Here is a 110291-nt window from a genome sequence, read left to right on the forward strand (position 1 = left end):
CGACCCGGCCACGGGCCGGCGGCCTATGACTCCCCCCTCCGTCGGCTTCGCCGACACCTCCCCCACAGGGGGAGGGCCTATGCCCGTGGTCCCCCCAGTCGCCCTGGTCGCCACCGAGGGCGGAACCCGCCGCCTGGCCGCCGTCGACGACGCGGCCGCCGCCCTGGGCCTGCATGTCGGCCAGAAGGCCGCCGACGCCGCGGCTCTGGTTCCCGACCTGGTCACCGCCGACCACGACCCCGAGGGCGACCGCGCGGCGCTGGAGATCCTGTGCGACTGGTGCGTGCGGTTCTCGCCGGCCGTGGCCCTCGACGGGCTGGATGGCCTGCTGCTGGACGTCGAGGGCGTCTCGCACCTGTGGGGCGGCGAGGCCGCCATGCTGGACGACCTGCTGGCCCGGCTGGAACGCTGGGGCGCGCCGGCCCGCGGCGCGATAGCCGACACGCCCGGCGCGGCCTGGGCCCTGGCCCGCTACGCCAAGGGCCGCACGATCGCCCCGCCCGGCGGCCAGGGCCCGCTGCTGGCGCCCCTGCCGGTGGCGGCCCTGCGGCTGGACGAAGCGGCCCAGGCCCAACTGCCGCGCCTGGGCCTGTTCCAGGTCGGCCAACTTCTGAGCCTGCCGCGCGCTCAGCTGGCCAAGCGGTTCGGGCTGAGCACGGTGCTGCGCATCGACCAGGCCCTGGGCGCGGCCCGCGAGGCCCTGGTCTTCCGTCGCCCGGCCACCCCGTGGTTCGACCGCCTGGCCTTCTTCGAGCCGATCAGCGTCCTGTCCGACCTGGAGCGGGTGACCGGCGACATCTGCGCCCTGCTGTGCGCCCGGCTGGAGGCCGAAGGGCAGGGCGCGCGGCGGTTCGAGCTGGTGTTCCACCGCCTGGACGGCAAGGACCAGCCGGTGCGCGTGGGGCTGTCGCGTCCGGGCCGCGATCCGGCCCGGATCGCCAAGCTGCTGAAGCCGAAACTGGACACGGTCGATCCCGGCTTCGGGATCGAGGTCGTCACCCTGTGGGCGGCCGACGTCGAGCCGCTGTCGACGGCGCAACGCAGCCTGGACGCCGACGGCGGGGTCAGCCTGGAGGAGGGCCTGGCGCCGCTGGTCGACCGGTTGATCAACCGCCTGGGCGAGGATCGGGTCTGGCGCGCCGATCCCTATGAAAGCCACGTGCCGGAACGCTCGGTGAGACGCGCCGCCCCGCTGGATCCGACGCCGGAAACCGTCTGGGACCCTGACCGTCCTCGGCCGTCCCGCCTGCTGCGCCGGCCGGAGGTGATCGAGGTCCTGGCCAAGCTGCCCGACGACCCGCCGGTCCAGTTCCGCTGGCGCGGCAAGTCGCGCCGCGTGCGCCTGGCCGAGGGCCCCGAACGGATCGGCCAGGAATGGTGGCGCAAGGCCTTCGACGAGGTCGGGCCGGGCAAGGTGCGCGACTATTACCGGGTGGAGGACGAGACGGGCGAGCGGTTCTGGATCTTCCGGGCGGGGTTGTATGGCGACGGGGAGAAAGTCCCCAAGTGGTGGTTGCATGGCCTGTTCGGTTGAGCAGTCCCTCCCCCTGTGGGGGAGGCGATCGCGTAGCGATCGGTGGGGGGATATGGCTGAGGTGGGACCACTCCCCCCTCCGGCCCATTCGGGCCGCCTCCCCCACAGGGGGAGGACCTGATGGCGCGATACGCCGAGCTCCAGGCCACCACCAACTTCTCCTTCCTGCGCGGGGCCTCCCACGCCCAGGAGCTGATGCTGACCGGCCAGGCCCTGGGTCTGAGCGCCGTGGGCGTCGCCGACCGCAACAGCCTGGCCGGGGTGGTGCGGGCCTGGACGGCGGCCAAGGACCTGGAGATCCGCGCCCTGACCGGCTGCCGGCTGGACTTCATGGACGGCACGCCCAGCCTGCTCTGCTACCCGTCCGACCGCGAGGCCTTCGCCCGCCTGACCCGGCTGCTGACCGTCGGCCAGCGCCGGGCCGAGAAAGGCGAGTGCCGCCTGTTCTGGAAGGACTTCCTGGAGCACGCCGACGGCCAACTGGCCCTGATCGTGCCGCCGGCCAAGCTGGACGAGGCCTTCGAGATCGACTTGACCCGCATGGCCGGCGAGCTGCGCGGCCGGGTCTGGCTGGCCGCCAGCCGGGCCTACGCCGCCCAGGATCTGAAGCGCCTGTCGCGGCTGTCGGACCTGGCGCGCGACGCCCGCGCGCCGATGGTGGCCACCAACGACGTGCTCTATCACGGCCCCGAGCGGCGGCCGCTGCAGGACGTGATGACCTGCATCCGCGAGGGCTGCACGATCACCGAGGCGGGCTTCAAGCTGGAGGCCAACGCCGAGCGCCACATCAAGACCCCGGCCGAGATGGCCCGGCTGTTCGAGCGCTGGCCCCAGGCGGTGGAGCGCACGATGGAGATCGTCGAGCGCATCGGCTTCGACCTGGGCGACCTCAAGGAGCAGTACCCGGACGAGCCGGTGCCGCCGGGCAAGACGGCGATGCAGCACCTGACCGACCTGACCTGGCAGGGCGCGGCCTGGCGCTATCCCAAGGGGGTTCCCGACAAGGTCGCCGACCAACTGCGCGAGGAGCTGCGGCTGATCACCAAGATGGACTACCCCAACTATTTCATCACCGTGCACGACATCGTCCACAAGGCGCGGGAGATGGGCATCCTGTGCCAGGGGCGCGGCTCGGCGGCCAATTCCTCGGTCTGTTTCTGCCTGGGGGTGACGGCGATCGACCCCACCGAGCACCGCCTGCTGTTCACCCGCTTCATCTCCGAGAACCGAGGCGAGCCGCCGGACATCGACGTCGACTTCGAGCACGAGCGGCGCGAGGAGGTGATGCAGTACGTCTACGAGCGCTATGGCCGCGAATACGCCGCCATCTGCGGCACGGTGATCCACTACCGCCCGCGCAGCGCCATCCGCGACGTCGGCAAGGCCCTGGGCCTGACCGAGGACATCACCGCGATCCTCGCCAACACCGTCTGGGGCAGCTGGGGCGACGGCCTGCCCGACGAGCACATCAAGCAGACGGGCCTGGATCCCCGGAACCCGCAGATCGCCCGGGCCATCGCCCTGGCCACCGAGCTCCTGCAGCATCCGCGCCACCTGTCGCAGCACGTCGGCGGCTTCGTCCTGACCAAGCGGCGGCTGGACGAGACCGTGCCGATCGGCAACGCGGCGATGAAGGACCGCACCTTCATCGAGTGGGACAAGGACGACATCGACAGCCTGGGCCTGATGAAGGTCGACGTGCTGGCCCTGGGCATGCTGACCGCCATCCAGCGGGCGTTCGGCATGCTGCGCGCCGACCACGGCCAGCCGATCGTCGACCTGGCCGACGTGCCGGTCGAGGTGAAGGGCGTCTACGACATGCTGTCCAAGGCCGACAGCGTGGGCGTGTTCCAGGTGGAAAGCCGGGCCCAGATGTCGATGCTGCCGAGGCTCCGGCCCAACCGGTTCTACGACCTGGTGATCGAGGTTGCGATCGTCCGGCCGGGGCCGATCCAGGGCGACATGGTCCATCCCTATCTGCGCCGCCGCAATGGCCAGGAGCCGGTCGAGTTTCCGGCTCCGTCGCCGGAGCACGGGCCGCCGGGCGAGCTGGAAAGCATCCTGGGCAACACCTACGGCGTGCCGCTGTTCCAGGAGCAGGCCATGAGCCTGGCCATCGAGGCGGCCAAGTTCACGCCCGACGAGGCCGACGGCCTGCGCAAGGCCATGGCCACCTTCAAGAATCTGGGCGACCCGGCCCAGTACCGCGACAAGTTCGTCGAGGGCATGGTGTCGCGCGGCTACGAACGCGACTTCGCCACGCGGTGCTTCAAGCAGATCGAGGGCTTCGGCTCGTACGGCTTCCCGGAAAGCCACGCGGCCAGCTTCGCCAAGCTGGTCTATGTCTCGGCCTGGCTCAAATGGGCCTGGCCGGACGTGTTCTGCGCGGCCCTGATCAACTCCCAGCCGATGGGCTTCTACCAGCCGGCCCAACTGGTGCGCGACGCGCGCGAGCACGGGGTCGAGGTGCGGGCCCCGGACGTGTTGATGAGCGACTGGGACTGCACGCTGGAGCCTTCCAAGACTGTCATCCCGGACGAAGCGAAGCGAAGATCCGGGACCGACCTGGAACGCGGCGCTCAGGCGTCGGTCCCGGATCTTCGCGCTGCGCGCTACGTCCGGGATGACAGAGTTTTTCAGCCGGCTCCCGACAAGCTCTTCAACCCCGACACCCGCCCGTCCTGGAAGGCCGTCCGCCTGGGTCTATGCCAGATCAAGGGGCTGAAAAAGAAGAAGAAACCGGAGGACGCCGATCTCGACGCCGATCTCATCGTGGCCGCCCGCGACGCCGGCGCACGGGCCCCCGCCGACTTCGCCCGGGCCGGGGTCTCGCAGCGCGGGTTGGAGCTGTTGGCCGAGGCCGACGCCTTCGCGTCCACGGGGCTCTCCCGTCGCGACGCCCTGTGGGCGGTCAAGGGTCTGAAGGGCGAGGTCAAGATCGACAGCCAGGCGCCGCTGCTGGCCGGCCTGCCGCTGTTCGAGGACGCCGTCGCCTTGCCGACCATGGGGCTGCCCCAGCAGGTGGCCGAGGACTACCGCACCACCAGCCTGTCGCTGAAGGCCCACCCCTGCGGCTTCTTCCGCTCGATGCTGGAGCGGATGGGCGTGATCACCGCCGAGCGGCTGAAGGGTCTGCCCAACGGCCGCAAGGTCAGCGTCGGCGGGCTGGTGCTGATCCGCCAGCGGCCGGGCACCGCCAAGGGCGTGGTGTTCCTGACCCTGGAGGACGAGACGGGCGTGGCCAACGCGGTGGTCTGGAAGGACTGCTTCGACGCCAACCGCCGCACGGTGATGAGCGCCTCGTTCCTGATCGTCCACGGCAAGGTCCAGGCCGCCGACGGCGTGATCCACGTGGTGGCCGAGGGCTTCACCGACCTGTCGGCCGAACTGGCGCGGATGAAGGAGGACCCCGAGGGGCCGGCCCCGTCGGTGCGGATGCGGACGTCCGGCCGGCTGCAGCGGAGCCGGGATTTCCATTGAGGATTTCCCTCCCTCTCTCAAAGAGAGAGGGATTCCGACGCGCGGCTTGCCGTCTCCTCGATCGCCACCTTCGTCCCCGCCACCTTGGCCAGCAGCGCGAACAGGGCCGCCGTGTCGATCGGCTTGCGCAGCACGCCGTCGGCGCCGTCGGCCCGGTAGCGGGCGACGTCGTCGTCGAAGACGTTGGCGGTCAGCATCCAGACCGGGGTGCGGGGACGCAGGGTCGCGGTCTCGAGCTGACGAATCTGGGCCAGGGCCGCCACCCCGTCCAGCACCGGCATGTTGACGTCCATCAGCACCAGGTCGAAGGCCTCGGCCCGCCAGGCGTCCAGGGCCTGGGCGCCGTCCTCGGCGAAGACCAGCTCGACCGACGAGGCGGCCAGCAGGGCGACCAGCACCCGGCGGTTGGCGGGATTGTCCTCGGCCGCCAGCACCCGGATCGGCGCGGCTACGTGGGCCTCCGCCGCGGCGTCGGCGGCGGGCGCCGCCAGAACGTCCGCCTCGAAGGCGAACCAGAAGACCGCGCCGCGTTTGACGCCCTTGGGCGGCTGTGCGTCGCCTTCGGGAATGTCGTCAACGCCGATCTCGCCGCCCATCAGGGCCAGGTTGGCCGCGCAGATCGACAGGCCCAGCCCGCTGCCGCCCAGACTTCGTCCGCGCTCGGTCTGGTCGAAGGCGTCGAACATCCGTGGGCGATCTTCCGGCGGCACCAGCGCGCCGGCGTCGCGAACCTCGATCAGGGCGGTCAGCCTCTGGTCCTTCGCCATCCCAGCCAGGCGGACCACCACCGCGCCGCCCGACGGCGAGGCCTTCAGGCCGTTGGAGACCAGGTTGACCAGGGTCTGCTCCAGCTTGGCCTCGTCGGCCAGCAGGCCGTAGGCCAGGCTGGGATCGGCGTCCTCGAAGCTCAGCAGCACGCCGACCGCCTGGGCGTGCGCGCTCCAGACCCGCACCACCGTGCGGACCAAGCGGCGCAGGTCGACCGGCGCCAGGATCAGGGCGGCCTGGCCGGCCTGGACCTTGGTCAGGTCCAGCACGGTGTCGAGCAGGCGGGTCAGCTGGGCGCCGCCCTCCAGCACGCCCTGGGCCAGGTCGGCCTGGGTCGGAGTCAGGAAGGTGTCGCGACGCAGGGCGTGGGCGAAGCCGAGCACGGCGTTGAGCGGGGTGCGGATCTCATGGCTGGCGACGGCCAGCAGGTCGGACTTGGCGCGGCTGGCGGCCTTGGCTTCCGCCACGGCTTCGGTGAGGTCGGCGTTCTTGCGGGCCAGGTCGCGCAGGGCCTGGGCCAGGGCGCGGTCGGTCGTCTGCTGGCGCCAAGTGGCGCTCAGCACGGCGACGATGAACAGCAGCATGGCGGCCGCGTAGTGGTTGGCGGCCAGCGGCGTGTGGCGGTCGAACGCGATCCACAGCAGCGTCGCCACCGGCGGCCCGACGGCGGTGATGTAGCTGACCCTGCCGGTGTGCACGCGCAGGGCTCCGAACAGCAGCACGCAGGTCGCCAGCAAGGCGGCTTCGACCCGCATGATCGGCGCGTCCATGAGCCGGATCTTGACGGCCAGGGCGCAGGCGTTGGCCGACAGCAGGAAGACCAGGCCGATCGACTGCCAGCGCAGCCGCCGGAGCGCCACGACAGGGTCGGAATGGCGCAGCGCCACCTCCGTCGCCAGGAACAGGGCCGCGTAGATGCAGATCTCGACCGCGCCGAACAAGACCATTCGCATGGGGGTGTAGAGCGCCAGCAGAACCACGAAAACGGCGACCAGAACCAGGCGGGCGCGCACGATGCCGCGCGTATATCGAACAAACCCGTCCAGGCGGGTGACGTCCACCGTCTGTTCGAACATCCAGGCTCCCGCCGACGCAACTGATGTCCCAAGGATGAGACGGCTCGCCATTGCAAGCGTGGCGAGACAGAGCATGGGAGGCTGATTCTGGCTTTCCCGCTCGCCTCACACGCGATGTCGGGGCGACAGATTTGCCCGGATCAGACCTGGGTCTTGGCCGCGGCGGTCTTGGTCTTGCCCGTGACGGCCTGAGCGGGCGACACGGCCCGCAGCCCCTCGACCAGGGCGAACAGCTGGGTGCGGACGCTGAACTCGTCGCCGGCCAGGGCGGCGGTCTCCAGGGCGGCCAGGGCCTCGGGGGGGATCGAGGTCAGCGGCGTCAGCGGCGTGGCCTCGGTGACGCCCTCGGCCTTGGGGCGGGCGGTCTCGTTGATGTCGACCAGGGCCTCGGTCAGCTTCTCGCCGGGGCGCAGGCCGGTGATCTTGATCTCGATGTCGCGGTCGGGGACCAGGCCCTGCAGCTCGATCATCCGTCGGGCCAGGTCGATGATCTTGACCGGCTCGCCCATTTCAAGCGTCAGGACGCCGGTGGGGGGCTCCATGTCGCCGGCCGACAGGGCCACGGCCCGCAGCACCAGCTGTACGGCCTCGGGGATGGTCATGAAGTAGCGTTCGACCTCGGCGTCGGTCAGGGTCACCGGACCGCCGCGGGCGATCTGGTGCTGGAAGATCGGCACCACCGAGCCGGCCGAGCCCAGCACGTTGCCGAACCGCACGACGCTGACCCGGGTATGGGATCCGTCCCCTTCGGTACCTTGGGCGAACTGGCGGACCACGGCCTCGGCCACCCGCTTGGTCGCGCCCATCACGCTGGCCGGGGCCACGGCCTTGTCGGTGGAGATCAGGGCCAAGTGGGCCGCGCCGCAGGCCTTGGCGGCGGCGGCGACGTTGCGGCTGCCCAGCACGTTGGTGCGCACGCCCTCGCAAGGGTGGTTTTCGACCAGGGTGACGTGCTTGAGGGCGGCGGCATGGAAGACCAACTCGGGCTTCTCGGCGGCGAACACCAGGTCCAGGCGGGCGGCGTCGCGCACGTCGCACAGCACGTCGCGGCGCGGCAGGGCGGGCCAGGCCTCGCCCAGTTCGCGGTCGATGTGGAACAGGTTGGCCTCGGCGGCGTCCAGCAGGGTCAACTGGGCGGGGCCGCTGGCGGCGATCTGGCGGGCCAGTTCCGAGCCGATGCTGCCGCCGGCCCCGGTGACCAGCACCCGCTTGCCGGCCACCAGCGCGCGGACGGGCTGGGGGTCCAGCCGCACCGGCGCCCGGCTGAGCAGTTCTTCCAGGCTGATCTCGCGCAGCGCCGAACCGCCGCTTCCCGTCGAGGCCGCCATGTCCACCAGGCCCTGGCGGCGCAGCAGGCGCACGCCCTCGGTCTTCAGCCGGCCCAGGCGCTCGGTCCCGAAGGCGCTGAGCGGGCCGTCGCTGAGGAACAGCAGGGCCGACGGCTGCAGGCCGCCGTCGCGCAGCTGGGCCATGACCGCGTCGAAATCGTCGATGACGCCCAGGATGCAGACGCCGCCCAGCTCGTCGCCGGTCTCGCGGGCCTCGGGGGTCAGCACCCCGACCGGGGCGTAGCGTTCGCCCAGGGCGGCGGGCGCGCGCAGGAAGGCCTCGGCCTCGTTCGCCGAGCCGACGATCAGCAGGCGGGGCAGGGCGGGCGAGGCGGGCGCCGGGCGCAGGCGGGTCAGGGCGTCGACCAGCACCTTCTCGTGCAGGGCGCGGCGCACGATGCGCAGTCCGGCCAGCAGGGCGGTCAGCAGCAGGAAGGCGGCGGCCAGGGTGCGCAGGCCGCCCGGCTGGCGCACGTCCATCAGGCGGGCGATCAAGGCGAAGGTCAGGACCGCCAGCAGGGCCGAGCGCGCCAGGCGCAGGCCGTCGCTGGCCGCGAAGAACCGCCAGGGCGAACGCTCGACCTGGAACAGGATCTCGACCAGCAGGGCGCAGCCGGCGAACAGGGTTGCGAGGGCAAGGGCCGAAGCGGTGAAGGGCGTCGCGCCGGCGGTCAGCGCCTGGGCCGCCAGCATGGCCATGAAGGCCAGCACCATGTGCGCCGCGATCTTGCCCATACGACCCATACGCAAACTCCCGCCGCGGTCGCCGTAGAGCCGCTTCGAACGCGGCTTAGCACGCTCCGCGTGCGTCGTCGCCGGTTGAGGTGGCCGTGTCGTCGACGTCGTGCGTCAGCCCCGCGCCAAGGGCAGCAGTTGGACCACCTCGCCGACCTCCGCCGCCGGCGCGCCGGCCGGGCGCATGACCAGGCAGTCGGTGCGGGAGAACACGCCGATCAGCGAGGAGTCCTGGTCGGGGAAGGGCGTGACCATCACCCGGCCCTCGGCGTCGATGGCGCGGGCGGCGCGCATCCAGTGTTCGCGCGGGCCGGTGGCGGGCAGGGGCGCGGTCAGGACCCCGGCGCAGATCGCCAGGGCCGGATCGGCGCCGGTCAGGGCGGCCAGCAGCGGCCGCAGGAACAGCTCGGCGCAGACCAGGGCCGAGGCCGGGTTGCCAGGCAGGCCCAGCACGCGGCGGCCGTCTCTTAGCGTTCCAAACCAGGTCGGCTTGCCCGGGCGCACTGCGACGGTCTGGACGCGCAGGTCCAGGCCCAGGGTCTCCATGGCCGGCTTGACCAGGTCGTGGTCTCCGACCGAGGCCCCGCCGACGGTGACGATCAGGTCGCCCTCGGCTTCGTCGACCGCGCGGGCGATGGCGGCCAGGTCGTCGGCCTGGGCCTTCAGCTTGACGGCCTCGCCGCCCCAGGCCGTGACCAGGGCCGCCAGGCAGAACGAGCCGGACTCGAAGATCTGGTCGGGCGCCGGGGTCGCGCCGGGCGGGACCAGCTCGTCGCCGGTGGCCAGGATGGCGACGCGGGGGCGGCGCGCGACGCTCAGGTCGGCGCGTCCGGCCGCGGCGGCCAGCGACAGTCGCCAGGCGTCGATCCGCGCGCCTTCCGCCAGCAGAAGATCGCCGGACCGGAAATCGCCGCCGGCCGGCCGGATGTTGCCGGGCGGCGGGTCGCGATCGATCGTGAAGCCGACCGTGTCGCCGTCGCGTACGGCGTTCTCCTGGATCACCACCAAGTCGGCGCCGGGCGGCACGGGGGCGCCGGTGAAGATCCGCACCGCCTGGCCGGCCTCGACCGGCTGGGCGTAGGACCGGCCCGCGGCGCTCTCGCCGACGATGCGGAACCGCGCTTCGGGCAACAGGTCGGCGCGGCGGATCGCCCAGCCGTCCATGGCCGAGGCGTTGAACGGCGGCTGGTCGCGGTCGGCGGCGATCGGCGCGGCCAGCACCCGGCCGATGGCGTCGGCCAAGGCGACCTGCTCGATCCCCAGCCGCGCGGCGTCGGCCAGCATCCGGCTCCGCGCCTCCTCGACGGTCAGGTTCTTCAGTTGAAGCTCGTCGCCGCCCACACCCGCACTCCCGCAACCATGAGCCATTTGTAACGCGCGTCGCCGGGCCGCGCTGTTATGGTTTTCCGATAGCGGCCCTAGAATTGATCGGGGAGATCTTCGTGACCACCAAGCGCGACGGCGACGGCGACAGCGACAACAGCCTCCGCGGCTGGCTGAGGACCATCCTCCTGACCCTGGCCATCGTGCTGGTCCCAAGGGTGGTGCTGTGCCAGCCCTTCACCATCCCGTCCGGCTCGATGGAGCCCACCCTGCAGGTCGGCGACTACATCCTGGTCAGCAAGTATCCCTATGGCTGGAGCCGGCACTCGATCCCGCTCAGCCCGCCGCTGCCGCAGGGCCGGCTGCTGGGCCAGGCGCCCGCGCGGGGCGACATCGTGGTGTTCAAGAAGCCCAACGACGGCCGCACCGACGTGATCAAGCGGCTGATCGGCCTGCCGGGCGACAAGGTCCAGGTGGTCGAGGGCGTGGTTCGGATCAACGGCCGCCCCGTGCCGCGCGAACTGGTCGAAACCTCGGTCGAGGCCCCGTTCGGCGAGGCGATCCCGGTCGGCCGGTTCAGGGAGACCCTGCCGGGCGGCAAGACCTATGTCACCAACAGCTGGGGCTCGGGCACGCCCGGCGCCAACACCGGGGTCTACACGGTGCCCGAGGGCTGCTTCTTCGTGATGGGCGACAATCGCGACAACAGCCTGGACAGCCGTTTCGACGCCGGCGCGATCCCCAAGGGTCAGTCGGCCTGCGCCTGGGACGGCGCGCTGGACGCCTATCTGCCGCCGGAACTGGGCATGGGCTACATCCCCGCCGACGACCTGGTGGGCCGGGCCGAACTGGTGGTGGCCTCGATGAGCCCGGGGGCGAGCGTGCTCCAGCCCTGGACCCTGGTCAGCCACATGCGCTGGGACCGGACGTTCAAGCGATTGGGGGGCGGCGCTAGCTAAACCTCAGTTGTCATCCCGGGCGTAGCGAAGCGAAGACCCGGGACCGCCGGAAACGCCGAGTTCACGCGTCGGTCCCGGATCGGCGCGCTTCGCGCTTGTCCGGGATGACAACGATAGAGATGAAGGACGTTTAGTCCCTTACCCCACGAAGGCCCGCTCGATCACGAAGTCGCCCGGCTCGGCGTTCGAGCCTTCGACGAGGCCGTGGGCTTCCAGCAGGGCGGCGGTGTCCTTGATCATCGCCATCGAGCCGCACAGCATGGCGCGGTCGTGCTCGGGGTCGAACTTCACCTGCTCCAGGCCGAGATCGGCGAACAGCCGGCCGCTCTCGATCAGGTCGGTGAACCGGCCCTGGCGCTCGAACGGCTCGCGGGTGACGGTGGGATAGTAGACGAGCTGGGCCTTGGCCTCGTCGCCGACCAGCGGGTCGTCGTGGATCTGCGCGGTGAACAGGTCGCGATAGGCCAGCTCCTGCACCTCGCGCACGCCGTGGGCGACGATCACCTGCTCGAAGCGGCTGTAGGCGTCGGGGTCGCGAGCCACCGACAGCCAGGGCGCCAGGCCCGTGCCGGTGCCGAACAGGAACAGGCGCTTGCCGGGGCGCACGGCGTCCAGCACCAGGGTGCCGGTCGGCTTCTTGCCCAGCAGGACCTGGTCGCCTTCCTTGATCTGCTGCAGGCGCGAGGTCAGAGGCCCGTCGGGCACCTTGATCGAGAAGAACTCCAGCTCTTCGGCGAAGTGCGGCGAGCCGATCGAATAGGCGCGCAGGATCGGCTTCTTCTCGCCCAGCTCCTCGCGGGGCGGCAGGCCGATCATCACGAACTCGCCCGAGCGGAAGCGGAAGCTGGCCGGGCGGGTGATGGCGAAGCTGAACAGGCGGTCCGTCCAGTGCTTGACCCACAGCACGGTCTCGGTGTGCCAGGCGGCTTCCTTGGGAGCCGGGGGGGCGGACGCGGGAGCGGTGGTTTCGATGGCCGTCATAATGTGCGTTTCAAGTCCTGGACGCGCGGCGGACCGCGAGGTTCGAAAGATGGCGCCGCCACGGCCCTGAAGCGACTGCGTCTCATGTGAGCACAGGCGCGTGGATGTCAACTTTGGTGGTCTGAAAGGGCTTTGAGAAAATCTTCCCCAAAAGCGTCAAAATGGCGGGCGCCTGTTTTTTGAACCGTGTCAAAATTGTGATTGCCGCCTCCCGAAACGGGGCGCACTCTTCCTCTTGTTTCCACGTCGCAAGACGACGCGGGGGCCAATGATACGGAGGAACGTATGCGGGTAAGGTTCGTAAAGGCCGCCGCGGCGGCCAGTCTGTTAGCGTTAAGCGTAGCTGCCTGCGGGCAGGAAACCGGAAGCTCAGCTCAACAAGCCCAACAGGTCTCCCTGGAAGGCAAGTCGGTCACGGCCTCGGGCTGCGTCCGGCCCGTGGAATCGACGTCGTGCATGGTGGTTCGCGGCCCAGGCGGCGGCTACTACGACATCTCCGGGGCGGCTCCAGCGCCGGATCCCACCAAGGGCGTGGCGATCTCCCTTCAAGGACGCGACCTGGGTGAGAACACCCAGTGCGGCCGCAAGCTCGCGGACGTGAAGTGGTCGTACCTGAACATCCAATGCGCCGCCCTTACCCCGGCGCCCGCGCCGGAAGCCGAAAAGGCCGGCTAGTCAACGCTAGGCTTCGCCGGAGCCCGGATCCGTCCGGGTCTTCGGCGAGTCGGAGCTTTTCTCCGCGCCGCGAGGCTCGGTCGCGGGGCGTGGGGCCTTGCCGCCGTCGCGGTCGGCGCCTTGGTCCGTGCCTTGCGCCGGACGCTGGTTCTCGTTCTCCACCTCGCGGTTCGAAGGCCGCTCCGGGTTCGGGCTGGCGGATGTCGGCATGGCGCGTTTCCTCCGGACTTTGGCTTGACGCCAAGGCCTAACGCGTCGCGCCGACGGCTGATCCTTCGGAACCGGAGCCATCGAATGCGCGGATCGCGCTCCGGCCGCTTGCCGGGCTCGAACGACCCTGCTAAACGACGCGGCTCTGGCGATGAGACCAACGCGCTGGCGGGCTTCAAAGAGCCTACCGGCGCGATGTTCATTGTCGGAAAGCCGGAATCTCCGCTAAGGGGATCGCGGTTCCGCAGGAGTGTAGCTCAGCTGGTAGAGCATCGGTCTCCAAAACCGAGGGTCGTGGGTTCGAGTCCCTCCACTCCTGCCACTATATGTCATCGGTCACCCCGGCTTTCGGGCTGACCTATCGAAAGTCGCGAGCCTCTTAAGTCATGGCCAGGAAACCGGGTTCTAGCCCGTCTGCGATCAAGAACCGCGCCGCGAAGACGGCCGCGGCGCTCGCGCCCGCCGGTCAGGCGTCGACCGCCGCCGCCAAGGCTCCGGCCGCGCCGAAGAAGCCGTTCAATCCGCTTCGCTTCGCGCAGGAAGTCCGCGCCGAAGCCCGCAAGATCACGTGGACCACCCGCAAGGAGACCTGGATCACCTCGGTGATGGTCTTCATCATGGTGGTGCTGGCTTCGCTGTTCTTCACCTTCGCCGACTGGATCCTGGGCCTGGGCGCCAACCTGCTCCTCAAGATCGCCGCGGGATAAGAAACATCATGAGCACCGAAACCGCGTCCAATCCGAACCACAAGTGGTACATCGTCCACGCCTACTCGAACTTCGAGAAGAAGGTGGCCGAAAGCATCCGCGAACAGGCCAAGAGCCACGGTCTGGAAGACAGCTTCTCCGAAATCCTGGTTCCGACCGAGGACGTCGTCGAGATCCGTCGCGGCCGCAAGGTCAACGCCGAGCGCAAGTTCTTCCCCGGCTACGTGCTGGTGAAGATGAACCTCTCGGACGAAGCCTACCACCTGATCAAGAACACCCCGAAGGTCACGGGCTTCCTGGGCAGCGCTTCCAAGCCGCAGCCGGTCTCCGAAAAGGAAGTCCAGCGCATCATCGGCACGATCGAAGAGGGCGTCGAGCGTCCCAAGACCGTGGTGCTGTTCGAGGTCGGCGAGAACGTCCGCGTCACCGACGGTCCGTTCGCCAGCTTCAACGGCTCGGTCGAGCAGGTCGACGAGGAGCGGGCCCGCCTGCGCGTCACCGTCTCGATCTTCGGTCGCGCCACCCCGGTGGAACTGGAATACAGCCAGGTCGAAAAGATCGCCTAAGGGCGGCCTGATCGCCGAAGCTTCGAAAACCCCGCGTCGGAAACGGCGCGGGGTTTTTGCTGTCCGGAGCGCCGGGCGAGGGTTGACGCCTCATCTTTAATATAGCCAATTAGCAATATAGCTATGAGGCAATCCACGATGCTCGCCGCCCAACCCCAGCAGCTGGACCTGGTGTTCGCCGCCCTGGCCGATCCCACCCGGCGGGCCATCCTGGCGCGGCTGGCCCAGGGCGAGGCCACGGTCAACGACCTGGTGGCGCCGTTCGCCCTGGCCCAGCCGACCATCTCCAAGCACCTGAAGGTGTTGGAGGGCGCGGGCCTGGTGTCGCGCGGCCGCAGCGCCCAGTTCCGCCCCGTGCGCCTGGAGGCCGGCCCCCTGGCCAGCGTCGAGCAATGGGTCGGCGGCTACCGCCAGTTCTGGACCCAGAGCCACGACCGCCTCGAGGCCTATGTCAAAATCCTGCAAGCCGAGGAGACCTCGCATGACGCCCCCCACGAAGACTGAGTCCGAAACCGATCGTCAGATCATCATCGTCCGCCAGTTCGACGCCCCGGCCCGCGTCCTGTTCCTGGCCTACAGCAAGCCCGAGCACCTGAAGCAGTGGTTCGGTCCGGTGGGTTGGCCGCTGACGCGGTGCGAGATGGATTTCCGGGTGGGAGGGCTCTACCGCTTCGCCATGACCGGCCCCGACGGCGCCGAGGGCCCGCTTTTCGGCGGCGAGTATCTCGAGATCGAGCCCGGCAAGCGGCTCGTCTACACCAACGGCTTCGAGGCGCCGGGTTCGCCGCGCTTCGAGGTGGCCATCACCTTCGACGAGGCCGGCGGCAAGACGACCCTGACCATGGTCTCGACCTTCGAGTCCAAGGCCGTGCGCGATCAGTATGCCGAGCTGGGCTTCAAGGAGGGGACGAACTCGGGCCTGGATCAGCTGGCCGGCGTGGCCGCGGCGCTGCAGGCGAAGGCGGACTGAGGCGGATCTGGGGACGCACACTCATGGCAAGGCCTCGCCAAATGTCGTGAAGACTCAGGTGTGAGTGTGTGTCCCCGCCCGTGGGCTAGGCGGCGCCGCGCAGCACCTTGATCAAGGCGGCCAACTCCTCGTCCGCCAGGCCTCGCGCCTCGGCCTTGCGAAGCCAGGTGCTGACCAGGTTGGGCACGGCGTCGTCGAGGCCCAGGTCGCGCGAGCTGGCCAGGATACGCTCGACCGCCGAGATCGAGATGCGCAGCGGGCTTTCGCTGACCGTGAAGTCGCCGGATTGGATCACGCGGCCTTCGTGGGCGAAAAACGCGCCGAACGAGGGCGAGATGTCCTCCACCAGCTTGCCGTAGGCGGCCACGTCGATGCCGACGGTCTCGGCGATGCGCGCGCCGTGCAGGAAGCCGGCATAGGCCCCGTAGACATAGGACAGCGTCGCCAGATCCATGAAGGCGGCGGCGTCGATCCGCTCGCCCACCCGCACCAGGTTGCCGCCCAGCACGCGGAGCACGGGTTCGACGGCGTCGATATCGCCGGACGCGCCAGAGACGAGGATCGGCGTGTCCGGCTGGCCCATCTGGCTGGGCGCCGCCTGGATCGCGCCGTCGACATAGCGGCCGCCGGCCGCGGCGACGCGCTGCTCGAAGGCGCGTGCGGCCTCGGGGCCGCTGGTGCCGAGATTGACGATCAACCGGCCGGCCAGCGCCTGGCTGACGCCCTCGGCCGAGAGGACGGCGTCCGTGGCCGCGTCGTCGTAGAGGATCACCAGCGTGACCGGGCTGGCGGCGATGGCCTGGGCCGGACCCGAAGCCGCCTTCACCCCGCTGGCGGCCAGCGCGCGGGTCTTGTCCGGCGAGCGGTTCCAGGCCGTGACGGAATGGCCCGCCGCGACAAGGAGTTTGGCCAGGACCACGCCCATCTGGCCCAGTCCGATCAAGCTGACGTCCGACATTTGCGTTTTCTCCGATGCAAATCCGTTGGACGTCGGAAGTGGGGAGGCTACCTTCCCAACCGCAAGAACTCACCAATTTGTCAGGTACTTACCAAATGGTTAGTCATGGAGCGGCGGCGACGCCGAACTACGCCTGCGGCATCGGCCCGGCGTTCGCGGTGATCGGCGGCAAGTGGAAGGCCGCCCTGCTGTGGGAGCTCCGCGACGGCCCGCTCCGCTATGGCGAACTCAAGCGCCGTGTCCGCGGCGTGACCGAGAAGATGCTGATCCAGCAACTTCGGGAATTGGAGCGGGATCAGCTGGTGACGCGTCACATGTTTCCGCAGGTTCCGCCGCGCGTGGACTACCAGCTGACGGATTGGGGCGAGCGGCTGAACGCGGCCCTGGCGCCGATCGCCGACTGGGGAGAGGCCTACGCCAAGGCGACAGGAACCTACCCCGAAGCGTGACCTCAGGCCTCCTCGAACGCCGACAGGATGGGGCAGGGGCCGGCGGTGGTCTCGCCGCAGGCTCGGGCCAGGCGCTTGAGCGCATCGCGGGCCGTCTCCAGCTCGGCGATCCTGGCGTCCAGGGCGACGATGCGCTCCAGGGCCAGGCCGCGGGCCCGGGCGTGGTCGTCGCCGGCGTCCAGGGCCAGCAACTCGGCGACCTGCTCCAGGGTGAAGCCGGCGGCCTGGGCCGCGCGGATGAAGCGCAGGCGACGCACGTCGGCCTCGCCGTAGCGGCGCACGACGCCGGCCGAGCCGCCGCCCTCGGGCCGGGCCGGCTGGTCCAGCAACCCGCGCCGCTGGTAGTAGCGCACGGTCTCCACGCCCACCCCGCCGGCCTTGGCCAGTCCCGCGATCGTCGTCGTCTTCATGTCTTGACTCCGTACCATGGTACGGAACCCATATGAGCGGGGTCCCGTTCTCGGGCAAGCCGGAGAGACCCTCGCGATGACCGCCGCCGCCAAGACCCCGCCCCGGACCGCCGTCCTCTATCGGATGGCCACCGCCCAGCACCTCTGCCCCTGGGGGCTGCGCGCCAAGGACCTGCTGCGTCGCCAGGGCTACGCCGTCGAGGATCACCTGCTGACCACGCGCGAGGCGATCGACGCCTTCAAGGCCGCCCACGAGGTGGCGACCACGCCCCAGACCTTCATCGACGGCCGGAGGATCGGCGGCTACGATGACCTGCGCCGCCACTTCGGCAAGCCAATGCGCGACCCCAAGGCCAAGACCTACACGCCGGTGATCGCGGTGTTCGCCGTCACCGCCCTGATGGCCCTGGCCGTCAGCCGCGCCGCCACCGGCCAGGCCCTGACCCCGCAAGCCCTCCAGTGGTTCATCGCCTTCTCGATGTGCGTGCTCGGTATCCTGAAGCTGCGCGACGTCGAGACCTTCGCCACCATGTTCCTGGGCTACGACCTGCTGGCCCGGCGCTGGCTGCCCTACGGCTACCTCTACCCGTTCGCCGAGGTCGGGGCCGGGGTGCTGATGATCGCCGGCGTCCTGACCTGGCTGTCGGCGCCGGTGGCGCTGTTCATCGGCGGCGTCGGGGCGGTGTCGGTGTTTAAGGCCGTCTATGTCGACAAGCGGGAGATGAAGTGCGCCTGCGTCGGCGGCGACAGCAATGTGCCGCTGGGCTTCGTCTCGCTGGTCGAGAACCTGATGATGGTGGTCATGGCGCTCTGGATGCTGGCGATGTAGCGGCCTTTACGCCCCGCTTACGCCGGCGGCGCGGAGTCGAATGGAGCCCTTACGCGGTTCGGCGCGACAAGGACGGGTGTTTCCCAGACTGGAACCCGTCCGATGTCCGTCTTCCACTGCAAGCTCGCCTCCCTGGCCCTGGCCCTCGCCGCGGTCGGAGGCTTCGTCCTGCTGCTGATGCTCGCCGCCCAGCATCCGCACGAGGCGCCGCTGCTGCGCATCCTGGCCTTCCTGTGGCTGATCGCGGCGGGCGCGTCGAAGCTGGTCTTCGACCTGACCGAGGCGGTCGGGCGCGAGGAACGGCCCAAGCCGTTGCGCCGCGCCAAGGAATAGCGAGGATGCGCCCGCCCGCCGCCGCTTCCAGGACCCGACCATGATCGACCTCGCGATCCGCCCCGTGACCCGCGCGGACCACGAGCAGTGGCTGTCGTTGTGGGATGGCTACAACGCCCACTACGGCCGCTCGGGCGACACGGCGCTGGATCCGGCGGTCACGGCGATGACCTGGTCGCGGTTCTTCGACGCCTACGAACCGGTCCATGGTCTGGTCGCCGAACAGGACGGCCGCCTGCTGGGCCTGGCGCACTACCTGTTCCACCGCAGCACCATCTCGATCGAGCCCAGCTGCTACCTGCAGGACCTGTTCTCGACGCTCGGCGCGCGCGGCAAGGGCGTCGGTCGGGCGCTGATCGAAGCGGCCTACGACGCGGCCAAGGCGGCGGGGGCGAGCCGGGTCTACTGGCAGACCCACCAGACCAACACCACAGCCATGCGGCTGTACGATCATGTGGCCGAGAAGTCCGGGTTCGTCGTCTATCGCAAGCTGCTCTGACGTCTTCCGCGCTGGAAGGCGCTACCTCGCCCGCAGCCCCGCCATCATCACGCTCAGCAGCCGCCGCGCGCCGGCGTCCCAGCCAGGCTGCTCGTAGCCGATGCTGAGGCCGCTCATCATCCTGAGGATGTCCTCGAAACCGATGTCGGGCCGGATGTCGCCGGCGGCGCTGGCGGCTTCGGTCAGGCGCTCCAGGGTCGGCAGGATGGTCGCGCCCGAGCTGGCGTAGAGCTTCGAGCCTTCGCCGGGATCGGCGCGCAAGGCCGGAGCCACGACCCGCTTGGTGGCCATGTAGTCGATCAGCAGGTTCAGCCAGGCCTCCAGCGCTTCGCCGGCGGCGCGCTCCGCCAGCAGGGCGTCGGCCGAGGCGGCGAGTTGCTCGATCTCCCGCGCGTAGACGGCGGCGATCAGGGCCTCCCGCGTCGGAAAGTGGCGATAGAGCGTGCCGATGCCGACGCCGGCCCGCCTTGCGATCTCCTCCAGCGGCGCTTCGGCGCCCAACGCGGTGAAGGCCGTCTTGGCCGCCGTCAGCAGGAGGTCGCGGTTTCGCAGGCTGTCGGCGCGGGGCTTGCGGGCCTTGATTTGGGAATCTTCGGGCATCGGCCTTGAAAAACGGAGGGTGCCTCCGAATATGTATCCGGAGCCTTCCTCCATTTAATCTCCCCGGCGGGCTCGGACAACAACCCTGCAAGGGAATCGAGAGTCATGAGCGAACAATTCGGCGCCAAATCCACCACCGACGACGTCCTGGCCGGCGTCGATCTGACGGGCAAGCGCGTCCTGGTCACCGGCGTTTCGGCCGGGCTGGGCGTGGAGACCGCCCGCGTCCTGGCCGCCCACGGCGCGGACGTCGTCGGGGCGGCCCGCGACCTGGCCAAGGCCGAAGGCGCGACCGCCGTCGTCCGCGAAGCCGCCGCCAAGAGCGGTGGTTCGCTGTCGCTGGTCGAGTTGGACCTGGCGAACCTGAAGAGCGTCCGCGCCTGCGCCGACGCCCTGGTCGCCGACGGCAAGCCCTTCGACCTGGTCATCGCCAACGCCGGGGTGATGGCCCCGCCGTTCGGCAAGACCGCCGACGGCTTCGAGACCCAGTTCGGCACCAACCACCTGGGCCATTTCGTGCTGATCAACCGCATCGCCAGCCTGCTGAAGGCGGGTTCGCGCGTGGTGTCGCTGGCCTCGTCGGGCCACCGCTTCTCGGACGTGAACCTCGAGGACCCGAACTTCGAGACCACCGAATACGTGCCGTTCGAAGCCTATGGCCGCTCCAAGACCGCCAACATCCTGTTCGCCGTCGAGTTCGATCGCCGCCACAAGGATCGCGGCGTGCGGGCCGCGGCCGTCCATCCGGGCGGCATCCAGACCGAACTGGCCCGGCATCTGGACCCGGCCTTCATCCAAGGCTGGATCGACCAACTGAACGCCCAGGCCGCCGCCGCCGGCCAGCCGCCCATCGAATGGAAGACCATTCCGCAAGGCGCGGCCACCAGCGTCTGGGCGGGGGTGAAGGCGCCGGTCGAGGAGGTCGCCGGCCGCTATAGCGAGGACTGCCACGTGGCCGAACTGGTCGACGATGCTTCGCAGATCCGCGCCGGCGTGCGGTCCTACGCCCTCGACCCCGCCCGCGCCCAGGCCCTGTGGGCGCTGAGCGAGCGGATGGTCGGCGAGAGTTTCTAGGGCCTGTCGGCATCCAGCGCTGGCCCTCGTCCTTCGGAGGACGGGGGCCATTGCCGCTCCCCGGTCCTCGGGTCAGGCGCGGCTCGCGAAGTAGTGGTCCCACATCGTGTTGCGAAACAGACCATGCGGATCGCGCCGGCGTTTCGCGGCGATGAAGCGCCCGAGGTTGGGATAGGCGCGATCCAGCTGGTCGGCGCGCGCATGCAGGCGGTAGGGCAGGTAGAAGGATCCGCCGTGCGCGATGGCGCGATCGATCAAGGCCTGGGTCACGGGCCGCATCTTCGCGTCGGCCTCGATCGTCTTCGGCTGGGAGAAGGACATGACCGCCGCCACGCGCTCGGTGGGGGCGAAGGCCATGACGCTGACGGGATCGGCGGCGATGTAGCGCAGGGTGACGTTGAGAAGCTCCGCGCCGGACTTCGGGATGATGTCGCGGCAATCGGCCAGGAAGCCGCCCAGGTTCGCGGGCGGAAGGAAGTACTCGTGGAGGATGTCGGTGCGATGCGGGTTCCGCTCCGAGAGATCGCTGACCGGCGAACTGATCAAGGTGTTGCGGGTGGTGAGCTTCGGATCGAGTTCGGGCTTCAGCACCGTCTCGGCGTACCACCGGGCGCGCTTCCAGGTCTCGGAACCGATCTGAGAGCGATAGACCTGCCGCGTCAGGCCCGAGAGTCGGTCCGGCTCGCTGGATAGGCGCGCCGGCGGCCCTTCGACCTGCTTGTAGGTGACCAGAAGCGTGTCCTGGAAAAAGTTGCGCCGCGCCACGGACAGACGGCCATAGCCCATGGCGACGCCCGGGGCGTGCAAGGCCTTCACGAAGCGCGGCCCGAACTCCGCCGCCGGCATTTGCGCATAGCTGGGCGTCAGGCGGGTGTTCGCCGCCATCTCCACCTCGAAATCCAGGAGCACGCCGAACAGGCCGTAGCCGCCCATGGCCAGCCTGAAGAGCTCCGACTCCACGCTCGGCGAGCAGCGAACGACCTCGCCGTCCGCCAGCATGATTGTCGCGCCGCGGACCGTGGACCCCATGGGACCCAAGGGCGCGGCCCAGCCGTGGGCGTTGACCGAAAAGGCGCCGCCGAGGGTGAAGTCGCTGTTGGCCTGGGTGACCTTGGGCGCGAAGCCGACGGGGTCCAGCGCGGCGATCACCTCGCGCCACCGCGTGCCGGCGGGCGCGCGATAACTCATCGCCCTGGCGTTCGGGGCGCACCATCCCTGGTCGAAGGTGATCGCGGTGCTGTCGCGCGAAAGGCTTTGTCCGCCCATGGAGTGCCGGGCGCCGCCCACGCAGACGGGGCGATTGTCTGCGGCGGCCGCTTTCAGTTCCCGCCGCAGGGCGTCGACGAACGCGCTGTCGTGGCTTCGAGGGCGCAGGTGGCGGGCGACCCGGGTCGCATCCAGACCGCTGGCGTCGTCGAGGACGATCGGCGGCGTCGCCGCCTTGGCCGCTGTCATGGCTGAGGCGATGGGAGCCGCGAGCGTCGCGGCGACCGCCCCCTTGAGCGTTGCGCGACGCGAAAGTCTCCCAGACATCGGCGTCGCTCCAGCCCCGGCAAGTGGCGCAAGCTTAGCCGACCGATCACGGGCGTCGAGCGTCTTGGCGCGCCGCCCCGTGCTAGACTCCCCGCATCCCACCTGCTACATGCCGCGCCTCGCTCCAGGACCCTGTCCCGGGGCGTGCTCGTCGTTATGGCGAGATCAAATCCGTGGAAGGGACGCCAAGCCCGCACCACGGCCAACCAGCGAAGGCCGTTAGCTCGGCTTTCTTGAGAGGATACAATGGCTAAGAAGATCCTGGGCTATATCAAGCTCCAGGTGAAGGCCGGCTCCGCCACGCCTTCACCGCCCATCGGCCCCGCACTGGGCCAGCGCGGCGTCAACATCATGGGCTTCTGTAAGGAGTTCAACGCGCGCACCGAGAACGTCGAAAAGGGCACCCCCCTGCCGACCGTGATCACCGTGTACCAAGACAAGTCGTTCACCTTCGTCACCAAGACGCCCCCGGCGACGCACTACTTGAAGCAGATCACCGGCCTGAAGTCCGGCGCCAAGCTGACCGGTCGCGAGACCGTCGGCGAAGTGACCCGCACCCAGCTGCGCGAGATCGCCGAAAAGAAGATGAAGGACCTGAACGCCAACGATCTCGAGGCCGCGGCCAAGATCATCGAAGGCTCCGCCAAGGCCATGGGCCTGAAGATCGTGGAGGCCTAAGACCATGGCCAAGCAACCCAAGCGCATTCAAGCCTGGACCGGCGATCGTGAAGCCGCCCACGCCGTCGCCGACGCCATCGCCCTGGTCAAGGCCAACGCCAAGGCCAAGTTCGACGAGTCGATCGAGATCTCGGTCAACCTCGGCGTCGATCCGCGCCACGCCGACCAGCAGGTCCGCGGCGTCGTGAACCTGCCGTCGGGCACCGGCCGCGACGTCCGCGTCGCCGTCTTCGCCAAGGACGCCAAGGCGGCCGAAGCCACCGCGGCCGGCGCCGAACACGTCGGCGCCGAAGATCTGTACGAAAAGATCGCCGGCGGCTTCATGGACTTCGATCGCGTCATCGCGACCCCGGACATGATGGCCCTGGTCGGTCGCCTCGGTAAGGTGCTGGGCCCGCGCGGCCTGATGCCGAACCCGAAGGTCGGCACCGTGACCCCGAACGTCGGCCAAGCCGTGAAGGACGCCAAGGGCGGCGCCGTCGAGTTCCGCGTCGAGAAGGCGGGCATCGTCCACGCCGGCATCGGCAAGGTCTCGTTCACCGACGAAGCCCTGCTGCTGAACGTGAAGGCCATGGTCGACGCGCTCAACAAGGCCAAGCCGACCGGCGCCAAGGGCATCTACGTGAAGCGTATCGGCCTGTCGTCGACGATGGGTCCGGGCTTCAAGATCGACGTCGCTTCGATCAACGCCTAAGCCTCACGGCCTAGACTATGCGAGCGGGCGCTGGAGCGATCCAGCGCCCGCTTTGCGTTTGGGACCCTATAAGAGCGATAACCTCTTCTCGCTGACGGACATCCAGCCCGCGTGACCGACCCCCAAGTTCTCGACGTCGCCGTGATCGGCGGCGGGCCGGCCGGGCTGATGGCGGCCGAGGTGCTGAGCGGCGCCGGGCTGTCGGTGGCGGTGTTCGAGCGGATGCCGACCCTGGGGCGCAAGTTCCTGATGGCCGGGCGGGGCGGGTTGAACCTCACCCATTCCGAGGGCTTCGAACGGTTCGCCGGGCGCTACGGCGCGGCGAGCGCGCGGTTGCGGCCGATGCTGGAGGCGTTCACGCCGACCGACCTCGTAGCCTGGGCCGAGGGGCTGGGGCAGGCGACCTTCGTAGGCACCAGCGGCCGGGTGTTTCCCAAGGCGCTGAAGGCCTCGCCGTTGCTGCGGGCCTGGATCGCGCGGCTGGAAGGGCAGGGCGTGGCGCTGAACCTCCGCTCGACCTGGACCGGCTGGAACGCGGCCGGCGACCTGACCTTCGATTCCGCCGAGGGGACTCGAACGGTGCGGCCCCGCGCCACGATCCTGGCCCTGGGCGGGGCCAGTTGGACCCGGCTCGGCTCGGACGGCGCCTGGGCGCCGCTGCTGGCCGCGCGCGGCGCGGAAATCGCGCCGTTCCGACCGGCCAATGTCGGCTTCACGGTGGCGTGGAGCGAGGTGTTCCGCGAGCGGTTCGCCGGTTCGCCGCTGAAGAACGTCGCCCTGGGTTTTGAAGGACAGGTCTCGCGCGGCGACGCCCTGGCGGCGGGCTACGGGCTGGAGGGCGGGGCGGTCTACGCGCTGTCGGCGGCTCTGCGCGACGCGATCCAGGCGAGGGGCTCGGCGAGGCTGGAGATCGACCTGCGGCCCGACGTCTCGCTGGAGCAGTTGACCGCGCGCCTGTCCAAGCCGCGTGGCGGGCAGTCGCTGTCGAGTTGGCTGCGCAAGGCCGTCCATCTGTCGCCGGTCGAGATCGGCCTGCTGCGCGAGGCGCACGGCGTGGCCCTGCCGGTCGCGCCCGACGCCCTGGCGGCGGCGATCAAGGCCGCGCCGATCGTGCTGACCGGCGCCCAGGGACTGGAGCGGGCGATCTCGTCGGCGGGCGGGCTGGGCTTCGACGCGCTCGACGGGCTGGAACTGGAGGCCGCCCCCGGCGTGTTCGTGGCCGGCGAGATGCTGGACTGGGAGGCGCCGACCGGCGGCTACCTCCTGCAAGCCTGTTTCGCGACGGGCGTGGCGGCGGCGCGGGGGGTGGTGGAGCGGTTGGCCCCTACTTCATCGCCCCTCTGATCTTCGCGGCCACCGCCTCGATCGCCTTCGGATCGCCCTTCTCGTTCTCGACGAACATCAGCGGCTTGCCGGCCGTGCGCGGGATGACGTGGATGTGCAGGTGCGGCACGCTTTGGCCGACGCCGTTGTTCTGGACGATCGTGAAGCCCTCGACGCCCAGGCCGTCGACCTGGGCCTGGCCCACGCGGGCGGCCACGGCCATCAGCCGCGACAGGTCCTGGGGCGAGATCTCCAGCAGGTTGCGAGCCTTGGAAGTCTTGGAGATGACCAGCACGTGGCCCGGCTCGGCCGGGGCGTGGTCCATGAAGGCCAGCACCTGGTCGTCCTCGTAGACCTTGGGCACGACGATCTCGCCGCGCAGGATGCGGGCGAAGGGATTGGCCTCGTCATAGGCGCCCTTCAGCGGCGCCTGCGGCGTGCCGACCTTGGCCGAGGCGGGATCGAACTGGCCGAGCCACCGCAGCACCTCGGCCCCCAGCGCGATGCGGCTGTCCGAGAAGCTGTGGTCGGTGTCCATGTAGGTTTCGGTCAAGGCCTTGGCCTGAGCCTGGCGGGCGGCGGCGGCCAGCTTGCGCGTGGTGGGCGCGCCGGCGTGCTCGGCGCCGATCATCAGGACCGGGCGGTCGGCGATGCGGGCGCTCAGCGCTTCCAGGTCCAGCTTGGCGGAGGTGGTCTCGATCTCCTTGGCCAGCAGTTCGGCGCTGGTTCCGGCCAGCGGCGGGGTGCTGTCGCGCAGGTTCTCTAGGGCGGTCTTGCGCTTGGCCGGATCGACCAGGTCGGCCTTCTGCTTGCCGATGTCCCAGGCGTCGATGAGGATCGCCCCCGCCGTCTGGGGATCGCCGGCGACGGCGTCGGCGGCCATGAAGCCGCCCATGCTGTGGCCGGCCACCACGATCCGGGTCGGGTCGATGCGGTACTTGGCGACATTGGCCGGGTCGCGCAGGAAGGCCAGGGCGGCCTCGGCGTCGGCGCGGCTGTTGGCGAACGAGAACTTGCCCGGGCTGCCCCACGAACCGCGGTAGTTGACCCGCATCACGTTCCACCCGGCCCGGCGCACGGCCTGCATCAGGTCGATATTGGTCTCGTTGCCGGGGAAGCCGTGCAGCATCAGCATCGTCGGATGCGGCTGGTCGCCCGAGGCCAGGTACATCATGGCGTTGACCCGCACGCCGCCGGTCGGAACGGTGAAGACGGCCATGTCGGCCGGATGGGCCGCGTCGCGGGCCGGATCGGCGATCACCGCCTTGGGAATCGGGGCGAAGCGCGGTTCGGCGTGGCTGGGCGCGGCGAGGCCGATGAGCAACAGGGCGGCGAGGCCGGCGGTGAGCGTGCGCTTCATGGATGGGTCCCCTTTGGCGTCTTCTGTTATGCGGAAATCCCGGAGGGAGGCTAGCCTGTGCTCCCATTTCAGCCGTCATTCCGGGCCTTGTGCCCGGAACCCCTGGTTCAGCTGACACGTGAGACGCAAGCGGTTCGCCAGCGAACCGCCCCTCCCGCCCTTGCGGCGGACAGAGGGGTTCCGGGCACAAGGCCCGGAATGGCGGTTGAGGGTGGAAGGGGCAATTTGGCGCCCCCTGTTGAAATCCTTCCCCAAACCGTCTATACGCCGCCCCTTCTCCGTCGGGTTCGCCCGGCGAAGACCTGTTTGTGAACAGCGGGGCGTGGGGTCACCAACGCCATAATCGAGGAAGAGCCCTTCCTCGCCGTCGGGAGACAGGGATGGACAAGACCACGCAATTTCCGCCTACGGGATGGGGACGCGCGGCTGACTTTCCTTGGAACAGGCTGATGCAACTCGCGTGCGGGAGCGATCCTTCATGCGCCGAGCATTTGGCTGCCGGAATGGTCCGGCCGCTGTAATTGAGTAGGAGACCGCAATGGACCGCGCTCAAAAGCAGGAGTCGATCGAGTCGCTGAAAAGCGTCTTCGCCGGCGCCGGCGCTGTCGTCGTGACCCACTATTCGGGCATGACCGTTGCGGAAATGACTGAACTGCGCGCCCGCCTCCGCAAGGAAGAGGGCACGTTCCAGGTGGTGAAGAACACCCTGGTCCAAAAGGCGCTCGACGGCTCGATCGGCGAAAAGGGCGATGCCCTGTTCACCGGCCCGGTCGCCATCGCCTTCGGCAAGGATCCTGTTTCGGCCGCCAAGATCGTCACCCAGTACGCCAAAGAAAACGACAAGCTCAAGCTGGTCGGCGGCATCCTGGGCCAGACGACTGTTCTGGACGAAGCTGCGGTGCGGGCTCTCGCCACGCTGCCGTCGCTCGACCAGATCCGTGGCAAGCTCATCGGCCTCATCCAGGCTCCGGCGACCAAGATCGCTGGCGTCCTGCAGGCCCCGGCTGGCCAACTGGCGCGCGTTTTCAACGCCTACGCGACCAAAGACGCCGCGTAACGGTCATCTCTGCATAAATCCCTCATTCTCTAAGGAAAATACCCATGTCGAAGCTCGATAAGCTGGTTGAAGAACTGTCCACCCTGTCGGTCCTGGAAGCTGCTGAGCTCTCCAAGCTGCTCGAAGAAAAGTGGGGCGTCTCGGCCGCCGCTCCGGTCGCCGTCGCCGCCGCTGGTGGCGCTGCCGCCGCTCCGGCCGAAGCCGCCGAAGAGCAAACCGAATTCACCGTCGTCCTGACGGACGGTGGCGACAAGAAGATCAACGTGATCAAGGAAGTCCGCGGCGTTCGTCCGGACCTGGGCCTGAAGGAAGCCAAGGACCTGGTCGAAGGCGCTCCGCAGAACGTCGTTGAAAACGTTTCGAAGCAAGTCGCCGAAGAAGTCGCCAAGAAGCTGACCGAAGCCGGCGCCAAGGTCACCGTGAAGTAATTCATGTCCCCATGCCTCGCATGGGGGACCTGCCGGCGTCAGTTCTCTGACGCCTGAAGTTGACRGCCCCGGAGGGAAACCTCCGGGGCCGTTTTCTTTGGCCGCCGCTACCGTCGAACGGTCGTCAACTCGCCTGTCGCGTCATCCTGGTTGCGGTCCCGCGAACGCTTCGCGTAGATGGGGACGGGGATTGGGGGGATGCTTATGTCGACGGGACTCTGGGTCTATGACGGCGCCAATGGTTCAAGCGAACCGGTGACCGTCGAGGAAATCGCGCGGCTGCTGAGCGAGGGGGTCATCACCGGCGACACCCTGATCCGCCCCAGCGACGTGGTCAGCTGGGCGCCGGTCCTGACGTGGTTGCCCCAGCTCGCGCCGCCAGCCCCGCCCGAGCCGCCGAAGATCCCGCCGGTCAAGGGCGCGTGGGTCGACACCAAGCCGCATCCCTGGCGGCGCTACTTCGCGCGGGCGATCGACGTGGTCGTGGTCGGGGGGCTGACCTGGGCCGTGATCGGCATCGTCTTCGGACTGGTCAATCCGGCGGGCGCCATGGCGTTCTTCGCCCTGTTCGACGGGCCGGGCGGCCGGATCCTCGATCTCATCCTGACCTTGCTGGCGACCGTCCCGGGGACGGCGCTGATGGTCGGGCTGACCGGCCTCTCGGTGGGCAAGTGGCTGTTCGGGGTCAAGGTGGTGCGGCGCGACGGGCGGCCGATCGGCGTCCTCGCCGGCCTGATGCGCGAACTGAACGTGTTCTTCGCGGGTTTCGGCGCCGGCGTGCCGTTCGTCTCGCTGTTCACCCTGATCAACTCCTTCCGCAGGCTGACGAGCGACGGCCACGCCGCCTGGGACGAGCCCAAGCGCGTGGTCGTGCTTCACCGCCCGATGAACGCCCTGCAGGTCGTGCTGATGTGCCTGGCGATCCCGTTCCTGATCGCCGCGCGCATCGGCTTCTACATGCTGTCGCACGCCAGCTGATGTCGCTCTGGCATGTGGCCGACCAGGGTCGGCGGCTTGGCCCGTTCTCGGACGACGAGCTGCGGGCCGCCCGCGATCGCGGCGCCTTCGCCAAGGCGCGGGTCTGGCGCGAGGGCATGAGCGACTGGGCGCCGATCGCCGAATATTTCCCCCGGCCCCGCGCGGCGCCAAAGCGTGGCGGACTGGGCGTTGCGGTTTCAATGCTGGCGACCCTGGTGTTCTTCGCCGCGGCGGTCGCGAGCTTCGTGCTGGTCTATATCGACACCGACTTCGTGCCGCTGGGCCTGATGACCCAGGTCTGGATCGGGTGCGGGGTGGTCCTGGTCCTCACCTCGCTTTGCCTGCCTCTGATGTGGTGGAAGCGTTCGGGTCGCAGCGAGGCCGGCGGCATGGTCCGGATCATGGTCGTGCTGCTGGCGATCGCGGGGGTCAGCCTGGCCGGGCTTGAGCTCTTCCAGTCCGCCTATATCGGCAGGATCGCCGCCGCCTCCGAAGGCATGCGGGACTACAGGTTCGTCTATGATCCCGCCGGCAAGGCGCTGCGGGTCGACGGGCAGATCGGGCCGGGCTTCGCGCGGGGCCTCAAGGCCGAGTTCGACCGCCACGACGTCCGCCGGGTCGACATCACCAGCCGGGGCGGCCTGGTCAACGAGGCCATGATCAGCGCGCGGTTCCTGGAGACGCGGCCGAGCCTGGAAGTCGCGGCGCGGTCGCAGTGCGCCAGCGCGTGCATCATCGTGCTGATGGGCGGGACCAGGCGCCTGGCCGACTACGACATGGACATCCACTTTCACGCCGTCGACACCGTCGCGGACCTGGACAGTGACTGGTGGGACGTCATGACCGGCCGCCAGGGCCAGGAGGCCCAGCGCTACATGGAGCGTCGCGGCGCATCGAAGGCGGCCCTGGACGCGGCCGCCCGGCTCGGGGCCGGCAAGCTCTATCGGGTCCCCAGCGTGGACCTGGTGGAGCAGGGCATGCTGACCGGGCTGCTCGACAGCGAAGGCCAGCCCATCACCCCGGCGGTCGCGCGCGCCCTGATGCGTGACGAAGGCTGGGAGCCCGCGCCGGCGGCCGCCACGCCGAACCTCTGAGTTCGGCCGAGCCCTCGAGTTTGGAAGGCGCGGGTGGAACCGCGCGCGTCCGGATCGCGTTGCCTCAGCATGCTCAAGCTCGCCGGAATCCTGCTGGTCCTGATGATCGTCTTCGGCATCCTCGGCTTCGTCGTCGACGTGGCCGGCGGCCTGGCCAAGATCGCGTTCTTCGTCTGCCTGATCGGCTTCGCGATCTCGCTGGTCGGCAAGGTCCTGCGACGGGACTGAGTCCCATTGATAGTATCAATCTTATTGACGCTGCCCCGGCGCATCTCTAGCCATTGCCGCAATAGATAGCGGTAACATGGGGGGAAGCGATGGATCGGCTTCGTGAGAGCGCGCGGCGCTGGACGGCGGGACTGGCCTCGGGCCTGGCGCTGAGCCTCGCCACGGGGATCATGGCCAACCTGGCCGCGCCGATGGCCGCGGCCGCCGCGCCGGCGGTCATGGATCGCAACGGCTCGTACGTCTCGGTCGAGACCTACGCCCCCAACATCGTCCGGGTGACCATCAGCCAGGACAAGGCCCCGGTCGAAGCCGCGCCGGGCTACGGCTTCACGGGCGCGGCCGACGACAAGGGCTGGCGCCACGACCAGAAGGCCGGGGCCGACATCTTCACCTCCGGCGCCCTGTCGCTGGAAGTCGTCGCCCAGCCCTGGCCGGGCGCGCCCTCGCAGATGGAGCGCTACTTCGCGCCGTCCCTGCCGCCGGTTTCGGTCAAGATCCGCAAGGCGGATGGAGCCCCCCTCGTCAGCATGACGGGATGGGAAATGTCGCCGCATGTCGTTTCGGGCGAACGGACCTATCAGGCGGGCGCCAGCTTCTCGACCAGCGCCGACGAGCACTTCTACGGCCTGGGCCAGAACCAGGAGGGCATCCTGGACCTGCGCGGGCGGGCCATCGACTGCAAGCACGACTACGACGCCCCGCACGGCGAGACGGTCTGCGTGCCGTTCCTGGTCTCGAGCAAGGGCTACGGGATTCTCTGGGACAACCCGTCCGACACCCACGTCTATCCGGGCGTCAACGGCCGCACCCTGTGGCAGTCCAAGGTCGGCGAGCGGGTGTCGTTCTTCGTGATCACCGGCGGCTATGACGAGATCTACGCCGGCTATCGCAAGCTGACCGGCGTCACGCCGCTGCCGCCCAAGGCCGCCTTCGGCTACATCCAGTCCAAGGCCCGCTACGACAGCCAGGACAAGTTCCTGGGCGTGGCCAAGGGCTATCGCGACCGCGGCTACCCGCTGGATATCATGGTGCTGGACTGGTTCTACTGGACCCGCATGGGCCAGATGGACATCGATCCGGCCCAGTTCCCCGACCCCGCCGCGATGAACAAGGAGCTGCACGACAACGGCGTGCACACGATCATCAGCGTCTGGCCGCGCTACGAGAAGGAAGGCCGCTACTTCAACTATCTGGCCGACAAGGGCTGGTTCCTGAAGGACGCCGAGGGCAAGCCGGTCGACGGCCTGCCGTTCCGCAGCGACCGCACCGGCGCGCTGATCGACAGCACCAACCCCCAGGCCCGCGAATGGTTCTGGGGCAAGATCCGCGACAACATCGCCTCGAAGGGCTTCGACTGGTTCTGGCTGGACGAGACCGAGCCGGACCTGGTGCCGGAGGGCCACTTCTGGAGCATCGGTTCGGGCGACCGCTACCGCAACGTCTTCCCCCTGGTCCACACCCAGGGCGTGGCCGAGGGCTCGCGCCGCGACCGTCCCGACAAGCGCAACCTGATCCTGTCGCGCGCCGCCTATATCGGCGCCCAGCGCAACGGCGCGCTGTTCTGGTCGTCGGACATCCAGCCGACCTGGGAAGCGCTGAAGCGTCAGGTGCCGACCGGCCTGAACTTCACCGCCTCGGGCCTGGCCTATTGGGGCAACGACATCGGCGGCTGGCAGTGGCTGCCGCAGACCACGACGGCCACCAAGGCGCCGCTGCTGGATCCGTCGGACGCCCGCRACGTGGTCGGCCAGAACAACGACTATCCCGAACTGTTCGCCCGCTGGTTCCAGTACGGGACCTTCACCCCGACCCTGCGCGTGCACGGCATGCGCAAGGACACCGAGGTCTGGTCGTTCGGCAAGGGCGCCGAGGCGGTGGTCGTGAAGTACCTGAAGCTGCGCTACGCCCTGATGCCGTACCTGTACTCGATGGGCCACTCGACCTACGAGACCGGCGCGCCTTTCATGCGCGGCCTGTTCATGGACTTCCCGAACGATCCCAAGACGGCGACCCTGGGCGACCAGTACATGTTCGGCCCGGCCTTCCTGGTGGCCCCGGTCACCGAGCAGGGCGTCGAGACCCGCGACGTTTACCTGCCGGCGGGCGCCGACTGGTACGACTACTGGACCGGCAAGAAGTTCAGCGGCGGCCAGACGATCAGCGTCCACGCGCCGATCGACACCATCCCGCTGTTCGTCCGGGCCGGCTCGATCATCCCGATGGGCGCGCCGATTCAGAACACCAGCCAGCCCCAGGCGATCAACGCGGTGAAGGTCTATCCGGGCCGCGACGCCGACTTCACCCTGTATGACGACGACGGGGTGACCAACGCCTACGAGAAGGGTGTCGGCAAGACCGTGAAGCTGCACTGGGACGACAAGGCCGGCAAGCTGACGGCCGCCGGCGACAAGGCCCTGGCGGCCCAGGCGCTGGCGGCCGTGCAGGTGGTTTCGGCCCGATAGGCTTCGCTCCCGTCCCTCTTCCGGCGTTCGCCGGGAGGGGGACGGGTCAATGGCGAGCAAACCGCCCTGGCGTCCCGTTGTGGCACAAGACTTGCAACCTTTCGGCGAACCGCGAGGGGCGAGCATGACCATTTCAGGGATCTCTGGAGGTTATTCGGGCTACGGCATGAATGTCGGCCGAGGCCTCGCCGTCGGCGGGATCAAGACCGAAGCGCAGAGCGATGTGGATTCGGTTCGCGAGAAGGGCCTCGTCGCCTTCGCGCGCGACGCCAAGAAGACCGCCTGGGAAGAGAAGCTCAAGCAATGGCGCGAGGAGGCGATGAAGGCCATGGGCCTCACGTCGGAGCGTCTCGACGCCATGCCGCCCGAGCAACGCTCGGCCGCGCTGAAGATGGTCGAGGAAGCCGTTCAGCAGAAGATCAAGGAAGCCATGGAAAGCGCCCGCAAGCAGGGCAAGGACGGCGTCTCGGTTCCGCAGTTCGTGGACATGAGCGCCTAGCCGGTCGGCAGGAACTTCCGACCGGCCTCGTATTCTCCCCGGGGTTCGAGCAGGGCTTTGACGACCGCAAGGCCGGTTCCAGGCGTCTCCGCATTCTTTTGTGGATAAACCCCCTTCCCAACCCAGCCGGGGTGTCCTATATCCGCCGGCTCACGAAGATATTCGGCGGAGCGCGTACGCGTGTGTCCGCAAGATACGCCCCGAGGCGCGGTCAGCCGCCCTCCGATCAGCGCGAAGGGGCGCCCGTCAGGCTTCCGGTCCCGGTTGCCCTGACAGGGGAATTCCAGCGTCCAGCGTTCTCCCGCGAGGGGAACGGCGAGGGTGGACGCTAAGGCATTCGAATTTACGCGCGGACTCCGTTCCGCGCCGCAGGGAAAAAACATGGCGCAATCCTTCACCGGCAAGAAGCGGATCCGGAAGTCTTTCGGCCGCATCCCCGAAGCTGTGCAGATGCCGAACCTGATCGAGGTTCAGCGCTCCTCCTACGAGCAGTTCCTCCAGCGCGAAGTCCGTCCGGGCGTGCGCAAGGACGAGGGCATCGAGGCGGTCTTCAAGTCCGTCTTCCCGATCAAGGATTTCAACGAGCGCGCGGTGCTCGAATACGTCTCGTACGAATTCGAAGAGCCCAAGTACGACGTTGAGGAATGCATCCAGCGCGACATGACCTTCGCGGCGCCGCTGAAGGTCAAGCTGCGCCTGATCGTGTTCGAAACGGAAGAAGAAACCGGCGCCCGGTCCGTCAAGGACATCAAGGAGCAGGACGTCTACATGGGCGACATCCCGCTCATGACCGACAAGGGCACCTTCATCGTCAACGGCACCGAGCGGGTCATCGTCTCGCAGATGCACCGTTCGCCCGGCGTGTTCTTCGACCACGACAAGGGCAAGACCCACGCCTCGGGCAAGCTGCTGTTCGCCGCCCGCGTGATCCCGTACCGCGGCTCGTGGCTGGACTTCGAGTTCGACGCCAAGGACGTGGTCTATGTCCGCATCGACCGTCGCCGCAAGCTGCCCGCCACCACCTTCCTCTATGCCCTGGGCATGGACGGCGAAGAGATCCTGACGACGTTCTACGACGTCGTCCCGTTCGAGAAGCGCACCGCCGCCGGCGCCGAAGGCTGGGCCACCCCGTACAAGCCCGAGCGCTGGCGCGGCGTGAAGCCGGAATTCGCCCTGATCGACGCCGACACCGGCGAAGAAGTGGCCCCGGCCGGCACCAAGATCACCGCCCGCCAGGCCAAGAAGCTGGCTGACGGCGGCCTGAAGACCCTGCTGCTGGCTCCGGAAGCCCTGACCGGCCGCTACCTGGCCCGCGACGCCGTCAACTTCGAGAACGGCGAGATCTACGCCGAAGCCGGCGACGAGCTGGACGTCACCTCGATCCAGGCCCTGGCCGACCAAGGCTTCAGCACCATCGACGTGCTGGACATCGACCACGTCACGGTCGGCGCCTACATGCGCAACACCCTGCGCGTGGACAAGAACGCCGTCCGCGAAGACGCGCTGTTCGACATCTATCGCGTGATGCGCCCGGGCGAGCCGCCGACCGTCGAAGCCGCCGAAGCGATGTTCAAGTCGCTGTTCTTCGACGCCGAGCGCTACGACCTGTCGGCCGTCGGCCGCGTGAAGATGAACATGCGCCTGGAGCTGGACGCTTCGGACGAGATGCGCGTGCTCCGCAAGGAAGACGTGCTGGCCGTCCTGAAGCTGCTGGTCGGCCTGCGCGACGGTCGCGGCGAAATCGACGACATCGACAACCTGGGCAACCGCCGGGTGCGTTCGGTCGGCGAACTGCTGGAAAACCAGTACCGCGTCGGCCTGCTGCGCATGGAACGCGCCATCAAGGAACGCATGTCGTCGGTCGACATCGACACCGTGATGCCGCACGACCTGATCAACGCCAAGCCGGCCGCGGCGTCGGTGCGTGAATTCTTCGGCTCCTCGCAGCTGTCGCAGTTCATGGACCAGACCAACCCGCTGTCGGAGATCACCCACAAGCGCCGTCTGTCGGCGCTTGGCCCGGGCGGTCTGACCCGCGAGCGCGCCGGCTTCGAAGTCCGCGACGTTCACCCGACCCACTACGGCCGCATCTGCCCGATTGAAACGCCGGAAGGCCCGAACATCGGCCTGATCAACTCGCTGGCCACCCACGCCCGCGTGAACAAGTACGGCTTCATCGAGAGCCCCTACCGTCGCGTCGCCGACGGCAAGCCGATGGACGAAGTCGTCTACATGTCGGCCATGGAAGAGTCGAAGCACGTCATCGCCCAGTCCAACATCAAGGTGTTGAACGGCGAGATCGTCGACGACCTGGTCCCCGGCCGGATCAACGGTGAACCGACCCTGCTCCAGAAGGAGCAAGTCGACCTGATGGACGTGTCGCCGCGCCAAGTCGTGTCGGTGGCCGCGGCCCTGATCCCCTTCCTGGAAAACGACGACGCCAACCGCGCCCTCATGGGCTCGAACATGCAACGTCAGGCCGTGCCGCTGGTGCAGTCCGACGCCCCGCTGGTCGGCACCGGCATGGAAGCCGTGGTCGCCCGTGACTCGGGCGCCGTGGTCATCGCCAAGCGCACCGGCGTCGTGGAACAGATCGACGGTACGCGTATCGTCGTCCGCGCCACGGAAGAGACCGACGCCGCCCGTTCGGGCGTCGACATCTACCGCCTGTCGAAGTTCCAGCGTTCGAACCAGTCGACCTGCATCAACCAGCGCCCGCTGGTGAAGGTGGGCGACAAGATCAGCGCCGGCGACATCATCGCCGACGGTCCGTCGACCGAGCTGGGCGAACTGGCCCTGGGCCGCAACGCGCTCGTCGCGTTCATGCCCTGGAACGGCTACAACTTCGAAGACTCGATCCTGATCTCCGAACGCATCGTCCGCGACGACGTCTTCACCTCGATCCACATCGAGGAATTCGAAGTCATGGCCCGCGACACGAAGCTGGGTCCGGAAGAAATCACCCGCGACATCCCGAACGTCGGCGAGGAAGCCCTGCGCAACCTCGACGAAGCGGGCATCGTGGCGATCGGCGCCGAAGTCCAGCCGGGCGACATCCTGGTCGGCAAGGTCACCCCGAAGGGCGAAAGCCCGATGACGCCGGAAGAAAAGCTCCTGCGCGCCATCTTCGGCGAAAAGGCCTCGGACGTCCGCGACACCAGCCTGCGCCTGCCCCCGGGCGTCGCCGGCACGATCGTCGACGTGCGCGTGTTCAACCGTCACGGCGTCGACAAGGACGAACGCGCCCTGGCCATCGAACGCGCCGAGATCGACCGCCTGGGCAAGGACCGCGACGACGAATTCGCGATCCTGAATCGCAACATCTCGGGCCGCCTGCGCGAACTGCTGATCGGCAACGTCGCCCTGTCGGGTCCCAAGGGCCTGTCGCGCGGCGCGATCACCGCCGAGGGCCTGGCTGAAGTCCAGCCGGGTCTGTGGTGGCAGATCGCCCTCGAGGACGAGAAGGCGATGGGCGAACTGGAAAGCCTGCGTCGTCTGTTCGACGAGAACCGCAAGCGTCTGGACCGTCGCTTCGAGGACAAGGTCGACAAGCTGCAGCGCGGCGACGAACTGCCCCCGGGCGTGATGAAGATGGTCAAGGTCTTCGTGGCCGTGAAGCGCAAGCTTCAGCCGGGCGACAAGATGGCCGGCCGTCACGGCAACAAGGGCGTCATCTCGCGCATCCTGCCGATCGAGGACATGCCGTTCCTCGCCGACGGGACGCACGTGGACGTCGTTCTGAACCCGCTGGGCGTGCCTTCGCGCATGAACGTCGGCCAGATCTTCGAAACCCACCTGGGCTGGGCCTGCGCCAACCTCGGCAAGCAGATCACCAACCTGCTGGAAGACTGGCAGGCCGGCGGCCAGAAGAAGGCCCTGGTCGATCGTCTGACCGAAATCTACGGCCCGGACGAGGAACTGCCGGAAACCGAGGAAGAGCTGGTCGAACTGGCCCGCAACCTCGGCAAGGGCGTTCCGATCGCCACCCCGGTGTTCGACGGTGCGCGCATCGGCGACATCGAGGAGCACCTGCGCATGGCGGGCGTCGATCCGTCGGGCCAGTCGATCCTGTTCGACGGCCAGACCGGCGACCAGTTCAAGCGTCCGGTCACGGTCGGCTACATCTACATGCTGAAGCTGCACCACCTGGTCGACGACAAGATCCACGCCCGTTCGATCGGTCCGTACTCGCTCGTCACGCAACAGCCGCTGGGTGGTAAGGCCCAGTTCGGCGGTCAGCGCTTCGGGGAAATGGAAGTGTGGGCTCTGGAAGCCTACGGCGCGGCCTACACCCTGCAGGAAATGCTGACGGTGAAGTCCGACGACGTGGCCGGCCGGACCAAGGTCTACGAGTCGATCGTCCGCGGCGACGACACGTTCGAAGCCGGCATCCCGGAAAGCTTCAACGTGCTGGTCAAGGAAATGCGCTCGCTCGGCCTGAACGTCGAGCTGGAGAACAGCTGATCCGGATCTCCCTCCTCCACCTAGCGGTGGGGGAGGGGCCTCTGCTCAGCCTCTCTCCACTTTGAATTTTCGCGGGTGATCCCGCAGAAGGAACCAAGATGAACCAGGAAGTCCTGAACATCTTCAATCCGGTCCAGGCCGCTCCGACCTTCGACCAGATCCGCATCTCGCTGGCCTCGCCCGAAAAGATCCGTTCGTGGTCGTTCGGCGAGATCAAGAAGCCGGAAACCATCAACTACCGCACGTTCAAGCCCGAGCGTGACGGTCTGTTCTGCGCCCGTATCTTTGGCCCGACCAAGGACTACGAATGCCTGTGCGGCAAGTACAAGCGCATGAAGTACAAGGGCATCATCTGCGAAAAGTGCGGTGTTGAAGTCACCCTGGCCCGCGTCCGTCGCGAGCGCATGGGCCACATCGAACTGGCCTCGCCGGTCGCCCACATCTGGTTCCTGAAGTCGCTGCCCTCGCGCATCGCCATGATGCTCGACATGCCGCTGAAGGACATCGAGCGCGTCCTGTACTTCGAATACTACATCGTCACCGAGCCGGGCCTGACCCCGCTGAAGCAGCACCAGCTGCTCAGCGAGGACGACTTCATGCGCGCCCAGGACGAGTACGGCGACGACAGCTTCACCGCCGAGATCGGCGCCGAAGCCGTCCAGAACCTGCTGAAGGCCATCGACCTCGACAAGGAGGCCGAGAAGCTGCGCGAAGAGCTGGCGGGCAACCCGTCGGACATGAAGCAGAAGAAGTTCAGCAAGCGCCTGAAGATCCTCGAAGCCTTCTCCGAGTCCGGCAACCGCCCGGAATGGATGGTGCTGACGGTCGTTCCGGTCATTCCGCCGGAACTGCGTCCGCTGGTGCCGCTGGACGGCGGCCGCTTCGCGACCTCGGACCTGAACGACCTGTATCGCCGGGTCATCAACCGTAACAACCGCCTCAAGCGCCTGATCGAGCTGCGCGCCCCCGACATCATCATCCGCAACGAAAAGCGGATGCTGCAGGAGTCGGTCGACGCCCTGTTCGACAACGGCCGTCGCGGTCGCGTCATCACGGGCGCCAACAAGCGCCCGCTGAAGTCGCTGGCCGACATGCTGAAGGGCAAGCAAGGCCGCTTCCGTCAGAACCTGCTGGGCAAGCGCGTCGACTATTCGGGCCGTTCGGTCATCGTCGTGGGTCCGGACCTGAAGCTGCACGAGTGCGGCCTGCCCAAGAAGATGGCTCTGGAGCTGTTCAAGCCGTTCATCTACGCGCGCCTGGACGCCAAGGGCCTGTCGGGCACCGTCAAGCAGTCCAAGCGCATGGTCGAGCGCGAACAGCCCCAGGTGTGGGACATCCTCGAAGAGGTTATCCGCGAACACCCGGTGATGCTGAACCGCGCTCCGACGCTCCACCGTCTGGGCATCCAGGCGTTCGAGCCGAAGCTGATCGAGGGCAAGGCCATCCAGCTGCACCCGCTGGTCTGCGCCGCGTTCAACGCCGACTTCGACGGCGACCAGATGGCCGTCCACGTCCCGCTGAGCCTCGAGGCCCAGCTGGAAGCGCGCGTCCTGATGATGTCGACCAACAACATCCTGTCGCCCGCCAACGGTCGCCCGATCATCGTGCCGTCGCAGGACATCGTCCTGGGCCTGTACTACCTGTCGGTCGCCCGCGAAGGTGAACCGGGTGAAGGCAAGATCTTCGCCGACCTGGGCGAGATCGAAGCCGCCATGGACGCCGGCGTCGTCAGCCTGCACGCCAAGATCAAGTCGCGCTTCACGGAAATGGACGCCGACGGCGTCATCCGTCGCCGAGTGATCGACACCACCCCGGGCCGGATGAAGATCGCCGCCCTTCTGCCCCAGCACACCGCGATCGGTCACCGACTGATCGAGAAGGCGCTGACCAAGAAGGAAATTGGCAACCTGATCGACGTCGTCTACCGCCACTGCGGTCAGAAGGCGACGGTGATCTTCGCCGACCAGATCATGGGTCTGGGCTTCAAGGAAGCGGCCAAGGCCGGCATCTCCTTCGGCAAGGACGACATCATCATCCCGAAGCGGAAGGAGGCGATCGTCGCCGAAACCCGCACCCTGGCTGAAGAGTACGAGCAACAGTACGCCGACGGCCTGATCACCAAGGGTGAGAAGTACAACAAGGTCGTCGACGCCTGGGCCAAGGCCACCGACCGCGTCGCCGACGAGATGATGGCCGAGCTTCAGATGAAGCATAAGGACGAGAACGGCCGCGAGAAGGAAATCAACGCCATCTACATGATGGCCCACTCCGGCGCTCGTGGTTCGCAAGCCCAGATGAAGCAGCTGGGCGGCATGCGCGGCCTGATGGCCAAGCCCTCCGGCGAGATCATCGAGACCCCGATCGTCTCGAACTTCAAGGAAGGCCTGACCGTTCAGGAGTACTTCAACTCGACCCACGGCGCCCGTAAGGGCCTGGCGGACACCGCGCTGAAGACCGCCAACTCGGGCTACCTGACCCGTCGTCTGGTCGACGTGGCGCAGGACTGCATCATCGTCGAGGAAGACTGCGGCACCACGCGGGGCATCACCCTGCGCGCCGTGGTCGAGGGCGGCGACGTCCTCGTCTCGCTGGGCATGCGCGTCCTGGGCCGCTTCTCGGCCGAGGACATCAAGGACCCGGCGACCGGCGAGATCATCATCCCGGCCGACACCTATCTGACCGAGAACATGGCCGACGCCATCGAAGCCGCTGCGGTGCAGTCGGTGAAGGTGCGTTCGGTCCTGACCTGCGAAGCCAAGGTCGGCGTCTGCGGCGCCTGCTACGGCCGCGACCTGGCCCGCGGCACCCCGGTGAACATCGGTGAAGCGGTCGGCGTCATCGCCGCCCAATCCATCGGCGAGCCCGGCACCCAGCTGACGATGCGGACCTTCCACATCGGCGGCACCGCCCAGGTGGCCGAGCAGTCGTTCTTCGAAAGCAGCAACGACGGTACGGTCCGCGTGACCGGCGCCACCGTGGTGGGTTCGGACGGCCAGCTGGTCGTCATGAGCCGCAACACGGCCGTCAGCGTCCTGGTCGACGGCAAGGAACGCGAGAACTACAAGCCGCCGTACGGCGCGCGCCTGAAGGTCAAGGACGGCGACAAGGTGAAGCGCGGCCAGCGCCTCGCCGATTGGGACCCCTACACCACCCCGATCATCACCGAAGTGGCCGGCCGCATCCGCGCCGAAGACCTGGTGGACGGCTTCTCCGTCCGCGAGGAGACCGACGAAGCCACCGGCATCGCGCAACGCGTGATCGCCGACTGGCGGACCTCGGCCCGCGCTTCGGACCTGCGCCCGGCCATGGGCGTGCTGGGTGAAGACGGCGCCTATGTTCGCCTGGCGAACGGCGGCGAGGCTCGCTACCTGATGTCGGTCGGCGCCATTCTCTCCGTCGCCGACGGGGACATGGTCAAGCCGGGCGAGGTCATCGCGCGTATCCCGACCGAAGGCGCCAAGACCCGGGACATCACCGGTGGTCTGCCGCGCGTCGCCGAACTCTTCGAAGCCCGCCGTCCCAAGGACTGCGCGGTCATCGCGGAAATGGACGGCCGTGTCGAATTCGGCAAGGATTACAAGAACAAGCGCCGCATCAAGATCACCCCGGAAGTCGACGCTGACGGCAACCAGGGTGAAGCGGTCGAGTTCCTGATCCCCAAGGGCAAGCACATCGCGGTGCACGATGGCGATTTCATCGCGCGCGGCGAGTACATCATCGACGGCAACCCGGATCCGCACGACATCCTGCGCATCCTGGGCGTCGAGGCCCTGGCCAACTTCCTCGTGGACGAAATCCAGGAGGTCTATCGACTGCAGGGCGTGCCGATCAACGACAAGCACATCGAGACGATCGTTCGTCAGATGCTGCAGAAGGTCGAGATCCTGGAGCCGGGCGATACGGGTCTGATCAAGGGCGATCACCTCGACAAGCCCGAGTTCTACGTCGAGCAGGACAAGGCCGTCGCGCGCGGCGGTCGTCCGGCCACGACGCAGCCCGTGCTGCTCGGCATCACCAAGGCCTCGCTGCAGACCAAGAGCTTCATCTCGGCCGCGTCGTTCCAGGAAACGACCCGCGTCCTGACCGAAGCCTCGGTGCACGGCAAGACCGACACCCTGGAAGGCCTGAAGGAAAACGTCATCGTGGGTCGCCTGATCCCCGCCGGTACGGGTTCCTACCTGCGCAGCCTGCAGCGCGTCGCCGCCAAGCGCGACGAGCAGTTGGCCCAGCAGCGCGAAGAAGCGATGGAGCCGCTGCCGGCCGAAATCGCTTCGGCGACCGTGGAATAACTGGACGGCGACAAGCCTTCTGGTTGTGCTAGTCAAGAGCGGTCGGGACCTTGGTCCCGGCCGCTCTTTGCGTATGGCCGCACGTGTTTCGGGGGGAACGTGGTCCGTAGGATTGTCTTCTGGGTGCTCGGCCTGGGCGTGGCGGCCGCGGGGGCGGCCGTGATCCTGTACAAGCCGCCGGCGCCGCCGAAACTGTCCGACCGTTTCACCGCGCCCGCCGACAAGGCGTTCGTCGATCTCGCCTCGGGCAAGATCGCCAGGCGGTTCGAGGCGCCGGAAAAGGTCAGCTTCTGGGACCCGGTGGTCAGCCGCATGCCCAATGGCGCGGAGGCGCTGTGCGTCGACGCCAGCGGACCAGGCCGAGGCTGGACGGGCATGATCGCCGCCCATGACCCCGGGGCCGCCGGTTTCATGATCTATCGCGGCGGAGACACCCTCACCGCCAGGGCCCGCTTCCAGTGCCGCGCGATCCTCCGGCGCGCGCTCGCGAATCCTGGCGGGCCGCTCATGTCGACGATGATGGACTATGAGCGGGCCGGGTGCGCGGGACGGCTCGACCAGCGCTATCTGTTCGCCTACGCACGCTACTGCACAGGCGTTGAGGCTCGTCCGGCGGTGGCGGACGCGTCGTAACGGCGGGGCTTCCCCGATCGGGGCATATGCTAATTGTGAAGCTATGGCAGGACCCATCAGGGCCGCCTTTTCGCGTTCGGGGGGAAGCGATGACCAAGTGGGGAATGGGGGCCGCGGCCCTGGTGATGCTGACGCTGCAGGCCTGCGCGCCGGAGCCTCCGCCCGCGCCCAAGCCCAAGGTCTCAGATGGCTTCCTCCTGCCGGCAGATCGCGCCTTCGTCGAGGCCGCCTGGGCCAAGGTCGTCGAGACCTACGAGGAGCCTGGCAAGCTGCCTGGCAAGGTCTTGTACAAGGCCCTGACCATCAGCGAAGACGCCAGCGGACGGACCCTGTGCGGAGAGTCGTCCGAGGAGGGGCAGTTGTCGCGGGGCTTCGTGGCCACGCAGGAGGCGGGCAAGACCGCCTTCGAGGTCATCCGCCAGCACGACAACATCAGCCCTCGCGCCGTGAAGGCGTGCAAGCCGTTGATCCGCAAGCACATGGGCCAGACCAGCGTCGATACGCCCGAGATCCAGCAGGCCATCATCCAGAACGGCTGCGACAGCATCGATCCGGTCTATTGGCGCGCCCACAAGGACCGCTGCTACAAGACCCAGACCGTCGCCGGCGGCGTCGCCACGCCCGCACCGCCGCCCTAGGCGTCACTGGGCGGTGTCGCGGCGCTCGTCGGCTGCCCGCAGCACCGCCAACCGCTCCAGCCGCGGCCCCGCGAAGTCCAGGAACGCCCGCACCAGCGGCGGCATGAACCGTCCGCCCACCGTGACCAGCTGCACCGGCAGGGGCGGGGGCTCGAAGTCGGGCAGCAGGCGGACCAGCCGTCCCGCCGCCAGGTCCTGCGCCACCTGGTACGACAGCGCCCGGCCGATCCCGCGCCCGGCCAGCATCGCCGCCAGGGCCGCTTCGACATTGTTGACCCGCAGCCGGGGCTCCAGCCGTACGGCCCGGGCCTTGCCCCGATGCTCGAACCGCCATTCGGGCGAGGCCGAAACCACGGTGGTCAGGATCAGGTCGTGCTCGGCCAGGTCGCCTGGCTCCAGCGGCGTTCCGCGCCCGGCCAGATAGTCGGGCGAGGCCACGACCACGCGAGCCACCTCGCCCAGCTTGCGGACCAGCAGGCTGGAATCGGCCAGCGGCCCGATCCGCAGGGCCACGTGCAGCTCGCCCTCGATCAGGTCCAGATTGCGGTCGTGCAGGGTCAGGTCGGCCTGGACGCCGGGATGCTGGGCCAGGAAGTCGGCGACGACCGGGGTCAGGTGCCGGCCGCCGAACACGGTCGGGCCGGTGATCCGCAGCGTGCCGCGCACCGCGTCGGGGGCCGGGGCCTGGAGCGCGGTCTCGTAGTCGGCCAGCAGCCGCCGGGCCCGCTCGGCCAGGTCGCGGCCGGCCTGGGTGGGCGCCAGGCGGCGGGTGGTGCGCTCGATCAGCCGCGCGCCCATCCGCTCTTCCAGCGCCGCCAGGGCCCGGTCATGGCGGCGGGCGAACGCCGCAGCTTGCGTCCCGCCGCCGCCAGGCCGCCGGCGTCGATCACCGCGACCAGCAGCGCCAGCTCGTCCAGACGATCCATTGCAAAATCCGCAATTATGACTTGCCGATTTGCTCAATTCATTCCGCACGGCGCAAGAGCGAAACTTCGCCATCGCAATAGGCGGAGACCTCCCATGACCAAGAGCGAGCTCGAGACCGAAATCGTCCTGCACGGCGTCAGCCTGTCGGGCCACACCCACCGGGTGGCCCTGATGCTCAACGCCCTGGGCCTGAGCTATCGCTTCGAGGACGCGCCCGGCCCGGTCCGCGCCAGCCCGGCCTTCCTGGCCCTCAACCCGCTGGGCCAGATCCCGGTGCTGCAGGACGGCGAGCTGATCCTGGCCGACAGCAACGCCATCCTGGTCTATCTGGCCCGCCGCTACGCCCCCGACAGCGCCTGGCTGCCGCAGGAGCCGGTCGCCGCCGCCCGCGTTCAGCGCTGGCTGTCGATCGCGGCCGGCGAGGTCGCGCACGGCCCGGCCACCGCCCGGCTGATCACCCTGTTCGGCTTCCCCGACGACCCGGCTCGCGCCGCCCGCATCGCCGCGCGGATCCTGACCTTCATGGACGAGCACCTGAAGGACCGCGCCTTCCTGGCCGCCCACCACGTCACCATCGCCGACCTGGCCTGCTACTCTTACATCGCCCACGCCCCCGACGGCGGCGTCGACCTGGAGCCCTATCCGGCCGTGCGGGCCTGGCTGGCCCGGGTCGAGGTTCAGCCGTGGTTCCAGGCGATCCCCGACTTCGCCAAGGCGGCCTAAGGTGGAAAGCCCGTTCCATCGCGGGGAGCTGATCGCCCAGACCCTGGCCGGAACGGGCGCGCCGGGCATGACAGGCATCCGGGCGTTCATGCCCGACCAGCACCGCGAGTTCTTCGGCCTGCTGCCCTATCTGTTCGTGGCGACGACCGACGCGGACGGCTGGCCCGTCGCCACCGTGCTGACCGGCCGGCCCGGCTTCATCCAGAGCCCGGACCCCAACACCCTGACCGTCGCGGCCCTGCCGCGCGAAGGGGAGCCGGGCGCGGAGCTGTTCGCCGCCGGTCGCCCGTTCGGGGCCCTCGGCCTGGACTTCGCCACCCGCCGCCGCAACCGCGTCAACGGCCGGATCACGGCGGCGGGGCAGGGCGGGCTGACGCTGGAGGTGCTCCAGAGCTTCGGCAACTGCCCGCAGTACATCCAGACCCGCGCCGTGGCGCCGGGGCCGGCCTCCACGACCCCGGCCGCGGCCCTGGCCTTTCCGACCGCCGAGGCGCTGGCCCAGATCGCCCACGCCGACACCATGTTTGTCGCCACCAACGCCGCTGGCGAGAACGGCGGCGTCGACATCTCGCATCGCGGCGGCCTGCCGGGCTTCGTGAAGGTGGCGGGCGACGTGCTGACCATCCCGGACTTCCGGGGCAACCGGTTCTTCAACACCTTGGGCAACCTGGTGCTCGACGACCGCGCGGCCCTGCTGTTCGTGGATTTCGAGACCGGCGACCTGCTGCACCTGCAGGGCCGGGCCGAGATCGACTGGGAGCCGCCGGGCGGCGAATGGCCCGAGGGCGTCCAGCGCCAGTGGCGGTTCACGGTCGAGCGCGCCTGGCGCCGCCCCGCCGCCTTGCCGCTGCGCTGGACGTTCGGCGACTATTCGCCGGTGACGCTGATGACCCAGGCCTGGAACGCGGCGGCCTAGGTCGCCGGCTCTTCGGACTGAACCGTGAAATCGAAGCGCCCAGGCCTTGGGTGCGGCGCAACGTCGCGATTTTTGTTTGTCGGACCAATGTGCAGCAAGGTTAAGCCTTGCTTGAGATGTTGCGATGCAAACCGAAAGACAGGTTTCTCCAGACATCGGCGCCCCAATGCGTTCTGACATCTCCACCAAGGTCAGCCTCACGGTTGTGGCGGCCTTCATGACCCTGTTGCTGGCCTTGCTGGCCATCGTCGGCAAGAACTCGCTCGACTTCGCCAAGTCGCAGGCGGTCAGCCAGCAAGAGGCGAGCATGCGCGTGGCCTGGGACGCGGTGGGCGGCAAGGGCGCGGCCTTCGCGCGCGACGGCGACAAGCTGACGGTGGGCGGCAAGGCGCTGAACGGCGACATCGCCACGGTCGACCACGTCAAGGACATGGTCGGCGGCACGATGACCATCTTCATGGGCGACACCCGCATCGCCACCAACGTCCAGAAGCCGGACGGCAGCCGGGGCGTCGGCACGCCCCTGGCCAAGGGCCCGGTCTACGACTCGGTGCTGGGCCGGGGCGAGCCCTATCGCGGCGAGACCAAGGTGCTGGGCAAGCCGTACTTCGCCGCCTACGACCCGATCAAGAACGCCTCGGGCGAGGTGATCGGCATCCTCTATGTCGGCGTGGCCAAGGCCGACTATTTCCAGCCGGTCTATCGTCAGCTGATCTGGCTGGCCGTGGCCGGCGTGGTGCTGGCCGGCCTCGGCGTCGCCGCCTCGGTGACCGTGGTCCGCCGCCAGCTGTCGCCGTTGCGCGACCTGCGCGACGCCATGAAGCGGGTGATGGGCGGCGATCTGACCGTCGCCCTGTCGTTCGCCGGCCGCCGCGACGACATCGGCCTGATGGCCGACGCGGTCCACGCGTTCCGCGACGAGGCCCGCGAGAAGGGCCGCATCGAGGCCGACGCCGAAAGCCATCGCCAGGCCGCCGAGGCCGAGCGCCGCCTGTCCGCCGATCGCGACAGCCAGCAGGCCGAGCAGCAGGCCCTGGTGGTCTCGCGCCTGGCCCATGGCCTGGACCGTCTGTCGGCCGGCGACCTGACCGTGCGCCTGACCGAGGCCTTCGCTCCCGACTACGAGCGCCTGCGCGCCGACTTCAACCAGGCCGTCGAACGCTTGGAGCGGGCGCTAGGCGCGGTGATCTCCGCCGTGGGCGGCCTGACCTCGGGCGCCAACGGCATCGCGGGCGCGGCCGGCGACCTGTCGGCCCGCAGCGAGCAGCAGGCCGCCAGCCTGGAAGAGGCCGCCGCGGCCCTGACCGAAATCACCAACGCCGTCCGCGTGGCCGCCGACGGCGCGCGCGGCGCCCGCGAGGCGGTCAGCCAGGCCCAGGCCGAGGCCGGCCGCTCGCGCACCGTCGTCGACGAAACCATCCAGGCAATCAGCGGCATCGAGGCCTCCTCGCACCAAGTGGCCCAGATCATCGGCGTGATCGACGAGATCGCCTTCCAGACCAACCTGCTGGCCCTGAACGCCGGCGTCGAAGCCGCGCGTGCGGGCGACGCCGGTCGCGGTTTCGCGGTCGTGGCGCAGGAAGTGCGGGCCCTGGCTCAGCGCTCGGCCGACGCGGCCAAGGAGATCAAGGTCCACATCGCCGACTCCGCCCGCCAGGTCGAGGCCGGCGTCGTGCTGGTGGGCCGCACCGGCGAGGCCCTGCAGAAGATCGCCGGTCAGGTCGGAGCCATCGACGGGGTGATCGGCCAGATCGCCGCCTCGGCCGCCGAGCAGGCTTCGGGCCTGTCGGAGGTCAATATCGCCGTCAGCCACATGGACCAGGCCACCCAGAAGAACGCCGCCATGGTCAACCGCTCGGCCGCCGACAGCATGACCCTGGTGCGCGAGGTCGAGGGCCTAGCCGCCCTGATCAGCCATTTCAAAGTGGGCGCGGCTAGCGCTGATCGGTCTGGCGCTCGGCCTGCTTCCGACGCTCGTCGGCCTTCCGCGCATCGTCCAGCCGCTTAAGAGCCTGCTGCTCGGCCGATTTCTGTCGGCCTAGCCCGTCCTGCCCGGCCCCGCCGACCCACGGGATGTCCTTCATCGTTCCCGGACCTTCGCGGCTGCGATGGTCCACGCCGACGCCCATCGGCGCGTCGCGATAGGCGCGGTCGGCCTGCTGCCTGAGCGCCTGGGCGTCGAAGCCTCGTCGCTTACCGGCGTCCATCGGCGCGTCGTAGACAGGCGCGTTGCGGGCCGTCTCGCCGAATTTCTCGTCGCAATGCTCCTGCTCACGCCGGTTGAGGCCGACCGCATCGGCGTTGGCGCAGCCGGCGGCGCTGCCGCGCAAGGCGGTGCGAAGATCGCCGCGCGGGCCTTCCGGCAGCGGCGCGGGATGGGCTCCGGTCTCGCGGTTGGCGGGGGCGGGCGGCCCGGGAGCCGGCGCGACGCCCAGCGGCCTCACCCAGGGCGGCGCGACCAGGCGCGGCGCGCGCGGTTGCACGGGCAGGGCCGCGGCGGCGCGGTCGGGGCTGGCGACGGTCTCCGGCGCGAGCCGTCGAGGCACGAGCTCGCGCTCCAGGGTGACGCTGATGGCGTCCTCGTCGTTGGACCGGTCCTGGAAGCGCGCCACCACCGGCCAGCCCAGGACGGCCAGGATCACGGCGTGCAGCAGCAGGGACCCGCAGAAGACGGCGCCGTTTCTCAACCGGGTTCTGCGCGCCGCGTTCTGGGACAAGGACAAACTCGACAGGAGCAAGGGCGCGAGGTTTGCCACCGCAAGTGGCGAAACCGTGGCCCGCGAACGTTAGATGGGTTTCCCGACCGCTTGCGCCACTAGGGTTTTCGGGGATAGGTCCCCGGGACGACGACCCATCCGGCGGCGGCGAAAGCGTGGCCGTCAGAGGGCTGTTGACCGACCTAAACCCGCGATTTGACTCGGCATTGACGTGGAAGACGTTCGCGAGTAGTTTCCGCGCTCTTTTCGAGGCGGACCCTGTCCGTCCTGATGAGCGCCCGTCCCTTACCCGACGGATAGCCCGCCGGAACGCCTTCCGCGTCCCGGCGAGTTTCGTGTTTATCAGGTCCCCCTCCGGGGCCGAGACAAGCCGGAATAAAAACGACAAGGACCCTGAAGCGCTTCGGCCGAAAGGCACACGCTTCCATCAGAGCAGAGACTTAATGCCTACCGTCAACCAGCTCATCCGCAAACCGCGCCAGCCTAAGCCGGTCCGGAACAAGGTGCCCGCCCTGAAGGGCTGCCCCCAACGTCGCGGCGTTTGCACGCGCGTCTACACGACGACCCCGAAGAAGCCGAACTCGGCTCTGCGTAAGGTCGCCAAGGTCCGTCTGACCACCGGCATCGAAGCCGTTTGCTACATCCCGGGCGAAGGCCACAACCTGCAGGAGCACTCGGTGGTGCTCATCCGCGGCGGCCGCGTCAAGGACTTGCCCGGCGTCCGCTATCACATCCTGCGCGGCGTCCTCGACACCCAAGGGGTCAAGGATCGTAAGCAGCGTCGTTCGCTCTACGGCGCCAAGCGTCCGAAGTAAGGAATAGAAGAAGATGTCCCGCCGCCGTCGCGCCGAGAAACGCCAAGTCCTGCCGGATCCCAAGTTTGGAGATCTGATTGTCACGAAGTTCATGAACTACGTGATGTACGAGGGCAAAAAAGCCGTCGCCGAAAACATCATCTATGGTGCTTTCGACATCCTGGAAAACAAGCGCAAGGACCAAGGTCCGCTTGAGACCTTCCACTCCGCCCTGGACAACGTCGCCCCGGCGATCGAAGTCCGGTCGCGTCGCGTCGGCGGCGCCACCTACCAGGTGCCCGTGGAAGTCCGTCCGGACCGTCGCCGTGCGCTGGCCATCCGTTGGCTGGTGACCGCCGCCCGCAAGCGCGGCGAGAACACCATGACCGAAAAGCTGGCCGGTGAGCTGCTCGACGCCTCCAACAACCGCGGCACCGCGGTGAAGAAGCGCGAAGACACGCACAAGATGGCTGAAGCCAACCGGGCGTTCTCGCACTACCGCTGGTAACCTTTCTTACCAGCACTCTTTCAGGCGCGGGCGGTTTGAGATAAACCGCCCGCGCCGCACGTTTAAATGTCCCTGCCCCAGCTTGGGGCCGGGCTGTCACGCAGAGCTAGATCCATGGCCCGCCAGCATAAAATCGAAGACTACCGTAACTTCGGCATCATGGCGCACATCGACGCCGGAAAGACGACGACGACCGAGCGGATCCTGTATTACACGGGTAAGTCGCACAAGATCGGCGAAGTCCACGACGGCGCCGCGACCATGGACTGGATGGACCAGGAACAAGAGCGCGGCATCACCATCACGTCGGCCGCGACGACCGCTTTCTGGAAAGACAAGCGCCTCAACATCATCGACACCCCCGGACACGTCGACTTCACGATTGAAGTCGAGCGCTCGCTCCGCGTGCTCGACGGCGCCGTGGCGGTGCTGGACGGCAACGCCGGCGTTGAGCCGCAGACGGAAACCGTCTGGCGCCAGGCCGACAAGTATCGCGTTCCGCGCATCGTCTTCGTCAACAAGATGGACAAGATCGGCGCCGACTTCGACAAGTCGGTCGAGTCGATCCGCGACCGCCTGGGCGCCAAGGCCGTTCCGATCCAATTCCCGATCGGCTCGGAAACCACCCTCAGCGGCCTGGTCGACCTGGTCCGCATGAAGGCCGTCATCTGGGACAACGACGCCCTGGGCGCCAACTTCCGCGACGAAGAAATCCCGGCCGACCTGCTGGACAAGGCCAAGGAAGCCCACGCTTACCTGGTCGAAGCCGCCGTCGAGCTCGACGACGACGCCATGGAAGCCTATCTGGGCGGCGAAGAGCCCTCGGAAGCCGTGCTGAAGAAGTGCATCCGCAAGGCCGTGCTGACCGGCGCCTTCTATCCGATCCTCTGCGGCTCGGCCTTCAAGAACAAGGGCGTGCAGACGCTCCTGGACGCCGTCGTCGACTACCTGCCGTCGCCGCTGGACATCCCGCCGACCAAGGGCATCGACTTCAAGACCGAAGAAGAAGTCGTGCGTCGCGCTTCGGACGAAGAGCCGCTGTCGGTTCTGGCGTTCAAGATCATGGACGACCCCTTCGTTGGTTCGCTGACCTTCTGCCGCATCTATTCGGGCAAGCTGGAAACCGGCATGAGCCTGCTGAACGCCACGCGCGACAAGCGCGAGCGCGTCGGCCGCATGCTGCTCATGCACTCCAACAACCGCGAAGACATCAAGGAAGCCTTCGCCGGCGACATCGTCGCCCTGGCCGGCCTGAAGGAAACCCGCACCGGCGACACCCTGTGCGATCCCCTGAAGTCGCCGGTCATCCTGGAGCGCATGGAATTCCCGGCCCCGGTCATCGAGATCGCCGTGGAGCCCAAGTCCAAGGCCGACCAGGAAAAGCTGGGCGTCGCCCTGGCCAAGCTGGCCGCCGAGGATCCGTCCTTCACCGTCTCGACCGACTTCGAAAGCGGTCAGACGATCCTGAAGGGCATGGGCGAACTGCACCTGGACATCAAGATCGACATCCTGAAGCGGACCTACAAGGTCGAAGCCAACATCGGCGCGCCGCAGGTTGCCTATCGCGAAAGCCTGGGTAAGCGGGCCGAGATCGACTACACCCACAAGAAGCAGACCGGCGGTACGGGCCAGTTCGCCCGCGTCATGATCACCTTCGAACCGGGCGAGCCGGGTTCGGGCTTCGTGTTCGAAAACTCGATCGTCGGCGGCGCGGTGCCGAAGGAATACATCCCCGGCGTCGAAAAGGGCCTGATGTCCGTGAAGGACAACGGCCTGCTGGCCGGCTTCCCGCTGATCGACTTCAAGGCGACCCTGACGGACGGCAAGTACCACGACGTCGACTCCAGCGTGCTGGCGTTCGAAATCGCGTCGCGCGCCGCCTTCAAGGAACTGCGTGAAAAGGGCGCTCCCAAGCTGCTCGAGCCGATCATGGCCGTCGAGGTCGTGACCCCGGAAGAGTACCTGGGTTCGGTCATCGGCGACCTGAATGCTCGCCGTGGCATGATCCAGGGCCAAGACATGCGCGGCAACGCCACGGTGGTGAACGCCTTCGTGCCGCTGGCCAACATGTTCGGCTACGTGAACACCCTGCGCGGCATGAGCCAAGGCCGCGCCCAGTTCACCATGCAGTACGACCACTACGAGCCGGTGCCGCAACACGTCGCCGACGAAGTGATCAAGAAGTACGCGTAAGCTTTTTCCCCGAAAAAAGCGTACGAGATGAATAGGACGGGCTCTGATGAGCCCGTCCGCCCACCACCCCAGAAGTTCAACCATTGAAGGCCCCTCTGGGGTCCTGGAGCTAAGAAAATGGCCAAGGAAAAGTTCGAACGTAACAAGCCGCACTGCAACATCGGCACGATTGGTCACGTTGACCATGGCAAGACGACGTTGACGGCCGCGATCACCATCATCCTGGCCAAGTCGGGTGGTGCGACCGCGAAGAACTACGCCGACATTCGGCCGCCGACGGCCCGATGCCGCAGACCCGCGAGCACATCCTGCTGGCCCGTCAGGTCGGCGTGCCGGCCCTGGTCGTGTACATGAACAAGGTCGACCTGGTCGACGACGCCGAGCTGCTCGAGCTGGTCGAGATGGAAGTGCGCGAGCTGCTTTCGTCGTACGACTTCCCGGGCGACGACATCCCGATCACCAAGGGTTCGGCCAAGGTCGCCATCGACGGCGGCGACCCGGTCATCGGCGAGCAGTCGATCCTGGAACTGATGACCACGGTCGACACCTACATCCCGCAGCCCGATCGTCCGATCGACCTGCCGTTCCTGATGCCGGTCGAAGACGTGTTCTCGATCTCGGGCCGCGGCACCGTGGTCACGGGCCGCGTCGAAAAGGGCATCGTGAAGGTCGGTGAGGAAGTCGAGATCGTCGGCATCCGTCCGGTCCAGAAGACGACCTGCACGGGCGTCGAGATGTTCCGCAAGCTGCTGGACCAAGGTCAAGCCGGCGACAACGTGGGCGTGCTGCTGCGCGGCACCAAGCGCGAAGACGTCGAGCGCGGCCAAGTGCTGTGCAAGCCCGGTTCGATCACCCCGCACACCAAGTTCGTGGCCGAAGCCTACATCCTGACCAAGGAAGAAGGCGGCCGTCACACCCCGTTCTTCACCAACTACCGYCCGCAGTTCTACTTCCGCACCACGGACGTGACCGGGATCATCAAGCTGCGCGAAGGCGTGGAAATGATCATGCCGGGCGACAACGCCGAGCTGGACGTCGAGCTGATCACCCCGATCGCCATGGACCAAGGCCTGCGCTTCGCCATCCGCGAAGGCGGCCGCACCGTCGGCGCCGGCGTCGTGGCCAAGATCGTCGAGTAGGTCTCGGCTTTCTGACTACAGCTGATCCAAGCGAAGGCCCCGAAGGAAACTCCGGGGCCTTTTGCTATTCCGGTCCTCCCCTGTGGGGGAGGTGTCGGCGAAGCCGACGGAGGGGGAGTGATCGGCGAGCGAGGTCAACGACCATAAACTTCCCCCCACCGATCGCTGCGCGATCGCCTCACCCATAGGGGGAGGGACTACGCCGTCGTCACGGGCTCGGACAGATAGGCGTGGATCGCGGCCACCACCTGGGCGCCTTCACCGACCGCCGCCGCCACGCGCTTGACCGAACCGGCCCGCACGTCGCCGATCGCGAACACGCCGGGGCGGCTGGTCTGCAGGGACGGATGGCCCGGCGACAGGTCCTGGCCGGTGCGCACGAAGCCGTGGTTGTCCAGCTCGACCCGGCATTGGGTCAGCCAGGACGTGTTGGGTGCGGCGCCGATGAACAGGAAGAGGTGACTGAGCTCGCAGCGGTCCTCCTCGCCAGTGTCGAGATCGCGGAAGCGGACCGCTCGCAGCTGGCCGTCCTCGCCCTCCAGTTCGAAGATTTCGTTGCGGGTGACGACCTCGATATTGGGCAGGCCCTCGATCCGCTCGATCAGGTAACGCGACATGCTGGCCGCCAGGCTCTTGCCGCGGATCACCAGCCAGACCTTCTTGACCTGGCTGGCCAGATAGACCGCCGCCTGGCCCGCCGAGTTGCCGGCCCCGACCAGGGCGACCTCCTGGCCGGCGCACAGCTTGGCCTCGAGCGGCGAGGCCCAGTAGTGGACGCTGCTGCCTTCGAACTGGTCGAGGTTGGCCACGTCCAGCCGCCGGTAGCGGGCGCCGCTGGCGATCACCACGGTCTTGGCCTGGGTGGTTTCGCCGCTGACCAGCTTCAGGTGATAACCGCCCAGGCCCCCATTCCCATTGGCGTCGCCCTCGCAGTCCAGCGTCGCCACCTCGTCGGGGATAGCCAGATTGGCGCCGAACTTCTGGGCCTGATTGTAGGCGCGGGCCATCAGGGCCATGCCCGAGACGCCGGTGGGGAAGCCCAGATAGTTCTCGATCCGCGCCGAGGCCCCGGCCTGGCCGCCGAACGCCCGGGTGTCCAGCACCAGCACCGACAGGCCTTCGGAGGCGGCGTAGACCGCCGTCGCCAAGCCGGCCGGACCGGCCCCGACCACGGCCACGTCGTAGACATGGCTCGGATCCAGGTCGCCGACCATGCCGATGCAGCGCGCCAGCTCGGCGTTGGACGGATGGCGCAGGATCTGGCCGCCGGGACACAGCACGATCGGCAGCTCGGCCTCGTCGATCGAGAACCGCTGGATCAGCACCTTGGCGCAGTCGATCTTGTCGGGGTCCAGGTGCTGGTAGGGATGGCCGTTGCGGCCGAGGAAGCCCGACAGTCGGATGACCTCGCCGTCGTTGGTTCGGCCGATGATCACCGGGCCGCCGGCCCCCGTTTCCAGCAGCCCGACCCGACGCAGGATCAGGGCCCGCATGATCCGCTCGCCCAGTTCCGCCTCGGCGATCAGCACCGCGCGCAGGCGGTCGGGCTTGATGCGCAGGACTTCCAGGTCGGTCAGGGCCTCGACGTCGACCAGCGACGGGCGGTTCGACAGCTGGGCCAGCTCGCCGATGAACTGGCCGGGCTCATGCTCGACGATCATGTGGCTCTCGTCGTGGGCGTCGCGCCGGCTGATGCGGGCGCGGCCCTCGAGGATCACCATCAATCCGGGCGAGACCTCGCCGGCCCTGGCCAGCACGGCCCCGGCCTTGGCGTGGGCGATATCGCCGAAGCGGCGGATGCGGTCGATTTCCTCCGGCGCCAAGCTGGGGAACATCTGATCGCGGCGGGTGTCGATGACGGCCATGACCCTAGAGTGCGTCAGGACGGGCGAGCGGTCATCCTACAACCGCGTCGGATTTGAACGTTCCTGCCGTGATGTGCGCTCTTGGACGCGGGAGCACCGAAGCAGTAGAGTCCGGGTCATGTCGAAAGCCGCCGTTCAACGTCGTTCCGCCACCCAGTGGCGGGTCGGGGCCGGGTCCGAGACCATCGCCCGCGCCACTCCTCAGGAAGTCGCCGTGGGCCTGTCGTTCGACGGCCGGCCGCATACGGTGCTGATGGCCACGCCGGCCGACGTCGCGGACCTGGCGATGGGCTTCACCGTGACCGAAGCGGTGGCGCGGGCCGAGGATATCCTTGGGATCGAGGTCACCGGCACGGAGCTCGGCATCCTGGCCGACGTGAAGCTCAGGCCCGGCGCGATCCAGCGCAAGGCCCGGCCGCGCACGCTGGAGGGCCGCTCCAGCTGCGGGCTGTGCGGGGTGCAGCGCCTGGCCGACGCCGTGCGGCCGCTGCCCCAGATCGAAGGCGGGGTGAAGATTTCGCACCAGGCGGTGCAGCGCGCGATCGAGGGCCTGGACGCGGCCCAGGCCCTGGGGCGGCTGACCCGCGCCACCCATGCGGCGGCCTTCGCCGACGCGGACGGGGCGCTGGTCCTGATCCGCGAGGACGTCGGCCGTCACAACGCCCTGGACAAGCTGGCCGGCGCCATGGCGGCCGGCGACCACCGGGCCATCGGCGGCTTCGTGCTGGTCACCAGCCGGTGCTCGTTCGAGATGGTCGAGAAGACCGTTCGGATGGGCTGTTCGATCCTGGTGGCGGTGTCGGCGCCGACCGACCTGGCGATCCGCCGGGCCGAGGAGTCGGGCCTGACCCTGGTCGCCCTGGCCCGCGCCGACGGCCATACGGTCTTCACCTATCCCGAGCGCCTGCTCGACACCGTTCCGGAACCCGCGTGATGGCCGATGACTCCAAATCCAACGCGGGCATCCCCGGCATCCACCGCTACGACAACGCCGCCGGCGGCTGGGGCGCGCTGAAGGCGGTGGCCGGGGCGCTGACCGACCAGGAAACGGTGATCGAGGGCGGCAAGACCCTGCTGCGCGCCAACCAGCCCGAGGGCTTCGACTGCCCCGGCTGCGCCTGGCCCGATCCCAAGCACACCAGTTCGTTCGAGTTCTGCGAGAACGGGGCCAAGGCCGTGGCCTGGGAGGCGACGACCAAGCGCGCCACGCCCGAGGCGTTCGCGGCCCACACCGTCACCGAGCTGAAGACCTGGAGCGACCACGCCCTGGAGGACCTGGGCCGGCTGACCCATCCGATGGCCTACGACAAGGCGACGGACCGCTACCTGCCCATCGCCTGGGACGAGGCGTTCGCGCGGACCGCCGACGCCCTGCGCGCGCTGGATCACCCCAACCAGGCCGAGTTCTACGCCTCGGGCCGGGCCTCCAACGAGGCGGCGTTCCTGTTTCAGCTGCTGGGCCGGCGGGTGGGGACCAACAATTTCCCCGACTGCTCGAACATGTGCCACGAGCCGACCAGCGTCGGCCTGCCGGACTCCATCGGCATGGGCAAGGGTTCGGTGACGCTGGAGGACTTCGACCACGCCGACCTGATCCTCAGCTTCGGCCACAACCCCGGCACCAACCATCCGCGGATGATGACCACTCTGCGCGACGCCGCCAGGCGCGGCGCGACGATCCTGGCCTTCAATCCTCTGAAGGAGCGGGCGCTGGAGAAATTCGCCTCGCCGCAGGACCCGGTCGAGATGGCGACGCTGACCTCGACGCCGATCGCCTCGGCCTATTACCAGCTGACCGTCGGCGGCGACGCCCTGGCGGTTCAGGGCATGATGAAGGCCGTGCTGGTCCTGGACGCCGAGAGCCAGGGCACCGTCCTGGACCATGCCTTCATCGCCGAACACACCGAGGGCTTCGAGATGGTGAAGGCCATCGTCGAAGGCTTGAGCTGGGACGAGATCGAGGCGAGCTCGGGCCTGTCGCGGGCCCAGATCGAGGAAGCGGCCCGGGCCTATGCGGCCGCCAAGGCCACGATCCTCTGCTACGGCATGGGCCTGACCCAGCACCGCAGCTCTTCCAGCACCGTGCAGCAGCTGGTCAATCTGCTGCTGCTGAAGGGCAATATCGGCCGGCCGGGGGCGGGGATCTGTCCGTTGCGGGGCCATTCCAACGTCCAGGGCGACCGCACGGTCGGCATCTGGGAGAAGCCTTCGGCCGCCTTCCTGGACTCCATGGACCGGGTGTTCGCCTTCAAGTCGCCGCGCGAGCACGGCCACACGGTGGTCGAGACCATCGCGGCCATGGAGGCGGGCGAGGCCAAGGTGTTCGTCGGGCTGGGCGGCAACTTCGCCGTCGCCGCGCCGGACCCGACCCGCACCTTCGCGGCGTTCCAGAAGGTCGGCCTGACCGTCCACGTCGCCACCAAGCTGAACCGCACCCACCTGCTGCATGGCGCGGAAAGCCTGCTGCTGCCGTGCCTCGGGCGCACCGAAATGGACCTGCAGGCGGGTGTGCGCCAGGCGGTGACGGTCGAGGACTCGATGTCGATGGTCCACGCCTCGCGCGGCCTCAATCCCCCGGCCTCGGACCAGCTGAAGTCCGAGCCCGCCATCGTCGCCGGGATCGGCGCGGCCCTGTTCGGACCGGACGACATCGTCGACTGGCCGGGCCTTGCCGCCGATTACGACAGGATCCGCGACCTGATCGAGGCGGTCTTTCCCGAGGCCTTCGCCAATTATAATGAGCGCGTGCGCCAGCCGGGCGGCTTCCGCCTGCCCGTGCCGCCGTCCGACCGGGTGTGGAAGACGCCCAGCGGCAAGGCCCAGTTCCTGGCCCACCGCCATGACGGCCGCGACGCCCGGCGCGGCGACGCCGACGTGCTGCTGCTGACCACCCTGCGCAGCCACGACCAGTACAACACCACGATCTACGGCCAGAACGACCGCTATCGCGGGGTGTTCGGCCGCCGCGACGTGGTCTTCGCCCATCCCGACGACATCGCCGCGCGGGGCCTGAAGGCCGGCGACCGCATCGACCTGACGGCGGCGTTCGACGACACCGGGCGGCGGGCCGTGCGCGGCTTCACCCTGGTGGAGCGCGATATCCCGCGCGGCTGCCTCGCCGCCTACTATCCCGAGGCCAACGYCCTGGTGGCGCTGGAGGATCACGACCGGCGCAGCGGCACGCCGGCCTACAAGTCGGTTCCGGTCCGGCTGGCCGCCCACGCGGGCTGAAATTTCGCGGCAACCTTTACCCTTTGGTCGCCACCCCATGCCTAAGGTTGCACCGCCGTAGGGGGGAATTGTCCGTCGTGGACACGCGTATCGAAGTCGAGGCCGTCAAGGTCGCCGAGTTGGGGGAGGGCGAGCGCACGCTCTGGCGCGCCCTGCGCGCGGCCCATCCGCATCTGGGCAGTCCCTATTTCGACCTGCGCTATGTCGAGGCAGCCGAACGCGTCTCGCCCGAGGGCGGGGTCGGGGTGATCCGGCGTGGCGGACGGGTCGTCGGCTTCTTCCCGTTCCAGCGACGCGGCGGCGCGCTGCAGCCGCTGGGCGCGCCGATGAGCGACTTCCACGGCCTGATCGCCGATCCCGCCGAGGGCTTGGACCTGGGGCAGGTCGTGCGAGCCCTGGGCGGACGCCGCCTGCGGGTCAGCGGGCTGGTCGGCGCGCCGGTCCAGCCGGGCCTGCAGGCTCGCCGCGCGATGATCGCCGATCTCTCGAACGGCTTCGAGGCCTATCAGGCCGGACGGGCGTCGGCCTTCCTGAAGGACAAGCGCCGGCGGATGCGGGCGCTGGAGCGCGATCACGGCGCGGTGCGGTTCGACTTCGATCGACCCTCGCCGGCGCTGCTGGAGCGGGTGATCTCCGAGAAGCGCGCCCAGATCCGCCGCACGCACCAGCACGACATCTTCGCCTGCGGTTGGACGACCCGTCTGCTGCACGACCTGGACACCGTGGCCGACGCCGATTTCGGCCTGCGCCTGGCGGTGTTGCGGGCTGGTGACGTGGTGGTGGCCGCCGAGCTGGGGCTGACCAGCGGTGACCGGCATCACCTGTGGTTCCCGATCTACGACCCCGACTATGCGCGCTATTCGCCAGGGGCGCTGATGACCCTGGAGACGCTGCGGGTCTGCGCCGAGCGCGGGATCGCACGCGTCGACTTCGGCCCCAGCGAAGAGGCCTACAAGGAAGACTTCGCCGATCCCGCCGAGCCGGCCCTGGAAGGGCTGATCACGCCGCATGCGCCTTTGGTGGCCCGCGTGGCCGACCTGCCCGGCGGCCGCCGGATCGCGGCGGCCGGAACCCGGTTGAGCCGACGCTTCGACCGCATCGCCGCCTGCGAACCCGGCCTGGCCGGCCAGATCAAGGGCGCCTCGTCCTTGGTCGCGGGCCTGACCGTTCGCCATCGCCGCCTTACCGGAACCGTGGGCGCGGGACTGGGGCTCGGCCTGGGCCTCGGGCTCGGCCTGGCCTTGCTCGCCGAATGAAGGAGCCTGTCATGTCCAGCCTCATCGCCGACTGGTCGGCCGACCAGAAGTCCGCCTTCGGCAAGACGCCGATCACCTTCCGCCATGGCCTGGCCGAGACCGGCCTGTTCGACGACGAGCCCCTGGCGCGCCTGCTCGACGCCTATCCGGCCGAGCTCTACGACATCAACCTGTTCGATTTCGACGACGAGGGCCAGGCCACCATGCGCACCGGCGCGCGCGGCCGTCTGCCGGGGCGCGAAGTGCTGGAAGGGGTCAAGCAGGGCCGGATCTGGGTGCAGCTGCGCCGGGCCGAGGCCTGGTATCCCGAACTGGGTGTCCTGATCGCCAAGGCCTTCGCCGAGATCAGCCGCCAGGCGCCGGGCTTCAAGCCGATCCAACTGAACGGCCAGCTGATCATGTCGGCCCCGCAGGCCAAGGTGCCGTTCCACGCCGACGCGCCGGGCGTGGCGCTGTTCCACATCCGCGGCCGCAAGCGGATCTGGATCTATCCGAACGACGAGGCGCACATGCCCCAGCAGGGCATGGAGAACATCGCGCTCAAGCAACAGACCGAGGACCTGCCGTACCACCGGGCGATGGACGCCCAGGCCCAGGTCTTCGACCTGGAGCCCGGCATGGCCGTTGCCTGGCCGCTGCACGCCCCGCACCGGATCGAGAACCAGGGCACGTTCAACGTCTCGCTGTCGGTGGACTACCAGACCTGGGGCTCGCGCCTGACCAATGGCGCACACTACGCCAACGGCGTGCTGCGCCGCTGGGGCGCGCCGGTCGCGCCGATGCGCAAGACGCCCATGGCGGCGCGCGCCGGGCTGTGGGCGGCGTCCCTGGCGATGAAGCGCGTGGGGCTGGTCGAGGACCGCATCAAGGGCTTCGAACGCAGCTTCGAACTGGGCGACGCCAAGGCTTGAACCGGCGCCGCTTGGATTGCGGCCCAATCATGACAAGCGGGTCATGACCTCGAATTAAGTCGTTTCTCGATAAACGCCCGGCTAGCTTTCCCTCAACAACGCTTTTGTTTCGAGGGAACAACCGATGCGCGCTCTTCTGCTTCTGGCGACCGCCGCCGCCGCTCTGGGTTTCGCCGGCGCTGCTTGCGCCGACCCGTCCGTCAAGTTCAAGGACGCCGTGGCCCGGGTCGAGGTGATCCCCGAGGCGCGGTCCGACGTGAAGGTCGAATTCCTGACCACCAACCAGAGCCTGCCGCTGAGCATCCGCCAGAACGGCTCGAACGTGACGGTCGACGGCGGGCTGAAGATGAACCGCATCAACGGCTGCAACACGGTGATGGGCAAGCGCGTGGTCCATGTGCGCGGCGTCGGCGACGTGAAGTGGGAAGACATCCCGCAGGTCGTGGTCCGGGTGCCGATGGATGCCCAGGTCGCCGCCGCCGGCGCGGTGTTCGGCAATGTCGGCCGCAGCGAGCACCTGGAGTTGTCCAACGCCGGCTGCGGGGATTGGACCGTCGCCAACGTCCGGGGCAAGTTCGAGCTGAACCAGGCCGGTTCGGGCGACACCAAGGCCGGCAGCGCCGGCTCGGCCGAGATCAACATCGCCGGCTCCGGCGACGTGAAGACCCAGAACATCGGCGGCGACCTGGAGATCAACATCGCCGGTTCGGGCGGGGTGACCGCCGCCAGCGTCAACGGCAAGCTCGAAGCCAACATCGCCGGCTCCGGCGACGTCACCGTCAGCGGCGGCCGCTCGCGGTCGGTCGAGGTCAGCGTCATGGGCTCGGGCGACGTCGACTTCGGCGGCGAGGCCGACGCGGTCGAGATCTCGGTGGCCGGCTCGGGCGACGTTCGCATCGCCAAGGCCAACGGTCCCGTGCACAAGTCGGTCGCCGGCTCGGGCGACGTGATCATCGGCCGCTAGTCGCCGACTTTCCTGAAGATTGTTCGCCCCGGTCTCTTCGCGGAGATCGGGGCGAACAATATGTGGGACGCCTTCCCACGTTGTGATTTCCCTCGCGCCGACTAGACTGCCGGCAAGTTCATCGAGGGAAGCGGCATGACTCTGCGAGCCTTGGCTCTGATCGGCGCCCTTGCGCTGCCCGTCGCTTCACAGGCCGCCGCGCCCAAGCCGCTCTATCGCGATCCGGCCACCGACGGCGCCGCCGACGTCTCGATCGTGTTCGACAGGGCCCACCGCGAATGGGTGATGTTCTACACCAACCGCCGCGCCACCTTTGAAGCGCCCGATCCCAAGGACGTCGCCTGGGTCCACGCCACGCCGATCGGCATGGCTACCTCCAGGGACGGCATGGCCTGGACCTATGCGGGCGAGGCGAAGATCCCCGCTGAATGCACCGGCGAGACCCTGTGGGCCCCGGAGCTCTATGCCGAGGGCGGCGTCTATCATCTGTGGCTGACCGTCGTGCCGGGCGTCTTCCACCGCTGGGGCGAGAAGGGCGCGACCGCTCGCCTCGTCCATCTGACCAGCAAGGACCTGAAGGCCTGGACCTGCGGCGACACGCCGGACCTGGGCTCGGACCGGGTGATCGACGCCAGCGTGGTCAAGATCGGGAGCCGCTACCGCCTCTGGTACAAGGATGAGCGCAAGGGCAGCCGGATCATGGCCGTCGAAAGTCCCGACCTGGTCCATTGGAAGCCGGTCGGCGACAAGCCCGTGGTCGACATGGCCGCCGAGGGCCCCAAGGTGTTCCGCTTCAAGGGCGCCTGGTGGATGATCGCCGACGCCTGGAAAGGCCTGATCGTCCTGCGCTCCGACGACGCCGAGACCTGGACCCTGCAGTCGAGCCGGCTGCTCGAGCAGCCGGGAACGCAAGCCACCGACACCGCCAAGGGTCAGCACCCGGACGTGGTGGTCAGCGGGGGCAGGGCGTTCCTCTATTACTTCGTCCACCAGTCCAACGAGCCGGAGGCCAAGGCCGACCCGTACTGGGGCCAGCGGACCGTGGTGCAGGTGGCGGAACTGAAGGAGGCGGGCGGTGCGCTGTCGGTCGACCGCGAGGCGCCGGTGGAGGGTGGGCTGACCGCACCGAGGTGAGACGGGTTCGCCGAACCACGCTCTCGCTGCATATATATAAAGTGAAACGCCCCGGAGCCTGAGCTCCGGGGCGTTCCTTTAGTCCGCTATAGGGCGAACGGGTCCGATTTAGCGGACGCCGAAGCCGAACAGGGTGTCGGCGTCGATCAGGTCGGCGCCCGAACGGTCGCGGGTCTTCAGGCTGCCGCCGAAGGTGTAGCGGAAGCCAACCTTCACGGCTTCGGCGTTCAGGTCGGCCAGGTCCTTGGACTCGGTGTGGGTGTACTTGCCGAAGGTCGACCAGCCGGTGTTGGCGAACTTGTATTCGCCGCCGACATTGACGTCCCAGATGTCGGCGTTCAGGCCGGCGTCGCCGTCCAGGTTCGAGTAGCCGGCGCCGGCGTCCAGACGGAAGTCGTCCGAAACGAAGTAGCGGGCTTCGCCGCGGACGGCCCACAGGTCGGCGTCCAGGTCGTTCGACTGGCCGTAGGCGGCCAGGCCGGTCAGGGTGACCTTGTCGAAGTACTTGGAGGCTTCGGCGCCGACGGCCCACAGGGTGTCGTTCGACGGACGCGACAGGGCGGCGAAGCCGCCGACGCGGACGGTGTCGCCGGCGACCAGGGTCGTGGCGTGGGCGGCGGTCGAAGCGACGGTTTCGTCGCTCAGGTCGTTGTCGCTGACCGAGACGTTGCCGTTCAGGGTCACGGTCCAGGCGCCGGTCGGGATGGCGACGTTGCCGTCGACCTTCACCGAGGTGCCATCGGCGTCGAGGCCGGTGGCCTTCACGTCGTTGTAGTTCACGGCGGCGCCGATCGAGCCGACGTTCTGGGCGAAGGCGGGAGCCGAGACGGCCAGCGCCAGGACGGCGGCGGCGGCAAAGAGTTGGGTCTTCATAGTGGGTAATCCCCTTACTGTGTGGCCTCGATCGGCGGGCGGTCGTTTTGGGGAGGGCCGCTCGTCCGTCGAGGCGGCGGATTTATGGAGCTTCGCCCAGGGTCACAAGACCAGCTTGACCGGTCATCGGCGAAATGATGCAGTTTTATGACACTTGCGGAAACGCCTGGAGATTCCTATCGCGAGCGCCCGCACGTTCATGCCCTATAGTCGGCCCTGGAAAGGCATGTTTCATCGATCGACGGTTTATCGCGCCGCAATCGGGTCCTTTATATTAAGGCGGCGCGCCAGGCCGTCGGCCGAGCTTCGGGAGCGTGGCTGGACGACCGTCTTGACCGGTCCGGAACATGCGAACGGGCGAAGGGAAGGGGGCTTTCGTCGCCTTCGAAACAGGCTCTGGAACCGCTTGACGAAAACGATTCTGGCACGTAAAAGCCCCCTTCTGTTGGACCGGCTGTGAGCTTTCGGGCTTAAACGCGGTTCGCGAACGACTGCCGACCGGGCCTTTTAGGGCTCGGTTTTCAGTCACCGGCCCTAGCGGGTGACCGCCGGGGCCTATTTGTTTTGCGGACGCTGCGTTCGGAGTCTCCCCCGGGAGGATCCGAGTTGGTCTTTGAAATGGTTCGAGACGCGGGCGCAGCCCACTAGGAAACCGAGCGATATGGATCGTCAGAACATCCGCATCCGGCTCAAGGCCTTCGATCACCGCGTGTTGGATCATTCCACGCGCGAGATCGTGAACACGGCCAAGCGCACGGGTGCGACGGTACGGGGCCCGATCCCCCTGCCCACGCTTATCGAGAAATTCACGGTCAACCGCTCGCCGCACGTCGACAAGAAGTCGCGCGAGCAGTTCGAGATCCGCACGCACAAGCGCGTCCTCGACATCGTTGATCCGACTCCGCAGACCGTGGACGCGCTGATGAAGCTCGACCTGTCGGCCGGCGTCGACGTCGAAATCAAGCTGTAAGGAGGGCCGAACAGATGACTCTCCCCGCTAATCGTACTGGCGTGATCGCCAAGAAGCTGGGCATGACCCGCTTCTTCGATGAAACCGGACAGCACGTCCCGGTCACCGTCCTGTCGCTGGATGGTTGCCAGGTCACGGCTCAGCGCACCGTTGAGAAGGATGGCTACACCGCCCTCCAGCTCGGCGCCGGCGCCAAGAAGCCGAAGAACACCCCGAACGCCATGCGCGGTCACTTCGCCAAGAACTCGGTCGAGCCCAAGCGGATCGTCGCCGAATTCCGCGTCGATGAAGCCGCTCTGATCGAAGTGGGCGCGGAATTCACCGCCGACCACTACGTCGCCGGCCAGAAGGTCGACATCCAGGGCATCACCGTCGGTAAGGGTTTTGCCGGCGCCATGAAGCGCTGGAACTTCGGCGGTCTGCGCGCCACCCACGGCGTCTCGGTCTCGCACCGTTCGCACGGCTCGACGGGCAACCGCCAAGATCCGGGCCGTACGTTCCCGGGCAAGAAGATGGCCGGTCACCTGGGTCAGGAAACCGTCACCACCCTGAACGTCACCGTTTGGAAAGTGGATGTCGAGCGCGGCCTGATCCTGGTCAAGGGCGCCGTCCCCGGCTCGGAAGGCTCGTACGTCAAGGTTCGCGACGCGATCAAGAAGGCCGCTCCGGCCGACCTGCCGCGTCCGGGCGCCTTCCGCAAGGCTGGCGAGGCTCCGGCCGCCGCCGCTGAAACCCCCGCTGAGGAAGCCCCCGCGGCGACGACCGAAGAGGGCGAAGGCTAATGAAACTCGACGTCATCAAACTGGACGGCGGCAAGGCCGGCTCCGTTGATCTCGACGACGCCATCTTTGGCATCGCCGACATCCGCGGCGACATCCTGCAGCGCGTCGTCACCTGGCAGCTGGCCAAGCGCCGCTCCGGGAACCACAAGATTCAGGTCCGCAACGAGGTCTCTCGTACGGGCAAGAAGATGTACAAGCAAAAGGGCACCGGCTCGGCCCGTCACGGTTCGCGCCGTGCGGCTCAGTTCGTCGGCGGCGCCAAGGCCCACGGCCCTGTCGTCCGTAGCCACGCGTTCGATCTTCCCAAGAAGATCCGCGCCATGGCTCTGCGCCACGCTCTGTCCTCGAAGGCCAAGGCCGGCTCGATCATCGTGCTGGACAACGCCGTTCTGACCGACCCGAAGACGGCCGCCCTGCGCGCCACCTTCGACAAGATCGGCCTGAAGAACGCGCTGGTCATCGCGGGTCCGGAAGTGGACGGCAACTTCAAGCTCGCCGCCCGCAACATTCCGAACATCGACGTGCTGCCGAACGCCGGCCTGAACGTCTATGACGTGCTGCGTCGCCACACCCTGGTCCTCACGAAGGACGCGGTGGAAGCGATCTCGGCCCGTTTCGCTGAGAAGGAAGCCGCCTGATGGCCGCAACCGCCCGCCACTACGACACGATCCTGTCGCCGGTGATCACCGAGAAGGCCACCCTGCTCAGCGAGCAGAACAAGGTTGTCTTCCGCGTGTCCGCCGATGCGTCGAAGGACGAAATCGCCGCCGCAGTCGAAGAGCTGTTCAAGGTCAAGGTCACCAAGGTCAACACCCTGGTCACCAAGGGCAAGACCAAGCGCTTCCGTGGCATCATCGGACGCCGTTCCGATGTCAAAAAAGCCATCGTGACCCTGGCCGAAGGCCAGTCGATCGACATCACGACGGGGCTCTAATCAGATGGCCTTGAAGCACTTTAACCCGACCAGCCCCGGCCAGCGCGGCCTGGTGCTGATCGACCGCAGCGAGCTCCACAAGGGCCGCCCGGAAAAGAAGCTGGTCGAAGGTCTGACCAAGTCGGGCGGTCGTGGCGGCAATGGCCGCATCGCGGTCCGTTTCCGCGGCGGCGGCGCCAAGCGCCTGTACCGTCTGGTCGACTTCAAGCGTCGTAAGCAAGGCACGGCTACCGTCGTTCGCCTTGAGTACGATCCGAACCGCACCGCCTTCATCGCCCTGATCAAGTATCAGGACGGCGAACTGGCCTACATCCTGGCCCCGCAACGCCTGAAGGCAGGCGACGAAGTCGTCACCGCCGACAAGGTCGACGTGAAGCCGGGCAACACCTCGCCGCTGCGGACCATGCCGATCGGCACGATCATCCACAACGTCGAGCTGAAGCCCGCCAAGGGCGGCCAGATCGCCCGTTCGGCCGGCGCCTACGCCCAGCTGGTCGGTCGTGACGCCGGTTACGCTCAGATCCGTCTGAACTCGGGCGAGCTGCGCATGGTGCTCGACACCTGCCTGGCCACCGTCGGCGCCGTGTCGAACCCGGACCACATGAACGAAAACCTCGGCAAGGCCGGGCGCGTTCGTCACATGGGCCGTCGTCCTCACGTCCGCGGCGTCGCCATGAACCCGGTCGACCACCCCCACGGCGGTGGTGAAGGTCGCACCTCGGGCGGCCGTCACCCGGTGACCCCGGCTGGCAAGCCGACCAAGGGCGCCAAGACCCGCGTCAACAAGGCCACGGATAAGTTCATCATCCGTTCGCGCCACAAAGCGAAAAAGGGCCGCTAAGCCATGACCCGCTCCGTCTGGAAAGGCCCGTTCGTCGACGGGTACCTCCTGAAGAAGGCCGACGCCGCGCTGGCGTCGGGCCGCAAGGACGTCATCAAGACCTGGTCGCGCCGTTCGACCATCATGCCGCAGTTCGTCGGCCTGGTGTTCGGCGTGCACAACGGTCAAAAGCACGTTCCCGTCTCCGTGTCGGAAGACATGGTCGGCATGAAGTTCGGTGAGTTCGCTCCCACCCGCAACTTCCCCGGCCACGCCGCCGACAAGAAGGCGAAGAGGAAGTAGGCCATGAGCCAAGCTAAACAACCTCGCCGCCTGCCGGCCAACGAAGCGATGTGCAAGGTTCGCACCTTGCGCACCAGCGCCCGCAAGCTGAACCTGGTCGCTCAGTCCATCCGTGGCCTGAACGTCCAGCGCGCTCTGAACGAGCTCGAATTCAGCCACAAGCGCATCGCTCAGGACGTCCGCAAGGCGCTGTATTCGGCGATCTCCAACGCCGAGAACAACCACAACCTCGACATCGACTCGCTGGTCGTCGCCGAGGCCTATGTGGGCAAGAACCTGGTGATGAAGCGCTTCTCGCCCCGCGCCCGCGGCCGTGCGACGCGCGTTGAAAAGCCGTTCTCCGAGATCACCATCGTGGTCCGCGAACTGGGTGAGGCCGCCTGATGGGTCAGAAAGTCAATCCGGTCGGGCTGCGGCTCGGCGTAAACCGTACCTGGGACAGCCGTTGGTTCGCCGACGGCGAACAGTACGGCAAGCTCCTGCACCAAGACCTCGCGGTCCGTGCGATGCTGAAGAAGCGCCTGTATCAAGCCGGCGTCTCGCGCATCATCATCGAGCGTCCGCACAAGAAGTGCCGCGTCACGATCTATGCCGCCCGTCCGGGCGTCATCATCGGCAAGAAGGGCGCTGACATCGACAAGCTCCGCAAGGACCTGTCGGTGATGACGGAAGGCGAAGTTCACCTGAACATCGTCGAAATCCGTAAGCCCGAAACCGATGCGCAGCTGGTGGCCGAGTCCATCGCCCAGCAGCTCGAGCGTCGTATCGCCTTCCGTCGCGCCATGAAGCGGTCGATCCAATCGGCCGTCCGTCTTGGCGCCAAGGGCATCCGCATCAACGTGTCGGGCCGCCTCGGCGGCGCGGAAATCGCGCGTATGGAATGGTATCGCGAAGGTCGCGTGCCGCTTCACACGCTGCGCGCCGACATCGACTACGGTTTCGCGGAAGCCAAGACCACCTACGGCATCATCGGCGTGAAGACCTGGATCTTCAAAGGCGAAGTGCTGGAGCATGACCCGATGGCGCTCGACAAGCGTCTCGCCACTGAGTCCGGCCCTGCCGGCGAAGGTGGTGGGCGCGAGCGCGGCGATCGTCCCGACCGGGGCGACCGCGGCCGTCGCGATCGGGGCTAAGGATAGAGCGCTATGCTGTCACCGAAAAAAACCAAGTATCGCAAGCAGTTCAAGGGCCGTATCCACGGCACCTCGAAGGGCGGCACCCTGCTGAACTTCGGTTCGTACGGCCTGAAGGCCGTCGAGCCGGAGCGCATCACGGCTCGCCAGATCGAAGCTGCTCGTCGCGCCATCACCCGCCAGATGAAGCGTCAAGGCCGCGTCTGGATCCGCATCTTCCCGGACGTGCCGGTCACCGGCAAGCCGGCTGAAGTCCGGATGGGTAAGGGCAAGGGCGCCGTGGACCACTGGGCCGCTCGCGTGGCTCCGGGCCGCATCATGTTCGAAATCGACGGCGTGCCGGACGATATCGCGCGCGAAGCCCTGCGTCTCGGCGCTGCCAAGCTGCCGATCCGTACCCGCGTCGTCACCCGCATCGACGCCGGTGCGGCTCTGGAGGCCGAAGCGGCATGACCAAGATCCAAGACATCCGGGGCATGACTCCCGACCAACTCGCCGAGCAACTGCTCAACCTGAAGAAAGAGCAGTTCAACCTGCGCTTCCAGGCGGCGACCGGTCAGGTGGAAAAGACCCACCGCGTTGGCGAGATCCGCAAGGAAATCGCCCGCATCAAGACCGTGCTGCGCGCCAAGGCCGCGGCTTAAGGAGAACGATATGCCCAAGCGTATCCTCGAAGGGGTTGTCGTCTCCGATAAGGGCGACAAGACCGTAGTGGTTAAGGTTGAACGGACCATCGTTCACCCGCTGCTGAAGAAGATCGTGCGTCGGTCCAAGAAGTACCACGCGCACGATGAGAGCAATGCGTACAAGGCGGGCGAGATTGCTCGCATCGTTGAGTGCGCTCCGAAGTCCAAGCTGAAGACCTGGGAAGTCCTTCCCAAGGCTTCTGCTTAATCTGGAAGGTTTGAACCATGATCCAGATGCAAACTAACCTGGAAGTCGCCGATAACTCCGGCGCCCGCCGGGTCATGTGCATCAAGGTGCTGGGTGGCGCAGGTCGTCGCTACGCCAGCGTCGGTGACGTGATCGTCGTGTCCGTGAAGGAAGCCATTCCGCGCGGCCGCGTGAAGAAGGGTGACGTGCTTCGCGCCGTCGTCGTTCGCGTGAACCAAGGCATGAAGCGTAAGGACGGGTCGCTGATCCGTTTCGACAAGAACGCCGCGGTCATCGTCAACAAGCAGAGCGAGCCGGTCGGCACGCGGATCTTCGGCCCGGTTCCTCGCGAACTGCGCGCCAAGAACCACATGAAGATCATCTCCCTCGCCCCCGAGGTGCTGTAATGGCTGCCAAGATTAAGAAGGGCGACCGCGTTGTCGTCCTGGCCGGCAAGGACAAGGGCAAGCAAGGCGCTGTGACCAAGGTCCTCGTCAAAGACAACCGTGTCCTGGTCCAAGGCGTGAACCTGGTTCAACGCCACACCAAGGCCACTCAGGCTGATCCGCAAGGCGGCATCAAGAGCAAGGAAGCCGCGCTGCACGTCTCGAACGTCGCCATCGTGGATTCCAACGGCAAGCCCACCCGCGTCGGCTTCAAGATCGAAGGCGACAAGAAGGTGCGCGTGGCCAAGACCACGGGCGAGGTGATCAATGGTTGATCAAGCTTACGAGCCGCGGCTGAAGTCCGAATATCGCGCGCGCATCCGCGCCGCGATGAAGGAACAGTTCGGCTACACGAACGAAATGCAGATCCCCAAGCTGGACAAGATCGTCCTGAACATGGGCATCGGCGAAGCTGTGGCCGACTCCAAGAAGGCCCAGACCGCGCTGAAGGATCTGATGGCCATCGCCGGCCAGAAGCCGGTCCCCACGAAGGCCCGCAAGTCCATCGCCGGCTTCAAGCTGCGCGAAGGCATGGTGGTCGGCGCCAAGGTGACCCTCCGCAAGGACCGGATGTACGAATTCCTCGACCGCCTGGTCACGATCGCGCTGCCGCGCGTGAAGGACTTCCGCGGCCTGAACGGCAAGAGCTTCGACGGCCGTGGCAACTACGCCATGGGCCTGAAGGAGCACCTGGTGTTCCCGGAAATCAACTATGACCAGATCGAACAGATCTGGGGCATGGACATCATCGTCTGCACCACTGCGAAGACCGATCAGGAAGCCAAGGCTCTCCTGAAGGAATTCCAGTTCCCGTTCACGAATTAAGAGCGGGCAGGGAAACACACCATGGCCAAGAAAAGCGCCGTTAACCGTAATCTCGCGGTCAAGGCCCTCGTCAAGCAATACGCCGACAAGCGCGCCGCGCTGAAGGCGATCGCCAACGACGAAAGCCTGCCGCTGGAAGAACGCTTCGAAGCCCGCCTGAAGCTCGCGAAGCTTCCGCGCAGCTCGTCGGCTGTTCGCATTCGCAACCGTTGCGAAGTGACCGGCCGCCCGCGCGCCTACTATCGCAAGCTGAAGATGAGCCGGATTGCTCTGCGCGAACTGGGTTCGCAAGGGCAGATCCCCGGCCTCGTCAAGTCGAGCTGGTGAGGACGATCAGATGTCGATGAACGATCCCCTGAGCGATATGATCGCTCGCATCAAGAACGCCGCCACGCGCAAGCGCGCCAAGGTTGCGACGCCGGCTTCCAAGCTGCGCGCCCGCGTCCTGGACGTGCTGGCCGACGAAGGCTACATCCGCGGCTACTCGCTGGTCGAGAAGCCCGGTGCGTTCCCCGAATTCGAGATCGAGCTCAAGTATTTTGACGGTGAGCCCGTGATCGCCGAGATCAGCCGCGTGTCCAAGCCTGGTCGCCGCGTCTACTCGTCGATCAAGGACCTGAAGCCGATCAAGAACGGCCTGGGCATCTCGATCCTTTCGACGCCGAAGGGCGTCATGTCGGACTCCGCCGCACGCGACGCTAATGTCGGTGGCGAAGTCCTCTGCCGCGTCTACTAGGCGCGGGAGGGAACAGAGCATGTCACGTATCGGTAAGAAGGCCGTCGCAATCCCCTCGAACGTGCAAGTCACGATCGACGGGCAGACGGTCACGGTGAAGGGCCCCAAGGGGCAACTCGCCTGGACCATCGCCGAAGAGATCGCCGTTTCGCAGGAAGGTTCCGACCTCCTGCTGACGGCGCGCGATGAGAGCAAGCGCGCCAAGTCGATGTGGGGTCTGTCCCGCACGCTGGTGGCCAACATGGTGCAAGGCGTCACCACGGGCTTCGAGGAAACCCTCGAGCTGGTGGGCGTCGGTTACCGCGCCGCGATGAAGGGCACCGCGCTCTCCATCCAGCTCGGTTTCAGCCACGATGTGGACGTCGAGGCTCCGGCCGGCGTCACCTTCGCGGTTCCGAAGCAAACCGAAATCAAGATCGCCGGCGCTGACAAGCAGGCGGTTGGCGAGATTGCCGCGAAAATCCGCCGCATTCGTCCGCCGGAGCCCTACAAGGGCAAGGGCGTGCGGTATGCTGGCGAGAAGGTTCGCCGCAAGGAAGGCAAGAAGAAGTAAGCCATGGCGCTCTCACCTCGCGAATCCGCCGTGCGTCGTGCCCAACGCACCCGCACCCGCCTCAAGGCCCTGTCCAATGGTCGCCCGCGTCTGTCGGTCTTCCGTTCGTCCAAGAACATCTACGCCCAGGTCATCGATGATGAACGCGGCGTGACCCTGGCTTCGGCCTCCACCCTCGAGGGTGAAGGTTCGGCCAAGGGCGCGGACAAGGACGCGGCTGCCCTCGTCGGCAAGCTCGTCGCCGAGCGCGCCATCGAAAAGGGCGTCAAGGACGTCGTCTTCGATCGCGGCGGCTACATCTTCCACGGACGGGTGAAAGCCCTGGCCGACGCCGCGCGCGAAGCCGGCCTGAACTTCTAAGGGAAACATCATGGCTCGTGGTGACCAACAGCGCGGTGAAGGCGGTCCTCGCCGGGACCGACGCGACCGCAACGCCCCTGAAGAGCGGGTCGACAGCGACATCGTCGAAAAGCTCGTCCACATCAACCGCGTCGCCGCCACCGTTAAGGGCGGCCGTCGCTTCAGCTTCGCTGCTCTGATGGTCGTCGGCGACCAAAAGGGCCGCGTCGGCTACGGTCATGGCAAGGCGCGTGAAGTGCCGGAAGCCATCCGCAAGGCGACCGAAGAAGCCAAGAAGACCATGGTCCGCGTCCCGCTCCGCGAGTCGCGCACCCTGCACCACGACGGCTACGGCCGTTGGGGCGCTGGCAAGGTCATGATGCGCGCTGCCCCTCCCGGCACGGGCGTCATCGCCGGTGGTCCGATGCGCGCGGTTCTCGAAACCCTGGGCGTCCAGGACGTCGTGGCCAAGTCGACGGGTTCCTCGAACCCGTACAACATGGTGCGCGCCACGTTCGAAGCCCTGAAGGTCCAATCGTCGCCCCGCCAGATCGCCGCCAAGCGCGGCAAGAAGGTTGGCGACATTCTCGGCCGCCGCGCCGACGGAGCCTCGGCTCCGGACGCCATCGAGGGCTAAGACATGGCTACGCAAACCAAGACCGTGAAGGTTCGCCAGACCGGCAGCCCGATCCGCCGCAACGCCACCCAGCGCGCTACGCTCGCTGGCCTGGGTCTCAACAAGCTGGGCCGCGAGTCCGAGCTGGAAGACACCCCCTCGGTGCGCGGCATGATCCGCAAGGTCCAGCACCTGCTGGAAATCGTCGAGTAGTTCTGCTACGAGACGTCGAAATCACCACCCCGGTGAAAGCCGGGGTGGTTTTCGTTTGAAGTTTCTATCGTTTCAAAAGCCGAGTCCGGCCGCTGGCCGGGCGCAGATCTCCAAGGAGAGGCACACATGACCAAGCTTAATGAACTGGCTCCGGCTCCCGGCTCGACCAAGGGCCGCATGCGCATCGGCCGCGGCCCGGGTTCGGGCAAGGGCAAGACCGGTGGTCGCGGCGTGAAGGGCCAGAAGGCGCGCTCGGGCGTCGCCATCGCCGGCTTCGAAGGCGGCCAGATGCCGCTGCACATGCGTATGCCTAAGCGCGGCTTCAACAACCCCTTCCGCCTGGAGTTCGCTGAAGTGAACCTGTGGCGCCTGGAGCAGGCCGTGGCCGCTGGCAAGTTCAAGGCCGGCGCCACGCTGGCCGCTGCTGACCTGGTCGCCGCCGGCGTGATCCGTCGCGAACTGGACGGCGTGAAGCTGCTCGGCAAGGGCGAGATCAAGACCGCCCTGAAGCTGACCGTCTATTCGGCGACCGAAGCGGCCATCAAGGCCGTCGAAGCCGCCGGCGGTTCGGTGACCGTGACCAAGAAGGCCAAGGTTCAAGCCGAAGCCTAAGACGATAATGTCATCCCGGACGCGGCGCTTTCTGGCGCCGTCGCCGGGATCGCGGGGAGGGCAGGGGACACCCCCGCCGCCCCCGCAGTTTCCCATCGGGATGACAGAATAACGAGGCTCGCCGTGACATCGCGGCGAGCCTCACCTATGTACGGCTCCGTACTCGGGCTCTGTCCGGCCCCGGCGATTCACCGCCAGCCGGACCTGGCTCGGATTAATGCTTGGAGCGCGACCTGACCGCGGATGCGGCGCGCGCTCTCGACGTGGGGATTTGAATGGCCTCGGCCGCCGAACAACTCGCAGCCAATATGAACTTCGGGTCCTTCCAGAAGGCCACCGAACTTCACAAGCGCATCTGGTTCACGCTCATCGCCCTGATCGTCTATCGGCTCGGCACCTATGTGCCGATCCCGGGGATCAATCCGGAAGCCTTCGCCGCCGCGTTCTCGCAGCAGTCGAAGGGCATCCTGGGCATGTTCAACATGTTCTCGGGCGGCGCCGTGCAGCGCATGGCCGTCTTCTCGCTGAACGTGATGCCCTACATCAGCGCCTCGATCATCGTGCAGCTGATGGGCTCGGTGTATCCGCCGTGGGAAAAGCTGAAGAAGGAAGGCGGCGAAGCCGGCCGCAAGACCCTCAACCAGTACACCCGCTACCTGGCGGTCGTGCTGGCCCTGGTGCAGTCGTTCTCGATCGCCGTGGGCCTGCAGAGCCAGGCGGGCATGGTGGTCGGCGGCATCGCGCCGCTGTTCTTCATCATCTCGACCGTCGTGTCCCTGACCGGCGGCACCCTGTTCCTGATGTGGCTGGGCGAGCAGATCACCAGCCGGGGCGTCGGCAACGGCGTTTCGCTGATCATCTTCGCCGGCATCGTGGCCGCCCTGCCGCTGGGCGTGGTGCAGATGTTCACCCAGGTGCAGACCGGGGCGATGTCGGGCTTCGCCCTGTTCGCCGTCGGCGTGCTGGCCGTGGCCGTGATCTTCGCCATCGTCTTCATCGAGCGCTCGCAGCGCCGCCTGCTGGTCCACTATCCCAAGCGCCAGCAGGGCAACCGGATGATCGGCGGCGACACCTCTTTCATCCCGCTGAAGCTGAACACCGCCGGCGTCATCCCGCCGATCTTCGCCTCCAGCCTGCTGCTGCTGCCGACGACCGCCATGGGCTTCCTGGCCACCGCCAACCTGCCCAACTGGCTGCAATGGCTGCCCAGCGTGGTCGGCGCCCTGCAGCACGGCCAGCCGCTGTTCATGGTGCTGTACGCGGCCCTGATCATCTTCTTCTCGTTCTTCTACACCTCGGTCGTGTTCAATCCCGACGAGACGGCGGAGAACCTGCGCAAGTACGGCGGCTTCATGCCGGGCATCCGTCCGGGCAAGCGGACGGCGGAATATCTGGACTACGTCCTGACCCGCCTGACGGTGATCGGCGCGGCCTACATCACCGCGGTCTGCATCCTGCCGGAACTGCTGATGGGCAGCCTGGGCCCGACCAAGTTCGCCCTGGGCGGCACCTCGATCCTGATCGTCGTGACCGTGACCATGGACACGGTCGCCCAGATCCAGTCCCACCTGCTGGCGCACCAGTACGAAGGTCTGATCAAGAAGTCGAAGCTGCGCGGCGGCAAGGGGCGCTAGCCCCATCTCTCGAAAGGGAAGCCGACGCGACGTAAGGCGAGAACGCGGAAGCCGGTTTGTCACAAACCGGCTTCCGTTTTTAGCGAACGCACTCTAGGTCTGAGCGGACGCGGGCGGCAGACCCGTGAAAACGCAGGAAGCGCATTGATGAACTTGATCCTGTTCGGGCCGCCGGCGGCGGGCAAGGGCACCCAGGCCAAGCGCCTGGTCGAGCAGCGGGGCATGGTCCAGCTGTCGACCGGCGACATGCTGCGCGCCGCCATCGCCTCGGGCTCCGAGCTCGGCCAAAAGGTCAAGGGCGTGCTGGACCGCGGCGAGCTGGTCACCGACGAGATCGTCATCGCCCTGATCGAGGATCGGCTGCCCGAGGCGGAAGCCGCCGGAGGCGCCATCTTCGACGGTTTCCCGCGGACGGTTCCCCAGGCCCAGGCCCTGGACGCGATCCTGGCCAAGCGGGGTCAGAAGATCGACTCCGTTCTCCGACTCAAGGTAGACGAGCCGGCTCTGATCGAGCGGATCTCCAAGCGATTCGCCGAGCAGGGCCGACCCGACGACAATCCGGAAGTGTTCGTGACGCGGCTGGCGGCCTACAACGCCCAGACCGCTCCACTGCTCCCCTACTATCGTGAGCAAGGCAAGCTCACGGAACTGGACGGCATGGCCTCGGTGGACACCGTGGCCGCGTCGATCGACGCCGCGCTCTCTGTCGTGGCTTAAGACTTCGTTGGAATCCTCTCGATTGAGCGGATTCCGCCATTGACGGACGCGCAACTATCCCTATAACGGGGCGCTTCCGCGAAAGGGCGCGATCTGTGCGCGCCGGACTGGGTCGAAAGACCGGGCCGGGCGCGCCGTTCGCGTCTTTAGTGCGTGACTAGGAGAACATTAGACGTGGCCCGTATCGCAGGCGTCAACATCCCGACGAACAAGCGCGTTTTGATCGCGCTTCAGTACATTCATGGCATTGGCCAGAAGTCCGCTCGTGACATCGTCACGAAGGTGGGCATCGATGACGCCCGCCGGGTCAATCAGCTGACCGACGCCGAAGTCCTGCAGATCCGTGAAACGATCGACAAGGACTTCACCGTCGAGGGCGACCTGCGCCGCGAAAACTCGATGAACATCAAGCGTCTGATGGACCTGGCCTGCTACCGCGGCCTGCGTCACCGCAAGGGCCTGCCGGTCCGCGGTCAGCGCACCCACACCAATGCCCGCACCCGCAAGGGTCCGGCCAAGCCGATCGCCGGCAAGAAGAAGTAAGGCAGCCTGAACGATGGCCAAGGAACCGGCACGCGTTAAAAAGCGCGAACGCAAGAACATCACCTCGGGCGTGGCGCACGTGAACGCCTCGTTCAACAACACCATGATCACCATCACCGACGCCCAGGGGAACACCATCTCCTGGTCGAGCGCCGGCATGATGGGCTTCAAGGGCTCGCGCAAGTCGACGCCGTACGCCGCTCAGATGGCTGCGGAAGACGCTGGCAAGAAGGCCGCCGAGCACGGTGTGAAGACCCTCGAGGTCAACGTGTCGGGTCCGGGTTCGGGCCGTGAGTCGGCCCTGCGCGCCCTCCAGGCCGCCGGCATGACCATCACGACCATCCGCGACGTGACGCCGATCCCGCACAACGGCTGCCGTCCGCCCAAGCGTCGTCGCGTCTAGTACTATTAAGACCCAATTCTCCATCGCCGGCTGCGAGATTCGCGGCCGGCGAGCCGCGTTCAAGGGATCGACCACGTGATCGAAAGAAACTGGAACGAGCTGATCCGTCCTGAGAAGCCGCAAATCGAGACTGGCGCCGACGCGACCCGCAAGGCTCGCATCGTGGCTGAGCCGCTCGAACGCGGCTTCGGTGTGACGCTCGGCAACGCTCTCCGCCGCGTCCTGCTCTCCTCGCTTCAGGGCGCCGCCGTCACCGCCATCCAGATCGATGGCGTGGTGCACGAATTCTCCTCGCTCGAGGGCGTCCGCGAAGACGTCGTCGACATCGTTCTGAACATCAAGCAACTGGCCGTGCGCATGCACGCCGAAGGCCCCAAGCGCATGACCCTGCGCGCCACGGGCCCCGGCCCGGTGACCGCTGGTCAGATCGAAACCCCGGCCGACATCGAGATCCTGAACCCCGACCACGTGCTCTGCACGCTGGACGACGGCGCTTCGGTGCGCATGGAGTTCACGGTCAACACCGGCAAGGGCTACGTCCCCGCCGACCGTAACCGTCCGGAAGACGCGCCGATCGGCCTGATCGCCGTCGACGCCCTGTACTCGCCGGTCAAGCGCGTCGCCTATCGCGTCGAGCCGACCCGTCAAGGCCAGTCGCTGGACTACGACAAGCTGATCCTGGAAGTGGAAACCAACGGCGCCGTCACGCCGGTGGACGCGGTGGCCTACGCCGCCCGCATCCTGCAAGACCAGCTGCAGATCTTCATCACCTTCGAAGAGCCCAAGGCCAAGACGGCCGACGAGGCCAAGCCGGAACTGCCGTTCAATCCGGCGCTCCTGAAGAAGGTCGATGAGCTGGAACTGTCGGTCCGCTCGGCCAACTGCCTGAAGAACGACAACATCGTCTACATCGGCGACCTGATCCAGAAGACCGAAGCCGAAATGCTCCGCACGCCGAACTTCGGCCGCAAGTCCTTGAACGAAATCAAGGAAGTGCTGGCCGGCATGGGCCTGCACCTGGGCATGGACGTTCCGAACTGGCCGCCGGAAAACATCGAAGACCTGGCCAAGAAGTTCGAAGACCAGATCTAAGAAGAGTATATCGAGTACCGCGCTTAATCCGGGCCGCTCTCTCGCAGGGCGGCCTGGGCCTTTTGAAGCCGCAACAGCGGTGGAGGGCCCCGGCGCTTCGTTCTGAACCCGGCAGGGACGCCGCTGGGATTGGTGACAATCAGCGCTTTTTCTCGCGCTACAGCGGGCCATGGCCCAGGAGACACTACAATGCGTCACGGTAAGGCTCACCGTAAACTCGGTCGCACGTCCGCTCACCGCACCGCCATGTTCGCCAACATGTCGGCCTCGCTGATCAAGCACGAGCAGATCGTCACCACCCTCCCGAAGGCCAAGGAACTGCGTCCCTTCGTCGAAAAGCTGGTCACCCTGGCCAAGCGCGGCGACCTGCACGCGCGTCGTCAGGCCATCTCGACCGTCCGCGACGTCGAGCAAGTTGGCAAGCTGTTCGCCACCATCGGTCCCCGCTACAAGGACCGTCAGGGCGGCTATATCCGCGTCCTGAAGGCCGGCTTCCGCTACGGCGACAACGCTCCGCTGGCCGTCATCGAGTTCGTCGACCGCGACGTCTCGGCCAAGGGCAAGGACTCCGGTCCGGTGTTCTCGAACGACTCGGACGACTAAGATTTTCAGCCTCGGCTGACGGAAGAGGCCCCGGAGCGATCCGGGGCCTTTTTTGCGTCTGGGCCCCTGCGACAGGTTGCAACAGGCCCCGCTGCCGCCCTGGTAGAGGTTTTGTTCACCTCGTCGCCTCATCCTTCATCATTAAGAACTCTCGGGGGAGGGGATCAGGATGAAGATTTCCGGTGTCATGCGCACGTTCGGCGGCGCGCTCGCGGCGGGCGTGATCCTGGCCGGCGGGGTGGCTCTGTTCGCGATCGAGGGCCTGCGGGTCGGCGGTCCGCTGTTCCGCCAGATCGTCGACAACAAGGACATCGTCGCCGACATCCTGCCGCCGCCGCTCTATGTGGTCGAGGCCGACCTGGTGGCCACCAAGCTGGTGGCCCACCCCGAGACCGTGGACGCCGCCGCCGACAAGCTGGCCGCGCTGCGCAAGGACTACGACACCCGCAACGCGTACTGGAAGACCGCGCCGATCGATCCGGACATGCGCGCGATGCTGGTCGACGAGTCGTCCGCGCCGGCCATGCAGTTCTGGCGCGAGATCGACCAGGAGATCCTGCCCGCCGTCCGGTCGGGCGACATGGCGCGCGCGCGCCAGGGCCTGGCCCGGGCCGATGTCGCCTACGAGGCCCACCGCGCCGTGATCGACAAGGTCGTGGTCATGGCCAATCACGACGCCGCCGCGGTCGAGACCCGCGCCCAGGGCCAGACCAAGCTGGCCTTCGCCCTGCTGGCCGGGGCGGGGCTGCTGCTGCTGGTGGTGGTCGGGGGCGGCATCGCCCTGATGAGCCGACGCATCGTCAAGCCGATCCAGGCCATGACCGGCTTCATGGGCCGGCTGGCGGCCGGCGACTATGACCGCGCCGTACCCTTCGCCGGACGCGGCGACGAGATTGGCGAGATGGCCAATTCCGTGGCCGTGTTCCGCGAAGCGATCGTCGCCCGCCAGGCGGCCGAGGACCGCATCGCGGCCGAACGAGACGAGACCGAGGCCTCCAAGGCGCGGCACGACGCCGAGCGGCGGAGTGAAGAGGCCGGCCGCCTGCAGGTGGTCGAGGCCCTGGGGGCGGCCGTGGCCCGCCTGAAGGCCGGCGACCTGACGGCGCGGCTGGAGACGGCTTTCCCCAGCGCCTACGAAGGCCTGCGCGGCGACTTCAACCGGGCGATCGCCGGACTGGAGGCGGCGCTGGGCGAGGTGATCGAGGGCGCGGGCGGCCTGCGGGCCGGGGCCGGCGAGATCAGCGGCGCGATCGAGGACCTGTCCGCCCGCACCGAACGCCAGGCCGCCAGCCTGGCCGAGACGGCCGCCGCCCTGGGCGAGGTCAGCGCCAGCGTCAAGCGCACCGCGGAGGGCGCCAACGAGGCCAACGCCGCCGTGATCGACAGCCGGGCGGTCGCCGACCGCTCCAGCCAGGTCGTGGGCCGCGCGGCCGAGGCCATGAGCCAGATCGAGAACTCCTCGACCAAGGTCTCGCAGATCCTCGGCGTCATCGACGAGATCGCCTTCCAGACCAACCTGCTGGCCCTGAACGCCGGGGTCGAGGCGGCGCGTGCCGGCGACGCCGGTCGCGGCTTCGCGGTCGTCGCGCAAGAAGTCCGGGCCCTGGCCCAGCGCTCGGCCGAGGCGGCCAAGGAGATCAAGGGGCTGATCTCGGAGTCGTCCGACCATGTCCGCTCGGGCGTGACCCTGGTCGGCGAAGCCGGCGCGGCCCTGGGCGACATCGTCGAACGGGTGGGCGTGATCGGCGGGCTGATGGAGCAGATCGCCCAGTCCAGCCGCGAGCAGGCCGCGGGCCTGGCCGAGGTCGACCTGGCGGTCGGCCAGATGGACCAGGTCATCCAGCAGAACGCCGCCATGGCCGAGCAGGCCACCGCCGCCAGCCGCGGCCTGGCCGACGACGCCGTGCGCCTGGAGGCCCAGGTCGAGCACTTCCAGGTCTCGACCGATCAGACCACCTGGGCGGCGGCCTAGAGGCCCGTCGGCCTACCGCAGGTCGGGGTAGTAGGAGCCCAGCTCGGGAAGGCCCAGGCGGCCCCGCTCTTCCTGATAGGCCTGGGCCGTGAAGGGGCCGCGCACGGCGGCGCCGGGATCGGCGTTCCGATGGTCGTCCGCACGCACGATGTAGAAATAGCGGGTCTGGGACCGGTCGATCTCGCCGGTGACGATCGACCGGGGATGGCTGGCGGCGACCACATAGGCCGCGTTCCAACCCCAGCTGAAAACGGCGCCTGGGACCCGCTCGATGCAGTCCACGCGCGTGTCGTAACAGACCGCCGTCGAGGCGGGGCCGTCCAAGCCGGCCAGGCGATAGGGACCGTCGAGCGTGTCGTACCGAGCCGGATCGTGGAACCAGACGCCGTCCTGGTTCCGCATCCGCGCGTCGCGGGCGACCCATGGCGAGTCCTTGTAGGGCTTGCTCACCAGGCGGCAGACGAAGACGCCCGGCTGGCGGGTGGGCAGGCAGCGCGCCGGCTTGCGGGCGGCCGGTCCGATCAACGTCATCGGGTCGAAGCCCTGTTTCTCCAGCCTCGCCACCTCCGCCCGCGTCTCGATGTTGTCGGCCTCGCGCTGGTCCTTGACCGAAAGCACGATGGACGGGCCTCGAGCCGCGCAGCCCGACAGCCAAAGGCCGCAGCCTAGGGCGAACAGTAGGGTCGCGGACCGGGCCGGCATCGGAGGCGCTACTCCTTGGTCAGGTCCTGGCGCCTGAACAGCGCCACCGCGCCGCCGGCCAGCAGGGCGAACCAGACCAGCAGGAACACCAGCGCCAGGCCGGCCGGGCCGCTGTCGGGCCGCGCCTCGGCGGGGGCGGCGAGGAAGGTCTTCAGGACGCGTCCGGCATAGGCGGGGATCAGCAGGCTCTTCCAGGTGGTGGCGTGCAGGGTGGCGGCCAGGGTCGACTGCACGAACACGATCACCAGCCCGGCGATCACCGCGCCCATCGTCGAGCGGGTCAGGACGCCGATCAGGGCCGCCAGTCCGCCGATCAGCAGGACTTCCAGCCAGGTCACCAGCATCACCCCGGCATATTGGCCCACGAAGGCGGGGCCGGCTCGCGGTCCCACCAGGGTCGCGTGATTGGCGATGCTGCCGAACAGCCCGGCCAGCACGGCCGTGATCGCGGTCAACAGCAGGCTCCAGGCGGCGACCTCGGCGAAGACGATCAGCTTGGCGGCCAGCAGGTTGGTCCGGCTGTTGCGCGGGGTGACCAGCCGCCAGGTCTCCCAACGATAGTCGCCGGCGAAGATCGCGGCCGCGCCGATCAGCAGGAACAGGGCGGTGAACGGCCCCGAGGCTCCGGCCACCGCGCCCATGGCCCGGTTGGCCAGGTCGGTCGTCTCGCCGGGGATGGTCCGGTGCAGGACCATGCGGGTGAAGATGTCGATCGCGATGCTGAACAGCATGGCGATCAGCGGCGCGAAGGCGAAGCCCCAGAACAGCGAAACCCGGTCGCGGGACAGGCGGAAGCGCTCGGCGGCGATGGCGTCAGCGAGCATCGACCAGATCCTTCGGTTCGAGGGCGCCCAGATAGGCGCTTTCCAGGTCGGCCTCGCGCCAGCGGGCCTCGGTGATCTCGACCCCGGCCTCGACCAGGGCGCGGATCAGGGCGGGGGTCTCGGACCGCAGGACGTCGGCCAGCACGGCGTTGGCGCCATCGGGCTCGCCTTTGTCGCCCAGCACCGCCAGGGCCTTGTCGATCGGCGAGACGGTCAGGCGAAGGCGAGGCTTGCCGCCGGTCAGGGCCTCGACGTCGCCCTCGGCGGCCAGCTTGCCCTTGGAGAGGATCGCCACCCGGTCGCAGACCCGGCGCACCTCGTCCAACTGGTGGCTGGCCAGGATGATGGTCACGCCCTCCTTGTCGGCCAGGTCGCGGATCAGAGCGCGGATCTCCTGGATGCCGGCCGGGTCCATGCCGCTGGTCGGCTCGTCCAGGATCACCAGTTCGGGGCGGGTGAAGAAGGCCGCGGCCAAGCCCAGGCGCTGCTTCATGCCGACCGAGAACGTGCCGGCCTTGCGGTCGGCGGCGCCGCCCAGGCCCACGCGCTCGAGCCAGTAGTCGATGTCGGCGGAACCGGTCGCGCCGCTCTCCATGGCCAGCATCCGCAGCACGTCGCGCGCGGTCAGATAGGGCTGGTAGCGCGGGGTTTCGATCATCGCCCCCACGCGGCGCAGGGACGAGGTCTGGCCGGCCGGGGCGCCGAACAGCCGGGCCGTGCCGCCGGTCGAGCGCACCAGGCCCAGGGCGATGCGGAACAGGGTGCTCTTGCCCGCGCCGTTGGGACCCAGCACGCCGAACACGCCGCCGGCCGGGATGCGCAGCGACAGGCCGTCCAGGGCCCTTACCGCGCCGTACGTCTTGACGAGGCCGTCAGCCTCCAGGGCGAAGCTCATGCGGAGCAGGTTCCGGCGGCGGTCATGCGGGCGACTCCCTGAAAAGATGCGGCGACTATGGCCGGGCGACCGAGTCCCGCCAAGTTAAGTCGCGGTCATGCGTGGCGAGCCGTCACGAGACTGGGCTATAGGGCGACAGTCCGAGTACGAGGTGCGAGATGGTCGTCATGTGTCGCTGGATGGCCGTGGTCCTGGCCCTGATGCTGGGCGCCTGCGCCACGGCGCAGCCCTCGGAGCAGGCCAAGGCGCCCCCGAAGTCGACCCTGACGATCCTGATCTCGCTGGACGGTTTCCGGGCCGACTATCTGGACCGGGGAAACACCCCGACCCTGAACGCCCTGGCCTCCGACGGCGCGCGCGGGGCCATGCGGCCCTCGTTCCCGTCCCTGACCTATCCGAACCACTACACCCTGGTCACGGGCAAGCGGCCCGACCACCACGGCATGGTCAACAACACGCTGGAGGCCGACGAGGTCCCGGGCGTGGACTTCAAGATGTCCAACCACGAGGCGGTCGGCGACGAGCGCTGGTGGAACCAGGCCAAACCGATCTGGGTCAGCGCCGAGCAGCAGGGCGTGCATGCCGGCGTGCTGTTCTGGCCAGGCTCGGAGGCCGCGATCGACGGCGTGCGGCCCAGCTACTGGAAGGCCTATGACGAGAAGCTGGCCTATGACGACCGGGTCGACACGGTGCTGGCCTGGATCGACGCCAGGAGCCCGCCGCTGGGCCTGGCGACCCTCTATTTCGACGCCACCGACACCGAGGGCCATCACTACGGCCCGGACTCGCCGGAGGTGAACGCCGCGGCCGCCCGGGTGGACGCCGTGATCGCCCGGCTGGTGGCGGGTCTGAAGGCGAGAGGCCTGTACGAGACCACCAACATCGTCGTCGTCGCTGACCATGGCATGGCGTCGCAGCCGCTCAGCGGTCTGGTCGACGTGGCGACCCTGGTCGATCCGGCCAAGGTCAAGTTCGTCAGCACCGGCTCGGTGGTCGGCGTGCGCGCCTTGCCGGGCTTCGAGGCCGAGGTGAAGGCGGCGATGCTGAAGCCCCATCCGCACCTGACCTGCTGGGAGAAGGGCAAGATCCCGGCCCGCTACGGCTATGGGACCAATCCTCGCGTGCCGCCGATCGTCTGCCTGGCCGAGCGCGGCTGGTACTTCGCCACGGCCAGCGCGATCAAGAAGCGCTGGGCCGAGCATCCGCGCGACGGCGGGGCCCACGGCTACGACCCGTTCGACCCCGCCATGCGGGCGGTCTTCGTCGCCCATGGTCCGGCCTTCAAGCCCGGCGTGGTGCTGCCGGTGTTCGACAATGTCGATGTCTATCCGCTGCTGACCCGGCTGATCGGCGTCAAGGGCGACAAGGGCGATGGGGCGCTGGGGCCGGTGAAACCGGCGCTGCGCTGACCGCCTACCAGTTGGGTCCCATGTAGGGCACTGCGGGCAGGGGCGCGGTGATCGCTTCGTCCAGGGCCGCGCAGTCGGGCTTGTCGAAGGCCATGTGGCGCGCCAGCGGGCCGGCATAGGCGTCGTCGGCGAAGCTGGCGTTGTAGGTCAGCAGATCGACGTGATAGCCGCGCCCGCCGTGTTCGTAGGCTACGAGGTAGCGGTCCTTGTAGCGGACGGCGGCGATGAAGCGCGTGCGCGGTCCGACCCCGATGTCGGTGGCGTTGAAGGGACCGCCGGCCGGTGACAGTTCCGGGGCGCGGGTCTTCAGGTCCATGCGAAGCGCGATGGGAAGCTGGTCGAAGGAAACCGCCTCGGCTCCGCCTTGGTGGGCGCATGCGGCGACGGCGATATGTGCTGGCTCGGGAGCGGGCGTCGGGGGCAGCAGGATCATCGTGAGTCTCCGTCGAAAGTCTTCAACCTTCAGCTGAACGGCGGCGGATTTATGACGGCGCCGCTTGCCTAGATAGTTTCGATATGCGTTAAATATTGACGATATCGGAAACGGAGCTTCGCCATGATCCGCACCGCCTTGACCTCGGCCCTGTGCTATCGCGACCCCAGGGCCGCGCTGAAATTCCTGGAAGCGGCGTTCGGCTTCGAGCTGGTGATGCTGATCGAGGACAACGAGGGCAACGTGGCGCACTCCGAGATGAGCTTCGGCGGCAGCCTGGTGATGATCGGCTCGGAATGGACCGCCCAGCACAAGAGCCCGGCCTCGATCGACGGGTTCAACACCCAGACCGTCCACATCCATCTCGAGGGCGACATCGACGCCCATTGCGAGCAGGCGCGGGCGGCCGGGGCCGAGATCCTGATGGAGCCGGCGGACCAGTTCTACGGCGACCGCACCTATCGCTGCCGAGATCCGGAAGGCCATTTCTGGACCGTGGGCGCGCCCGTCCGGACCGTGAGCGTGGAGGAGGCCGAGGCGGAGTCCGGCCTGAAGGTGGTCAAGGGCTGGGCGTGACGGCGTCGATGACCCAGGACGATTTCCGCCGCCTGGCCCTGGCTTTGCCCGAGGCCGTCGAGAGTTCGCACATGGGCACGGTCGACTTCCGGGTGGGTCGGATTTTCGCGACCCTGGGCTACCCCAACGCCAATTTCGGCATGGTTCAGCTGACCCGCGAGCATCAGGACGTCATCGTCGGCGTCGAACCGACCGTGTTCCGGCCCGTGCCGGGCGCATGGGGCCTGAAGGGCGCGACCCTGGTCGTGCTGGCCGAGGCCGACGAGCCCACCCTGCGCGGGGCGCTGGAGGCCGCCTGGCGGCTGAAGGCCAACAGGCGGCAGATCGCCTTGCTCGACGCCGGTCGGGCCGCTGCCCCCTCTTTGTCTGGCGGGGAGGCATGAGCGCCTCGCTCGACGCCACCCTGGCGGCCCTGGCCGACCCGCATCGACGGGCGACCGTCGACCTGCTGCGCCGGGGGCCGCGCCGGGCGGGCGAGTTGGCCCAGGCCGCCGGCCTGTCGGCCCCGGCCATGAGCCGCCACCTGCGCGCTCTGCGCCACGCGGGCCTCGTCGAGGAGACCCATCCACCGTTCGACGCCCGGGTGCGGGTCTACGCCCTGCGCTCCGCGCCGATGGCCGAGCTCAAGGCCTGGGCCGAGGCGGCCGAGGGCCTGTGGAGCGACCAGCTCCTGGCGCTGAAGGCGCACATCGAAGAGGGCGGCGCGTGAGCTCCAAGGTCCTGGTCGCCCTGCGTATCAAGGCCGCGCCCCTGCGGGTGTTCGAGGTGTTCACCGCCGACATCGGGGCCTGGTGGAAGCCCAACGCCCTGTTCTCGTTCACGCCGCGCTCGCCGGGCGTGCTGGCCTTTGAAGGGGCGGGCGAGGGGACCCGACTGGTCGAGCGCCTGCCGTCCGGCAAGGTGTTCGAGATCGGCCCCGTCCGCGTCTGGGACCCCGGCCAGCGGCTGGTGTTCGGCTGGCGCCAGGCCAGCTTCGCGCCCGGCATGGACACCGAGGTCGAGGTCCGCTTCGAAGCCGTGGGGGAGGAGACCCGCGTCACCGTCGAGCATCGCGGCTGGGGCACCGTGCCGATCGAGCATGTGGCGCGTCACCGCTTCCCCGATCCGGTGTTCCTGCAGCGCCACGCCGAGTGGTGGCGCGTGCTGCTGACAAGTCTCGCCAGCCAGGCAGCTATGGACGTAAAAGAACGCGCCAGGGAGGGCGACGCATGACCAAGACCATCGGCAGGACACACCGACAAGCCGCTCTCGGCTTCATCTTCATCACCGCCTGCCTGGACGTGCTGTCGCTGGGGGTGATGATCCCCGTGCTGCCCGAGCTGATGAAGCGCTTCAACGGCGGCGACACCGCTTCGACCGCCCTGTGGGTGGTGCTGTTCGCCACCACCTGGGGCGTGATGCAGTTCTTCTGCGCGCCGATCCTGGGCCTGATGTCGGATCGTTGGGGCCGCCGGCCGGTGATCCTGACCTCGATCTTCGGCCTGGGCGTCGACTTCCTGTTCATGGCGTTCGCCCCGACCATCTGGTGGCTGTTCGTCGGCCGGGTGTTCAACGGCATGACCGCCGCCAGCTTTTCGACCGCCGGGGCCTATGTGGCCGACGTCACCAAGCCCGAGGATCGGGCCAAGGGCTTTGGCCTGATGGGCGCGGCTTTCGGGGTGGGCTTCACCTTCGGCCCGGCCCTGGGAGGCTGGCTGTGGCAGTTCGACCATCGGCTGCCGTTCCTGGTCTGCGCGGGCCTGGCCCTGTGCAACTGGCTGTATGGCTTCTTCGTCCTGCCGGAATCGCTGCCGCCCGAGAAGCGCGTCCATCGTTTCGACTGGAGCAAGGCCAATCCGCTGGGCTCGCTGAACCTGTTGAAGAGCAAGCCCGACCTGCTGGGCCTGGCCGGGGTCGGCTTCCTGTTTCAGCTGGCGCACAACGTGCTGCCCAGCGTCTTCGTGCTCTACATGGGCTTCCGCTACCACTGGTCGACGGCGGTGATCGGCCTGACCCTGATGGGCAGCGGCATCGCCGGCATCCTGTTGCAGAGCTTCGTGGTCGGACCGGTGGTCAAGCGGGTGGGCGAGCGCGGGGCGCTGCTGATCGGTCTGTTCTCGGGCTGCGTCGGCTTCATGATCTACGGCCTGGCCCCGACCGGGGCGCTCTATCTGTGCGGCCTGCCGATCTTCGCCTTCTCGGGCCTGATCCAGCCGGGCCTGCAGGGCCTGATGACCCGCCGCGTCGAGCCGTGGGAGCAGGGCCAGCTGCAGGGCGCCAACTCGGCCATGATGGGCATCACCGCCATCGTCGGGCCGGCGCTGTACCTGCTGCCGTTTGCGTGGGTGGTCCGCCATGACGCGACCCTGCACATGCCCGGCCTGCCGGTGCTGATCGCCGCGGCCCTGCTGCTGGGCGCCACGGTCCTGGCGATCCGCGTGGCCCGTCCCGTGGCGGTGGAACCGAGCGCCGCCTGACCCTCTTTGACTAGCGCCAGGACGGGTTGAACCGAAAGGACCAAATCCCGAACCTTGGCCGCCATCAATGCGCCCGAAAGCTGGACTGATCTCGCGGGCTGAATTTCCACGGAGTCGCTTAGAACCCATGCGATCCTATCGCGTCGTGCTTCCCGCCCTGGCCCTGTTGGCCGCCTGCTCGCCGCAGGGGCCGTCGAAGGCCCAGACCATCCCGGACCTGGCCCAGCCGACTCGCCGCGTGCCGTCCGACCCGATGTCGATGAAGGCCTCGTTCTCGCCGGTGGTGAAGAAGACCGCCCCGGCCATCGTCAACGTGGCCAGCAAGCGCGTGGTGCGCCAGCGCGTCGATCCGTTCTGGGACTTCTTCATGGGCGGCGGCGGCGGAGCCACCCGCGACCAGGTGCAGGGCTCGCTCGGCTCCGGCGCGGTCGTGCGCGCCGACGGGGTGATCATCACCAACCACCACAACATCGAGAACATGAGCGACATCACCGTCCAGCTGGCCGACCGCCGGGAGTTCCCGGCCACGGTGCTGCTGGACGACCCGCGGTCCGACCTGGCGGTGCTGAAGATCGACACCAAGGGCGAACGCCTGCCGGTGATCGCCATCGACGACCAGGAGCAGCTGGAGGTCGGCGACCTGGTCCTGGCCCTGGGCAACCCGTTCGGCGTCGGCCAGACGGTGACCAACGGCATCGTCTCGGCCCTGGCCCGCACCGACGTCGGGGCGGCCGAGTTCGGCAGCTACATCCAGACCGACGCGGCGATCAATCCGGGCAATTCCGGCGGTCCGCTGGTCGACATGGACGGCGACCTGATCGGGGTGAACACCTTCATCATCTCGCGCTCGGGCTCGTCCAGCGGCGTCGGCTTCGCCATTCCGGCGTCGGTCGTGCGCCAGGTGGTCAACACCGCCCTGGGCGGCGGCCACAGCGTGGTGCGGCCCTGGCTGGGCGTGAAGGGTCAACCCGTGACCGGCGACATCGCTCGCAGCCTGGGCCTGGCCGCGCCGCGCGGCGTGGTGATCTCCGACGTCTATCCCGGCGGCTCGGCCGACCGGGCCGGCATCCGCGACGGCGACGTGATCCTGTCCATCGACGGCCAGGCGGTGAACGACGAGGGCGGCGGCGCCTTCGCCATCGGCACCCACAAGGTCGGCGACCGGGTCTCGGTGCTGATCAACCGCAACGGCAAGGAGCAGACCCTGACCCTGCGCGCCGAGGCCGCGCCGGAGACGCCTGCCAAGGACGAGCGGGTGCTGAAGGGCCGCAGCCCGTTTGACGGCGCCACCGTGGTCAACCTGTCGCCGGCCGCCGCGCAAGAGCTGGGCGTGGACCCCTTCGCCGGTCGCGGGGTGCTGGTCACCAAGATCGGCCAGGGTTTCGCCCTGAACGCCGGCCTGCGTCCCGGCGACTTCGTCCGCGAGGTCAACGGCAAGGCCATCAACACCACCGCCGACCTGGCGGCGGTGTCGAACGCCGGGGCCGCGACCTGGACGGTGACCATCGAGCGCAACGGCCAGCGGATCACGGCGCGGCTGCGGGCCTAGCTAGGCCTCGCAAGCCGCAGGGCGGAGCGCTACAACCGGAACGGTTCGAGTCGCGGGGGCGACGGATATGATCCGGAGGGGGCGTGCGTAAATCCATCGTCGTCGGCGCGACGCTGACGTTCTTGACCTGTGCGGGCTTGACCTACGCGGGCGCGGCTCTGGCCGCCACGCCCAAGGCGCCGCCTCCGTCCAAGGCCGAGGTCCAGGCGCGGCGCACGGCCGAGGCGCTCTATGCCCAGGCTCTCCGTCAGGTCGAAGCGGATGATTTCGAGGGCGGGCGGGTAAGCCTGGACGCCGCCCTGAAGCAGGACGCGACCAACGATACGGCCAGATACTTCCGGGTGCTGGTCCTGTCGCGGCTGCGCGAGACGGACGCCGCGTTGGCGGACCTGGCTCTGCTGGGGCCGCGGATAGAGCGGGACCGCTTCCTGGAGACCAAGGCGGAGACGCTGCTGGAGGGCGGGCGCTATCGGGAGGCGACGGCGGTCTATGACGACCTGATCGCGCTCAAGCCCAAGAGCGCCGACGCCTATCGCCGGCGCGCCCATGTGCGTCAGGCCTCGGAGGTCGACAGCGAGATGCCGGCCGCGCTGGCCGACTACGCCAAGGCGCTGGAGCTGGATCCCGACATGGTCGCGGTCTACGGCCTGCGGGGCGAGATCCTCAGCGCGCAGCGCAACGACAAGGCGGTCGAGGAGAACTACCAGGCCTGGCTGGCCCACGCCCCCAACAGCGCGCGCGCCCATTCCGGCTATGCCGGCGCCCTGGCCCGGCTGGGCAAGATGGACAAGGCCCGGGCCGAGATCGACCGCGCCCTGGCCCTGGAGCCGAACGCCGAGGCCTACATCATCCGGGCCCGCATCACGCCGAAGGACCAGCGCGAGGCCTTCCTCGCCGACATCGACAAGGCCCTGGCGCTGAGTTCCGACGACACTTTCGCCTACGAGCTTCGGGCCGAACGCCGCCGCGCCTGGGGGCAGGGCGACCTGGCCATGGCCGACACGGAAAAGGCGCTCGAGGCCTGGCCGGAAAGCTACAGCGCCCGCCACCTGCGCTCGACGCTCAACCAGGAGGCCGGCCGCTACGATCTGGCCTTGAAGGACCTGGACGTGCTGATCGCCCGGGAGCCGGACCAGGCCGGGCTCTACAACGACCGATGCTGGGTGCGCGGCCTGGGCAATATCGAGTTGGACAAGGCGTTGGCCGATTGCGAGGCGGCGTTGAAGCTGTCGCCCGGCAACGCCGCCATCCTCGACAGCCGAGGGTTCGTGAAGCTGCGGCAGGGAAACCTCGCCGGCGCGATCGCCGACTACAACGCCGCCCTCAAGACCGCGCCCGACCAGGCCGCGTCGCTGTTCGGGCGGGGCCTGGCCAAGCGCCGGCAGGGCGCCAAGGCGGCCGGCGACCTCGATCTCGCCGCCGCCCGCAAGGCCCAGCCGGACATCGACAAGGAGTTCGCCGGCTACGGCGTGACGCCCTAGCCCTTGATCTTCGAGGCCACCGACCAGGTGTGGCCGAACGGGTCGAGGAGCTGGCCGTAGCGGTCGCCCCAGAACTGGTCGGCGATCGGGTAGGCGACCGTGGCGCCGGCTTCCAGCGCCCGGCTCCACCAGGTGTCGGCGTCGTCGACCTCCAGGTGCAGGGTCACCGCGGCCGGCGTCGGGGCCGGGGCGCCGCCGCGCATCTCGCTGAAATGGTCCGACAGCATCACCCAGCCGCCGTTGACCAGCAGGCGGGCGTGCAGCAGGCGCTCGCCGTCGTCGGCGGTGTTGCGGAACACCTCCTCGGCCCCGAAAGCGCGCTTGTAGAAGTCCACGGCGGCCTTGCCGCCGACGACGGAAAGATAGGGGGTGACGCCGGTCGTCGGCCCCCGAGTGGGATCGCCTTCGTTGGTCATGGTGGTTCCCTCCGCGATTAAGTAAACCTAGCCCATGTCCGATCTTTTCCAAGCCGCCGGCCTGACGCCCCACGCGCCGTCGCCGCTGGCCGACCGCCTGCGTCCCCAGACCCTCGAAGAGGTGGTGGGCCAGGAGCATCTGCTGGGGCCCGACGGCCCGATCGGCCGCATGGCCGCGGCCCATCGCCTGGCCTCGATGATCCTGTGGGGGCCGCCCGGCACCGGCAAGACCACCATCGCCCGCCTGCTGGCCAAGGCCGGCGGCTACGAGTTCATGCAGATCTCGGCGGTGTTCTCCGGCGTCGCCGACCTGAAGAAGGCTTTCGAGCAGGCCCGCATGCGTCGCCAGGCGGGGCAGAGCACCCTGCTGTTCGTCGACGAGATCCATCGCTTCAACCGCGCCCAGCAGGACGGCTTCCTGCCGTTCGTGGAGGAGGGGATCGTCACCCTGGTGGGGGCGACCACCGAGAACCCGTCGTTCGAGCTGAACGGCGCTCTGCTGTCGCGCTGCCAGGTCTTCGTGCTGAAACGGTTGGACGAGGAGGCGCTGGAGGCCCTGCTGGTCAAGGCCGAGACGGCCGAGAACCGCAAGCTGCCGCTGGACCCCGACGCCCGCTCGACCCTGGTCGCCATGGCCGACGGCGACGGCCGCTACCTGCTGACCCTGACCGAGACCCTGCTGGCCATCGGCACCGACACGCCGCTGAACCCGACCCAACTGGGCCAGTTCCTGCAGAAGCGCCGTCCGGCCTACGACAAGAACCGCGAAGAGCACTACAACCTCATCTCGGCGCTGCATAAGTCGGTGCGCGGCAGCGATCCGGACGCGGCGCTCTACTGGCTGGCGCGGATGCTGGAGGGCGGCGAGGACCCGCTGTTCATCGCCCGCCGCCTGGTGCGCATGGCGTCCGAGGACATCGGCGCGGCCGATCCGTTGAGCCTCCTGCTGACCACGGCGGCCAAGGACGCCTACGACTTCCTGGGCAGTCCCGAGGGCGAACTGGCCCTGGCCCAGGCGGTGGTCCACATGGCCAGCGCGCCGAAGTCCAACGCCGTCTACAACGCCTACAAGGCCGCCCGCCGCCTGGCCAAGGAGACCGGCAGCCTGATGCCGCCGGCCCACATCCTCAACGCCCCGACCAAGCTGATGAAGACCCTTGGCTATGGCGACGGCTACGCCTACGACCACGATGTCGAGGGCGGGGTCTCGGGCCAGAACTACTTCCCGGACGGCATCGAACGGCCGACCCTGTACGAGCCCAAGCCGGTCGGCGCCGAGGCCAAGGTCAAGGAACGGCTGGACGCCTGGAACCGCCTGCGGAGAGACGGCAAGTGAGGCTTACCTTCGCGGTCCGGGTGATCGCCGTGCTGTCGCTTTTGCTGCTGCTGGCCGGCGTCGTCCTGCTGGGACAGGCCGCCGCGACGCCCTGGCATACCGACTCCAACGCCTATTTCGCCGAACTGCGGCAGCTGCGTGGCGCGCTCTATTTCGCCGCGCCGGACGCCGAGGCCTTTAAGCAGGCCACCGCCCGGTTCGGGGCGCTGCAGGCCAAGTACGCCACCCACAAATGGCTCTATGCCGACCTCGCCTACGCCTGTTTCAGCCTTGGCGCCTGCGCGGCGATCGTCGCTGTCCTGACGGCGCGGTTCGGGGCGCGGTTGCTGCGGACCCAGAGGAACGTCCTGGTGGTCGGCGGTGTGGCTCTGCTGGCCCTGGCGACGATCCTGGCGGGGCTGGCGGCCGATCCGCTGCACCGGTTCTACCGCGAACAGCTGCCCGAATGGTCCGACGCTCTGGAAATCCCGTTGGCCGGCGCGCTGGTGGCGATGATCCCGATCGCAACGGTCACCCTGCTGCTGGCCCTGCCGCCGCTGATCTTCCGCCGCCGGAGCGCTGGGCCGCTGCTGGTGTTCACCCGACCGCCGCACTGGCCCTCGATCGCGGCCAACGCCGTCTACGCCCTGCCGCTGGCCTTCGCGGTGTTCCTGCTGACCAGCGTCGCCTCGCGCGGCGGTTGGGCGCTGGCGCCGGCCGGACTGATGCTGCTGTGGCTGTTCCTGAATGGCCGGGCGCTGTGGATCGCGCCGAAGGAACGCGTGTAGGAAGAGTTGTTTATGGTTTGTTCTCGTTTTACGGTCGTGTATCTTGATCTCGGGATAGCGCTCGGAGGACAGGCGAATGACGCAGGATCCGGTTCAGCGGCAAGCCGATGTGCAGACGCGGTTGAAGCTCTTCACGGCCAACCTGACCACCTATGCCTACGCGATCATGGGCGCCTCCTTCATCGAGGCTTACGTCAAGGGCGCCGGGTTCAAGACCGCCAGCTACGTGTCCATAGGGCTCGCGCTCGTCTTCCATACCCTCGCGTGGTACATTGCGCCTCGTGGAGACAAGGCATGACGCCGCTTGAAGCCATAATCTACATCTTGGGGCCCATCGGGATCGGCGTCGGGCTCTACGGTCTTGTCCTCAAGCGTGAACTCAACGATCTCCAAGCCCGGCGTCGCGAAAGCCATCCCCCTGAGTAACAAGTCTTCGGCCAAGAGCGCCCGTTTCCGTACGCCGCCCGGCGTCGCCAAGTCCAAGGCTTCCGACACGCCGGTCGTCCTGACCCCCGAAGAGATCGAGTTCACCAAGTCGCTGGTCATCCACGAGGACGACAGCGTCTTCGTGCTGAACAAGCCCGCCGGCCTGTCCAGCCAGGGCGGACGCATCCAGGCCCATACGCTGGACGACCTGCTGTGGGCCCTGGCGCGACGGGACCGACCTCGGCCGCGCCTGATCCACCGGCTGGACCGCGACACCTCGGGCGTGATCCTGACCGCCCGCACCAAGCCGGCGGCGACCTTCCTGGGCAAGGCCCTGATGGGCAAGCGCTTCCGCAAGACCTATCTGGCCATCGTCACGCCGGGCGCGCCCGAGCCGCGCGGCGGCCAGATCGACAGCCCCCTGCGCCGGGAGTCGATCGGGCGCGAGGCCTATATGCGGGTCTGCGCGGCCGACCACCCCGACGCCGAGACCGCCCGCAGCCGCTATCGCACCCTGGCCTCGACCGAGGGCGCGGCCCTGGTCGAGCTCTCCCCCGACACCGGCCGCATGCACCAACTGCGCGTCCACATGGCCTCGATCGGACGGCCGATCGCCGGCGACAGCCGCTATGGCGGGGCGCTGATGCTGGGCGGAGCGCCCGTGCCGCGCCTGATGCTGCACGCAGCCAGTCTGGTCTTCCCCCATCCCGACGGCGGCGAGCGCCGGATCGGCGCGCCGATTCCGGACGACATGCTCACGGTTCTGGCTAAGCTGGGCCTTGAGGTTCCGCAACAGGCCAAACCGGAACAGGGACGCCAGGAAACTCGTTAAGCCTGGCAGGAGATTTCCTCATGAAACGCCTGATCATACTCGCCTTTTCCGCCGCCATGCTGACCGCCTGCACCACGGCGCCGACGCTCTATGCGCCGCAGACCGCGGCGCACGGGGCCGGTTACTCGGAATATCGCCTGGAAGACGGCCGATATCGCGTCACGTTCCAGGGCAATCCCGGCGCGCCGATCAACCAGGTTTCGGACTATGTCCTGCTGCGCTCGGCCGAGCTGGCCCTGCGCGACGGCTACGACTGGTTCCGGGTCGCCGACCGCGTGACCCAGCAGACCGGCTCGAACAGCGGCTCGACCCTGTCGATCGGCGGCGGCACCAGCAGCTACGACTATGGCCGGCACGGCGGCGGCAGTTCGGTCGGTCTCGGCGTCGGGACGAGCTTCAACCTGGGGCCCAAACCGGCCGTGAGCAGCTCGATGGAAGTGGTGTTCGGTAAGGGCCAGCCGCCTCGCGGCGCCGACGTCTATGACGCCCGCGCCATCGTCCGCACGGTCGGCGAGGGTCGCGCGGCAGTCTAGCTAGCTAACCGAGTCTAGCCGACCGCCTTTTTAGCCGTCGAGCTGATCGGGTGGGCAGCGCGCAGCGCCGCGTGGGTCAGGCCCGCGGTCTCGGCGGCGGCGAAGTAGCCTTCCGCGGGAAGGCCTTGCAGGGCGACCATCGGGGCCAGGCCCTTGGCGTCGCGACCGAAGGCCATGATGTCGGCGGCGATCTTCTCGGCCGGACCCATCAGGTCGCTGGCGTCCAGGGTCAGGCCCTGCAGGCGGGCGTCGCGCAGCACGCGCAGCGCTTCCTTCTCGGGCGGCACGCGGGCGATAACGCCGCGCGTCAGGGCCTTGAGCAGGCCGACCACTTCCAGCAGACGACCGGCGGGCGTGCCGCGCGTGACGTCGACCAGCTCCATCATGATGCCGCCGCGCAGCAGCGCCAGCGACAGGCCCGAGGTGCCGGTCAGCATGTCGCGGCCGCGCTGGGTGCCCAGGGTTCGGAACGAGGCCGGCACGATCAGGTCGGGCCGGTCGTGGCCCTGCGAGGAGCGGGCGAAGACGGCGGCGTATTTCAGAGCCGCTTCGTCGATGAAGGCGGCGTCGCGGTCGGGCAGGCGCGAGACGGCGCGGGCGCTGATCTGCTTGCCCGAGCCCAGGTGGGTGACCACCGGCTCGATGCGCACAGCCGTGGCGACGTTGCGCTTGAGGCTGATCACGTGCTCGAGCGTGAAGTCGACGCGCAGGGCCGCGCCGCCGGCGGTGGTGAAGGCCACCGGCGTGCGGCGAGTCTCTTCGAGCGGATCGATGTCGAAGCGGATGGGCGAGCGGGTCGAGTCGCGGCGGGCCCGGGCGGCCAGCACCACGGCCGCGTCGACCGGACGGCAGACGACGCCGCCGGCCTCGACGCCGATCACGGACCGCACGCCTAGGTCGCCAGGCTCGGCCGCGCCCAGCAGATGGGTCAGCACGTCTTCGAGGATGCGCACGCTGGTGGCCTGGGCGGCGAGGCCCTGGTCGTTGTTCATGGCGATGAGGAAGTCTTCCTCGCCGATCCGGGCGCGCAGGTCGCTGCGGTCCAGGTGTTCGGCCAGCTTGCGCTCGACATAGGTCCAGACGTCGACGCGCTTCTTGTCCCACCAGTCGCCGGCCCAGCGGCGGATGGCCCTGACGCTGATGATGTTGACCGAACCGCGCGCGATCAGTTCGGACCCCGCCAGCCTTTGGAGCACGGGTCCGCTGAGAGCCAGATGCTCATTGCGGTCGTCGCTATGGCTCGAATCGAAGGGCATGTTGGCCTTGGCGCGGGAGGAGCCCATAGGATGCCTTTTACAGCCTTAACGCTCGGTGCAGGAACACGGTTTGCAAACTAGGTTACCGCAAGATGTCTAAACGTCGAAATGCACGTTTCCCGGGCCTTTTGGAGCCCTTGATCAGTCGAATATCGGCTCTGGGTCGGGAATATTGTAAACAACCGGCACTATGCAGCCCCTGTAACCTTCGGCTGGAGGCTTCGGGCGAGCGGTCCACAGCATGCTGAGGGCCGCCTGGCCGAAGGCGGCGCTGGGCTGCGAGTCGACCACCTGGATGTTGCCGACTTGGCCCCACGGCGCGACGTCGAAGCTCAGAAGGGCCCAGCCCGCCACCTTCCGGGCGGCGTAGGCGCGGGGATAGTTCTTGAACGCCGGCAGGTTCAGCTGCGCCTGGGTCACGGGACAGTCGTTCGCTGGGGTCTCGCCTTCAGGAAGCTTGGCGACGGTCTTCGGGCGCGGCGGGGCGGGGGTCTCGCGGGGCTCGGCGGCGAAGGTCACATAGCAGGCCTGCACCGGTCTGCCCGGCTGGTAGCGGCTTCCGGCGACAGCCGCGGCGGCTCCGTCGGCCAGGGCCGGATCGCCGCCCTGGCTGTCGACCCGGACGTTGCGCGGCGTTCCGTCCGCATCGATGTCGTAGACCACGCCCGCCCAGGCCGGGTTCCGATCGCGGCCGTTGAAGCGGCGCAGGTCCGGATAGGCGATGGTCTTGGGCAGACGGCGCGGCGCCGCCCCGCAGTTGCCGGCCTTGGAGATGGCCTCGCGAACCGCGGGCGGGGTGTTGCGGCGGTCGAAGGCGATGATCTCGAACAGGGTGGCGCGGCTGGCCTGTTCGATCGGAGCGCGGTGCGTGGGGATAGACACCCGGCAGCCGGAGAGCGGCGCGCCGGCCTCGAACCGCCAGCCGGCCAGGGCGGCGATCACGGTGTCGGGATCCGCGAAGCCGGGGCCCGTGGCGAGGCGGCGGATATCGAGCGGTTGGCCCTCGGCGTTGACGGAGAATGTCAGCACCTCGTCGGGCGAGTCCTTCGCCGCCACCGGCGGCGCGTCGGCGGTGACCACGATCGGCTCGCCGTAGGCCGCCGCGACCCGTGGATGCAGCGCCGCCGCTTCGATCACCCGCAATGGCCGGCCGCCGACGCAGGTCGCCTCGCGGGGCAGCGGGTCGAAGACCGTCACCTCGAACCCCTTGGGCGAAGGGGGCGGGGGGATCGTGGCGTAGGCGGGAGAACCGATCAGCAGGCTCAGGGCGATCACGCGCGGCAGCGACATGGGATTCTCTCGACGACGTGCAAATGATGCTACCTATGGTTACACCATGTGACAATCGCCCACGCGACGTTCAAGCCGCTTCGGCGTTCGGTTTCGTGACGCGGCTTCAGGCGTGGCTTGGCGTTCGCGGCCGCCCGGCGCATAAGGGCGCGATGACCAAACTTCTCCTCGTAGCCGTCGGAGGCGCCGTTGGCTCCGTCGCCCGCTATCTGGTGGGTGTTCAGGCCCTGCGCCTGTTCGGATCGAACTGGCCCTACGGCACCTTCATCGTCAACCTGACGGGCGGACTGCTGATGGGCCTTCTGGCCGCCTGGCTGGCCCTGCGGGGCGGCGCGCAACAAGAACACTGGCGAGTCCTGCTCGGTGTCGGCGTGATGGGCGGCTTCACCACCTTTTCGGCCTTTTCGCTGGAGACCGCGCTGATGATCGAGAAGCGCGCCTACGCCCAGGCCTTTACCTATACGTCCGCCAGCGTGATCCTGTCCGTGGCGGCCCTTTTCGCGGGCCTCTTGATCGCCCGCAGGATCTTCGCGGCATGAAAGAAGTTCGTACCCTCTATGTGGACAATGGCGAGGACGGCGTCCGGGTGGACCGCTGGTTCAAGCGCCGCTGGCCGCACCTGAACCACATCCAGCTCAACAAGCTGTTCCGCTCGGGCCAGGTCCGGGTCGACGGCTCTCGGGTCAAGGCCGACACCAAGCTGGCGGCCGGCTCGCAGGTGCGCGTGCCGCCGCTGCCCGACGCGCCCGATCCTGACCAGAAGCAGGAACTGTCCAAGCGCGACATCGCCTTCGCCAAGTCGCTGGTGCTGTACGAGGACGAGGAAGTCCTGGCGCTGAACAAGCCCGCCGGCCTGGCCGTGCAGGGCGGCACCAAGACCACCCACCACATCGACAAGCTGCTCAGCGCCTGGGGCGAGGGCGTCAACCGGCCCAAGCTGGTCCACCGCCTGGACCGCGACACCTCCGGCGTGCTGCTGCTGGGCAAGACCCCGGCCGCCGCCGCGCGCCTGTCGGGCTCGTTCGCCAAGCGCAAGGCGCAGAAGACCTATTGGGCGATCGTCCAGGGGAACCCGCACCCGACCGAGGGCGTGATCGAGCTGCACCTCGCCAAGCGGGGCGTCGGCGACCGCGAGCTGGTCGTGCCGGCCGAACCCAAGGACCAGGACGCCCAGCCGGCCGAGACCGAGTTCGTCTCGATCAGCCGCGCCGGCCCGCGCGTCACCTGGATGGCGCTGCGCCCGCACACCGGCCGCACGCACCAGCTGCGCGCCCACATGAAAGCCATCGGCCACCCGATCCTGGGCGACCCCAAGTACAGCGACGAGAAGTCGACCCAGCTGTCGGAAGGCCTGAAGCTGCAGCTGCACGCCCGCTCGGTGATGCTGCCGCACCCTTCGGTCGGCATGCTGTTCATCGAGGCGCCGATCAGCCCCGAGCTGAAGGCCGGCTTCGCCAAGTTCGGCTTCTCGGAGGACGAGGCCGACCAGGACCCGTTCGCCCGCCGCCAGACCAAGCGCCGCTAAGGACCAAGCGCCGCTAGCGCTTGAGTGCGCCTTTTGGCTGTGAAAAGCTCATTCCTCAACCTTGAGGGATGTGTTTCATGGCCTTTGTCAGCTTCACGCGTCCGGACGACTCGCCGGTCTCGATCAACACGGTCGAGGTCCTCAGCTTCGCGCCCGTCCCCACGGAGGGCCCCTTGATGGGCCCGCTGAAGGCCGGCACACGGATCGCCTTCAAGAACGGCAAGCACCAGGACGTCAAGGAGCTGGTCGAGGCGGTCGAGCGCAAGCTGAACGCGGCGGGGTAGGGGCGGGCAAGCCTTGTGCGATCCGCGCGCGCTGATATGGTCTGACCTCTGGTCTTGATTGGTCAGATCATAATTCGGTCGACACGCCCCCAGCGGACCAGGCTTGGGCTGATCAGGCCCAGGAGGAAGCGTGCGGACCCATCCCATTCCGACCCGAGGCGCCTGGAGCCTCGTCCTGGCCCTGGCCGTCGCTCCGGCGGCGTTCGCGTGCGACACGCCGGTCACCGTCTGCGCGACGGGCAAATCGACGAGCCTGGCGCTGATCCGCGGCGGACAGCCCGTGTCGGTCTATGTTGACCCCACGGCCGACCCGGCGGTGCGGCATGCGGCGGAGGGCTTGCGCGCCGACCTCGGCAAGGTCGGCGGCGGCGAGGCGGCCAAGCTTTCCAATCTGTCCAAGGCCAACGGTCCCACGGTGATCATCGGCGTGCTCGGCTCAAGCCCGGCCATCGACGCCCTGGTCAAGAGCGGCAAGCTGAAGGTCGAGGATCTCGCGGGCCAGTGGGAAGGCTTCCGGCAGGTGGTGGTCGAGCGCCCGGCGCCCGGCGTCCCGCGCGCCCTGGTCATCGTCGGCGCCGACCGGCGAGGCGCGGTCTACGGGGCCTACGACCTGTCCGAACGGATCGGCGTCTCGCCCTGGTCGTGGTGGGCCGACGTGCCAGTCGCCAGGAAGAAGGACCTGTTCCTGACCGCCGGCGCCCGGGCCGACCATCCCCGGGTGAAGTATCGCGGCTTCTTCATCAACGACGAGGACCCGGCGTTCAGCGGCTGGGCCAAGGCCAAGTTCGGCGGGATCAACGCCGACCTCTATGCCCATGTCTTCGAGCTGACCCTGCGCTTGAAGGGCAACTACCTGTGGCCGGCCATGTGGGCGCCCAAGGCGTTCAACGACGACGATCCGCGCAACAAGGTGCTGGCCGACGAGATGGGCGTGGTCATGGGCAGCTCGCACCACGAGCCGATGACGCGGGCCCAGGCCGAGTGGCATCGCAACACCGACAAGGGGGTCACCGGCGGGCGTTGGGACTACACGACCAACGGCGACAACCTGCGGACCTTCTGGCGCGGCGGCATCGAGCGGATGATGTCGAAGGGCGACGGCACGCCCTACGAGAGTCTGGTGACCGTGGGCATGCGCGGCGACGGCGACGAGGCGATGGCCGAGGGAACGGCCACCCAGCTGCTGGAAAAGGTGGTGGCCGACCAGCGCAAGATCATCGCCGAGGTGACCGGCAAGCCGCCCGAGAAGACGCCCCAGGTCTGGGCGCTCTACAAGGAGGTGCAGGACTATTACGACCACGGCATGCGGGTGCCCGACGACGTGACCCTGCTGTTCGCCGACGACAACTGGGGCCAGATCCGGCGGCTGCCCGTGGCGGCCTCGCTGGGCGGCCATGACCCCATCGATCGGGCCGGCGGCTACGGCGTCTACTACCACTTCGACTATGTGGGCGGGCCGCGGAACTACAAGTGGATCAACACCAACCAGGTGGCCAAGATCTGGCAGCAGATGGACCTGGCCTACGAGCGCGGGGCGCGGAACCTGTGGATCGTCAATGTCGGCGACATCAAGCCGCTGGAATACCCGCTCGACTTCTTCATGCGCATGGCCTGGAACCCCGAGGCGATGACGCCCCAGGCCCTGGAGGCCTATCCGCGGCAATGGGCCGGCGAGACCTTCGGCGAGGCGCTGGGTCCGGACATCGGCGAGGTCATGGCGACCTACGGCGTCTACGCCTCGCGGCGCAAACCCGAGCTGATCGACCAGGACACCTTCCTGCTGGGCGAAGGCATGGGGCCGGTGCTGGACGGCGGTGAGTTCGGAGCGATGATCGAGGACTGGCGCGCGCTGGTCGCCAAGGTCGAGGCGATCAAGACCCGGCTGCGCCCCGACCAGCAGGAGGCCTATTTCCAGCTGGTCGAATATCCGGTGCTGGCGTTCTCCAACCTCTACGAGATGTACTACGCCACCGCCTGGAACCGCCGCCTGGCTTCCAAAAACGACGCCCGCGCCAACTACTTCGCCAGCCAGGTGGAGGCGACCTTCAAGCGCGACGCCGACCTGACGGCGGAATACCACGCCCGCAACGGCGGCAAGTGGGCCGGGATGATGAACCAGGTCCACATGAGCTACGTGATCTGGAACGACCCCAGCCAGCAGACCATGCCCAGCGTCATGCGGGTGTCGGCCGACACCCCGCCCGAGCGCCTGAAGGCCGAGATCAAGTTCGCGCCGCCCAGCCGGGGCGATCCCAAGGTCGTCGTCCTCGAAGCCGCGAAGTTCGACCGCGCGGTCGGCGGCAAGGGCCTGGCCTGGACGGTGCTGTCCGATCTGGGCCAGGGCGACGCGGTGGTGGCCCTGCCGCAGGGCCGTCCCTCGACCGCGACCGGCGACGGCGTGCGGCTGGAGTACGGCGTCTCGGTCGCCAAGCCTGGTCCCGTGAGGATCGGCCTGCGCCTGGCGCCGACCCTGGACACGACGGGCGGCAAGGGCATGCGGATCGGCGTCTCCATCGACGACGGCCCCGTCCAGGTGGTGACGGCCAATCTGGTCCCCACCGCCGGCGGGGCCTCGACGCCGGCCCAGGTCGCCTGGGTCGAGGCGGTCAAGAACAACGCCCACACGGTGGAGGCCCGCTTCGACGGCGTCGCCGCCGGCCGGCGCGTGATCAAGGTCTGGCGCCTGGACGACAACGTGGTGCTGGAGAAGGTGATCGTCGACCAGCGCTGAGGGACGGCGGGCCTATCGCATTTGGGTTTGCTGCCACTAGGGCTGTCATCCCGGACAAGGCCCGAAGGGCCGCCGATCCGGGACCGCCGGAAGCGCGGCGCTCAGGCGTCGGTCCCGGATCTTCGCGCTGCGCGCTCGTCCGGGATGACAGCCGTTTTGGGAAGAAAGCTAAGTCCGAGCCTCCTAGACCAGCCCCGTCACCGCCTTGGCGTCCGCGCTGTCTGGGAACACCTTGCTCTCCAGGGCCGCGCGGTCGACGCCCATGTGTTCGGCCAGCACGCCCTTGAACAGGCCGCGCATGTCGAGGGTGGGGCGCACGTCGCGGTTCTCGAACAGGGCCTCCTGCTTCAGGGTGGGCCAGTCGCCGATGATCCCGCCCTTCTTCAGGCCGCCGCCCAGCACCAGGGCGGTCGAGCCGGTGCCGTGGTCCGTGCCGCCGGTGCCGTTGACCCGGGCGGTGCGGCCGAACTCGGTGGCGGCCACCACCACGGTGTTGCTCCACTCCTCGCCCAGACCGGTGTTCAGCCCGTCGAGCACCGCGTCCAGGTAGGAGAGGCGAGTGTTCAACTGACCGACCTGGCCGGCGTGGGTGTCCCAGCCGTCCAGCGAGATGGCGGCGATGCGCGGGCCGCCCTCCTGGACCATGAAGCCGGCAAGGGTCGAACCCAGCTTGCGGGCGGCTTCCCGCGCTTGACGCTGGCCGGCGATGGCCTGGGCGTTCTGGGTGGGCGCCGATCCCATGGCCGGCGGCGCCATGACCTGCGGCGTCGCGGCCGAGGTGTTCACCGCGTTCTGCCACATCGCCTTGCCGGCCATCTGGGGCGCCATCGCCGTCGCGTCCGTCGAGACGGGGACGGGGGCGGGGTTGAGCGCGGTCATCGCCTGCTGGGCCATGGCCTCGGTCTCCAAGCCGCGCGCGAAGGCCCGGCCCATCATCGGGTCGGCCTTGTAGAGATCCTGCAGCAGGGTGGGCAGGCGGGCGGTCTCGTCGACGCCCTTGCCCGGCGACCAACTGGCGGCCTGGACCTTGCCGCGCAGGATCAGCGGAGCGGTGGCGCCCACCGACAGGCCCTCGATTTTCGACGGCCCCATCGCCTCGAGCGTGCGGTTCAGCCAGCCGGTGTTGACGCCGTAGACCTCGGCGGCGCCGGTCTCCAGCACGTCCTGGGCCTCGAAGTGCGAGCGGGCGCGGTCGGGACTGGCGATGGCCGGCGCGATGCGGGCCTGGCCCTGCAGCGCCAGGGCGTGCACCGACTCCAGGGCCGGGTGCAGGCCGAAGATTCCGTCCAGCTTCAGCGCCTGGTCCGGCGACACGGCCACCGCGCCGCGCAGGGCCGCGTAGTCGGGATCGCCGACCGGCGGGCTGACAGTCAGGCCGTCCATGCCGCCCCGGCAGATGACCACCACCATCTTGCGCCTGGCCATCGCCCCGTCGGCGGCGGCGAAGGCCGAGCCGCCCAGGAAGCTGACCGAGACGCCCAGGCCGGCGGCCTGCAGCAGGAGCGAGCGGCGGGAAACTTGAGCGTTCATCGGCGTTGGAACTCCGGGCTCATCAACAACAGGGCCATGGCCTCGCGGCGGGTCTCGGCCCGGGCCACGGCCTTGGCGACCGGCGGGGTCAGGCGCGCCCCGAGGGCGGACTGGGCGAAGGTGTTGGGGTCGAGGCGGTCGGCGGCGACGGCGGCGAAGCCCTCGCTGAACCTCAGGCGCTTGATCAGGGCGTCGGGCGCGCACCAGGTCTGGGCCTCGTCCGCCCAGCCCTTGGGGGAGGGCGGCGAGAACGGCTTCTGGCCCAGGCCCGTCAGCACCGGCGCCAGCTTGCCGATCCCCGACGGTTCGGCGCCCACGGCTCGCCAGGTCGAGATCGCGAACTCGTAGGGCGTCTTGAACTTGGCGGGGGCGGGGTCCCAGGCCTCCGGCGCGTTCACCAGGGCGCGGGCCATCTCGTCCAGCCGTCCGCCGCTGTCCAGATAGGTCTTCTGCAGCCTGGCCACGAGCCCTGGCGGCGGCTCGTCGCTGACGAAGTGGGCGGCCAGCTTGGTCGAGACGTGGCGGGCGGTGTGCGGGCTGGCGGCCAGGTCGCGCATCACCGCCAGGGCCTGGGCCTGGCCCTGTTCCGGATAGTGCTTGCCCATCACCGTCCGCGCGCCGGGCTCATGGGCGTTGTCGCGGAACAGGAACTGGTGCGGGTTCTGGTCCTGCGGCCGGCCGACGCTGAACCCGGTCATGGCCCGGGCGAACTCGGTGACGTCGGCCTGGCTGTAGCCGGCGTCGACCCCGACCGTGTGCAGCTCCATGATCTCGCGGGCCAGGTTCTCGTTCAGCCCGCCGGCCTTCTTGGCGTTCTTGCGCTGGTACTGGGAAGCCCGGCTGTTCGGGCCCACCGACTGGGCCTGGTCCAGGTACAGCAGCATGGCCGGATGGGTGGACGAGGCGACCAACAGGTCCTCGAAGCGGCCGAACACGTGCGGGCGGATCGCTTCCTGCTCGAACGGCCCCGCCACCGAGGTCACGGCCAGGTTGGTGGACGAGACGGTGAAGTGGTTGGCCCAGAACAGCGCCCAGCGCTCGCGGAACGCCGCGTCGGTGTTGGCGCCCAGTCGGGCCCGGGCCAGGAAGTCGTCGCCGGCCTGCTCGCGCAACTCCTTCTGAAGGTCGCGAACCGGCGGGGCCTTGGGATCGCCCATGGCTTTCGCGTCGCGCTTCTCCATCTGGTAGGCATTGACCTCGGCCAGGCGCTGGGCCGAGCCTTCGCCGCCTTGCGGCTGGTCGGCGCCCTCTTGACGGATCTGCGCCGTCAGGAAGCCGCGCGGGTCGCTCTTCGCCGCATCGATCTCGCCGGGACGGGCGCCCAGGCCGAAACGGGTTGCGGCGATGGCCGCCATCATGTCGTTGGAGGGTAGGCTCACGCGGTTGCTCTCCCTTGCGTCGCCGTCTCTTGCCTTGGGCGCGTTGTTTGATCATTCAACGGCCTGAAACCGATGTTTTGATGTCTGAACTGAAAAGAAGTTCCGCCTTGGTCGACAAGCCCGATCTGCTGCAACGTCCCCGCCGCTTCTACAAGGCCGCCACCGCGGCTCCGGTGGAGGGCGGCTTCGCCGTGCTGCTGGACGGCCGCACGCCCAAGTCGCCGGCCAAGTCGCCACTGGTCCTGCCGACCCTGGTCCTGGCCCAATTGGTCGCGGCCGAGTGGGACGCCCAGGTCGATCTCATCGATACAACGGCCATGCCCGCCACCCGCCTGGCCTTCACCGCCATCGACCGCATCCGCGAAACCCGGGCCGAGGTGGCCGCCGAGGTCGCGGCCTACGCCGGCTCGGACCTGCTCTGCTACTGGGCCGACCATCCCACGCCCCTGGTCGAGCGCCAGAAGCGCGACTGGGGCGGCATGCTGGACTGGGCCAAGGCCGAGCTGGACCTGCATCTGAAGCCCGCCGCCGGCGTGATCCACACGCCGCAATCGCCGGCCGCCCTGGCCTCGGTCGAGGCCCTGGCCTTGACCATGGACGACTTCACCCTGGCCGGCGTCGCCTACGCGGCCGGCCTGTTCGGCTCGACCGTCCTGGGCCTGGCGCTGCGCGCGGGCAAGGTCACCGGCCGCAAGGCGCTGGACCTGTCGCGGCTGGAGGAGATCTTCCAGGCCGAGACCTGGGGGCAGGACGCCGAAGCGGTCGCCCGCGCCGAGGCCCTGGCGATCGAAGCCCAGGTTCTGGAGCGCTGGTTCGCGGCGTTGCGCCGCTAAGCCCCTGCAGAACGTTCAAGCACTTAGCCGAACGCCGCTCGTTGCTGCACTGCCGCAGGGTACGGCTTGCCACGGAAAGCTCGCGCCATTACGGCTCGGCTCATAAGGTGGGAAAACCGCCCAGGTGAGAGAGCAGGGGAGCGTCCGCGTGCAGCATATTCTCGAGGAACTCGATCGTCGTCGCGAGCAGGCCCGGGCCGGCGGCGGCGAGAAGCGCGTCGCCGCCCAGCACGCCAAGGGCAAGCTGACCGCGCGCGAGCGGATCGACCTGTTGCTCGATGAAGACAGCTTCGAGGAGTTCGACATGTTCGTCGAGCATCGCGGCACCGAGTTCGGCATGGCCGACCAGAAGATCTCCGGCGACGGCGTGGTCACCGGCTGGGGCACGATCAACGGCAAGGTCGTCTACGTCTTCTCCAAGGACTTCACGGTGTTCGGCGGCAGCCTGTCGGGCGCCCACGCGGCCAAGATCGTCAAGGTCCAGCGTCAGGCCATGAAGGTCGGCGCGCCGATCATCGGCCTGTTCGACGCGGGCGGGGCGCGCATCCAGGAGGGCGTCGACAGCCTGGCCGGATACGCCGACATCTTCCTCGAGAACGTCATGGCCTCGGGCGTCGTGCCGCAGATCAGCGTGATCATGGGCCCCTGCGCCGGCGGCGACGTCTATTCGCCGGCCATGACCGACTTCATCTTCATGGTGAAGGACACGAGCTACATGTTCGTGACCGGCCCAGACGTGGTGAAGACCGTCACCAACGAGGTGGTCACCGCCGAGGAGCTGGGCGGTGCGCGGGTGCATGCCTCCAAGTCGGGCGTGGCCGAGGGCGCGTTCGAGAACGACCTGGAAGCCCTGACCCAGGTGCGTCGCCTGATCGACTTCCTGCCCTCGTCCAACCGCGAGACCGCGCCGGAACGCGAAAGCTTCGACGAGGCCTACCGCGCCGAGCCCAGCCTCGACAGCCTGATCCCCAGCGATCCGGGCAAGCCGTACGACATGAAGGAACTGATCCTGAAGATCGTCGACGAGGCGGATTTCTTCGAGATCTCAAGCGAGTGGGCCAAGAACATCGTCTGCGGCTTCGCCCGCATGGACGGCGAGAGCGTGGGCATCGTCGCCAACCAGCCCCAGGTTCTGGCCGGCGTCCTGGACATCGACAGCAGCCGCAAGGCCGCCCGCTTCGTGCGGTTCTGCGACGCCTTCAACATCCCGATCATCACCCTGGTCGACGTGCCGGGCTTCATGCCGGGCACCAAGCAGGAGTACGGCGGCCTGATCAAGCACGGCGCCAAGCTGTTGTTCGCCTATGCCGAGGCCACCGTGCCGAAGATCACCCTGATCACCCGCAAGGCCTATGGCGGGGCCTATGACGTGATGAGCTCCAAGCACCTGCGTGGCGACTTCAACTATGCCTGGCCCACAGCCGAGATCGCGGTCATGGGCGCCAAGGGCGCGGTCGAGATCATCTTCCGCCAGGAGGCCAAGGACCCGCAGGCCCTGGCCGCCCGCGAAGCCGAGTACAAGGACCGCTTCGCCAACCCGTTCGTGGCGGCCTCGCGCGGCTATATCGACGACGTCATCATGCCCCACGGCACCCGCAAGCGCATCGTCCGGGCGCTGAAGAGCCTGAAGGGCAAGGAGTTGTCGAACCCCTGGAAGAAGCACGACAACATCCCGCTGTAGGGCCGCCTAGAGCGCCCCTCGCGCGTGAAGGTAATCGGTGGCCACCCGCAGCGTGACCCCTTCTCGCTGTTGAACGGCGAGAGGGTGGTCAGTGTCGTGAAACCGGATCAGCGGGCGCTGGCCGTTGTCCTGAGGCAGCACGTCGCAAGCCAGGCTCAGGGTGTCAGGATAACCGTCGAGCCGGTTCGCGAACCATCCGAACATCGCGCCGAGCTTCGATTGGTCCGTGTCGTCGAACGTGTCGAAATAGCGCCGGAAACTCTCGGCGCTCAGGGTGCTCCAGACCCCGAACTCGAAGACTTCGGTGTCGGAGTCGACGACGGGAATCTGCAGCACGCAGCGGACGAAATAGTGCTCGTCGCGAAAGCTGCAGAAATCACCGCTCAGGCGGAAGTCCTCATCGCGTTCCTTCTCGCTGGCGGCTGCCCACAGGTCAGGCGCGCGACAGGCCCAGACAGGGAGGTTCTCGTGAGCGGCGCCGCACTGGCTGCAGACATACGACATTGCGGCTGGGAATCCTGAGCGGCATAGAGCTATCGCTGTCTAATAGACGACGTCCGCCTGGGCCAGCAGAGGCTTGAGCGTCTGCGCCTGGGCGGCGTCGCCCACGCGCTTGACGCTGATCACCCCGTCCATGGTCTTCACGCTCACCACGCCGTCGGCGCCCGGCGCGACGCGGAGGGCGCGCAGCAGTTGCGGGCCTTCGCCCCAGTCCAGGCGGACCTCCAGCATCAGCGAGCCTTGCTCGCTCCAGCCGGCGAAGACGTAGCTGAGGGTCATCGGCGGCAGGTCGATCGGGCCGCGCTCGACGTCTAGGGCGTTGGTCGTGCGGCTGCCGTAGAACCACGACAGGTTGACGCTCATCATCGCCGTCTGAGCCTCGACCCAATTGGCCTGGGCGGCGTTCTGCGGCAGGCAGGCGGCGACCCAACGGGTGGGCGATTTGCCCTTGGGCTTGTCGTCCTGGCGCGGGGCGCACCAGACCAGGCCCGTCGCGCCGGCTCCGGCCATCGGCACGCCGTAGACCGGCTGGCCGGCCGGCAGGGCCTTGTCGAAGAACCAGCCCTTGCCGCGCACCTCCTGCTTGAGCACGCCGGTGACGCCGTGGCGTACGCCGACCGTGAAGAACGGCTGGCCCTTGGCGATGTCGCCGGCGACGACCGCCGGGGCGGCGCCGGCCGAGACCAGCGGCTTCAGCGACAGCTCGGCCGGGGGCGGGGCGAGGGCGCGGTTGACCTTGGGCTCCGGCGGGGCGGACAGGTCGGCCAGGCCCGAGAGCACCGGCTGGAGCAGGGGCGTGGGCGGCAGTCGGCCTTCGACCTTGTAGCGCAGCGCGCCAGGCGCCGCGCCGGCCGAGGTGGTGACCTTCAGCGGACCCAGGTCGAAGGCCCCGCCGCCGAGCGGCGCGCTGGCTCCGCCCGCGCAGTAGGAGCCCGCCACGAACCAGCGATTGTCGCCGTCGGCCTGCAGGGCCCGGGCGAAGCGCGCGGGCTTGGCGGTCCCGTCACCGTCGCACCACTTGTAGCCCAGCAGCAGGGTGGGACGTTCGTCAGGCTTGGCTTCGCGCCAGGTCGCCTTGTTGACCAGGGTGCGCGGCGAGTTGACGACGTTGAAGCCGGCGGCCGCGAAATAGTAGTCCGACATCCCGGCCCAGCCCTGGTCGAACACGCCGGCGCCCTTGGTGTCGGTCAGGCACTCGAACGAGCCGCGGCGGTTCCAGGTGGTGTTGGCCCGCAGGTCGCACCAGACGACCAGATTGGCCGGTCCGGTGACCTCGACGCGGGCCAGGGCCGTGCCGGCCGGGATCGAGCGGAAGCGGCCCTGGACCAGACTGGTCAAGACGCGGGCCTGGTCGACGCGCAGGACGTGCTGGGCCATCACCCCGTCCTTGGAGACCTCGCCCTCCACGGCGACGGGCGCCGTGTCGGTCAGGGACATCGGCATGCGCGCGTTCTCGCCCGCCGCGCCGTAGGAATAGACGGCGGGCGGCGCCCCGTAGATCAGCGGCTGGTAGTAAGTGCCGGCGACCGCGCCCCCCGCGCTGGTCAGCGACGCCAGGCCGGCGATCGCCCAGGACGATCGCCGGTCGAGGGTCCAGGCCATGGTCGACCTAGGACGCGGCCGGAGCCGAAGCCGCCGCGGGGGCGGTGGCGGCCGGGGCGGACGTCGGCGTCGGGCTCGTCGCCGGGGCGGGGGGAGCGGCCGGCGTCGCGGCGGGGGTGGCGGCTTGAGGCGCCGGAGCCGCGGCGGCCGAGGCCGAAGTCGTCGGAGCCATTTGGGCGGGCTGGGCCTTGGAGCCGTGGGCGTAGCCCTCGGCGAACTGCCCGCCGGTGGTTTCCAGCGCGTACATGTAGGCGCCCTGGCACTGGCCGGTGGAGCCGTTGACGTAGGTGGCCGGCCGCATCTTGTCGCCCAGGCCCGACAGGGCCGGGAAGACGGCGCGGTAGGGCTCCAGGGTCATTTCCGGGCCGATGTTGTTGGTCGCCGAGGCCGGGTCGAACGAACCGGCATAGACCACGTCGCCGGCCGCGACCTCGAACGAGGGCGCGCCCAGGCACAGGCTGACCGTGAACAGGCCGGCGCTCATGTGGGCGATCTTCCAGCGGCCGGGCGGCACGGCGAACACCAGGGTCGTGCCCTGGGCGCCGCCGGCGGTGGCGGCGGCCTTGACCGGCTGGGCGGCCAGGAAGCTGCCCGGACGGCCGTCGGCCCAAGCCGGGGTCTTGGCGTCGGGACCCTGGCGCTGGAAGGTGACCGAGAAGGCGCCCGTACCCTGGACGTTGACGACGATCAGCGCCGAGTCGGCCGGGATCTCGCCCAGCTGCTCGGCCTTGAGGGGCGCGGGCGGACGGGCGCTCTTGGCCAGCTTGGGAGCCGGCGGGGCCTTTTCCTTGGTCGGCTTGTCGCTTTCGGGCGGATCGCCCATGGCCTCGACGCTCAGCGCCGACTTGATGGTGTTGCGGGCGGGCGAGAACATGCCGGCGGTCTGGTTGCTGGCGGCGTCGTTGGCGAACACGCGCACGATCGTGCCTTCAGGCTCGGCGGCGCCGATCAG

113 protein-coding genes, 1 tRNA gene and 3 pseudogenes (1 of these 117 running past the window's edge) are annotated in these 110291 nt (G+C 68.2%); 89 read left to right on the forward strand and 28 right to left on the reverse strand.

Features of this window, described 5'->3' with window-relative positions:
- Positions 1–79 precede the first annotated feature (79 nt).
- Complete coding sequence (locus tag AC1DYP_RS12970; RefSeq protein ID WP_477046680.1) at positions 80–1534, forward strand: Y-family DNA polymerase; 1455 nt, start codon at positions 80–82, stop codon at positions 1532–1534.
- A gap of 120 nt (positions 1535–1654) precedes the next feature.
- Complete coding sequence (locus AC1DYP_RS12975; RefSeq protein ID WP_477046681.1) at positions 1655–5014, forward strand: error-prone DNA polymerase; 3360 nt, start codon at positions 1655–1657, stop codon at positions 5012–5014.
- A 17-nt stretch (positions 5015–5031) separates the two neighbouring features.
- Here AC1DYP_RS12975 and AC1DYP_RS12980 read toward each other — a convergent pair whose 3' ends face one another.
- The 3 genes from AC1DYP_RS12980 to AC1DYP_RS12990 form a co-directional block, all read right to left on the reverse strand.
- Positions 5032–6858, reverse strand: a complete 1827-nt coding sequence (locus AC1DYP_RS12980) for a response regulator (protein WP_477046682.1) — start codon at positions 6856–6858, stop codon at positions 5032–5034.
- 140 nt (positions 6859–6998) lie between these two features.
- Positions 6999–8930: a polysaccharide biosynthesis protein gene (locus tag AC1DYP_RS12985; RefSeq protein ID WP_477046683.1), complete on the reverse strand. Its 1932-nt coding sequence runs from the start codon at positions 8928–8930 to the stop codon at positions 6999–7001.
- A gap of 105 nt (positions 8931–9035) precedes the next feature.
- Positions 9036–10262, reverse strand: coding sequence for a molybdopterin molybdotransferase MoeA (locus AC1DYP_RS12990; protein ID WP_477046684.1), 1227 nt, complete (start codon positions 10260–10262; stop codon positions 9036–9038).
- Between the two features lie 101 nt (positions 10263–10363).
- Here AC1DYP_RS12990 and lepB point away from each other — a divergent pair, with 101 nt between their 5' ends.
- Positions 10364–11203: a signal peptidase I gene (gene lepB, locus AC1DYP_RS12995; RefSeq protein ID WP_477046685.1), complete on the forward strand. Its 840-nt coding sequence runs from the start codon at positions 10364–10366 to the stop codon at positions 11201–11203.
- Between the two features lie 138 nt (positions 11204–11341).
- On the opposite strand, the gene AC1DYP_RS13000 is transcribed toward lepB, so the two are convergent.
- Positions 11342–12184, reverse strand: a complete 843-nt coding sequence (locus AC1DYP_RS13000; RefSeq protein WP_477046686.1) for a ferredoxin--NADP reductase — start codon at positions 12182–12184, stop codon at positions 11342–11344.
- 456 nt (positions 12185–12640) lie between these two features.
- On the opposite strand from AC1DYP_RS13000, the gene AC1DYP_RS13005 reads away from it, so the two are divergent.
- Positions 12641–12859, forward strand: coding sequence for a hypothetical protein (locus AC1DYP_RS13005; RefSeq protein WP_477034178.1), 219 nt, complete (start codon positions 12641–12643; stop codon positions 12857–12859).
- Positions 12860–12865: 6 nt separating this feature from the next.
- Here AC1DYP_RS13005 and AC1DYP_RS13010 read toward each other — a convergent pair whose 3' ends face one another.
- Positions 12866–13069 (reverse strand): hypothetical protein, encoded by a 204-nt coding sequence (locus AC1DYP_RS13010; protein ID WP_477046687.1) that lies wholly within the window; start codon positions 13067–13069, stop codon positions 12866–12868.
- A gap of 246 nt (positions 13070–13315) precedes the next feature.
- On the opposite strand from AC1DYP_RS13010, the gene AC1DYP_RS13015 reads away from it, so the two are divergent.
- The 5 genes from AC1DYP_RS13015 (at position 13316) to AC1DYP_RS13035 (ending at position 15312) form a co-directional block, all read left to right on the forward strand.
- A tRNA-Trp gene (locus tag AC1DYP_RS13015) sits at positions 13316–13391 on the forward strand.
- A 64-nt stretch (positions 13392–13455) separates the two neighbouring features.
- Positions 13456–13776 carry a preprotein translocase subunit SecE gene (gene secE / locus AC1DYP_RS13020; protein ID WP_477034180.1) on the forward strand — a complete coding sequence of 107 codons (321 nt, stop codon included), beginning with the start codon at positions 13456–13458 and terminating at the stop codon, positions 13774–13776.
- Between the two features lie 8 nt (positions 13777–13784).
- Positions 13785–14342: a transcription termination/antitermination protein NusG gene (gene nusG, locus AC1DYP_RS13025; protein WP_422178370.1), complete on the forward strand. Its 558-nt coding sequence runs from the start codon at positions 13785–13787 to the stop codon at positions 14340–14342.
- A gap of 138 nt (positions 14343–14480) precedes the next feature.
- Positions 14481–14846, forward strand: a complete 366-nt coding sequence (locus AC1DYP_RS13030; protein WP_477046688.1) for an ArsR/SmtB family transcription factor — start codon at positions 14481–14483, stop codon at positions 14844–14846.
- Positions 14824–15312 (forward strand): SRPBCC domain-containing protein, encoded by a 489-nt coding sequence (locus AC1DYP_RS13035; protein ID WP_477046689.1) that lies wholly within the window; start codon positions 14824–14826, stop codon positions 15310–15312. The genes AC1DYP_RS13030 and AC1DYP_RS13035 overlap by 23 nt, the downstream gene beginning before the upstream one ends.
- Positions 15313–15397: 85 nt before the next feature.
- Here AC1DYP_RS13035 and AC1DYP_RS13040 read toward each other — a convergent pair whose 3' ends face one another.
- Positions 15398–15766 carry an imine reductase family protein gene (locus AC1DYP_RS13040; protein WP_477046749.1) on the reverse strand — a complete coding sequence of 123 codons (369 nt, stop codon included), beginning with the start codon at positions 15764–15766 and terminating at the stop codon, positions 15398–15400.
- Positions 15767–15802: 36 nt separating this feature from the next.
- Positions 15803–16279: pseudogene (locus AC1DYP_RS13045) on the reverse strand (NAD(P)-dependent oxidoreductase); the annotation flags it as partial.
- 86 nt (positions 16280–16365) lie between these two features.
- On the opposite strand from AC1DYP_RS13045, the gene AC1DYP_RS13050 reads away from it, so the two are divergent.
- Positions 16366–16719, forward strand: a complete 354-nt coding sequence (locus tag AC1DYP_RS13050) for a winged helix-turn-helix transcriptional regulator (protein ID WP_477046690.1) — start codon at positions 16366–16368, stop codon at positions 16717–16719.
- 2 nt (positions 16720–16721) lie between these two features.
- Here the strand turns inward: AC1DYP_RS13050 and AC1DYP_RS13055 are convergent, their stop codons facing one another.
- Positions 16722–17129, reverse strand: a complete 408-nt coding sequence (locus tag AC1DYP_RS13055; RefSeq protein ID WP_477046691.1) for a MerR family transcriptional regulator — start codon at positions 17127–17129, stop codon at positions 16722–16724.
- Positions 17130–17205: 76 nt separating this feature from the next.
- Between AC1DYP_RS13055 and AC1DYP_RS13060 the strand changes: the two genes are divergently transcribed.
- The 3 genes from AC1DYP_RS13060 (at position 17206) to AC1DYP_RS13070 (ending at position 18790) form a co-directional block, all read left to right on the forward strand.
- On the forward strand, positions 17206–17958 hold the full coding sequence (locus AC1DYP_RS13060; protein ID WP_477046692.1) for a MauE/DoxX family redox-associated membrane protein: 753 nt from the start codon (positions 17206–17208) through the stop codon (positions 17956–17958).
- 102 nt (positions 17959–18060) lie between these two features.
- Positions 18061–18291, forward strand: a complete 231-nt coding sequence (locus tag AC1DYP_RS13065) for a hypothetical protein (protein ID WP_477046693.1) — start codon at positions 18061–18063, stop codon at positions 18289–18291.
- A gap of 40 nt (positions 18292–18331) precedes the next feature.
- Positions 18332–18790, forward strand: coding sequence for an N-acetyltransferase family protein (locus tag AC1DYP_RS13070; RefSeq protein ID WP_477046694.1), 459 nt, complete (start codon positions 18332–18334; stop codon positions 18788–18790).
- A 21-nt stretch (positions 18791–18811) separates the two neighbouring features.
- Here AC1DYP_RS13070 and AC1DYP_RS13075 read toward each other — a convergent pair whose 3' ends face one another.
- A complete protein-coding gene (locus AC1DYP_RS13075) occupies positions 18812–19390 on the reverse strand; it encodes a TetR/AcrR family transcriptional regulator (RefSeq protein WP_477046695.1) in 579 nt (192 codons plus the stop codon).
- A 105-nt stretch (positions 19391–19495) separates the two neighbouring features.
- Here AC1DYP_RS13075 and AC1DYP_RS13080 point away from each other — a divergent pair, with 105 nt between their 5' ends.
- The gene (locus AC1DYP_RS13080; protein WP_477046696.1) at positions 19496–20464 is read left to right on the forward strand and encodes an SDR family NAD(P)-dependent oxidoreductase; all 969 of its coding nucleotides are present in this window, start codon (positions 19496–19498) and stop codon (positions 20462–20464) included.
- A gap of 72 nt (positions 20465–20536) precedes the next feature.
- Here the strand turns inward: AC1DYP_RS13080 and AC1DYP_RS13085 are convergent, their stop codons facing one another.
- The gene (locus AC1DYP_RS13085; protein ID WP_477046697.1) at positions 20537–22099 is read right to left on the reverse strand and encodes an FAD-binding oxidoreductase; all 1563 of its coding nucleotides are present in this window, start codon (positions 22097–22099) and stop codon (positions 20537–20539) included.
- A gap of 144 nt (positions 22100–22243) precedes the next feature.
- Between AC1DYP_RS13085 and rplK the strand changes: the two genes are divergently transcribed.
- The 3 genes from rplK (at position 22244) to AC1DYP_RS13100 (ending at position 24713) form a co-directional block, all read left to right on the forward strand.
- The gene (rplK, locus tag AC1DYP_RS13090) at positions 22244–22675 is read left to right on the forward strand and encodes a 50S ribosomal protein L11 (protein ID WP_007661528.1); all 432 of its coding nucleotides are present in this window, start codon (positions 22244–22246) and stop codon (positions 22673–22675) included.
- 4 nt (positions 22676–22679) lie between these two features.
- Positions 22680–23369, forward strand: a complete 690-nt coding sequence (gene rplA, locus AC1DYP_RS13095) for a 50S ribosomal protein L1 (RefSeq protein ID WP_056441045.1) — start codon at positions 22680–22682, stop codon at positions 23367–23369.
- 111 nt (positions 23370–23480) lie between these two features.
- Positions 23481–24713 (forward strand): BaiN/RdsA family NAD(P)/FAD-dependent oxidoreductase, encoded by a 1233-nt coding sequence (locus AC1DYP_RS13100; RefSeq protein WP_477046698.1) that lies wholly within the window; start codon positions 23481–23483, stop codon positions 24711–24713.
- On the opposite strand, the gene AC1DYP_RS13105 is transcribed toward AC1DYP_RS13100, so the two are convergent.
- The gene (locus AC1DYP_RS13105) at positions 24694–26052 is read right to left on the reverse strand and encodes an alpha/beta fold hydrolase (protein ID WP_477046699.1); all 1359 of its coding nucleotides are present in this window, start codon (positions 26050–26052) and stop codon (positions 24694–24696) included. The two genes, AC1DYP_RS13100 and AC1DYP_RS13105, sit on opposite strands and share 20 nt — an antisense overlap.
- Before the next feature lie 538 nt (positions 26053–26590).
- On the opposite strand from AC1DYP_RS13105, the gene rplJ reads away from it, so the two are divergent.
- From rplJ to AC1DYP_RS13160, 11 genes are all read left to right on the forward strand, one after another.
- Positions 26591–27109 (forward strand): 50S ribosomal protein L10, encoded by a 519-nt coding sequence (gene rplJ, locus AC1DYP_RS13110; protein WP_477046700.1) that lies wholly within the window; start codon positions 26591–26593, stop codon positions 27107–27109.
- A 44-nt stretch (positions 27110–27153) separates the two neighbouring features.
- A complete protein-coding gene (gene rplL, locus AC1DYP_RS13115) occupies positions 27154–27537 on the forward strand; it encodes a 50S ribosomal protein L7/L12 (protein WP_477034194.1) in 384 nt (127 codons plus the stop codon).
- Between the two features lie 204 nt (positions 27538–27741).
- Positions 27742–28515 carry an RDD family protein gene (locus AC1DYP_RS13120; RefSeq protein ID WP_477046701.1) on the forward strand — a complete coding sequence of 258 codons (774 nt, stop codon included), beginning with the start codon at positions 27742–27744 and terminating at the stop codon, positions 28513–28515.
- On the forward strand, positions 28515–29609 hold the full coding sequence (locus AC1DYP_RS13125; protein ID WP_477046702.1) for a GYF domain-containing protein: 1095 nt from the start codon (positions 28515–28517) through the stop codon (positions 29607–29609). Before AC1DYP_RS13120 ends, AC1DYP_RS13125 begins: the two co-directional genes overlap by 1 nt.
- Positions 29610–29678: 69 nt before the next feature.
- Complete coding sequence (locus tag AC1DYP_RS13130) at positions 29679–29837, forward strand: hypothetical protein (RefSeq protein ID WP_422178341.1); 159 nt, start codon at positions 29679–29681, stop codon at positions 29835–29837.
- An 89-nt stretch (positions 29838–29926) separates the two neighbouring features.
- Positions 29927–32299, forward strand: coding sequence for a glycoside hydrolase family 31 protein (locus AC1DYP_RS13135; protein WP_477046703.1), 2373 nt, complete (start codon positions 29927–29929; stop codon positions 32297–32299).
- A 49-nt stretch (positions 32300–32348) separates the two neighbouring features.
- Complete coding sequence (locus AC1DYP_RS13140; RefSeq protein ID WP_477046704.1) at positions 32349–32798, forward strand: hypothetical protein; 450 nt, start codon at positions 32349–32351, stop codon at positions 32796–32798.
- A gap of 381 nt (positions 32799–33179) precedes the next feature.
- Positions 33180–37262 carry a DNA-directed RNA polymerase subunit beta gene (gene rpoB, locus AC1DYP_RS13145; protein ID WP_477046705.1) on the forward strand — a complete coding sequence of 1361 codons (4083 nt, stop codon included), beginning with the start codon at positions 33180–33182 and terminating at the stop codon, positions 37260–37262.
- Positions 37263–37360: 98 nt separating this feature from the next.
- Positions 37361–41551, forward strand: coding sequence for a DNA-directed RNA polymerase subunit beta' (gene rpoC / locus AC1DYP_RS13150; protein ID WP_477034200.1), 4191 nt, complete (start codon positions 37361–37363; stop codon positions 41549–41551).
- 159 nt (positions 41552–41710) lie between these two features.
- A complete protein-coding gene (locus AC1DYP_RS13155) occupies positions 41711–42184 on the forward strand; it encodes a hypothetical protein (protein WP_477046706.1) in 474 nt (157 codons plus the stop codon).
- 89 nt (positions 42185–42273) lie between these two features.
- Positions 42274–42822: a hypothetical protein gene (locus AC1DYP_RS13160; RefSeq protein WP_477046707.1), complete on the forward strand. Its 549-nt coding sequence runs from the start codon at positions 42274–42276 to the stop codon at positions 42820–42822.
- A 3-nt stretch (positions 42823–42825) separates the two neighbouring features.
- On the opposite strand, the gene AC1DYP_RS13165 is transcribed toward AC1DYP_RS13160, so the two are convergent.
- Together AC1DYP_RS13165 and AC1DYP_RS13170 are read right to left on the reverse strand one after the other, a co-directional pair.
- Positions 42826–43620 carry a LysR substrate-binding domain-containing protein gene (locus AC1DYP_RS13165; RefSeq protein WP_477046708.1) on the reverse strand — a complete coding sequence of 265 codons (795 nt, stop codon included), beginning with the start codon at positions 43618–43620 and terminating at the stop codon, positions 42826–42828.
- Positions 43605–43748 (reverse strand): hypothetical protein, encoded by a 144-nt coding sequence (locus AC1DYP_RS13170; RefSeq protein WP_477046709.1) that lies wholly within the window; start codon positions 43746–43748, stop codon positions 43605–43607. Before AC1DYP_RS13170 ends, AC1DYP_RS13165 begins: the two co-directional genes overlap by 16 nt.
- Positions 43749–43842: 94 nt before the next feature.
- Here AC1DYP_RS13170 and AC1DYP_RS13175 point away from each other — a divergent pair, with 94 nt between their 5' ends.
- From AC1DYP_RS13175 to AC1DYP_RS13185, 3 genes are all read left to right on the forward strand, one after another.
- A complete protein-coding gene (locus AC1DYP_RS13175) occupies positions 43843–44472 on the forward strand; it encodes a glutathione S-transferase (RefSeq protein WP_477046710.1) in 630 nt (209 codons plus the stop codon).
- Position 44473: 1 nt separating this feature from the next.
- Positions 44474–45388, forward strand: a complete 915-nt coding sequence (locus tag AC1DYP_RS13180; protein ID WP_477046711.1) for a pyridoxamine 5'-phosphate oxidase family protein — start codon at positions 44474–44476, stop codon at positions 45386–45388.
- Between the two features lie 166 nt (positions 45389–45554).
- Complete coding sequence (locus AC1DYP_RS13185; RefSeq protein ID WP_477046712.1) at positions 45555–47396, forward strand: methyl-accepting chemotaxis protein; 1842 nt, start codon at positions 45555–45557, stop codon at positions 47394–47396.
- Here AC1DYP_RS13185 and AC1DYP_RS13190 read toward each other — a convergent pair.
- Positions 47323–48105, reverse strand: a complete 783-nt coding sequence (locus AC1DYP_RS13190; protein ID WP_477046713.1) for a hypothetical protein — start codon at positions 48103–48105, stop codon at positions 47323–47325. The two genes, AC1DYP_RS13185 and AC1DYP_RS13190, sit on opposite strands and share 74 nt — an antisense overlap.
- A 443-nt stretch (positions 48106–48548) precedes the next feature.
- Between AC1DYP_RS13190 and rpsL the strand changes: the two genes are divergently transcribed.
- The 4 genes and pseudogenes from rpsL to AC1DYP_RS13210 all read left to right on the forward strand — a co-directional run bounded on the left by rpsL (position 48549) and on the right by AC1DYP_RS13210 (position 52739).
- Positions 48549–48920 carry a 30S ribosomal protein S12 gene (gene rpsL, locus AC1DYP_RS13195; RefSeq protein ID WP_007661566.1) on the forward strand — a complete coding sequence of 124 codons (372 nt, stop codon included), beginning with the start codon at positions 48549–48551 and terminating at the stop codon, positions 48918–48920.
- Positions 48921–48933: 13 nt separating this feature from the next.
- Positions 48934–49407, forward strand: a complete 474-nt coding sequence (rpsG, locus tag AC1DYP_RS13200) for a 30S ribosomal protein S7 (protein ID WP_007661568.1) — start codon at positions 48934–48936, stop codon at positions 49405–49407.
- A gap of 114 nt (positions 49408–49521) precedes the next feature.
- On the forward strand, positions 49522–51600 hold the full coding sequence (fusA, locus tag AC1DYP_RS13205) for an elongation factor G (RefSeq protein WP_477046714.1): 2079 nt from the start codon (positions 49522–49524) through the stop codon (positions 51598–51600).
- A 117-nt stretch (positions 51601–51717) separates the two neighbouring features.
- Positions 51718–52739, forward strand: a pseudogene (locus AC1DYP_RS13210) (elongation factor Tu).
- A 197-nt stretch (positions 52740–52936) separates the two neighbouring features.
- Here AC1DYP_RS13210 and AC1DYP_RS13215 read toward each other — a convergent pair.
- On the reverse strand, positions 52937–54604 hold the full coding sequence (locus AC1DYP_RS13215) for an FAD-dependent oxidoreductase (RefSeq protein ID WP_477046715.1): 1668 nt from the start codon (positions 54602–54604) through the stop codon (positions 52937–52939).
- Positions 54605–54722: 118 nt separating this feature from the next.
- Here AC1DYP_RS13215 and fdhD point away from each other — a divergent pair, with 118 nt between their 5' ends.
- From fdhD to AC1DYP_RS13245, 6 genes are all read left to right on the forward strand, one after another.
- Complete coding sequence (fdhD, locus tag AC1DYP_RS13220; RefSeq protein ID WP_477046716.1) at positions 54723–55538, forward strand: formate dehydrogenase accessory sulfurtransferase FdhD; 816 nt, start codon at positions 54723–54725, stop codon at positions 55536–55538.
- The gene (locus AC1DYP_RS13225) at positions 55538–57835 is read left to right on the forward strand and encodes an FdhF/YdeP family oxidoreductase (RefSeq protein WP_477046717.1); all 2298 of its coding nucleotides are present in this window, start codon (positions 55538–55540) and stop codon (positions 57833–57835) included. Before fdhD ends, AC1DYP_RS13225 begins: the two co-directional genes overlap by 1 nt.
- A 77-nt stretch (positions 57836–57912) precedes the next feature.
- Positions 57913–59091: a GNAT family N-acetyltransferase gene (locus AC1DYP_RS13230; RefSeq protein WP_477046718.1), complete on the forward strand. Its 1179-nt coding sequence runs from the start codon at positions 57913–57915 to the stop codon at positions 59089–59091.
- 11 nt (positions 59092–59102) lie between these two features.
- Entirely contained in the window at positions 59103–60002 is a 900-nt protein-coding gene (locus tag AC1DYP_RS13235) for a transcriptional regulator (RefSeq protein ID WP_477046719.1), read from the forward strand.
- A gap of 124 nt (positions 60003–60126) precedes the next feature.
- Positions 60127–60966: a GIN domain-containing protein gene (locus tag AC1DYP_RS13240; protein ID WP_477046720.1), complete on the forward strand. Its 840-nt coding sequence runs from the start codon at positions 60127–60129 to the stop codon at positions 60964–60966.
- 135 nt (positions 60967–61101) lie between these two features.
- Complete coding sequence (locus AC1DYP_RS13245; protein ID WP_477046721.1) at positions 61102–62100, forward strand: glycoside hydrolase family 43; 999 nt, start codon at positions 61102–61104, stop codon at positions 62098–62100.
- A gap of 108 nt (positions 62101–62208) precedes the next feature.
- Here the strand turns inward: AC1DYP_RS13245 and AC1DYP_RS13250 are convergent, their stop codons facing one another.
- Positions 62209–62973, reverse strand: coding sequence for a hypothetical protein (locus AC1DYP_RS13250; protein WP_477035528.1), 765 nt, complete (start codon positions 62971–62973; stop codon positions 62209–62211).
- 551 nt (positions 62974–63524) lie between these two features.
- On the opposite strand from AC1DYP_RS13250, the pseudogene AC1DYP_RS13255 reads away from it, so the two are divergent.
- From AC1DYP_RS13255 to AC1DYP_RS13395, 29 genes and pseudogenes are all read left to right on the forward strand, one after another.
- Positions 63525–63621 (forward strand): annotated as a pseudogene (locus AC1DYP_RS13255) (hypothetical protein); the annotation flags it as partial.
- A gap of 13 nt (positions 63622–63634) precedes the next feature.
- Positions 63635–63943, forward strand: coding sequence for a 30S ribosomal protein S10 (rpsJ, locus tag AC1DYP_RS13260; protein WP_004616952.1), 309 nt, complete (start codon positions 63635–63637; stop codon positions 63941–63943).
- 14 nt (positions 63944–63957) lie between these two features.
- Positions 63958–64725, forward strand: a complete 768-nt coding sequence (gene rplC, locus AC1DYP_RS13265) for a 50S ribosomal protein L3 (RefSeq protein ID WP_028041113.1) — start codon at positions 63958–63960, stop codon at positions 64723–64725.
- Positions 64725–65363, forward strand: coding sequence for a 50S ribosomal protein L4 (rplD, locus tag AC1DYP_RS13270; protein ID WP_477035527.1), 639 nt, complete (start codon positions 64725–64727; stop codon positions 65361–65363). Before rplC ends, rplD begins: the two co-directional genes overlap by 1 nt.
- Complete coding sequence (locus tag AC1DYP_RS13275; protein WP_007662755.1) at positions 65363–65659, forward strand: 50S ribosomal protein L23; 297 nt, start codon at positions 65363–65365, stop codon at positions 65657–65659. The genes rplD and AC1DYP_RS13275 overlap by 1 nt, the downstream gene beginning before the upstream one ends.
- Before the next feature lie 4 nt (positions 65660–65663).
- On the forward strand, positions 65664–66500 hold the full coding sequence (gene rplB / locus AC1DYP_RS13280; protein WP_477035526.1) for a 50S ribosomal protein L2: 837 nt from the start codon (positions 65664–65666) through the stop codon (positions 66498–66500).
- A gap of 3 nt (positions 66501–66503) precedes the next feature.
- On the forward strand, positions 66504–66782 hold the full coding sequence (gene rpsS, locus AC1DYP_RS13285; RefSeq protein WP_012285669.1) for a 30S ribosomal protein S19: 279 nt from the start codon (positions 66504–66506) through the stop codon (positions 66780–66782).
- Between the two features lie 3 nt (positions 66783–66785).
- Entirely contained in the window at positions 66786–67166 is a 381-nt protein-coding gene (gene rplV, locus AC1DYP_RS13290) for a 50S ribosomal protein L22 (protein WP_012285670.1), read from the forward strand.
- A complete protein-coding gene (gene rpsC, locus AC1DYP_RS13295) occupies positions 67166–67915 on the forward strand; it encodes a 30S ribosomal protein S3 (protein WP_028041108.1) in 750 nt (249 codons plus the stop codon). Before rplV ends, rpsC begins: the two co-directional genes overlap by 1 nt.
- A gap of 12 nt (positions 67916–67927) precedes the next feature.
- Positions 67928–68368: a 50S ribosomal protein L16 gene (rplP, locus tag AC1DYP_RS13300; protein ID WP_012285672.1), complete on the forward strand. Its 441-nt coding sequence runs from the start codon at positions 67928–67930 to the stop codon at positions 68366–68368.
- Entirely contained in the window at positions 68365–68559 is a 195-nt protein-coding gene (gene rpmC, locus AC1DYP_RS13305; protein WP_012285673.1) for a 50S ribosomal protein L29, read from the forward strand. The genes rplP and rpmC overlap by 4 nt, the downstream gene beginning before the upstream one ends.
- Before the next feature lie 10 nt (positions 68560–68569).
- Entirely contained in the window at positions 68570–68809 is a 240-nt protein-coding gene (gene rpsQ / locus AC1DYP_RS13310) for a 30S ribosomal protein S17 (protein WP_436027871.1), read from the forward strand.
- 17 nt (positions 68810–68826) lie between these two features.
- On the forward strand, positions 68827–69195 hold the full coding sequence (gene rplN / locus AC1DYP_RS13315; protein WP_007662742.1) for a 50S ribosomal protein L14: 369 nt from the start codon (positions 68827–68829) through the stop codon (positions 69193–69195).
- Complete coding sequence (rplX, locus tag AC1DYP_RS13320; RefSeq protein WP_056458330.1) at positions 69195–69509, forward strand: 50S ribosomal protein L24; 315 nt, start codon at positions 69195–69197, stop codon at positions 69507–69509. The genes rplN and rplX overlap by 1 nt, the downstream gene beginning before the upstream one ends.
- On the forward strand, positions 69502–70059 hold the full coding sequence (gene rplE, locus AC1DYP_RS13325; protein ID WP_477035525.1) for a 50S ribosomal protein L5: 558 nt from the start codon (positions 69502–69504) through the stop codon (positions 70057–70059). Before rplX ends, rplE begins: the two co-directional genes overlap by 8 nt.
- A gap of 21 nt (positions 70060–70080) precedes the next feature.
- Positions 70081–70386 carry a 30S ribosomal protein S14 gene (gene rpsN, locus AC1DYP_RS13330; protein WP_018061186.1) on the forward strand — a complete coding sequence of 102 codons (306 nt, stop codon included), beginning with the start codon at positions 70081–70083 and terminating at the stop codon, positions 70384–70386.
- 10 nt (positions 70387–70396) lie between these two features.
- Entirely contained in the window at positions 70397–70795 is a 399-nt protein-coding gene (gene rpsH / locus AC1DYP_RS13335; RefSeq protein WP_007662733.1) for a 30S ribosomal protein S8, read from the forward strand.
- Positions 70796–70814: 19 nt separating this feature from the next.
- Entirely contained in the window at positions 70815–71348 is a 534-nt protein-coding gene (gene rplF / locus AC1DYP_RS13340) for a 50S ribosomal protein L6 (protein WP_477035524.1), read from the forward strand.
- A gap of 3 nt (positions 71349–71351) precedes the next feature.
- On the forward strand, positions 71352–71708 hold the full coding sequence (gene rplR / locus AC1DYP_RS13345) for a 50S ribosomal protein L18 (RefSeq protein WP_028041103.1): 357 nt from the start codon (positions 71352–71354) through the stop codon (positions 71706–71708).
- Between the two features lie 10 nt (positions 71709–71718).
- Complete coding sequence (rpsE, locus tag AC1DYP_RS13350; RefSeq protein WP_056437826.1) at positions 71719–72324, forward strand: 30S ribosomal protein S5; 606 nt, start codon at positions 71719–71721, stop codon at positions 72322–72324.
- Between the two features lie 3 nt (positions 72325–72327).
- Positions 72328–72516, forward strand: a complete 189-nt coding sequence (rpmD, locus tag AC1DYP_RS13355; RefSeq protein ID WP_477046722.1) for a 50S ribosomal protein L30 — start codon at positions 72328–72330, stop codon at positions 72514–72516.
- A 126-nt stretch (positions 72517–72642) separates the two neighbouring features.
- A complete protein-coding gene (gene rplO, locus AC1DYP_RS13360; protein ID WP_477035522.1) occupies positions 72643–73128 on the forward strand; it encodes a 50S ribosomal protein L15 in 486 nt (161 codons plus the stop codon).
- Positions 73129–73403: 275 nt separating this feature from the next.
- Positions 73404–74762: a preprotein translocase subunit SecY gene (secY, locus tag AC1DYP_RS13365; RefSeq protein WP_477035521.1), complete on the forward strand. Its 1359-nt coding sequence runs from the start codon at positions 73404–73406 to the stop codon at positions 74760–74762.
- Positions 74763–74909: 147 nt separating this feature from the next.
- Entirely contained in the window at positions 74910–75479 is a 570-nt protein-coding gene (locus AC1DYP_RS13370) for an adenylate kinase (RefSeq protein WP_477035520.1), read from the forward strand.
- Between the two features lie 174 nt (positions 75480–75653).
- Positions 75654–76022, forward strand: a complete 369-nt coding sequence (gene rpsM / locus AC1DYP_RS13375) for a 30S ribosomal protein S13 (RefSeq protein ID WP_035034191.1) — start codon at positions 75654–75656, stop codon at positions 76020–76022.
- A gap of 13 nt (positions 76023–76035) precedes the next feature.
- Complete coding sequence (gene rpsK, locus AC1DYP_RS13380) at positions 76036–76425, forward strand: 30S ribosomal protein S11 (protein ID WP_018112960.1); 390 nt, start codon at positions 76036–76038, stop codon at positions 76423–76425.
- A gap of 75 nt (positions 76426–76500) precedes the next feature.
- On the forward strand, positions 76501–77517 hold the full coding sequence (locus AC1DYP_RS13385) for a DNA-directed RNA polymerase subunit alpha (protein ID WP_018061159.1): 1017 nt from the start codon (positions 76501–76503) through the stop codon (positions 77515–77517).
- 189 nt (positions 77518–77706) lie between these two features.
- The gene (rplQ, locus tag AC1DYP_RS13390) at positions 77707–78120 is read left to right on the forward strand and encodes a 50S ribosomal protein L17 (RefSeq protein ID WP_056437811.1); all 414 of its coding nucleotides are present in this window, start codon (positions 77707–77709) and stop codon (positions 78118–78120) included.
- 784 nt (positions 78121–78904) lie between these two features.
- The gene (locus AC1DYP_RS13395) at positions 78905–80092 is read left to right on the forward strand and encodes a methyl-accepting chemotaxis protein (RefSeq protein ID WP_477046750.1); all 1188 of its coding nucleotides are present in this window, start codon (positions 78905–78907) and stop codon (positions 80090–80092) included.
- 12 nt (positions 80093–80104) lie between these two features.
- On the opposite strand, the gene AC1DYP_RS13400 is transcribed toward AC1DYP_RS13395, so the two are convergent.
- The 3 genes from AC1DYP_RS13400 to AC1DYP_RS13410 are packed head-to-tail and all read right to left on the reverse strand — an operon-like array spanning position 80105 to position 82513.
- Positions 80105–80794, reverse strand: coding sequence for a hypothetical protein (locus tag AC1DYP_RS13400; protein WP_477046723.1), 690 nt, complete (start codon positions 80792–80794; stop codon positions 80105–80107).
- Positions 80795–80802: 8 nt separating this feature from the next.
- Positions 80803–81618 (reverse strand): ABC transporter permease, encoded by an 816-nt coding sequence (locus AC1DYP_RS13405; protein WP_477035518.1) that lies wholly within the window; start codon positions 81616–81618, stop codon positions 80803–80805.
- Positions 81608–82513 (reverse strand): ABC transporter ATP-binding protein, encoded by a 906-nt coding sequence (locus AC1DYP_RS13410; protein ID WP_477046724.1) that lies wholly within the window; start codon positions 82511–82513, stop codon positions 81608–81610. The genes AC1DYP_RS13405 and AC1DYP_RS13410 overlap by 11 nt, the downstream gene beginning before the upstream one ends.
- Before the next feature lie 158 nt (positions 82514–82671).
- Between AC1DYP_RS13410 and AC1DYP_RS13415 the strand changes: the two genes are divergently transcribed.
- Positions 82672–83922: an alkaline phosphatase family protein gene (locus AC1DYP_RS13415; protein ID WP_477046725.1), complete on the forward strand. Its 1251-nt coding sequence runs from the start codon at positions 82672–82674 to the stop codon at positions 83920–83922.
- Positions 83923–83926: 4 nt separating this feature from the next.
- Here AC1DYP_RS13415 and AC1DYP_RS13420 read toward each other — a convergent pair whose 3' ends face one another.
- A complete protein-coding gene (locus AC1DYP_RS13420) occupies positions 83927–84355 on the reverse strand; it encodes a hypothetical protein (RefSeq protein ID WP_477046726.1) in 429 nt (142 codons plus the stop codon).
- Positions 84356–84478: 123 nt separating this feature from the next.
- Here AC1DYP_RS13420 and AC1DYP_RS13425 point away from each other — a divergent pair, with 123 nt between their 5' ends.
- The 7 genes from AC1DYP_RS13425 (at position 84479) to AC1DYP_RS13455 (ending at position 90417) form a co-directional block, all read left to right on the forward strand.
- A complete protein-coding gene (locus AC1DYP_RS13425) occupies positions 84479–84931 on the forward strand; it encodes a VOC family protein (RefSeq protein WP_477035514.1) in 453 nt (150 codons plus the stop codon).
- Positions 84932–84939: 8 nt separating this feature from the next.
- The gene (locus AC1DYP_RS13430) at positions 84940–85314 is read left to right on the forward strand and encodes an MmcQ/YjbR family DNA-binding protein (RefSeq protein WP_477046727.1); all 375 of its coding nucleotides are present in this window, start codon (positions 84940–84942) and stop codon (positions 85312–85314) included.
- The gene (locus tag AC1DYP_RS13435) at positions 85311–85640 is read left to right on the forward strand and encodes an ArsR/SmtB family transcription factor (protein ID WP_477046728.1); all 330 of its coding nucleotides are present in this window, start codon (positions 85311–85313) and stop codon (positions 85638–85640) included. Before AC1DYP_RS13430 ends, AC1DYP_RS13435 begins: the two co-directional genes overlap by 4 nt.
- Complete coding sequence (locus tag AC1DYP_RS13440; protein ID WP_477046729.1) at positions 85637–86143, forward strand: SRPBCC domain-containing protein; 507 nt, start codon at positions 85637–85639, stop codon at positions 86141–86143. The genes AC1DYP_RS13435 and AC1DYP_RS13440 overlap by 4 nt, the downstream gene beginning before the upstream one ends.
- A complete protein-coding gene (locus AC1DYP_RS13445; protein ID WP_477046730.1) occupies positions 86140–87387 on the forward strand; it encodes a TCR/Tet family MFS transporter in 1248 nt (415 codons plus the stop codon). The genes AC1DYP_RS13440 and AC1DYP_RS13445 overlap by 4 nt, the downstream gene beginning before the upstream one ends.
- A 127-nt stretch (positions 87388–87514) precedes the next feature.
- A complete protein-coding gene (locus AC1DYP_RS13450; RefSeq protein WP_477035509.1) occupies positions 87515–88936 on the forward strand; it encodes a Do family serine endopeptidase in 1422 nt (473 codons plus the stop codon).
- An 83-nt stretch (positions 88937–89019) separates the two neighbouring features.
- Positions 89020–90417 (forward strand): tetratricopeptide repeat protein, encoded by a 1398-nt coding sequence (locus AC1DYP_RS13455; RefSeq protein WP_477046731.1) that lies wholly within the window; start codon positions 89020–89022, stop codon positions 90415–90417.
- On the opposite strand, the gene AC1DYP_RS13460 is transcribed toward AC1DYP_RS13455, so the two are convergent.
- Positions 90414–90833 carry a VOC family protein gene (locus AC1DYP_RS13460; protein ID WP_477046732.1) on the reverse strand — a complete coding sequence of 140 codons (420 nt, stop codon included), beginning with the start codon at positions 90831–90833 and terminating at the stop codon, positions 90414–90416. The genes AC1DYP_RS13455 and AC1DYP_RS13460 overlap by 4 nt on opposite strands.
- 34 nt (positions 90834–90867) lie before the next feature.
- On the opposite strand from AC1DYP_RS13460, the gene AC1DYP_RS13465 reads away from it, so the two are divergent.
- From AC1DYP_RS13465 to AC1DYP_RS13485, 5 genes are all read left to right on the forward strand, one after another.
- A complete protein-coding gene (locus AC1DYP_RS13465) occupies positions 90868–92169 on the forward strand; it encodes a replication-associated recombination protein A (protein WP_477035506.1) in 1302 nt (433 codons plus the stop codon).
- Positions 92166–92936: a hypothetical protein gene (locus AC1DYP_RS13470; RefSeq protein ID WP_477046733.1), complete on the forward strand. Its 771-nt coding sequence runs from the start codon at positions 92166–92168 to the stop codon at positions 92934–92936. Before AC1DYP_RS13465 ends, AC1DYP_RS13470 begins: the two co-directional genes overlap by 4 nt.
- A gap of 76 nt (positions 92937–93012) precedes the next feature.
- Positions 93013–93234 (forward strand): hypothetical protein, encoded by a 222-nt coding sequence (locus AC1DYP_RS13475; RefSeq protein ID WP_477046734.1) that lies wholly within the window; start codon positions 93013–93015, stop codon positions 93232–93234.
- A gap of 120 nt (positions 93235–93354) precedes the next feature.
- Positions 93355–94194, forward strand: a complete 840-nt coding sequence (locus AC1DYP_RS13480; RefSeq protein ID WP_477046751.1) for an RluA family pseudouridine synthase — start codon at positions 93355–93357, stop codon at positions 94192–94194.
- Between the two features lie 20 nt (positions 94195–94214).
- A complete protein-coding gene (locus AC1DYP_RS13485) occupies positions 94215–94727 on the forward strand; it encodes a CC0125/CC1285 family lipoprotein (RefSeq protein ID WP_477046735.1) in 513 nt (170 codons plus the stop codon).
- A 14-nt stretch (positions 94728–94741) separates the two neighbouring features.
- Here the strand turns inward: AC1DYP_RS13485 and AC1DYP_RS13490 are convergent, their stop codons facing one another.
- Entirely contained in the window at positions 94742–95983 is a 1242-nt protein-coding gene (locus AC1DYP_RS13490; RefSeq protein ID WP_477035502.1) for a hypothetical protein, read from the reverse strand.
- A 141-nt stretch (positions 95984–96124) separates the two neighbouring features.
- The gene (locus AC1DYP_RS13495) at positions 96125–97273 is read right to left on the reverse strand and encodes an energy transducer TonB (protein WP_477046736.1); all 1149 of its coding nucleotides are present in this window, start codon (positions 97271–97273) and stop codon (positions 96125–96127) included.
- A gap of 152 nt (positions 97274–97425) precedes the next feature.
- Here AC1DYP_RS13495 and crcB point away from each other — a divergent pair, with 152 nt between their 5' ends.
- From crcB to AC1DYP_RS13515, 4 genes are all read left to right on the forward strand, one after another.
- Positions 97426–97812 carry a fluoride efflux transporter CrcB gene (gene crcB, locus AC1DYP_RS13500; protein WP_477046752.1) on the forward strand — a complete coding sequence of 129 codons (387 nt, stop codon included), beginning with the start codon at positions 97426–97428 and terminating at the stop codon, positions 97810–97812.
- Complete coding sequence (locus AC1DYP_RS13505) at positions 97809–98798, forward strand: RluA family pseudouridine synthase (RefSeq protein WP_477046737.1); 990 nt, start codon at positions 97809–97811, stop codon at positions 98796–98798. The genes crcB and AC1DYP_RS13505 overlap by 4 nt, the downstream gene beginning before the upstream one ends.
- 77 nt (positions 98799–98875) lie before the next feature.
- The gene (locus AC1DYP_RS13510) at positions 98876–99082 is read left to right on the forward strand and encodes a hypothetical protein (RefSeq protein ID WP_477035498.1); all 207 of its coding nucleotides are present in this window, start codon (positions 98876–98878) and stop codon (positions 99080–99082) included.
- Positions 99083–99212: 130 nt separating this feature from the next.
- A complete protein-coding gene (locus AC1DYP_RS13515; protein ID WP_477046738.1) occupies positions 99213–101813 on the forward strand; it encodes a glycosyl hydrolase 115 family protein in 2601 nt (866 codons plus the stop codon).
- A gap of 183 nt (positions 101814–101996) precedes the next feature.
- Here the strand turns inward: AC1DYP_RS13515 and AC1DYP_RS13520 are convergent, their stop codons facing one another.
- Positions 101997–103343, reverse strand: coding sequence for a DUF1501 domain-containing protein (locus AC1DYP_RS13520; protein WP_477046739.1), 1347 nt, complete (start codon positions 103341–103343; stop codon positions 101997–101999).
- The gene (locus AC1DYP_RS13525; RefSeq protein WP_477046740.1) at positions 103340–104722 is read right to left on the reverse strand and encodes a DUF1800 domain-containing protein; all 1383 of its coding nucleotides are present in this window, start codon (positions 104720–104722) and stop codon (positions 103340–103342) included. Before AC1DYP_RS13525 ends, AC1DYP_RS13520 begins: the two co-directional genes overlap by 4 nt.
- 107 nt (positions 104723–104829) lie before the next feature.
- Between AC1DYP_RS13525 and AC1DYP_RS13530 the strand changes: the two genes are divergently transcribed.
- A complete protein-coding gene (locus AC1DYP_RS13530; RefSeq protein ID WP_477035492.1) occupies positions 104830–105555 on the forward strand; it encodes an ATP12 family chaperone protein in 726 nt (241 codons plus the stop codon).
- Positions 105556–105703: 148 nt separating this feature from the next.
- Positions 105704–107236 carry an acyl-CoA carboxylase subunit beta gene (locus AC1DYP_RS13535; protein WP_477035491.1) on the forward strand — a complete coding sequence of 511 codons (1533 nt, stop codon included), beginning with the start codon at positions 105704–105706 and terminating at the stop codon, positions 107234–107236.
- 6 nt (positions 107237–107242) lie between these two features.
- On the opposite strand, the gene AC1DYP_RS13540 is transcribed toward AC1DYP_RS13535, so the two are convergent.
- The 3 genes in view from AC1DYP_RS13540 to AC1DYP_RS13550 are tightly spaced (at most 39 nt apart) and all read right to left on the reverse strand, a layout consistent with a single transcriptional unit that may run on beyond the window.
- Entirely contained in the window at positions 107243–107740 is a 498-nt protein-coding gene (locus AC1DYP_RS13540; protein WP_477035490.1) for a DUF2199 domain-containing protein, read from the reverse strand.
- 39 nt (positions 107741–107779) lie between these two features.
- Positions 107780–109339: a hypothetical protein gene (locus tag AC1DYP_RS13545; protein WP_477046741.1), complete on the reverse strand. Its 1560-nt coding sequence runs from the start codon at positions 109337–109339 to the stop codon at positions 107780–107782.
- Positions 109340–109346: 7 nt separating this feature from the next.
- Positions 109347–110291 carry the 3' portion of a hypothetical protein gene (locus AC1DYP_RS13550; RefSeq protein ID WP_477046742.1) on the reverse strand. Its footprint extends 396 nt past the window's final position, so 945 of the gene's 1341 nt are visible here — the last part of the coding sequence; the start codon falls outside the window, past its right edge; it ends in the stop codon at positions 109347–109349.

Source organism: Caulobacter sp. P1_D6 (assembly GCF_056406095.1).

Excerpts from the sequence above, each read along its gene's own strand:
- rplA (WP_056441045.1), top strand. The coding sequence starts at position 22,680 with ATGGCCAAGCAACCCAAGCGCATTCAAGCCTGGACCGGCGATCGTGAA.
- AC1DYP_RS13160 (WP_477046707.1), top strand. The coding sequence starts at position 42,274 with ATGACCAAGTGGGGAATGGGGGCCGCGGCCCTGGTGATGCTGACGCTG.
- AC1DYP_RS13040 (WP_477046749.1), bottom strand. The coding sequence starts at position 15,766 with ATGGATCTGGCGACGCTGTCCTATGTCTACGGGGCCTATGCCGGCTTC.
- AC1DYP_RS13000 (WP_477046686.1), bottom strand. The coding sequence starts at position 12,184 with ATGACGGCCATCGAAACCACCGCTCCCGCGTCCGCCCCCCCGGCTCCC.
- rplF (WP_477035524.1), top strand. The coding sequence starts at position 70,815 with ATGTCACGTATCGGTAAGAAGGCCGTCGCAATCCCCTCGAACGTGCAA.
- secE (WP_477034180.1), top strand. The coding sequence starts at position 13,456 with ATGGCCAGGAAACCGGGTTCTAGCCCGTCTGCGATCAAGAACCGCGCC.
- AC1DYP_RS13185 (WP_477046712.1), top strand. The coding sequence starts at position 45,555 with ATGCGTTCTGACATCTCCACCAAGGTCAGCCTCACGGTTGTGGCGGCC.
- AC1DYP_RS13125 (WP_477046702.1), top strand. The coding sequence starts at position 28,515 with ATGTCGCTCTGGCATGTGGCCGACCAGGGTCGGCGGCTTGGCCCGTTC.
- AC1DYP_RS13120 (WP_477046701.1), top strand. The coding sequence starts at position 27,742 with ATGTCGACGGGACTCTGGGTCTATGACGGCGCCAATGGTTCAAGCGAA.
- rplV (WP_012285670.1), top strand. The coding sequence starts at position 66,786 with ATGAGCCAAGCTAAACAACCTCGCCGCCTGCCGGCCAACGAAGCGATG.
- rplR (WP_028041103.1), top strand. The coding sequence starts at position 71,352 with ATGGCGCTCTCACCTCGCGAATCCGCCGTGCGTCGTGCCCAACGCACC.
- rpsG (WP_007661568.1), top strand. The coding sequence starts at position 48,934 with ATGTCCCGCCGCCGTCGCGCCGAGAAACGCCAAGTCCTGCCGGATCCC.
- nusG (WP_422178370.1), top strand. The coding sequence starts at position 13,785 with ATGAGCACCGAAACCGCGTCCAATCCGAACCACAAGTGGTACATCGTC.
- rplB (WP_477035526.1), top strand. The coding sequence starts at position 65,664 with ATGGCCTTGAAGCACTTTAACCCGACCAGCCCCGGCCAGCGCGGCCTG.
- AC1DYP_RS13070 (WP_477046694.1), top strand. The coding sequence starts at position 18,332 with ATGATCGACCTCGCGATCCGCCCCGTGACCCGCGCGGACCACGAGCAG.
- AC1DYP_RS13445 (WP_477046730.1), top strand. The coding sequence starts at position 86,140 with ATGACCAAGACCATCGGCAGGACACACCGACAAGCCGCTCTCGGCTTC.
- AC1DYP_RS13175 (WP_477046710.1), top strand. The coding sequence starts at position 43,843 with ATGACCAAGAGCGAGCTCGAGACCGAAATCGTCCTGCACGGCGTCAGC.
- rplQ (WP_056437811.1), top strand. The coding sequence starts at position 77,707 with ATGCGTCACGGTAAGGCTCACCGTAAACTCGGTCGCACGTCCGCTCAC.
- rpsJ (WP_004616952.1), top strand. The coding sequence starts at position 63,635 with ATGGATCGTCAGAACATCCGCATCCGGCTCAAGGCCTTCGATCACCGC.
- AC1DYP_RS13065 (WP_477046693.1), top strand. The coding sequence starts at position 18,061 with ATGTCCGTCTTCCACTGCAAGCTCGCCTCCCTGGCCCTGGCCCTCGCC.
- AC1DYP_RS13430 (WP_477046727.1), top strand. The coding sequence starts at position 84,940 with ATGACCCAGGACGATTTCCGCCGCCTGGCCCTGGCTTTGCCCGAGGCC.
- rplP (WP_012285672.1), top strand. The coding sequence starts at position 67,928 with ATGCTGTCACCGAAAAAAACCAAGTATCGCAAGCAGTTCAAGGGCCGT.
- AC1DYP_RS13170 (WP_477046709.1), bottom strand. The coding sequence starts at position 43,748 with ATGGATCGTCTGGACGAGCTGGCGCTGCTGGTCGCGGTGATCGACGCC.
- rplE (WP_477035525.1), top strand. The coding sequence starts at position 69,502 with ATGGTTGATCAAGCTTACGAGCCGCGGCTGAAGTCCGAATATCGCGCG.
- rplK (WP_007661528.1), top strand. The coding sequence starts at position 22,244 with ATGGCTAAGAAGATCCTGGGCTATATCAAGCTCCAGGTGAAGGCCGGC.
- AC1DYP_RS13050 (WP_477046690.1), top strand. The coding sequence starts at position 16,366 with ATGGTTAGTCATGGAGCGGCGGCGACGCCGAACTACGCCTGCGGCATC.
- AC1DYP_RS13450 (WP_477035509.1), top strand. The coding sequence starts at position 87,515 with ATGCGATCCTATCGCGTCGTGCTTCCCGCCCTGGCCCTGTTGGCCGCC.
- crcB (WP_477046752.1), top strand. The coding sequence starts at position 97,426 with ATGACCAAACTTCTCCTCGTAGCCGTCGGAGGCGCCGTTGGCTCCGTC.
- rpoB (WP_477046705.1), top strand. The coding sequence starts at position 33,180 with ATGGCGCAATCCTTCACCGGCAAGAAGCGGATCCGGAAGTCTTTCGGC.
- AC1DYP_RS13165 (WP_477046708.1), bottom strand. The coding sequence starts at position 43,620 with ATGGGCGCGCGGCTGATCGAGCGCACCACCCGCCGCCTGGCGCCCACC.
- fdhD (WP_477046716.1), top strand. The coding sequence starts at position 54,723 with ATGTCGAAAGCCGCCGTTCAACGTCGTTCCGCCACCCAGTGGCGGGTC.
- AC1DYP_RS12970 (WP_477046680.1), top strand. The coding sequence starts at position 80 with ATGCCCGTGGTCCCCCCAGTCGCCCTGGTCGCCACCGAGGGCGGAACC.
- AC1DYP_RS13005 (WP_477034178.1), top strand. The coding sequence starts at position 12,641 with ATGGTGGTTCGCGGCCCAGGCGGCGGCTACTACGACATCTCCGGGGCG.
- AC1DYP_RS13415 (WP_477046725.1), top strand. The coding sequence starts at position 82,672 with ATGGTCGTCATGTGTCGCTGGATGGCCGTGGTCCTGGCCCTGATGCTG.
- rplC (WP_028041113.1), top strand. The coding sequence starts at position 63,958 with ATGACTCTCCCCGCTAATCGTACTGGCGTGATCGCCAAGAAGCTGGGC.
- AC1DYP_RS13410 (WP_477046724.1), bottom strand. The coding sequence starts at position 82,513 with ATGAGCTTCGCCCTGGAGGCTGACGGCCTCGTCAAGACGTACGGCGCG.
- rpsH (WP_007662733.1), top strand. The coding sequence starts at position 70,397 with ATGTCGATGAACGATCCCCTGAGCGATATGATCGCTCGCATCAAGAAC.
- AC1DYP_RS13420 (WP_477046726.1), bottom strand. The coding sequence starts at position 84,355 with ATGATCCTGCTGCCCCCGACGCCCGCTCCCGAGCCAGCACATATCGCC.
- rpsN (WP_018061186.1), top strand. The coding sequence starts at position 70,081 with ATGGCCAAGAAAAGCGCCGTTAACCGTAATCTCGCGGTCAAGGCCCTC.
- AC1DYP_RS13030 (WP_477046688.1), top strand. The coding sequence starts at position 14,481 with ATGCTCGCCGCCCAACCCCAGCAGCTGGACCTGGTGTTCGCCGCCCTG.
- rpmD (WP_477046722.1), top strand. The coding sequence starts at position 72,328 with ATGGCTACGCAAACCAAGACCGTGAAGGTTCGCCAGACCGGCAGCCCG.
- rpmC (WP_012285673.1), top strand. The coding sequence starts at position 68,365 with ATGACCAAGATCCAAGACATCCGGGGCATGACTCCCGACCAACTCGCC.
- AC1DYP_RS13010 (WP_477046687.1), bottom strand. The coding sequence starts at position 13,069 with ATGCCGACATCCGCCAGCCCGAACCCGGAGCGGCCTTCGAACCGCGAG.
- AC1DYP_RS13405 (WP_477035518.1), bottom strand. The coding sequence starts at position 81,618 with ATGCTCGCTGACGCCATCGCCGCCGAGCGCTTCCGCCTGTCCCGCGAC.
- AC1DYP_RS13035 (WP_477046689.1), top strand. The coding sequence starts at position 14,824 with ATGACGCCCCCCACGAAGACTGAGTCCGAAACCGATCGTCAGATCATC.
- AC1DYP_RS13080 (WP_477046696.1), top strand. The coding sequence starts at position 19,496 with ATGAGCGAACAATTCGGCGCCAAATCCACCACCGACGACGTCCTGGCC.
- AC1DYP_RS12980 (WP_477046682.1), bottom strand. The coding sequence starts at position 6,858 with ATGTTCGAACAGACGGTGGACGTCACCCGCCTGGACGGGTTTGTTCGA.
- rplJ (WP_477046700.1), top strand. The coding sequence starts at position 26,591 with ATGGACCGCGCTCAAAAGCAGGAGTCGATCGAGTCGCTGAAAAGCGTC.
- AC1DYP_RS13060 (WP_477046692.1), top strand. The coding sequence starts at position 17,206 with ATGACCGCCGCCGCCAAGACCCCGCCCCGGACCGCCGTCCTCTATCGG.
- rpsK (WP_018112960.1), top strand. The coding sequence starts at position 76,036 with ATGGCCAAGGAACCGGCACGCGTTAAAAAGCGCGAACGCAAGAACATC.
- AC1DYP_RS13105 (WP_477046699.1), bottom strand. The coding sequence starts at position 26,052 with ATGAAGCGCACGCTCACCGCCGGCCTCGCCGCCCTGTTGCTCATCGGC.
- AC1DYP_RS13235 (WP_477046719.1), top strand. The coding sequence starts at position 59,103 with ATGTCCAGCCTCATCGCCGACTGGTCGGCCGACCAGAAGTCCGCCTTC.
- AC1DYP_RS13540 (WP_477035490.1), bottom strand. The coding sequence starts at position 107,740 with ATGTCGTATGTCTGCAGCCAGTGCGGCGCCGCTCACGAGAACCTCCCT.
- AC1DYP_RS13495 (WP_477046736.1), bottom strand. The coding sequence starts at position 97,273 with ATGTCGCTGCCGCGCGTGATCGCCCTGAGCCTGCTGATCGGTTCTCCC.
- AC1DYP_RS13075 (WP_477046695.1), bottom strand. The coding sequence starts at position 19,390 with ATGCCCGAAGATTCCCAAATCAAGGCCCGCAAGCCCCGCGCCGACAGC.
- AC1DYP_RS13245 (WP_477046721.1), top strand. The coding sequence starts at position 61,102 with ATGACTCTGCGAGCCTTGGCTCTGATCGGCGCCCTTGCGCTGCCCGTC.
- AC1DYP_RS13400 (WP_477046723.1), bottom strand. The coding sequence starts at position 80,794 with ATGCCGGCCCGGTCCGCGACCCTACTGTTCGCCCTAGGCTGCGGCCTT.
- AC1DYP_RS12975 (WP_477046681.1), top strand. The coding sequence starts at position 1,655 with ATGGCGCGATACGCCGAGCTCCAGGCCACCACCAACTTCTCCTTCCTG.
- rplN (WP_007662742.1), top strand. The coding sequence starts at position 68,827 with ATGATCCAGATGCAAACTAACCTGGAAGTCGCCGATAACTCCGGCGCC.
- AC1DYP_RS13485 (WP_477046735.1), top strand. The coding sequence starts at position 94,215 with ATGAAACGCCTGATCATACTCGCCTTTTCCGCCGCCATGCTGACCGCC.
- AC1DYP_RS13465 (WP_477035506.1), top strand. The coding sequence starts at position 90,868 with ATGTCCGATCTTTTCCAAGCCGCCGGCCTGACGCCCCACGCGCCGTCG.
- secY (WP_477035521.1), top strand. The coding sequence starts at position 73,404 with ATGGCCTCGGCCGCCGAACAACTCGCAGCCAATATGAACTTCGGGTCC.
- AC1DYP_RS13130 (WP_422178341.1), top strand. The coding sequence starts at position 29,679 with ATGCTCAAGCTCGCCGGAATCCTGCTGGTCCTGATGATCGTCTTCGGC.
- rplX (WP_056458330.1), top strand. The coding sequence starts at position 69,195 with ATGGCTGCCAAGATTAAGAAGGGCGACCGCGTTGTCGTCCTGGCCGGC.
- AC1DYP_RS13370 (WP_477035520.1), top strand. The coding sequence starts at position 74,910 with ATGAACTTGATCCTGTTCGGGCCGCCGGCGGCGGGCAAGGGCACCCAG.
- AC1DYP_RS13140 (WP_477046704.1), top strand. The coding sequence starts at position 32,349 with ATGGCGAGCAAACCGCCCTGGCGTCCCGTTGTGGCACAAGACTTGCAA.
- AC1DYP_RS13240 (WP_477046720.1), top strand. The coding sequence starts at position 60,127 with ATGCGCGCTCTTCTGCTTCTGGCGACCGCCGCCGCCGCTCTGGGTTTC.
- AC1DYP_RS13475 (WP_477046734.1), top strand. The coding sequence starts at position 93,013 with ATGACGCAGGATCCGGTTCAGCGGCAAGCCGATGTGCAGACGCGGTTG.
- AC1DYP_RS13250 (WP_477035528.1), bottom strand. The coding sequence starts at position 62,973 with ATGAAGACCCAACTCTTTGCCGCCGCCGCCGTCCTGGCGCTGGCCGTC.
- AC1DYP_RS13505 (WP_477046737.1), top strand. The coding sequence starts at position 97,809 with ATGAAAGAAGTTCGTACCCTCTATGTGGACAATGGCGAGGACGGCGTC.
- AC1DYP_RS13275 (WP_007662755.1), top strand. The coding sequence starts at position 65,363 with ATGGCCGCAACCGCCCGCCACTACGACACGATCCTGTCGCCGGTGATC.
- AC1DYP_RS13395 (WP_477046750.1), top strand. The coding sequence starts at position 78,905 with ATGAGCCGACGCATCGTCAAGCCGATCCAGGCCATGACCGGCTTCATG.
- rpsS (WP_012285669.1), top strand. The coding sequence starts at position 66,504 with ATGACCCGCTCCGTCTGGAAAGGCCCGTTCGTCGACGGGTACCTCCTG.
- rpsQ (WP_436027871.1), top strand. The coding sequence starts at position 68,570 with ATGCCCAAGCGTATCCTCGAAGGGGTTGTCGTCTCCGATAAGGGCGAC.
- AC1DYP_RS13510 (WP_477035498.1), top strand. The coding sequence starts at position 98,876 with ATGGCCTTTGTCAGCTTCACGCGTCCGGACGACTCGCCGGTCTCGATC.
- AC1DYP_RS13215 (WP_477046715.1), bottom strand. The coding sequence starts at position 54,604 with ATGGCCGTCATCGACACCCGCCGCGATCAGATGTTCCCCAGCTTGGCG.
- rplO (WP_477035522.1), top strand. The coding sequence starts at position 72,643 with ATGACCAAGCTTAATGAACTGGCTCCGGCTCCCGGCTCGACCAAGGGC.
- AC1DYP_RS13545 (WP_477046741.1), bottom strand. The coding sequence starts at position 109,339 with ATGGCCTGGACCCTCGACCGGCGATCGTCCTGGGCGATCGCCGGCCTG.
- AC1DYP_RS13520 (WP_477046739.1), bottom strand. The coding sequence starts at position 103,343 with ATGAACGCTCAAGTTTCCCGCCGCTCGCTCCTGCTGCAGGCCGCCGGC.
- rpsL (WP_007661566.1), top strand. The coding sequence starts at position 48,549 with ATGCCTACCGTCAACCAGCTCATCCGCAAACCGCGCCAGCCTAAGCCG.
- rpsC (WP_028041108.1), top strand. The coding sequence starts at position 67,166 with ATGGGTCAGAAAGTCAATCCGGTCGGGCTGCGGCTCGGCGTAAACCGT.
- fusA (WP_477046714.1), top strand. The coding sequence starts at position 49,522 with ATGGCCCGCCAGCATAAAATCGAAGACTACCGTAACTTCGGCATCATG.
- rpsE (WP_056437826.1), top strand. The coding sequence starts at position 71,719 with ATGGCTCGTGGTGACCAACAGCGCGGTGAAGGCGGTCCTCGCCGGGAC.
- rplD (WP_477035527.1), top strand. The coding sequence starts at position 64,725 with ATGAAACTCGACGTCATCAAACTGGACGGCGGCAAGGCCGGCTCCGTT.
- AC1DYP_RS13490 (WP_477035502.1), bottom strand. The coding sequence starts at position 95,983 with ATGCCCTTCGATTCGAGCCATAGCGACGACCGCAATGAGCATCTGGCT.
- AC1DYP_RS13460 (WP_477046732.1), bottom strand. The coding sequence starts at position 90,833 with ATGACCAACGAAGGCGATCCCACTCGGGGGCCGACGACCGGCGTCACC.
- rpoC (WP_477034200.1), top strand. The coding sequence starts at position 37,361 with ATGAACCAGGAAGTCCTGAACATCTTCAATCCGGTCCAGGCCGCTCCG.
- AC1DYP_RS12985 (WP_477046683.1), bottom strand. The coding sequence starts at position 8,930 with ATGGGTCGTATGGGCAAGATCGCGGCGCACATGGTGCTGGCCTTCATG.
- AC1DYP_RS13425 (WP_477035514.1), top strand. The coding sequence starts at position 84,479 with ATGATCCGCACCGCCTTGACCTCGGCCCTGTGCTATCGCGACCCCAGG.
- rplL (WP_477034194.1), top strand. The coding sequence starts at position 27,154 with ATGTCGAAGCTCGATAAGCTGGTTGAAGAACTGTCCACCCTGTCGGTC.
- AC1DYP_RS13055 (WP_477046691.1), bottom strand. The coding sequence starts at position 17,129 with ATGAAGACGACGACGATCGCGGGACTGGCCAAGGCCGGCGGGGTGGGC.
- AC1DYP_RS13435 (WP_477046728.1), top strand. The coding sequence starts at position 85,311 with ATGAGCGCCTCGCTCGACGCCACCCTGGCGGCCCTGGCCGACCCGCAT.